Origin of the sequence: Paraburkholderia sp. MM5477-R1, from assembly GCF_050436385.1 — a bacterium.
GTDB lineage: Bacteria > Pseudomonadota > Gammaproteobacteria > Burkholderiales > Burkholderiaceae > Paraburkholderia > Paraburkholderia tuberum.
Genome location: NZ_JBNDMC010000007.1, coordinates 57672 through 169825, shown reverse-complemented (window position 1 = coordinate 169825; position 112154 = coordinate 57672). Strand labels below are relative to the sequence as shown.

The window sequence follows — 112154 nt, the reverse complement described above, 5'->3', positions numbered from 1 at the left end:
GGCAGCGCGCGATCCGCGCGGCGAAGGCGTGGGCCGATACGCCGTAAGGCCGCGGGCGCGCAGAACGCCAAAAGGACGCGGTCCGAAAGTACGTATGATGACGCTTTTCATCCCGCGCGCGGGCCCGCAACCCGCCGCCCGCGCGCTTTGCGCTTACCGTTTTTCAGGCATGATCGACCACCTCATCTGTGACTGCGACGGCGTGCTCGTCGACAGTGAAGTCATCGCCGATCGCGTGATGTTCGACACGCTGACGGCCACCTTCCCCGGCATCGATTTCGCCCCTGTCGTCAAAACCGCGTTCGGCCAGCAAACCTCGCGCTTTCTCGCCGGCCTCGAAACGCAGTTCGACATCACGCTGCCTGTGAACTTCCTCGACACGATCGAGCATAACGTCGAGCTCGCGCTCGCCGCGTCGCTCGGTCCGATCCACGGCGTGCGCGACGCGCTGCAACGCGTGACGCTGCCGGCAGCGGTCGTGTCGAACAGCCGTATGTCGCGCGTCGCCGCATCGGTACGGCGCGCGGGTCTGCAGCAGATTTTCGGCGAGCGCGTGTTCAGCGCCGAGCAGGTCGCCCGGCCGAAGCCGTATCCGGACGTCTATCTGTTCGCGGCCACGACGCTTGGCGTCGTGCCGGCGCGTTGCCTCGTCGTCGAGGACAGCGTCGCGGGTTTGAACGCGGCGCGCGCGGCAGGCATGAAGACGATCGCGTTCGTCGGCGCGAGCCATATTCCGGACGGCTACGCGGATGCGCTGCGCGCGATGGGTATCACGCGAATCATCAAGCATATGGATGAACTGCCGGCGCTCATCGAGGCGGGCGTGCGCGGCGAATTCGGCGACGTGCAGTCGTAGCGGTTTTGCGCAACGCCGATAAAAAAGCCGGTTCTTCGGAAGAAGGACCGGCTTTTTTGCGTCATGGCGTCGCGTGCCGCTCGATGGATGGCCCGTCAAGCCTCGGCCATCGCGCCCTCGCGCACCTGCGCGAGCGACTCGCGAAACTCGACCAGCTCGGCGATCGTCAGCATCGGCAGATCATGTTGCGCGGCGAAGCGCTCGACGTCCGCGCCGCGCGTCATCGTGCCGTCGGCGTTCATCAGTTCGCACAGCACGCCGGCCGGCTTCAGGCCCGCGAGAATCGCCAGATCGACGGTGCCTTCGGTGTGGCCGCGCCGCGCCAGCACGCCGCCCGGCATCGCGCGCAGCGGGAACACGTGGCCGGGGCGCACGATGTCGGCGGGTTTGGCCGTATCGGCGATCGCGGCGCGGATCGTGGTCACGCGATCCTGCGCGGACACGCCGGTGCTGACGCCTTCGCGCGCTTCGATCGACACCGTGAACGCGGTGCCGTGACGGCTTTCGTTGTTGACGGCCATCGGCGGCAGTTCGAGCGCGCGGATCCTGTCGTCGGGCAGGCACAGGCAGACGATTCCGCTGCATTCCCGGATCAGCAGCGCCATCGTTTCGACCGACAGGCGCTCGGCCGCGACGATCAGATCGGCTTCGTTCTCGCGGTCGTGGTCGTCCTGCAGCACCACGGCGCGGCCCTCGCGCAGCGCCTGCAAGGCGGCGGCGATACGCGGCGGAACGGCTTCGCTGGCAAGCAGCGGGAGATCGGCGAAGGCATCGTCTGCAATCGTCGACGGAGCAGGAAAAGTAGCAAAGGACATAGTTGAAACGCTCATCGCAAAAGTTGGGCGAGAAACGTTTCAGGGCATTGCAAACAGACTGATACGGGCCGCCCAGGCGCCGCGCGGAAGCGGACGCTGATACGCCACCCAGGCTACAGGCGGCGTCGCGGAACGCACATGACTATCTGCACATCTTCTTCCATCCGGACTATGACCGTCGGCTCTGGCTTCTGACCAGATCTGCTGACCCCGCTCCTGTCTGCGCTATGCCGAAGGCTAAGCGATGCGGGCGCTCGCGGGCTTGCCGGCTCACGCTGTCGCGCTGCCGGCCCACCGCCGGTGGGGAATTTCACCCCGCCCTGAAGACGCACTGATTGCCGGTTCGACCGGCGGGCGAAGCATACAACAGTCGCGCGAGCGCTGCAGCGCGACGAACAAAGACCCTACTCACTGCATTTGACCTGCATCGACGCCCTGACCCGCGCTTGAACCTCGACGCCGTCGATTCTCAACCCGGCACACCTTCGCGTGCGGCTTCGTCGCGTGCGGCGCCCGCGGCCGGCACTTCCCAGCGCGGCGGCGTCTCAGCCCGCAGCGTCACGCGAAACGCGCGCGCCTCGGTGTCGCCGGGATTGCGCAGGCTGTGCGGCTGGTCGGCGTCGAACACGATCGCGTCGCCGGTCGCGAGCAGTTGACGCTGGTCGTGCACGCTGACTTCGAGCGTACCGTCGCTGACCACCAGATTCACCGTCGTGCCAGGCGCGCGGCGCACGCCCGCTTCGGTATGCAGCGGGGCGATCCGCAGTTCGTGAAACTCGGCGGCGATCGACTCGTCGTCGGGATAGAGCGGCCGCACCGAGTAGCAACCGTTCGCGCTGACCACGCGGGCCGAGCGCTCGGCCGGCAGATGCTCGAAGCCGTTGGTCGCGTGACGCCGCAGGAACGCCGCCACCGACACCTTCAGTGCCGCCGCCACCTTGCACAGCACCTTGATCGACGGCACGCTGCGCGCCGACTCGATCTGCGCGAGCATGGCGCGCGACACGCCTGATGCGCGCGCCAGCGCATCGAGCGAAAGCTGCCGTTCGGCGCGCAGCCGCGCCAGATTCACGCCGACCAGCTGTTCGAGCGCATCGAAGGGTTCGGCGGAGCGCGGCGCCGCGTCGGTGTCGGCATCGGCAGAGGGATCGCGGACCAGCGCGAGCGGGGAATGCATATTGGCCTCCAGAGCCCCGCCAGGCGGGGCAAGAGCAGTAAGTGGAAGCAAGATAGCATCGGCTTTGGCCGCGCCCAACGAAGTTATCTTCACACTGTTATCAGCATGGCGGAGGCAAGCAACTGACGACTCACGCGCTTTGCGCGAGCGCGCGCGCCGGCGCATCCATGCGCGCCGCGAACCACGTCAGCAGCAGCGCGGCGACGCTGACCGCGGCGGCAACCCACGGCAAGGTATCGAGCGCGTGGCCGTGATTGATCACGAGACCGCCGAGCCACGCACCCGCTGCATTGCCGACGTTGAACGCGCCGATGTTCAGCGTCGACGCGAGATTCGGCGCGGCGGCGGCCTTCTCGACCACGCGCATCTGCAACGGGGGCACCGTCGCGAACGCCGCGATGCCCCACACGAACACCGTGATCGCGGCAGCCGCTTGCGAATGGCTGGTGCGCGCGAAGATCGCCATCACGACCGCGAGCGCGGCGAGAATGCCCATCAGCGACGGCATCAGCGCGCGGTCCGCAAGCTTGCCGCCGACCATGTTGCCGACCGTCAGGCCCACGCCGAACAGCACGAGGATCAGCGTCACGCCGCGCGGCGAAAAACCGCTCACCTGCTCGAGGATCGGTGCGATATAGGTGAACACAACGAACACACCCCCGAAGCCGAGCACCGTCATCGCGAGGGCGCTCCACACTTGCGGGTCTTGCAGCACGCGCACTTCGTGGGCGAGGCCGGCGGGGCCGGTGTCGTGGCGGTTCGGCACCAGCGCGCTGATGCCCGCGAGCGACAGCACGCCGAAGCCGCTGACGATCCAGAACGCCGCGCGCCAGCCGAACTGCTGGCCGATGAAGGTGCCGAACGGCACGCCGAGCACGTTCGCGAGCGTGAGGCCCGTGAACATCAGCGCGATCGCGCTCGCGCGCTTTTCGGCCGGCACGAGCGAGGCCGCGACCACCGCGCCGATGCCGAAGAACGAGCCGTGCGCGAACGAGGTCACGACGCGCGCGATCATCAGCACCGAATAACCCGGCGCCACCGCGCACAACACATTGCCGACGATGAACACGCCCATCAGCAGCTGCAGCGCGAACTTGCGCGACATCCTGCTCGTGACTACCGCGAGCAGTGGCGCGCCGACCGCGACGCCGAGCGCATAGCCGCTGACGAGCAGGCCCGCGGACGGGATCGACACGGCCAGATCGCGCGCCACTTCGGGCAACAGGCCCATGATGACGAATTCGGTGGTACCGATGGCGAAGGCGCTAATCGCGAGCGCGAGTAATGGCATGGGCATTTTTCCGCTCCGTGAATGAGGTGGGATCAGGGTTTGGGTTGAAGGGCCTGGCGCGCCGCCGTCACGAATTCGATGACGACGCCCGGCGCGAGCGCGACGAACAGCTGCCGCTGCTCCTGTTGCACGGCGCTCGCCGGCACCTGCGCGGTCTGATAGCCGATGTCGTGCGCGTCGAGCCGCTCGAGCAACGCTTGCCATTCGCCGGCGCTATCGAGCCGACAGGCGATGTGATCGATGCGCGGCATGACGCGGCCCGCCGCGCCGGAAGCCGGCGCGGCGATCAGATGCACTACCGGGCGGCCGCTTGCGTTCAGCCAGTAGCCGTCGACGGAAAACGGCGGGCGCGCGCCTTCGGTGAACCCGGCGATGTCGACGAAGAAACGTCGGGCGGAATCGAGGTCGGCGGTGACGATGGTCGCGTGATCGAGTTGCATGACGAAGGACAGTAGCGGAGGTTTCGACGGCTGCATTGTCGCGGCGTGACGCCAATTTGATAATTGGCGTAGCATTTGAAGCATTTTCAAATTCTGCTTGAAAGCCAGCGATGGATAACCTCGGCGACATCCGCCTCTTCGTCGAAGCGGCGCAGCAAGGCAGCCTGTCGGCGGCGGGCCGCAAGATGGGCCTGACACCCGCCGCGGCGAGCGCGCGGCTCGCGAAACTGGAAGCGAGGCTCAAAGCGCGCCTGTTCGAGCGCACCACGCGGCAGCTACGGCTCACCGACGAAGGCCGCCTCTACCTGAACTGCTGCCGCCAGGCGCTGCAATCGCTGGACGACGCCGAAGCCGCGCTGCAAGCGGGCCAGAACGTCGTGCGCGGCAAGCTGCGGGTGTCGGCGACCTCGGACTTCGGCCGCAACCTGCTGATGCACTGGCTCGACGAATTCAACGCGCTGTACCCGGACGTGACGTTCGCGTTGACGCTGTCGGATGCGCTGGCCAATCTCGTGCAGGAGGACATCGATCTGGCGATCCGCTTCGGCGTGCCGCAGGACAGCTCGCTGGTCGCGCGCCGGCTCGCGCCGAACCGGCGGGTGCTGTGCGCATCACCGGAATACGTCGGGCGTCGCGGCGAGCCGAAGGACCCGCTCGACCTCGCCAATTTCGACTGCATCGTGCTCGGCACCGCATCGGGGCCGGCCAGCGAATGGCGCTTCACGCGCGGTGACGAGGTGCAGCACTACAGCGTGCCGTTCGAAGCGGCGCGCGAAACCAACGACGGCGCGGTCGCGCGCGAATGGGCGCTGCGCGGCTACGGCATCGCGATCAAATCGATGTGGGACGTGGAAGCGGACCTGCGCGCCGGTCGCCTGAAGATCCTGCTGCCGGAATGGCGCTACCCCGATGCCCCGCTGCACGCGCTGTATCACCGCAATCGCTTCATGGCGCCGCGCGTGCGCGTGCTGCTCGATTTCCTCGCCGAGCGCTTCGCGCAGGTGTCGGATGAACTGGAAAGCCTGCTGGGACTGCCGCCGGACCGGCCAATGAGCGCCGAAACCCCCGTTGCGTGAAGGGCTATAATATGCAGTTACGCTGCAAAGACACGCGCAAGCCGGCCATCACGCGCCGCGCTGCCCCGCGCCGCGGCCTCCTTCACCTTTTACGACGCCCCCAGGTTAACCACTGCGACCGGCGAAATTCGATGACCAAGAAAGTTTATGTAAAGACCTTTGGCTGCCAGATGAACGAGTACGACTCCGACAAGATGGTCGACGTGCTCGGTGCCGCTGAAGGACTCGTCAAGACCGACACGCCGGAAGACGCCGACGTGATCCTGTTCAATACCTGCTCGGTGCGCGAAAAAGCGCAGGAAAAAGTCTTCTCCGACCTCGGCCGCGTACGCGAGCTGAAGGACGCGAATCCGAATCTGATCATTGGCGTGGGTGGCTGCGTCGCGAGTCAGGAAGGCGCATCGATCGTCGCGCGCGCGCCGTACGTCGATATCGTGTTCGGTCCGCAAACGCTGCACCGCCTGCCGCAGATGATCGACGAGCGCCGCGCGAGCGGCCGCGCGCAGGTCGATATTTCATTTCCCGAAATCGAGAAGTTCGATCACCTGCCGCCGGCGCGCGTCGAAGGTCCGAGCGCGTTCGTGTCGATCATGGAAGGCTGCAGCAAGTACTGCAGCTACTGCGTCGTGCCGTACACGCGCGGCGAGGAAGTGTCGCGTCCGCTCGACGACGTGCTGACCGAAATCGCCGGCCTCGCCGACCAGGGCGTGCGCGAAGTCACGCTGCTCGGCCAGAACGTGAACGCTTATCGTGGAAAATTCGGCGGCGCGCTGACCGTGGGTTCGACCGAGATCGCCGACTTCGCGACGCTGATCGAATACGTCGCGGACCTCCCCGGCATCGAACGGATCCGCTACACGACGTCGCATCCGAAGGAGTTCACGCAGCGCCTGATCGACACCTACGCGAAGGTACCGAAGCTCGTCAGCCACCTGCATCTGCCGGTGCAGCACGGCTCCGACCGCATCCTGATGGCGATGAAGCGCGGCTACACCGTGCTCGAGTACAAGTCGGTGATCCGCAAGCTGCGCGCGATTCGCCCGGACCTGTCGCTGTCGACGGACATGATCGTCGGCTTCCCCGGCGAGACCGAGGAAGACTTCGCGAAGATGATGGCGCTCGTCGAAGAGATGAAGTACGACACGAGCTTCTCGTTCATCTACAGCCCGCGTCCCGGCACGCCGGCCGCGAACCTGCACGACGACACGCCGCGCGAGGTGAAGCTCAAGCGCCTGCAGCATCTGCAGGCCACGATCGAAGAGAACGTGCAGCGCATCAGCCACGCGATGGTCGGCAAGGTCGAACGCATTCTGGTCGAGCGCCCGGCGCGCAAGGACCCGAACGAGCTCGCGGGCCGCACCGGGAACAACCGCGTCGTCAATTTCCCGGCGCCGGTCGCGTCGCATGCACGGCTGATCGGTCAGATGGTCGACGTGAAGATCGTGCACGCGTATCCACACTCGCTGCGTGGTGAACTCGTGATGGTTCACGACGACAGCGCCGCGACGACGCATTGAACGACATTCTGAGTACCGCAACCGACAGGATCGACTCACCGCCTTGAAGACCACTCAGCAGCCTCTGGAATTCACCGCACCGCGCGAAGATAACGCGCGGCTCGCCAACCTCTGCGGACCGCTCGACGAAAATCTGCGGCAGATCGAGCAGGCGCTCGACGTGACCCTGCAGCGCCGCGGCCACCGCATCGCGATCCGCGGGCGCGGCGCGAAGCTCGCGCTCACCGCGCTCGAAAACTTCTACAACAACGCGCGCGAGCCTTTGTCGGTCGACGACATCCAGCTCGCGCTCGTCGAAGTGCGTCATCCGGTGCGTCATCGTTCGAATGGCAACGGCAATGGCAATGGCGACCCCGTCGACGCGCACTTCGCCGGCAATCCCGATCACCCGTTCGACCAGCCCGCCGACACCAATGCGAGCGAGGACGACTTCGAGGAATACGGCCCGAAGCTGTACACGCGACGCGCGGATCTGCGCGGCCGCACGCCGGCGCAGCGCGAGTATCTGAAGCAGATCGTGTCGCACGACGTCACGTTCGGCGTCGGCCCGGCCGGCACCGGCAAGACCTATCTCGCGGTGGCCTGCGCGGTCGACGCGCTCGAGCGCGACCAGGTCAAACGCATCGTGCTGACGCGCCCGGCCGTCGAGGCGGGCGAGCGGCTCGGCTTTTTGCCGGGCGATCTCGCGCAGAAAGTCGATCCGTATCTGCGCCCGCTCTACGACGCGCTGTACGACCTGCTCGGCTTCGACAAAACCGCGAAGATGTTCGAGCGGCAGATGATCGAAATCGCGCCGCTCGCATACATGCGCGGCCGCACGCTGAATCACGCGTTCATCATCCTCGACGAGGCGCAGAACACCACGCCCGAGCAGATGAAGATGTTCCTCACGCGAATCGGCTTCGGCTCGAAGGCGGTCGTCACCGGCGACACGACCCAGGTCGATCTGCCGCGCGGCCAGAAGAGCGGGCTGATCGAAGCGCAACAGGTGCTCGCGAACGTGCGCGGCATCGCGCTCACGCGTTTCACGAGCGCGGACGTGGTGCGGCATCCGCTGGTCGCGCGAATTGTGGAGGCGTACGATGCGCATGCGCAGAAGTCGCCGGCCGCGGTCGATCCGCGCTAAAGCGATGCGCTTAGCAGCGCGAGGCCCGCGTCGCCTCGCCGCAAAAAAAAAGACTGAGCCAGGAATGCCACGCAAAGAAACCGCATGAGCCGCACCCCGAAACTGACGTTGAGCCTGCAATTCCCCGCCGCCAAAGCCTGGCCGGAACACAAGGTGCTGCTGCCGCGCGCGACGGTGGCCGGCTGGATCAAGGCGGCGCTGTTCGCGGACGGCGAACTGACGGTTCGGTTCGTCGACGCCGAAGAAGGCCGCACGCTGAATCGCACCTATCGCGGCAAGGATTACGCGACCAACGTGCTGACCTTCGCCTATGCCGAATCGGAACATGATCCGGTCACGGGCGATCTGATTCTGTGCTGCCCGGTGGTCGAGAAGGAAGCCGCCGAGCAGGGCAAGCCGCTCGCCGCGCATTACGCGCACCTGCTCGTGCACGGCACGCTGCATGCACAGGGCTACGACCACGAGGTCGAAGAAGAAGCCGAGGAAATGGAAGCGATCGAAACCGAAATCCTCGGCAAGCTCGGCTTTCCGGACCCTTACCAATAGGCGTTCCGCCCCTCCTCGACGCCAGCCCGCCCGAACCCACCGTGAGCACTCCGTCCCCCGAAGCCGATATCCCCGTGCGCTGTCCGGACTACCCGCCGGTGCTCGGCGACTCGCGGCTCCTGACGGACGACGAACTGCGCGCGTCGCTCGAATCCACGTTGCGCGGCTGGGACCGCCAAAGCGATCTGTGGCTGTTCGGCTATGGCTCGCTGATCTGGAACCCGGGCCTGCCGACCGTCGAGGCGATGCGCTCGAAGGTGCACGGCTATCACCGCGGCCTCTATCTGTGGTCGCGAGTCAATCGCGGCACGCCAGAGCAGCCCGGCCTCGTGCTCGCGCTCGATCGCGGCGGCTCGTGCACCGGCATGGCCTTCCGGCTCGCGGCCGATGGCTCGAGGCCGCATCTCGAAGCACTGTGGCGCCGCGAAATGCCGATGGGCTCGTACCGTCCCGCGTGGCTGCCGTGCGTGCTCGCGGACGGCCGGCGCGTCGACGCGCTCGCATTCGTGATGCGCCGCGACGTGCCGAGCTACACCGGCAAGCTGCGCGACGACATCATCCAGACCGTGCTGGGCTGCGCGAGCGGCCGCTACGGCACGACCTTCGATTACGTGAGCCGCACCGTGCACGCGCTGCGCGAAAGCGGCATGCCGGACCGCGCGCTCGAAGCGCTACTCGCGCGCTGCAAGCCGACCGTGTGACCGCGGCATCTCGGCGAAAACCCCACCCGCGACTTTTTTGCCGGCGAGCACTTTTGCCCGCGTAATCGGTTAGGATGATTCCACGCTCCGCCGTCGCGGCGGGGCCGTTTCACCCTGGCTTCGCTCATCGCCGGGCCCGGCGGGACACGGTTCCGCCATGCGCCTGGTGTATCCTTAACGCTCTGCAACAGCGCGCCCAGTCTCGCCGGGCGCACTACCATGAACGACACGTATCCCAGTCGCCGCCATACCGGACGTCAACTCGACAAACCGCAGGAAAAGCGCTCGCTGCTCGAGCGTCTGACCGACTTCATCTCGCCCGAGCCCGACTCGCGCGCCGAACTTCTGGAAATTCTGCAGGACGCGCACGAGCGCAACCTGATCGACGCCGACTCGCTGTCGATGATCGAAGGCGTGTTCCAGGTGTCGGAACTGAGCGCACGCGACATCATGGTGCCGCGCGCGCAAATGGACGCGATCAACATCGCGGACAATCCCGCTGAATTCATCCCCTACGTGCTGGACAAGGCGCATTCGCGCTATCCGGTCTACGAGGGCAATCGCGACAACATCATCGGCGTGCTGCTCGCGAAAGATCTGCTGCGCTACTACGCCGAAGAAGAGTTCGACGTGCGCGGCATGCTGCGCCCTGCCGTGTTCATCCCCGAGTCGAAGCGGCTGAACGTGCTGCTGCACGACTTCCGCGTGAACCGCAACCACCTCGCGGTGGTCGTCGACGAGTACGGCGGCGTCGCGGGCCTGATCACGATCGAAGACGTACTGGAGCAGATCGTCGGCGACATCGAGGACGAATACGATTTCGACGAGGAGAGCGGCAACATCATCGCTTCGCCGGACGGACGCTTCCGCGTGCGCGCGCTGACCGAGATCGAGCAGTTCAACGACACCTTCGGCACGCATTATTCGGACGACGAGGTCGACACGATCGGCGGGCTGGTCACGCATCACTTCGGCCGGGTGCCGCATCGGGGCGAGACAGTCCGCCTCGACGACCTGATCTTCGAGATCCTGCGCGGCGACGCCCGCCAGATCCACATGCTGCTGGTGCGCCGCGACCCGCTCGCGGGCCAGCGCGAGCGCGAGTCACAGCACGTGCAGACCTGAGCCGGCGGCTCGGGCCGATGCACGGCCTGAGCGCCCGCGCGCTTTCATTGCCGGCGCATTTGCCAACTCGTTTGCCTACTGAGTTGCCCTTTCAACTACCGACGCCGACCGCGCAACAATGGCCGACCCGATCACTTCCCGTTCGCACCGCGGCGTGAGCGCCCCCGCTCCCGCTCCCACCGAAGACGGCACGCGCAGCCGCGCGCTGCCGCGCTGGCACTACCTCGTCGCACTGGCCGCTGGCGCGGCCAATACGCTATCGTTCGCGCCGACGCCGCATGGCGGCTGGCTGCAACTCGCGATCTTCGTGTTCTTCTTCGCGTGGCTCACGCGCAGCACCGGCTGGAAAAGCGCCGCGCTGACGGGCGGCGCGTTCGGCTTCGGCAACTTCGTGAGCGGGGTCTGGTGGCTGTATGTGAGCATGCACTACTACGGCGGCATGCCGGCACCGCTCGCCGGCACGGCGCTCGTGCTGTTCTGCCTGTATCTCGCGGTCTATCCGGCGCTCGCCGCGGGGGTGTGGTCGTTCTGCGCGGGCCATGCGCGCAACGGCGCGGCCGACGAGCGCGCGCCATTCTCGCCGACCTGGCACGGCGCGCTCGCCTTTGCGAGCGCGTGGGCGATCGGCGAATGGCTGCGCGGCACGGTGTTCACCGGCTTTCCGTGGCTCGCCACCGGTTATGCGCAGGTCGACGGCCCGTTGGCGGGGTTTGCGCCGGTGGTCGGCGTATATGGCGTCGGTTGGATGGTTGCGCTGACGGCCGCGTTGATCGTGCAGGCGTTGCTGGCGCTGCTGCCGTCGTGGCGCTCCGGGCGGGCGAATGAATCGCTCGAGCCGAACGCCAGCGCCGCTGATGACGCCGGCGATCGCGCCGCGCGGGGCCGCGGCACGCGCATCGCCCCCATCGTCGTGCCTGCTGGCGTCGCGCTCGCGCTGCTCGTGATCGGCCTGCTGCTGCCGCTCGTGCAGTGGACCACGCCCGCCAACGCGGCGCTGTCGGTGCGGCTGTTGCAAGGCAACGTGAAGCAGGAGATGAAGTTCGAGGAAGCCGGCTTGCGCGCGGCGGTCGACGAGTATCAGCAGATGATCACGTCGAAGCCGGCCGATCTGATCGTCACGCCGGAAACCGCGATCCCCGTGCTCGCGCAGCAGCTTCCGCCGAACTTCGCGGCCGCGATCCGCCAGTTCACGGATTCGACCGGCAGCGCGCTGCTGTTCGGCGCGATCGGCGGCACGATCACGCCGGACGGCCGGGTGGTCGACTACACCAACAGCCTGTTCGGCGTCACGCCCGGCTCGCACGAGATTTATCGCTACGACAAGCACCATCTGGTACCGTTCGGCGAATTCGTGCCGTGGGGCTTCCGCTGGTTCGTGAACCTGATGAACATTCCGCTCGGCGATTTCTTCCGCGGCCCGCCGGTACAAAAGCCGTTCATGGTGCATAACCAGCCGGTCGCGGTGAACATCTGCTACGAGGACATCTTCGGCGAGGAGATCGCGCGCACGCTGCGCGAGAATGCGACGCCCGCCGGCGTGCTGATCAACTCGACCAATCTCGCGTGGTTCGGCGACACGATCGCGCTCGACCAGCATCTGCAGATCGCGCGCATGCGCTCGCTCGAAACCGGCCGGCCGATGCTGCGCGCAACCAACACCGGCATCACCGCCGCGATCGACGCGAACGGCCGCGTGATCGGGCGCCTGACGCCCTACACGGTCGGTTCGCTCGACGTGCGCGTGCAAGGCACCTCAGGCTACACGCCTTACGTGACGAGCGGCAACAACACGGTGCTCGCGGTGTCGGCGCTGCTGCTCGCGTTCGGTTTCGCGTTCGGACCGGGGCTCGCGCGGCGACGCAACGGCAAGCGGTAACGCCGACGCCAAAGGCACGACACCCGCAAAAAAAATGCGCCTGACATGCAGGCGCATCTTTTTCATGCTCGTTCGAGCTTCATCAATCCTTCGGCACCGTATCGATGAACGACTGCCGCAGCGACAGCTTCTGGAAGTGCTTGTCCAGGTTCGGATGCGATTCGCGCCAGTTCAGTTCCGGCATACGGAAGTCCAGATAGCCGAGCGCGCAGCCCACCGCGATGTCGGCCAGCGTGTAGTGATTGCTCGCGCACCACGGCTTGCTGCCGAGCCCTTGCGACATCGCGATCAGCGCTTCGTCGATCTTGCGCTGCTGCCGCGCGAGCCACGCGTCCACGCGCTGCTCGGGCGCGCGCTGCGTGCCTTCGAGACGGATCAGCACGGCCGCGTCGAGCATGCCGTCGGCGAGCGCTTCCCAGCAGCGCACTGCGACGCGCTCGCGCCCCGACGGCGGAATCAGCTTGCCGACCGGCGACAGCGTATCGACGTACTCGCAGATCACGCGCGAATCGAACACGGCCTCGCCGTCTTCCATCACGAGGCACGGCACCTTGCCGAGCGGATTGAAGGTGTGAATCCGGGTATCCGGCGCCCAGACGTTCTCGGGCACCAGTTCGTAGTCGATCTTCTTATCGGCGAGCACGATGCGTGCTTTGCGCACGAACGGGCTGCCGAACGAACCGATGAGTTTCATCATGACCTTCTGCCTTTTTCTGAATCCGGCGAAAGTATAAGTGGTCCAAGGCTTCCGCGAGCGTGCTGGCGCCATCTTCGCGAACCGCCCGCCGAGCCGCTGTGGACAGATTGCAACATGACGGCGGCCGCCGCGCCGTCCGGAGCCGCACAAAGCGAGTCAATGTCCTGCGCGGAGAATGGGGCCAGGAGAATCGCGGCGCTACAATCGCACGATGAACCAGCCGACCGAACCCACCATCGCCATCGACGTCTACCGCACGCGCCGCGAGCGCGTTCTCGCCGCGCTGCGCGCCGCGGGCGGCGGCGTCGCCATCGTCCCGACCGCGCCGGAAGCGCTGCGCAACCGCGACACTGACTACCCGTACCGCCACGACAGCTACTTCTATTATCTGACCGGCTTCACCGAGCCCGAAGCGCTGCTGGTGCTCGATGCCAGCGCCGCGCCCGGCGCGCCCGCGTCGATGCTGTTCTGCCGCGAGAAAAGCGTCGAGCGCGAGATATGGGAAGGCTTCCGCTTCGGCCCCGACGGCGCGCGCGAAGCATTCGGGCTCGACGCCGCGTTCCCGATCGGCGAACTCGACACGCAGTTGCCGCGCATCATCGCCGACAAGCCGGCGCTGCACTACGCGTTCGGCACCTCGGCGCATTTCGACGAGCAGGTGCGCGGCTGGCTCGACGCGGTGCGCGCGCAAAGCCGCGGCGGCACCGTTGCGCCCACGGCCGCGCGCGACCTGCTGCCGTTGCTCGACGAGATGCGGCTCGTCAAGGACGACCACGAACTCGCGATCATGCGCCGGGCAGCGCAGATTTCAGCGGCCGCGCATCGTCGCGCTATGGCGCTGTGCCGGCCCGGTATCCGCGAGTATGAACTCGAGGCCGAACTGCTCTACACGTTCCGCAAGTTTGGCGCGCAGGCGCCGGCCTATACGTCGATCGTCGCGGCTGGCGCGAACGCGTGCGTGCTGCACTACCCGGCCGGCAACGCGATCGCGCGCGACGGCGAGCTGATCCTGATCGACGCGGCCTGCGAACTCGACGGCTACGCGTCCGACATCACGCGCACGTTTCCGGCAAGCGGGCGTTTCACGCCGGCGCAGCGCGAGCTGTACGACATCGTGCTGGCAGCGCAGCAGGCCGCCGTCGACGCGACGCGCGCCGGTGCGAGCTTCGACGATCCGCATCAGGCCGCGCTGCGCGTGCTGTCGCAGGGGCTGCTCGACACCGGCATCGTGCCGCGCGCGAAGTTCGCCTCGGTCGACGACGTGATCGCCGAGCGCGCCTACGTGCCGTTCTACATGCACCGCACCGGCCACTGGCTCGGCATGGACGTGCACGACTGCGGCGACTACCGCGAGCGCGGCGCGGCGCGCGACGAAGCGGGCGTGCTGCCGTGGCGCACGCTGCGCGCGTCCATGACGCTGACGATCGAGCCGGGCTTGTACGTCCGCCCGGCCGAGGGTGTGCCCGAACGCTACTGGAACATCGGCATCCGCATCGAGGACGACGCGATCGTGACGCCGACCGGCTGCGAGCTGATCACGCGCGACGTGCCGGTCGCCGCCGACGAGATCGAGGCGCTGATGCAGGAAGCACGAGCCCTCCATCAAGCGTCGCATCAACAGAGGACCTGATCCGCGATGAACGAAGCATCTCCCTCGGCGGTGATCCTGAGGCCCGCCTCCCACCAGCAGGGGTTCGATTTCGACGTGACGATCGTCGGCGCCGGGCCGGTCGGCCTCGCGCTCGCCGGCTGGCTCGCGCGCCGCAGCGTGACGCGCGAGCTGAAGATCGCGCTCGTCGACGCGCGCGAGCCGGAAGACTCGATCGCCGATCCGCGCGCGATCGCGGTCTCGCACGGCAGCCGGATGATCCTCGAGCCGCTGCGCTGGCCCGCCGACGCCACCGCGATCGAGCGCATCCACGTGTCGCAACGCGGTCATTTCGGCCGCACGCTGATCGATCATCGCGAGCACGACCTGCCCGCGCTCGGCTACGTGCTGCGCTATGGCTCGATCGTGCATGGCCTCGCCGACGCCGTGCATGCGACGCCGGTCCACTGGTTCCGCTCGACCTCGGCCGGCGCGCCGGTTCAGGAGCTCGACGGCGTCACGCTGCCGATCGAAACCGCGGGCGTCGCGCGCCAGTTGCGCACGCGGATTCTGGTCAACGCCGAGGGCGGCCTGTTCGGCGACCAGAAGCACGCGAAAAATCCGAGCCGCGCCACGGACGAATACGCCGGCGCACGCGACATCGGTAAAAACAGCGCCGGCTCGCGCGACTACGGCCAGACCGCGCTGGTCGGCACGGTCACCGTGTCCGCGCCGCAGCCGCACGTCGCATGGGAGCGCTTCACGTCGCAAGGTCCGATCGCGCTACTGCCGATGGGTGGCGTGCGTGGTGCCGACTACGCGCTCGTCTGGTGCTGCGCGCCCGACGAAGCCGCGCGCCGCGCGCAGCTTTCCGACGAAGCGTTCCTGCGCGAGCTCGACGCCGCGTTCGGCAACCGCATGGGCCGCTTTGCGCACATCAAGGGTCGCGCGTCGTTCCCGCTCGGTCTCAACACGGTCGACACGCTCGTGAACGGCCACATCGTCGCGATCGGCAATGCGGCGCAGACGTTGCATCCAGTGGCGGGCCAGGGCCTCAATCTGGGCTTGCGCGATGCGCATGCGCTCGTCGACGCGCTATCGGCCGAAGGCCCGACCCCGCTCGCGCTCGCCACCTTCGCGCAACGCCGCGCGCTCGACCGGCGCCTGACGATCGGCTCGACCGACACGCTCGCGCGCCTCTTTACCATCGACTTCGCGCCGCTCGCGGTATTGCGCGGCCTCGCCCTGACCGCACTCGAATTCGTGCCGCCGGTCAAAACCGCGCTCGCCCGGCAGATGATGTTCGGCCAGCGCCGTTAAGCGCGAGAAATCGCTGCGCGGTTCTATGAGCCGGGCTACTTTCATAGAAGATTTAACGGGTTACGAGACTCGGTTCGCGAGTCCCGGCAACCCGTTAACGCTAAAATAGCGGTTTTCCCTCGCATTTCGCGCTGCGCCGGTTGTCACGATTGTCAAATCCTGGCCCGTCGTCGGCGCGCGCTCACGCCATGCCCCCTCTCGGCCCCCACAATCTGCGTAACAACCTGTTCGTCGCCCCGATGGCCGGCGTGACCGACCGACCGTTCCGCCAGCTGTGCAAACGGCTCGGCGCGGGCTATGCGGTGTCGGAAATGGTCGCGTCGAACGCGCAGCTGTGGAAGAGCGAAAAGACCATGCGCCGCGCGAACCACGAAGGCGAGGTCGAGCCGATCGCGGTGCAGATCGCCGGCGCGGACCCGGAGATGATGGCCGAAGCCGCCCGCTACAACGTCGCGAACGGCGCGCAGATCATCGACATCAACATGGGCTGCCCCGCCAAGAAGGTCTGCAACGTCGCGGCCGGCTCGGCGCTGCTGCAAAACGAACCGCTCGTGCAGCGCATCGTCGAGGCCGTCGTGAACGCGGTCGGCGTCGGGCCCGACGCGGTGCCCGTCACGCTGAAAATCCGCACCGGCTGGAATCGCGAGAACAAAAACGCGCTGAACGTCGCGCGTCTCGCGCAAGCAGCGGGCATTTCGATGCTGACCGTGCACGGCCGCACGCGCGCGGACCTGTACCACGGCGACGCCGAGTACGAAACCATCGCCGCGGTAAAGGCGGCGGTGCGCATTCCGGTCGTCGCGAACGGCGACATCACGTCGCCGCAAAAGGCGCGCGAGGTGCTCGCCGCGACCGGCGCGGACGCGATCATGATTGGGCGCGCCGCGCAGGGGCGTCCGTGGCTCTTTCGCGAGATCGAGCATTTCCTGCAAACGGGCGAGTTGCTGCCGCCGCCGCGCATCGACGAAATCCAGCAGGTGATGAACGAACATCTCGAAGATCACTACGCTTTTTACGGGGAATTTACCGGTGTCCGCACTGCGCGCAAGCACATCGGCTGGTACACTCGCGGCCTTTCCGGCGCCAACCTGTTCCGGCATCGCATGAATACGCTGGACACCACGCGCGAACAACTCCTCGCCGTCAACGAGTTCTTTGACGCGCAAAAGGCGATCTCAGACCGCCTCGTCTACGTCGACGAAGCGCCCGGCAACCCCGGGCTCGACAGCGAGAGCGAGGACAACTCCGACCGACTGGCAGCATGAGCAAGAACAACATTGAACAATCTGTCCGCGACAGCCTGGACGTGTATTTCCAGGATCTCGACGGCTCCAATCCGCACGACGTCTACGACATGGTCATTTCATGCGTGGAAAAACCCTTGCTCGAAGTGGTGCTCGAGCAGGCCGGCGGCAACCAGTCGCTGGCCGCCGAGTATCTCGGCATCAACCGCAATACGCTGCGCAAGAAGCTGCAACAACACGGTTTGCTGTAGCGCGTCGTAGTTTCTCGCGCCCTGCCACGTTTCCCTTCGGCTTTTCGTCTTCATCATGATCAAGCAAGCGCTCATCTCCGTTTCCGACAAGTCCGGCATCGTCGACTTCGCCAAATCGCTGTCGGACCTCGGCATCAAGATCCTGTCGACCGGCGGCACCGCGAAACTGCTCGCGGACGCGGGCCTGTCCGTCACCGAAGTCGCCGACTACACTGGTTTCCCGGAAATGCTCGACGGGCGCGTGAAAACGCTGCATCCGAAGGTGCACGGCGGCATCCTCGCCCGCCGCGACCTGCCCGAGCACATGGCCGCGCTCGAGAAGCACGACATTCCGACCATCGACCTGCTGGTCGTGAACCTGTACCCGTTCGTGCAGACCGTGTCGAAGGAAGAATGCTCGCTCGAGGACGCGATCGAGAACATCGACATCGGCGGCCCGACGATGCTGCGCTCGGCCGCGAAGAATCACCGCGACGTGACGGTGGTGGTCGATCCGGCCGACTACGCGGTCGTGCTCGACGAAATGCGCTCGAACGGCAACACGGTGTCGTACAAGACGAACTTCCGCCTCGCGACCAAGGTGTACGCGCACACCGCGCAATACGACGGCGCGATCACGAACTACCTGACGAGCCTGACCGACGAGTTGCAGCATTCGTCGCGCAACGAGTACCCGGCCACCTTCAACATGGCGTTCGACAAGGTGCAGGACCTGCGCTACGGCGAAAACCCGCATCAGAGCGCGGCGTTCTACCGCGACCTGGCGGTGCCGGCCGGCGCGCTCGCGAATTACAACCAGTTGCAGGGCAAGGAACTGTCGTACAACAACATCGCCGACTCCGACGCGGCGTGGGAATGCGTGAAGACCTTCGACGTGCCGGCCTGCGTGATCGTCAAACACGCGAATCCGTGCGGCGTCGCGCTCGGCGCGGACGCTCACGAAGCGTATTCGAAGGCATTCCAGACCGATCCGACCTCGGCGTTCGGCGGCATCATCGCGTTCAACCGTGAAGTCGACGAAGCGACCGCGCAAGCGGTGGCGAAGCAGTTCGTCGAAGTGCTGATCGCACCGTCGTTCAGCGCCGAAGCGCGTCAGGTGTTCGCGGCGAAGCAGAACGTGCGTCTGCTCGAAATCACGCTGGGCGAAGGCCATAACACGTTCGATCTGAAGCGCGTCGGCGGCGGCCTGCTCGTGCAGTCGCTCGACTCGAAGAACGTGCAGCCGCGCGAGTTGCGCGTCGTCACGAAGCGTCATCCGACGCCGAAGGAAATGGACGACCTGCTGTTCGCATGGCGAGTCGCGAAGTACGTGAAGTCGAACGCGATCGTGTTCTGCGCGAACGGTATGACGCTAGGCGTCGGCGCGGGCCAGATGAGCCGCGTGGATTCGGCGCGCATCGCGAGCATCAAGGCGCAGAACGCCGGTCTGACGCTGGCCGGTTCGGCGGTCGCATCGGACGCGTTCTTCCCGTTCCGCGACGGTCTCGACGTGGTCGTCGCGGCAGGCGCGACCTGCGTGATCCAGCCGGGCGGCTCGGTGCGCGACGACGAAGTGGTCAGCGCCGCCGACGAGCACAACATCGCGATGGTGCTGACTGGCGTGCGTCACTTCCGTCATTGATCGGCTGAAGTTCGGTAGCCGCAAGACAGGCCCGACGGGTTGTCCCGCCGGGCCTTTTGTTTCGCGGCGACGCGTTCAATCGTCCGGCTCTTTGCGCGCATAACCGTCCCGCACCTGCGCATGCTGGCTGATGTACGTGCCCAAACCCCGGCCCCGCCGCGCGAGACGCTTCAGCACCGCGACATGTTCGGCGCCGACACTCGCCTCTGTGTACCAATACACGACGCCCGGTCGAAAGCGCACCTTGATGAAATCGTCGCCGATTTCGTAAGCGTCGACACCCGAGTCGCCGCTGAGATTGCGGTAGCGCTCCATTCTCGATCGCCCTCCTTGCGCAAAGCCTTTAGCAGCTTTTATTCCGCTTAGCATGCTGCCAGCGGGCCGCCGCGCGCCGCGTTCGTTGTAGTATCGCAGGCACCTGGTTTTTATCGCTTGTGCGGCACCTCATGAGAATTCTCGGCATCGACCCCGGCCTGCGCGTGACCGGCTTCGGCGTGATCGAACAACACGGCCACACACTGAGCTACGTCGCGAGCGGCGTGATCCGCACCGCCGACGCCGATCTGCCGTCGCGGCTCGGCACCATCTTCGCGGGCATCTCGACGCTGATCCGCGAGCACGCGCCGGATCAGGCGGCCATCGAAAAAGTCTTCGTCAACGTCAATCCGCAGTCGACGCTGCTGCTCGGCCAGGCGCGCGGCGCCGCGATCTGCGGGCTCGTCGCGGGCGGCGTGCCGGTCGCCGAATACACCGCGCTGCAGCTGAAGCAGTCGGTGGTCGGCTATGGCCGCGCGACCAAGGAGCAAATGCAGCAGATGGTCGTGCGGCTGCTGAGCCTGGCGGGCGTGCCCGGCACCGACGCCGCCGACGCGCTCGGCATGGCCATCTGCCACGCGCACGGCGGCTCGACGCTGAGCACGCTCGGCGGCATCGCACCGGCGCTCGCGAAGAAGGGGTTGCGCGTGCGGCGCGGGCGTCTGGTGGGCTAGCGCAACTATGCCCCGCGCCGCCGATCCGCTGCGCTACACTCGCGCTTTCCCATCCGACTCTGAAAACTAATCCGCCATGATCGGTCGCATTGCCGGCGTTCTGCTGGAAAAAAATCCGCCGCATCTGCTCGTCGACTGCAACGGCGTCGGCTATGAAGTGGACGTGCCGATGAGCACCTTCTACAACCTGCCGTCGACCGGCGAGCGCATCGTGCTGCTCACGCAGATGATCGTTCGCGAGGACGCGCATCTGCTGTACGGCTTCGGCACCGCGCAGGAACGCTCGACGTTCCGCGAGCTGCTGAAGATTTCGGGCATCGGCGCGCGCATGGCGCTCGCGGTGCTGTCGGGCATGAGCGTCGCGGAACTCGCGCAGACGGTCACGATGCAGGACGCCGCGCGCCTCACGCGTGTACCGGGCATCGGCAAGAAGACCGCCGAGCGGCTGCTGCTCGAACTGAAGGGCAAGCTCGGCGCCGACCTCGGCGCGATGGCGGGCGCCGCGTCGCCATCCGACCACGCCTCCGACATCCTCAATGCGCTGCTCGCGCTCGGCTACTCGGAAAAAGAAGCGCTCGCGGCAATCAAGAACGTGCCGGCCGGTACGGGCGTGTCCGAGGGCATCAAGCTCGCGTTGAAGGCGCTGTCGAAGGGCTAAGCGCCAAGCCGCGCGCGGTACAATGACCGCATGATCGAAACCGACAAACTCGCCGCCGAGCGCATCATCGCGGCCACGCCCGTGTCGCCGAACGAAGAAGCGTTCGAGCGCGCGCTGCGCCCGCGTCAGCTCGACGAATATGTCGGGCAGGAGAAAGTGCGCGGCCAGCTCGAAATCTTCATCGAGGCCGCGAGGCGCCGTTCCGAATCGCTGGACCACGTGCTGCTGTTCGGGCCGCCGGGCCTCGGCAAGACCACGCTCGCGCACATCATCGCGCGCGAGATGGGCGTCAATCTGCGGCAAACATCGGGGCCGGTGCTCGAACGCGCCGGCGACCTCGCCGCGCTGCTGACCAATCTCGAAGCCAACGACGTTCTTTTCATCGACGAAATCCACCGGCTCTCGCCGGTCGTCGAGGAAATCCTGTATCCAGCGCTCGAGGATTATCAGATCGACATCATGATCGGCGAAGGGCCGGCCGCGCGCAGCGTGAAGCTCGATCTGCAGCCGTTCACGCTGGTCGGCGCGACCACGCGCGCGGGTATGCTGACCAATCCGCTGCGCGACCGCTTCGGCATCGTCGCGCGACTCGAGTTCTATAACGCCGAGGAGCTCACGCGCATCGTCACGCGTTCGGCCGCGCTGCTCGGCGCGCAGATCCATCCGGACGGCGCGTTCGAAATCGCCCGCCGCGCGCGCGGCACGCCGCGTATCGCGAACCGCTTGCTGCGGCGCGTGCGCGACTTCGCCGAAGTGAAGGCCGACGGCAACATCACCGCGCAGGTGGCCGACGCCGCGCTCAGCATGCTCGACGTCGACGCGGTCGGCTTCGACCTGATGGACCGCAAGCTGCTCGAAGCGATCCTGTACAAGTTCGACGGCGGCCCGGTTGGTGTCGACAATCTCGCGGCGGCAATCGGCGAGGAGCGCGACACGATCGAAGACGTGCTCGAGCCGTATCTGATCCAGCAGGGCTTCCTGCAGCGCACGCCGCGCGGCCGCATCGCCACGCTGCTCACGTACCGGCATTTCGGACTGGCCGCGCCGGATTCGGCGAGCGCGCGGCCGGGTCTGTGGGATTCCACGAACTGAGTCACGCGACGAGGCCGACCAGGATGTCAGACCAGACCCAGCAACCCGGCCCTTCCAACCGTTCACCTGTCAATCCCGCCGGCGACCCGTCCGGCAATGTCACGCAGCGCCTCACCCACCGCCTGCGCTCGAAGCTCGCCGCCGGCGTCACGCATCTGACGACCGGCAGCGGACCGGTGCTCGACTACTCGTCGCCGCCGGGCGACCCCGGCCTGTTCGGGCCGGACTCCGTCTGCTGGAAAGTCCACGCCGACTTCACGTCGATGATGACCGGCGGCATCAGCGCGCTGCTGCTTCAGGCGCTGCATCCGCTCGCGCTCGCGGGCGTTTGGGATCACTCGAGCTTTCGCACCGACATCCTGGGCCGGCTGCGTCGCACGGCGACGTTCATCGCCGGCACAACGTACGCCAGCAAGAACGATGCGCTCGCGCTGATCGAGCGCGTGAAGCGCATTCATCTCGACGTGACCGGCGTCGCACCGGACGGCCAGTCGTATCGCGCGAGCGAGCCCGCACTGCTGACGTGGGTACACGTCGCGGAAGTGTCGAGCTTCATGACCGCGCATCTGCGCTATGTGAATCCGGTGCTGTCCGTCGCGGCGCAGGATCAATACTTCGCGGAAACCGCGCGCATCGCGGAAATGCTCGGCGCCGTCGATATTCCGCGCTCGCGCGCCGAGATCGAGGCGTACCTGCTCGCGATGCGGCCCGCGCTCGTCGCGAGCGAGCGCACGCGCGAAGTCGTGAGTATTCTGATGAACGCGCCGGCACCGAGCTTCGCGATGCGGCCCGCTGGCACGCTAATGCTCAACGCGGGGGTCGATCTGTTGCCCGACTGGGCGCAGACGATGCTCGGCTTGAATCGCCACGCGGCGCTGCGTCGAACCTTCGCGCGGCCTGGCGTGCGGGTCGTCGCGCCGGTGATCCGCTGGGCGCTGGTCAATGGAGTATCGAAGCGGGCTCGGCGCCGCGCGGCGGCGGCGGTGCGGGAGCAGGATTGATTGCGGCACGCGTCTCGGGCCATTGCCCGCCTTCGCTTACCGCCCCGGTCCCTTCCTGAAACCATCATCGTCGGCGCTGCCCGCGTCGAGATGCGTTACGTCCGCCCACGACACGATCGTCGCGCGACCGTCCCCGTAATCCACGACGTTCAGGCTGGTGTTCAGCAGCGGGTAGTCGCGCGGTGCGTCGAGCCGCATGCCGGTTGCAAAGCGGCGCACGCAGTCGAGCACGCCGCCATGCGTGACACAGGCGATGCGCCCGCCCGGATGCGCGGCGACGAGCGGCTCGATCGCATGCACGATGCGGTGGTAGAACACGCGGTGCGACTCGCCCTCGGGCGGCGCAAAGCCGGGATCGCGGGTTTGCCACTGCGCGTATTCGTCGGGGAAACGCAGCGCGATCTCGTCGCTGTCATGGCCCTGGAACGCGCCGTACGAGCGCTCGCGCAAGTTCTCGCGCGACTGCAGCGGCAGGCCGAGCGCCTCGCCGATCGGCTGCCCGGTCTGCTGCGCGCGCTGCAGGTCGCTCGAATAGATCGCGTCGAGCCGCGCGCCCTGCTTCGCCTCGTCGGCGAGGCGCTGCGCGAGACGTCGCGCCTGCGCGACGCCGGTCGTCGCGAGCGGAATGTCGATGTGGCCTTGAATGCGCTTGATGCGGTTCCAGTCGGTCTCGCCGTGCCGGATAAACAGGATCTGCGTCGTCATGAGAGAGAGGTGCCGTTCGCGGTTGTGTCGAGCGACTATTGTCGCAAAAAGCAGCGGCACGGCCCGCGTGCGGCGACGGCGTGCTCGAGCGTTTGCGTTCTTTTACGCGTTGGTCTGCAACCAGAACGTGACCGGCCCGTCGTTGACGAGCGACACCTGCATATCCGCGCCGAACTCGCCAGTCTCGACGATCGGATGCTTCGCGCGCGCGGCCGCGACGAAGTAGTCGAACAGGCGCTTGCCCTCGTCGGGCGGCGCGGCCGGCGTGAAGCTCGGGCGCAGGCCGCTGTTGGTATCGGCCGCGAGCGTGAACTGCGAGACGAGCAGCAGGCCGCCCGCGCGTCCGGCGCCGTCGAGATTCTGCACCGACAGGTTCATCTTGCCGGCCGCGTCGCTGAACACGCGGTAACCGAGCACCTTGGCGAGCAGCTTGTCGGCCGTGGCCTCGGTGTCGCCGCGCTCCGCGCAGATGAGCGCGAGCAGGCCCGCGTCGATCGCGCCGGTCACGCGATCGGCGACGCGCACTTCGGCGCGCCGCACGCGTTGGATCAGCGCGATCACGCCGTCAGCGTCACGCGCGCGAAACGGCGCTTGCCGACCTGCACGACGTACTCGCCCGCTTCGACCTTCAGGCCCTTGTCGGACACCGCGGCGCCGTCGATCTTCACGCCGCCTTGCTCGATGTTGCGCAGCGCCTCGCTCGTCGACGGTACGAGGTTCGCCTGCTTCAGCAACTGGCCGATCGCGAGCGGTGCGCCCGCGAGCGTCACGGCCGGGATGTCGTCGGGCACGCCGCCCTTCGCGCGATGGTTGAAGTCCTCGAGCGCGCGTTCGGCGTCCGCCTGCGAGTGGAAACGCGCGACGATTTCCTGGCCGAGCATCACCTTGAAATCGCGCGGATTACGGCCCGCGTCGGCTTCACTCTTGAAGCCGGCGATCTCATCCATCGGACGGAACGACAGCAGTTCGAAGTAACGCCACATCAGCGTGTCGGAGATGCTCATCAGCTTGCCGAACATGTCGGTCGGCTTTTCGCTGATGCCGATGTAGTTGTTCTTCGACTTCGACATCTTCTCGACGCCGTCGAGCCCTTCGAGCAGCGGCATCGTCAGGATGCACTGCTGCTCCTGGCCGTACTGCTTCTGCAACTCGCGACCCACCAGCAGGTTGAACTTCTGATCCGTGCCACCGAGCTCCAGGTCCGCGTTCAGCGCGACCGAGTCGTAGCCCTGCATCAGCGGGTACAGGAATTCGTGGATCGAGATCGGCACGCCGCCCTGGAAGCGCTTCGTGAAGTCCTCGCGCTCGAGAATGCGTGCGACCGTGTAGCGCGACGCAAGCTTGATCATGCCGTCGGCGCCTAGCGGCATCGACCATTCGCTGTTGTAGCGAATCTCGGTCTTGTCGCGATCGAGCACCAGCGCGGCTTGCTCGAAATAGGTCTTCGCGTTCGATTCGATCTGCTCGCGCGTGAGCGGCGGACGGGTCGCGTTGCGCCCGGACGGGTCGCCGATCAGCGACGTGAAGTCGCCGATCAGGAAAATCACCGTGTGGCCGAGGTCCTGCAACTGGCGCATCTTGTTCAGCACGACCGTGTGGCCGATGTGGATGTCGGGTGCAGTCGGATCGAGCCCGAGCTTGATGCGCAGCGGCTTGGCCGTCGCCGCGCTGCGCGCGAGCTTTTGCGCGAATTCGTCTTCGATCAGCAGTTCGTCGACGCCGCGCCTGGTCACGGCGAGCGCGTGACGGACTTCGTCGGTGATCGGGAAGGCGGAAGCGGGATTAGGCTGGGTGGACTCGGTGCTCATGCTGGAAACGTGAAGTCGCGAAAAAACAGGATTGTCCCATAGATGCGCGCCGCCGCGCCCACTCACGCGCCCCGCACGGCCCCGCGACGGGCCAATTCGTTGCGGCTCGCGTCGCCTTCGCCGTTTGCGCCGATAATCTGCTACAACGAATCGGAATGAACATCGACAGGAGCAGCGACGTGGCGCAAGATCCCGCAGACGGCATCTATTTCGGACTGATGTCGGGAACCAGCATGGACGGTGTGGACGGCGTGGCCGTCCGGTTTGCCAATGGGAAGCCGCCCGAGGTGCTGGCCGAAGCGTTCGTCGGCTTTTCGGCCGGCATCCGCGAAGCGCTGTTCGCGCTGCAACAGCCGGGGGACAACGAGATCGAGCGCGAGGCGCTCGCCGCCAACGCGCTCGCGACGCGCTACACGGTGTGCTGCCACGATCTGCTGCGCGACAGCCGCGTATCGGCCGATGACGTCCGTGCGATCGGCGTGCATGGGCAGACCGTGCGGCATCGGCCGGAAAAGGGGTATACGCGACAGATCAACAACCCGGCGCTGCTCGCGGAAATGCTGCATATCGACGTGGTCGCCGATTTCCGCAGCCGCGATGTCGCGGCAGGCGGCCAGGGCGCGCCGCTCGTGCCCGCTTTTCACGCGACGATCTTCAGTGCGAAGGACGAAACGCGCGTCGTCTGCAATCTTGGCGGAATCAGCAACATCACGATCCTGAACGCGACCGGCGGCGTGCGCGGCTTCGACTGCGGCCCGGCGAACGCGCTGCTCGACGCATGGGCCGAGCGCCAGCTCGGCAAGCCATTCGACGAAAACGGTCATTTCGCGGCGAGTGGCCAGGTCGATCGCAAGCTGCTGAACGCGTTGCTCGACGAACCATTCTTCGCAGAGCAGCCGCCCAAGAGCACCGGCCGCGATCTGTTCAACACCGCATGGCTCGATGCGAAGCTCGAGCCGTTCTCCGCGCTCGCAGCAGCCGACGTACAGGCGACGCTCGTCGCGCTGACCGCGGTGACGGTCGCGCGCGAGATTGAGCGGCATGCATCCGATGCGCGGGCCGTGTACGTGTGCGGCGGCGGCGCGCGCAATCCGGAGATCATGAAGGCGTTGCAGCAGGCGCTCGAAGACAGTGGTGTAAGCGGCGTGCCCGTGATGACGACCGACGCGCTCGGCGTGCCGCCGAGCCAGGTCGAGCCGCTCGCGTTCGCGTGGCTCGCGATGCGCTGCATCGCGCGTCTGCCGGGCAGTCTGCCAAGCGTGACCGGGGCATCCGCGGAGCGGGTGTTGGGGGCTATTTATCCGCGCTGAGAAAAGGCAGATGCGAACAAACCCACGCCTCTTGATGTCGCGGGTTGCCTCTGCGGCGCGAAAACAATAAAAAACGGCGCCGAGGCACCGTTTTCACTGTGGCACGAAGAGCCTGTCCGCTCAGACCGAGAACGACGAACCGCAACCGCAGGTCGTGCTCGCGTTCGGGTTTTTGATGACGAACTGCGCGCCGTTAATGTCGTCCTTGTAGTCGATCTCTGCGCCGACCAGGTACTGGTAGCTCATCGAGTCGATCAGCAGCTGGACGCCGCTCTTGTTCATCACGGTGTCGTCTTCGTTGATCGCTTCATCAAACGTGAAGCCGTACTGGAAGCCCGAGCAGCCGCCGCCCTGCACGAACACGCGCAGCTTGAGCTCCGGGTTGCCTTCCTCATCGATCAGTTGCTTGACCTTGTCAGCCGCTGCGTCGGTGAAGACGAAGGGGGCCGGCATCTCGGTCACGGGGGTGTCGGTGACTGCGTTCATTCGAACTCTCCAAATAGCTTTAGCCGATATTGTAGGGCTGTTCCGGATATCGTGCTGAAGCCCACAAAATCAATGGGTTCTTGCTGCAAGGTCGATGCAAGGCGAGCCGATGCCGCTTGAGCGAACGAGGCCGGCCGGCGAACCCCGGCAAACCATAAAAAAAGCCGCCTTCGCGCGTGGCGTTGGCGGCTTTTGCTGCAAACCGGCGCGAGGGCCGGTTCACGCCCGAAACGATTAACGCTTCGAGAACTGCTTGCGGCGACGCGCCTTGTGGAAGCCGACCTTCTTACGTTCGACTTCACGAGCGTCACGCGTGACGAAGCCAGCCTTCGACAGTTCCGGCTTCAGCGTTGCGTCATAGTCCATCAGCGCGCGGGTGATGCCGTGGCGAACCGCACCTGCTTGACCCGTTTCACCGCCGCCGGTCACGTTGACCTTGATGTCGAACGTGACACCGTGGTTCGTGAGTTCCAGCGGCTGACGCACGATCATCAGCGACGTTTCGCGCGAGAAGTAGTCGGCGATGGGCTTGCCGTTCACAACGATGTCGCCCTTGCCTGCCTTGATGAACACGCGAGCGACGGCACTCTTGCGGCGGCCCGTGCCGTAATTCCAGTTACCGATCATGTGGGCTCCCCTTAGATCTCGATCTCGAGCGCCTTCGGCTGTTGTGCCGAATGCGGATGCGTTGCGTCAGCGTAGACCTTCAGCTTCTTGATCATCGCGTAGCCGAGCGGACCCTTCGGCAGCATGCCCTTGACCGCTTTCTCGAGCGCACGGCCCGGGAAGCGTTCCTGCATCTTGCCGAACGTCGTTTCATAGATACCGCCCGGGTAGCCCGAGTGACGGTAGTACTTCTTGTCGGTAACCTTGTTGCCCGTGACCTTCAGCTTGCCGGCGTTGATGACGATGATGAAATCACCGGTGTCGACGTGGGGAGTGAATTCAGGCTTGTGCTTGCCGCGAAGACGGTGTGCCACTTCGCTGGCGACACGCCCGAGAACCTTATCCGTCGCGTCAATCACGTACCATTCGCGCGTCACCTCATGGGCTTTTGCGGAAAACGTCTTCATGATCGATCCAAAAAAATTGCTGCGCCCAATGTGTTCTTTCCTGCTTGTAGTGTGCGCATCGAGGCGCGTGCAGGCTCTCCCTGGTTCTTCTTCCGCGGGCGCGGATGCGGAAAAGCCCTGAATTATAAAGGAATTTATGCTGGCAAGTCAAAACGTGCGATGCGCTCGCCGCGAGCGGCCAGGAAACGGGGCGAAACGCCTGACGAACGGGGGCGAAAAAAAACCCGAACGAGCGGCTCGGGTTTAATCCACCAAAGGAGGAGGTGGAGGAGACAGCGGAGGTTGCAGAACTGCTGCAACGATGAAGTAAATTATAAGAGTCACCCTTGTGCAACGCAAGAAGATTTGCATTGTGAAATTAGTTTTCATAATGTGACAGGTTCGATGCACGGAGGACATTTGACGAAACTCGTTTTGGATCAAGCACTAAAGGCGAAAGAATTCGAATCGCATCAGACATGCCTTGGAGTAAGTACCCTAAATTGTCCGAGGAATTCTGGAACCACCCGCCCATTCCGCACCGCAACAAGGAAGCAATCACCGTGCATGGACGCGGGATGCGCTCAGCGTGCGCCAATCGTCAGACACCGGGCTACAATGCCGTCTCGACAAAGCGATGCGCGGTGGGAGTGACAGCATGGAATGCAAAGTAAGCTGGATGGGACAAGACGGGATGGCGTTCGCGGCCGAGACAGGCAGCGGTCATCTGGTCGCGATGGACGGCGCACCCGAGGGTGGCGGACGCAACCTCGCGCCGCGCCCGATGGAAATGGTGCTGCTCGGCACCGGCGGCTGCACCGCCTACGACGTCGTGATGATCCTGAAGAAGAGCCGCCAGGAGATCGCCGGCTGCTCGGTGACGCTGAAGGCCGAGCGCGCGAGCGAAGATCCGAAGGTGTTCACGAAGATCCACTTCCACTTCACAGTGACGGGCAAGAATCTGAATCCGGCGACCGTCGAGCGCGCGATCAACCTCTCGCACGACAAATACTGCTCGGCGTCGATCATGATCGCGAAGACCGCCGAGCTCACGCATTCGTTCGACATCGTCGCGCTCTGAGCGCGAAAGCGATGGCGGCCACGGCCGCCACCCCGCCCCAAATGAAAAAGCCGGCGTCCCAACGGACGCCGGCTTTTCTTATTCAGCGGCAAAGCAGGCCGATAAGCCGGATTCTGTGCACGCGCCGCGCCCGAAGACTCGACCCGCGTGGCAGCCATTCCTCTAGGCGCGCCATTACTGACGCGCTCAAGCTTCCTACCCGCAGACGAGACGGGGGCCCCGTCCTGCATCGCGAAGATGCGCGCCTGCCTACTTGGAATTGCTCCGGGTGGAGGTTACCGTGCCGGTCTGCCTTGCGACAGCCGCGGTGCGCTCTTACCGCACCGTTTCACCCTTACCTGATCCCGACTTGCGCCGGGCCATCGGCGGTTTGCTTTCTGTTGCCCTGTTCCGCGTGTCGCCACGGATGGCCGTTAGCCATCACCCTGCCCTGTGGAGTCCGGACTTTCCTCGCCCTCGTTGGCCGAAGCCGTCGAGGCCGCGACTGCCTAGCCTGCTTTGCTGGCGCGAATTTTAACACCGAACTTGGAAGCGCCTAGCGCTTGCGTCGCCCCGTGCGGAACACGGACGTGTCGTCGTAGAACGCCGGCGATTCGTTCTCGGGCCACCAGCCCGGAATGCCGAGCACCGGCAGCGGCGCGAACATGCGGCTCGTCAAAGCGTCGGGGCCGAGCAGCGCCGCGCTGACGGCTTCATCGAGCCATGCGTCGCGCGTCGGGGTGTCCCATTCGAAATACTCTTCCGGAACGTCGACGATCCATGCATGGCCGGTGCAGCCCTTGAACGGCGCGATCAGCTTTTCGAGCAGCGCATGGCCGAAGCACCGCACTTCGCAGCGCCGCCCCCACGCATCGCGCCACGCGGCAAACAGCGTCTGCCACTCGAAGCCGCGTAGCGCGGCGCTCAGCGAAGAATCGGCGCAAGCGAACAGCAGCGCGTTTTCGTCGAAGAGGGTCAGCATGTCGCGCACACCGCCACGCGTCGGGCCGACGCCGAGCACGTCGAGTTCCGCCGACTGGCGCGCGTTCAGCGCCGCCTTGATGCGCGGAAACGCGAACCACATCGAACCGTTGAAGAAGTCGTGCAGATTGTGGCGCGTCGGCACGCAACCGGTCGACGCTATATGCCCCTCGTACGCGGCACCCGGTGGCAGGTCGTTCTGCGCGATGAACGCAAGAGGCTGGCCGCGGCCGGTGGTCTGTTGCATCTGGGCGGCGTCGGCGTTCATCGCGGCGAGAAGGTCCGCGTAGCCGGTCAGCGCGGCTTGCTGCCAACGCTGACCGCGTGTGGCGAATTGCGCGAACCACGGCTTCGACCAGTCGATCGCGGCGAAGCACGGTGGCAGAGGCTCGGGTGCCATGCCGCGCGCAGCTTTGGCCGCCGCGGCTTCATGGTCTACCGCGGAGCCCGCTTTCGCCGCCTTATCAATATTGGCAGCGCGCTGCCCCGCCTCACGCTCCCGCATCTACCGCAGCCTCAAACGAGACGCCAGCCAATCGACTCCCCGCCTCGCAGCGGCACGACCGGCGTATCGCCGGCCGGCAGTTCGGCCGGCAGCGTCCATTCCTCGCGACGCAGCGTGACCTTCTCCGTATTGCGCGGCAGACGGTAGAAGTCCGGACCATGGAAGCTCGCGAAGCCTTCGAGCTTGTCGAGCGCGCCGGCCTTGTCGAATGCTTCGGTATAGAGCTCGAGCGCGTGCAGCGCGGTGTAGCAGCCCGCGCAACCGCACGCGTGTTCCTTCAGCCCCTTCGGATGCGGCGCGCTGTCGGTGCCGAGGAAGAAGCGCGGATCGCCCGAGGTCGCCGCCTCGACCAGCGCGACGCGATGGGTCTCGCGTTTGAGCACCGGCAGGCAGTAGTAATGCGGACGGATGCCGCCCTGGAAAATCGCGTTGCGGTTGTACAGCAGATGGTGCGCGGTGATCGTAGCGCCAAGCAGTTCCGGCGCGACGCCCGCTTCGCGGACGTAGTCGGCCGCGTCCTTCGTCGTGATGTGCTCGAACACGACCTTCAGCGCCGGAAATGCGCGGCGCAGCGGCATCATCACGCGATCGATGAAGACCTTTTCGCGATCGAACAGATCGATGTCCGAATCGGTCACCTCGCCATGCACGAGCAGCGGCATGCCGACTTCCTGCATCACTTCCAGCGTCTTCGCGCACTTCATCAGATCGGTGACGCCCGCGTCGGAGTTCGTCGTCGCGCCCGCCGGGTACAGCTTCACGCCGTGCACGAAGCCGCTCTCGCGCGCGCGGCGGATCTCGTCGGGAGGCGTGTTGTCGGTCAGGTACAGCGTCATCAGCGGCTCGAATTTCGCGCCCTCGGGAATCGCGGCGATGACGCGCTCGCGATATGCCTCCGCCATCGCGGTCGTCGTGACCGGCGGCTTCAGGTTCGGCATGATGATCGCGCGACCGAACTGGCGCGCGGTGTCAGGCAGCACGGCCGCGAGCATCGCGCCGTCGCGCACGTGCAGATGCCAGTCGTCCGGGCGGACCAGTGTGACGGAATCGGGGGAAACGTTGGAAGCAGTCATGGCAGGAATACGAGACTTCGCGCGCCTCGCTGATCGACCGGTCAAACCGCGTTGTAGCGGCCCAAACACATGTCAATTTTGCTATTTGGCGTCTCCGGCTCGGTGATATGCTTGGAAAATCATCATTGTAACGGCTCACTCCGTTCACAGGCTCACCTGCAACATGTGCCAACTTCTCGGAATGAACTGCGCCGCGCCGACGGACGTCACGTTTTCCTTTACCGGCTTTGCGGCGCGTGGCGGCGTCACCGATCACCACGCCGACGGCTGGGGCATCGCTTTCTTTGAAGACAAGGCGTGCCGCTTGTTCATCGATCATCAATCGTCGGCCACGTCGCCGATCGCCGAGATGGTCAAGCGCTATCCGATCAAATCGAAAAACACGATCGCGCACATCCGCAAGGCGACGCAAGGGCACATCCTGCTCGAAAACTGCCACCCGTTCATGCGCGAACTGTGGGGGCGTCACTGGATCTTCGCGCATAACGGCGATCTGCAGGCTTACGCGCCGGAACTGAACGGCGTGTATCAGCCGGTCGGCACGACCGACAGCGAACTCTCGTTCTGCGCGCTACTGGAAGGTTTGCGTAAGGCTTTTCCGGGTGCGCAGCAGCCGCCGCTTCACGAGCTGTTCGCCGCGCTCGAGACGCTCACGCGTGAAATCACGCAGTACGGCGTGTTCAATTTCCTGATGTCTAACGGCCAGGCCCTGTTCGCGCATTGCTCGACGCATCTGCATTACGTCGTGCGTCGCTGGCCGTTTTCGACCGCGCATCTGGTCGACGCGGACGTATCGATCGATTTCGCCAAATACACGACACCCGAAGACCGCGTCGCAGTCATCGCGACCAAGCCGCTGACCGACAACGAAGTGTGGACCGCGTTCAAGCCCGGCGATCTGCTGATGTTCCAGCATGGCGACGTGATCGGCCGCGCCAATATTCCGGTGCCGCAGTCGGTGCTCGAAAAGTTGCGCAATCCGGCACTCGACGCATCGGCGTCGGCCACGACGATCGCGGCGTCGAACGGCGCGCACGCGGTGGGCACGAGCGCAACCACGCTTTCACCCGACAGCGAAACCGATCTCGAAGCCGCCGATGACACGGCAGCGTTCGAGTCGTAAGCCGCCGCGTCACCCTACGTCTGCGAAACAAAAAGCCGCTCCACGGAGCGGCTTTTTTTCGTCCCGCGCGAGCGCCGAAACGAGGCCTGCGCACCCACCCTCAGTGCAGAATCTTCGCGAGAAAATCCTTCGCGCGATCCGACTTCGGATTCGCGAAGAAGTCTTCCTTGCGGTCGTCTTCGACGATCAAACCCTTGTCCATGAAAATCACGCGATGCGCGACCTTCTTCGCGAAGCCCATTTCGTGCGTCACGCACATCATCGTCATGCCTTCCTGCGCGAGTTCGACCATCACGTCGAGCACTTCGTTGATCATCTCCGGATCGAGCGCCGAGGTCGGCTCGTCGAACAGCATCGCGATCGGGTCCATGGAGAGCGCACGCGCAATCGCCACGCGCTGCTGCTGACCACCGGACAGCTGCCCCGGATACTTGTCCGCATGTGCGCGCAGACCGACGCGATCGAGCAGCTTCAGGGCCTTCGCGGTCGCCTCGTCGTTCGAGCGGCCGAGCACCTTGACCTGCGCGAGCGTCAGGTTCTGCACGATCGACAGATGCGGAAACAGTTCGAAGTGCTGGAACACCATGCCGACCTTCGAGCGCAGCTTCGAGAGATTGGTTTTCTTGTCGGTCAGTGACTGGCCGTTGATGACGATCTCGCCCTTCTGGAACGGCTCGAGTCCGTTGACGGTCTTGATCAGCGTGGACTTGCCCGAACCGGACGGCCCGCACACCACGACCACTTCGCCCTTTTTGACTTCCGTCGTGCAGTCGGTCAGCACCTGGAAATGGCCGTACCACTTCGAAACATTCTTGATAGAGATCATCTTGCGACCTTTTTCTGAAGACCTTTGACGAGGCTCGACGCGATCACGCAGATCACGAAATAACACGCGCCCGCGAACAGTACCATCTCGACGTTCGTGCCGTCACGATCGCCAATATTCGTAGCCGTGCGGAAGAAGTCGGCGAGGCTGATCACGTAGACGAGCGACGTATCCTGAAACAGCACGATACCCTGCGTGAGCAGCAGCGGCACCATCGCGCGGAACGCCTGCGGCAGCACGATCAGGCGCATCGCCTGCCCATAGGTCATGCCGAGCGCGAACGACGCGTTGACCTGCCCACGCGGCACCGCCTGAATGCCGGCGCGGATGATCTCCGAATAATACGCGGCCTCGAACAGCGAGAACGCGACCATCGCCGAGGCGAGCCGGATGTCGATGTCGGCCGACAGACCGAGCACGCTTTGCAGCACCTGCGGCACGATCAGGAAGAACCACAGCAGCACCATCACGAGCGGGATCGAACGGAAGAGCGTCACGTAAGCCTGCGCGAACCATCCGAGCGGCTTGATCGGCGACAGTCGAAACATCGCGAGAATGGTGCCCCAGATGATGCCGAATACGATCGCGATCAGCGTGATCTTGAACGTGATGATCGCGCCGGTCCATAGCGTAGGCAGCGCGCCCGGAATACCGCTCCAGTCGAAATGATGCATCACTTTCCTCCGATATAGCCGGGCAGCCGGGCCTTCACTTCGACCCAGCGCATCAGTTGCATCACGATCAGATTGATCAGCATGTATGCGACCGTGACCGCGATGAACGACTCGTAAGTTTGCGACGTGTAGTCGACGAGCTGGCGCGCCTGCGCGGACAGATCGAGCAGACCGATCGTCGAGGCAACCGCGGAGTTCTTGAAGATGTTCAGAAACTCGGAGGTGAGCGGCGGCACGATGATGCGGTACGCGACCGGCAGCAGCACATAGCGATACGTCTGCCACTGCGTGAGGCCTACCGCCAGACCGGCCGCGCGCTGGCCGCGCGGCAACGCGTTGATGCCCGAGCGCACCTGCTCGCACACGCGCGCGGCGGTGAAGAGGCCCAGACACACGATCGACGATGAGAAGAACTGCGCGCCCGGCGGCAATTGCTTGAACCAGTTGCCGATCGACACGGGCAGCAGCTCCGGTATCACCAGATACCAGATGAAGAACTGCACGATCAGCGGAATGTTACGGAAAATCGCGACGTAGACGGTGCCGACGCCCGACGCCCATTTGTTGGGCACCGTGCGCAGCACACCGAAGAGCGAGCCGACGATCAGCGCGATCACCCATGCCGACAGCGACACGGTGACCGTCACCCGCAGCCCCGAGAACAGCCAGCCCAGATAGGTGGTCGGCTCGCCCGTGGAGACGGGACTCAGCAGAATGCCCCAGTTCCAGTGATATGACATGACCAAGACTCCGGCAAAAAGAAACGGAAGAAGCGCGTGGCCCCTTCCGTTGCGTTCAGCGTTTCGAAAGTGTCGAAAAAGCAGCTACGGTTAGTCGATTGCCTTGTCGTTCGGGTTCTTGAACAGCGCACGCATATCGTCGCTCATCGGGAAGTTCAGGTTCAGGCCCTTCGGCGGGATCGGCGATTCGAACCAGCGCTTGTAGATCTGTTCGCCTTCGCCCGACGTTTGCACCTTCGCGATGGCGTCGTCGGCGACCTTCTTGAAGTCGGGGTCGTTCTTGCGCAGCATGCAGCCGTACGCCTCCCGCGATTGCGGCGTGCCGACGATCACGAAATCGCCCGGGTTGCTCGACTTCGCGCGCTCGCCGGCGAGCAGCGCGTCGTCCATCATGAACGCGGCGGCACGGCCCGTCGACAGCGTCAGGAACGATTCGCCGTGATCCTTCGCGCTGATGATGTTCATGCCCATATTCTTCTCCTGGTTCATCTTGCGAAGCAGGCGCTCGGACGTGGTGCCGGCGGTCGTCACGACCGTCTTGCCCTTCAGGTCCGGGAAGTCCTTGATGCCGGAATCTTTCTTGGTCATCAGGCGCGTGCCGATCACGAAGATCGTGTTCGTGAAGGCGGCCTGTTGCTGACGCTCGAGGTTATTCGTGGTTGAGCCGCACTCGATGTCGACCGTGCCGTTCTGCACGAGCGGAATGCGGTTCTGCGACGTGACCGGCACGAGCTTCACCTTCAGGTTCGGCATGTTCAGCTTCTGCTTGACGGCCTCGACGATCTTCATCGCGTAATCCTGCGAGTAGCCGATCACGTTCTGCTTTTCGTCGTAATAGGAGAACGGGATCGACGATTCGCGATGGCCCAGCGAAATGACGCCCGTATCCTTGATCTTTTTCAGCGTGCCCGAGTCTTGCGCATGCGCGCCAACCGTAAACAGTCCGAGAGTCGCGAGCAGCAGCGCAGCTTTTTTAATCTTCATCTTGATCTCCTTGGCAAGAACCGGCGCCAGTGTAACAAAGTAATTTTTCTGAAAGTATCGCTATTAACCATTCTGTTGCGCGCACGCCGCGATGGGCTCGCGGCGCCGTGGCACGGCCGTTTCGCGCATATGAGAAGGCGGGCGGCATCGATAGGATGCCGCCCGCCGGTCAAACACGCCGTCTTGTGGACCGCGTTGATGCACGAAGTTTCGGCGGTGTGCGCCTCCCGGCCCGGATACCGGGCCGCGTCACCGCCGTTTCAAACAAGATAGGACACGGTCCATCACGGATACAAGCCGCGCATCTCGCGCGCCTGCAAAATCCGCTTACACGCGACGATGAACGCAGCCGTGCGCACCGACACGTTCTGCTCGCTCGACACCTGCCACACCGCCGCGAACGCTTCGCGCATCACGCGCTCGAGGCGCTCGTTGATCTCGTCTTCGGTCCAGAAGAAGCTCGAGAAGTCCTGGACCCATTCGAAATATGACACTGTCACACCGCCGGCATTCGCGACCACGTCCGGAATCACGAGGATGCCGCGATCGTGCAGGATGTCGTCCGCCGCCGTAGTGGTCGGGCCGTTCGCGCCCTCGACGATGATCCTGGTCTTGATCTTGCCGGCGTTTTTTTCGGTGATCTGATTTTCCAGCGCCGCCGGAATCAGGATGTCCGACTCGACGGTCCAGAACTCATCACCGGTGATCGCATCGGCTTCGGGGAAACCGCCGACGCCGCCCGTCTTCGCGACGTAGTCGAGCAGCGCGACCGCGTCGATGCCGGTGGACTTGTACACCGAGCCTGTATGGTCCTGCACCGCGACGACCTTCGCGCCCGCCTCCTGGAACAGACGCGCGGCGATGCCGCCGACGTTGCCGAAGCCCTGCACCGCGATACGTGCGCCTTCGATGTCGAAGCCGATGCGGCGAGCCGCTTCGCAGCCCACCACGAACACGCCGCGGCCGGTCGCCTCGCGACGGCCGAGCGAGCCGCCGAGCGTGATCGGCTTGCCAGTCACGACGCCGGTGGCCGTCTGGCCCTGATTCATCGAGTACGTGTCCATCATCCACGCCATGATCTGCTCGTTCGTGTTCACGTCCGGCGCGGGGATGTCGGTATTCGGTCCGATGATGATGCCGATCTCGCTCGTGTAGCGGCGCGTCACGCGCTCGAGCTCGCCACGCGACAGCGTGCGCGGATCGACGCGGATGCCGCCCTTCGCGCCGCCGTACGGCACGTTCACCGCCGCATTCTTCACCGACATCCACGCGGACAGCGCCATCACTTCGGATAGCGTAACGTCCTGGTGATAACGCACGCCGCCCTTGCCCGGACCGCGCGACACGTTGTGTTGCACGCGATAACCCTCGAAGTGCGCGACCGTGCCGTTGTCGAGTTCGATGGGCACGTCGACGACGAGAATGCGCTTCGGGCGTTTCAGGGTTTCGAGCCAGCGGGACAGCGAACCGAGATACGGCGCGACGCGGTCGACCTGGCGCAGATAGTTGCCCCAAGGGCCGAGGTCTTCCTTATTGAGGTAGGAGGGAACGGCTTGCAACGTTGAGGCGGCTTGTACCGATTCTGCGGCTTGTTGCTGGGATGACATGAACGCTCCGGCGTTTGATCGAGTACGGGCATTGTGGAAAAACGCCGTATCGAAATCCAATGCCGTTTCCTTATCCCGTTATGTTTTTCTTGCATAACGTTCGCAAAGCCGCAAATTCGCGTCGTCGCGACGCGGGTTCGAGTTTGAGTTTTATGCCGCGGCTCAGGCTGCGCTCTGCCGGAGTTCCTCCGACACCACGTCCCACAACTGGCGCACGAGAATCTGGCGCGCGTCGTCGCTTTTCGCGGCGAGCTTGTCGCGATACAGGCGAATCTCCATGCTGAGCGTCAGTTGCCCTTCGGGCGTGCCGCGCGTCGCGCGATCGAGGCGGATCAGCCGGCTTTCGGCCACCGCATCTTCGACCGCGCTATGCGGCAGAAACGCGATGCCGTGACCAGCGAGCGCCATCGCCTTGAGCCCCTCGGCCATGTCGGTTTCGTAGAGCCGGTCGAGGTACAGGCGCTCCGGCGCGTTCGCGAGAATCACCTCGGTCATGCGCCCGAGGTACGCGTTCGGCGTGTACGACAGATACGGCGCGGGCGCATCGGCCGAGCCTGGCAGCGTGTGACGCGGCCGGCCCGCGCGGGCCGGCGCCGAGAACGGGCTGATCGGCTCGTGGCCGAGCGTCAGCATGTCGTAGCGCGCCGGATCGAGCGCGACCGGATGGCTCGGATGGTGGTAGCCCATCATCAGATCGCAGCCGCCTTCCACCAGCGAGAGCGCCGCGTCGTGCACGTTGAGCGCGCGCAGCCGCGTGTGGATCGGGCCCATCTGCGCCTCGATGCGCTGCAGCCAGCGCGGGAAGTAAGTGAGCGACAGCGTGTGGGGGACCGCGAATTCGATCGTCGCCTGGGGCGTCGCCGTGTGGCCGCGCAGCAGCGCGCGCGCCTCGTGGAATTGCGACAGCATCGCGAGCGCCTGCTCGTTGAACACCTGACCGGCCGCCGTGAGCCGCGTCGGATAAACAGAACGGTCGATCAGTTCCGTGCCGAGCCACGCTTCGAGCGCCTGGATGCGGCGCGAGAAAGCCGGCTGCGTGACGTGGCGCAACTCGGCCGAGCGGCTGAAGCTACGCGTTTCCGCGAGCGAAATGAAGTCTTCGAGCCATTTCAGTTCCATGCGATTGCGCTTGCCGTCGAGAGGGAAGAAGTCAGCATTCTAGCGGCGCGGATTGCGACCGACGCATCCGGGCGGGCCCATCGCGTCACAGTGGTAAAATCCACGGTTCCCTCCGTTCCCGACCCGCTCGCTGAGCGCTCAACCGCTTCAACCCGGTCCTCATCATGTCCGACACCCGCCCCGACACCCTGTTCGCGCTGAACGCGCTTTCCCCGCTCGACGGCCGCTACGCCGCCAAAACCGAAGCCCTGCGCGACTGGCTCTCGGAAGCCGCCTTCATGCGCAATCGCGTGACGGTCGAAATCCACTGGCTGATCGCGCTGTCGCGCGCCGGCTTCGCTGAAGTGCCGCGCTTCTCCGAGGCGTCCGAGCAATTCCTGCTGCAACTGGCCGAGCGCTTCACCGCGCACGATGCCGCGCGCATCAAGGAAATCGAGTGCGTGACGAACCACGACGTGAAGGCCGTCGAATACTGGTTGAAGGAATCGGTGAAGGGCCATGAAGAACTGGAGCGCGCGAGCGAGTTCATCCACTTCGCGTGCACGTCGGAAGACATCAACAACACGTCGCACGGCCTGATGCTCGCCGGCGCGCGCGAACACGTGATCCTGCCGGCGCTGCGCTCGGTGCATCAACGCCTCGTTGCGCTCGCGCACGCGCACGCCGCCCAGCCGATGCTGTCGCGCACGCACGGCCAGCCGGCCAGCCCGACCACGCTCGGCAAGGAAATCGCCAACGTCGCCGCGCGGCTCGCGCGTGCGATCGAGCGGATCGCGAAGGTCGAACTGCTCGGCAAGATGAACGGCGCGGTCGGCAACTTCAACGCGCACCTGTCCGCGTATCCGGAGTTCGACTGGGAAGCATTCTCGAAGGACGTCGTCGAGAACCGTCTGAAGCTCGCGTTCAATCCGTACACGACCCAGATCGAGCCGCACGACTACATGGCCGAGCTGTTCGACGCGATCTCGCGCGCGAACACGATCCTGCTGGATCTGGACCGCGACGTGTGGGGCTACATCTCGCTCGGCTACTTCAAGCAGCGCACGAAGGCCGGCGAAATCGGTTCGTCGACGATGCCGCACAAGGTCAACCCGATCGACTTCGAAAACTCGGAAGGCAACCTCGGCCTCGCGAACGCCACGTTGCGTCACCTCGCCGACAAGCTGCCGGTGTCGCGCTGGCAGCGCGACCTGACCGACTCGACGGTGCTGCGCAACATCGGCGTCGCGTTCGGCTACTCGCTGCTCGCGTACGACTCGCTGATCCGCGGCCTCGACAAGCTCGAAGTGAATGCGCAGCGTCTGAACGAAGACCTCGACAACTGCTGGGAAGTGCTGGCCGAGCCGGTGCAGACCGTGATGCGCCGTTACGGCATCGAGAATCCGTACGAGCAGCTGAAGGAGCTCACGCGCGGCAAGGGCATCACGCGCGAGGCGCTGCAGAGCTTCATTGTCGGCCTGGCGATTCCGCAGGACGCGAAGGACCGCCTGCTCGCGATGACGCCCGGCTCGTACATCGGCCGGGCCGTCGAACTGGCGAAGCGGATCGGCTGATCTGCTGGCCCAGCTTCTTCAATGCATAAAAAAGCCGCTCCGAGGAGCGGCTTTTTTTCGTCCCGCGTTCGAAGCTGGAACGCGAAGCAATCAACGACTCAGCGCGCTTCGACCTGCCTGAGCACCTCGTCGACGACCTGTTCCGGCGTCAGATCGATGCTGACCGTGATCGCTTCGTCGTCACCGGGCTCCTCGAGCGTATCGAGCTGGCTTTGCAGCAGCGACGGATCGAAGAAATGCCCGGTGCGATCCCCGAGACGCTCCGCGAGCACCTCGCGCGAACCCTTCAGGTAGACGAAGCACACGTCCTTGTCGCCGGCACGCAGAATGTCGCGATATGAGCGCTTCAGCGACGAACACGTGAACACCGCCGTCTCGCCCGCTTTCTGCTTTTCCTCGATCGCCGCGCGGATCGTCTTCAGCCACGGCCAGCGGTCTTCGTCGGTGAGCGGAATGCCGTGGTGCATCTTCTCCTTGTTCGCCGCGCTATGGAACGCGTCGCCGTCGGTGAACGCGCAATGCAGGCGCTCGGCCAGCATTTCGCCAATCCTCGTCTTGCCGGCGCCCGACACGCCCATTGCGATCAGAATCATTTGAAACTCCTTACAGGACCGCCGCGAGTGCGAAGGTCAGGCCCAGCCCCATCACCGAAATGATGGTTTCGAGGAGCGACCACGTCTTGAAGGTCTGCACCACCGTCATGCCGAAATATTCCTTGATCAGCCAGAAGCCGCCGTCGTTCACGTGCGAGAAGATCAGCGAGCCCGAGCCGGTCGCGAGCACCATCAGTTCCGGCTTCACCTGCACCGCGCCCGCCGCCGCGATCGGCGCGACGATGCCGCAGGCGGTCGTCATCGCGACGGTGGCCGAGCCGGTCGCGAGACGCATCATCGCCGCGACGAGCCAGCCGAACAGCAGCGGCGACAGATGCACCGCGGTCGCCACGCTGGTGATTTCCTTCGAAATGCCGCTATCCATCAGTACGCGGCCAAAACCGCCACCCGCACCGACAATCAGTGTAATACCCGCGATCGGCGCCAGACATTCTCCGCAGAACTTCTGAATCTGCTCGCGATTAAAGCCGCGGCTCGCGCCGAAGGTCCAGAAGCTGACCAGCACGGCCGTCAGCAGCGCGACGTCGGTATTGCCGAAAAAGCGCAGCAGATCGTTCGGCAGCGTCTTCGGCTCGAAGACCAGGTCGGCCCAGCTGCCGACCAGCATCAGGACCACCGGCAACAGGATCGTGACCAGCGTGATGCCGAAGCCCGGCAGTTCGCGCTTCGGTGCAGCGGCCTTCGCGGCGTTACCACTTTGCACGCCGTTGGCGTCCTTCACGTCACTGCCCAGAAATTGCGCGGCAAGCGGATTTTCCTTCGGCAACTGGATATGACGGCTCACCAGCAACGCGAACAGCGGACCGGCGACGATCGCGCACGGCACGCCGACGATCAGACCGTAGGCGATCGTCTTGCCGATGTCCGCGTGATACGCCTGCACGGCGAGCAGTGCGGCCGGGTGCGGCGGAATCAGCCCGTGCACGACGGACAGACCCGCGACCATCGGCAGGCCGACCAGCAGCAGCGATTTGTTGGTGCGCTTGGCGACGTTGAACGCGATCGGAATCAGCAGCACGAAGCCGACTTCGAAGAACACCGGCAAGCCGACGATGATCGCGACCACCATCATCGCCCAGTGAATGTGTTTCTCACCGAACCAGTTGATCAGCGTGGTCGCGACGCGCTCGGCGCCGCCCGATTCGGCCATCATCTTGCCGAGCATCGTACCGAGACCGACGACGATGGCAATGTGCCCGAGCGTGTTGCCGTTCCCCGTTTCGAACGATTTGACGATGGTCTGCATCGGCATGCCGGCCACGAGGCCCAGCAGCAACGACACGATGATCAGAACGAGAAACGGATAGACCTTGAAGCGCGTGATCATCAAGATCAGCAGCGCGATCGCGATCAATGCGTAGACCAGCAGCAAGCTGCCGTGGGCAGATTCCATGAAGCCCCTCCTTTGGTTTATTGACTTCAGAGTGCGGGTGCGGCCGGCACTTCGTCTCACGGCAACCTGCGCGATGCCTGAAAACCCGGCTAGCCGCGCGGACGCTGAATTCTACTGTTTGTTTCCAGAAAGCGCGCGCAAATCCAGCACGCATATCAGGTAAAAAAAGAGTCTCGGCGCGACAGCCTGATGCGGCTGTATCGACGAGACTCCTGGGCCCGGTTCAGTTGACCGATGCGCTATTGGGTTGTGGGGCTTAGTGCGCGGGTGCCGCCAGCTGGCTCGCGGCGCGCGCGAGGCGGGTGAGCTCGTCCCAGTTCTGCGCGGCGAGCGCGGCCTTCGGCGTGAGCCACGAACCGCCGACACAGACCACGTTCGGCAGCGACAGGAAGTGCGGCGCGCTTTCCGGCGTGATGCCGCCGGTCGGGCAGAACTTCAGCGCCGGGAACGGGCCGTGGAACGCCTGCAGCATCGGCACGCCGCCCGCCTGCTGTGCGGGGAAGAACTTGACGATCTCGTAGCCGAGCTCGAGCGCGAGGATGATGTCCGACGGCGTCATCACGCCGGGCAACAGCGGCAGACCCACATCCTGCGCGGCCTTGTGCATGTCCTTGGTCAGACCCGGCGACACGCCGAACTGCGCGCCCGCCTTCTTCGCCTGGGCGCAATGCTCGGGCTTCGTGATCGTGCCGACACCGACCACGATGTCGTCCGCGAGTTCGCACGCACGCTCGATCGCGCCGAGGCCCGCCGGCGTGCGCAGCGTGATTTCGAGCACCTTCACGCCGCCCGCGTGCAACGCGCGCGACACGTGTTCCCCCTGTTCGACCGTATCGAACGCGAGCACCGGAATCACCGGGCCGAGGCGCACGATATCGCTTACTGTTTTCGACGTCATAGTCAGACTCCTTGTTTCTGCAGCGCCGCGCCGGCTTGCGCGGTGCTCGTGTGATGATGGTCGCTGGGTTGATGGTCACCGTCGTGGCCGTGCTTGTGATGGCCGCCGTGGCCGTGCTGACCGTCGACCGTGCCGCCCTCGCCGACCAGCTTGCCGAACACCGACGCGCCCTGCTCCGCCGGCGCCGCCGCCGCACGGAACACGCCGAACAGCTCGCGGCCGAAGCCGACTTCGTTGTCCGCCTGATGCAGCGGCTCGGCGTTCGGACGCGCGGCCCACTCGGCTGCGTCGATCTCGATGTCGAGCACGCCCGCTTCGGCGTCGATCACCAGCATGTCGCCCGTGCGCACTTTGCCGATCGGGCCTTGCAGCAACGCTTCCGGCGACAGATGGATGACCGCCGGCACCTTGCCCGACGCGCCCGACATACGGCCATCGGTCACCAGCGCGACATGGAAACCCTGATCCTGCAGCACACCGAGCAGCGGCGTCAAACGATGCAACTCGGGCATGCCGTTTGCGCGTGCGCCCTGGAAGCGCACCACCGCGATGAAGTCGCGCTTGAGCTCGCCCTTGTCGAACGCTTCCTGCACCGCTTCCTGCGAATCGAACACGATTGCCGGCGCCTTCACCTTGCGATGCTGCGCCGCGACCGCCGAAATCTTGATTACGCCGCGGCCGAGCTTGCCCTGCATCAGACGCAGGCCGCCGTCCGGCTGGAACGGCTCCTTGATGCCGCGCAGCACCGCTGTGTCCGCGCTCGCCTCGACACCTGCCACCCATTGCAGCTTGCCGTCGAGCAGCTTCGGCTCCTCGGTGTAGCGCTTCAGACCCTTGCCCGCGACCGTGTTCACGTCTTCATGCAGCAGACCGCCTTCGAGCAGATTGCGCACGAGGAACGCGACGCCGCCCGCCGCGTGGAAGTGGTTCACGTCGGCCTTGCCGTTCGGATAGATCTTCGCAAGCAGCGGTACCGCCTGCGACAGCGTGTCGAAGTCGTCCCAGTCGATCACGATGCCGGCCGCGCGCGCGATTGCGACGAGGTGCAGCGTGTGATTGGTCGAGCCGCCGGTCGCCAGCAGCGCGACGATGCCGTTGACGATCGCCTTCTCGTCGACCACATGGCCGATCGGCATGTAGTGGCCGCGCTCGACCGTCAGATCGAGCACGCGGCGCGCGGCCTGCGCGGTCAGCGCGTCGCGCAGCGGCGTGTGCGGATGCACGAAGGCCGAGCCCGGCAGATGCAGGCCCATCACTTCCATCAGCATCTGGTTACTGTTCGCGGTGCCGTAGAACGTGCAGGTGCCGTGGCTGTGATAGGCGGCCGCTTCCGCTTCGAGCAGCGCGTCGCGGCCGCACTGGCCGGTCGCGAACTGCTGACGCGTCCTGGCTTTGTCGTCGTTCGACAGGCCGCTTGCCATCGGGCCGGCCGGCACGAAGATGGTCGGCAAATGGCCGAACTGCAGCGCGCCGATCAGCAGGCCCGGCACGATCTTGTCGCAGATGCCGAGGCACAGCGCCGCGTCGAACATGTTGTGGGTAAGCGCGACGGCCGTGCTCATCGCGATCACTTCGCGCGAGAACAGCGACAGCTCCATGCCCGCGTTGCCCTGCGTGACGCCGTCGCACATCGCCGGCACGCCGCCCGCGAATTGCGCGACGCCGCCGTTTTCGCGCGCGGCCTGCTTGATGATGTCCGGGTAGTTTTTGTACGGCGCGTGCGCCGACAGCATCTCGTTGTACGACGACACGATGCCGATATTCGGCTCGCGGATCTGCTTGATCACGAGCTTGTCGTTGCCCTCGAGGCCGGCGAAACCGTGAGCGAGGTTCGCGCACGACAACGCGCCGCGCGCCGGAAAGCGCCCCTGCGCATGCTCGATGCGGGCCAGATACGCTGCGCGCGTGGGCTTGCTGCGCTCGATCACGCGTTGCGTGACCTTCAACAATTGCGAATGCGGGGAAACCATCGGAGCTCCTTCGTCGCTGGCGGCAGGCGCACGCATGACACCTGGCGGCATCGCGGGGTTGTGATATCGAACGACGTCATCTTAGTAGAAAAACTACACGATCGCAATGACGAACTCTGTTGCGGCGCCGCATGGCACGGATCGCCAGGTCGCCCTACTGGCGGCGCCTTAGCGCTTTATAGCAGAAACCCAGGGAATACACTTACTCGCCGATATGTAGTTTTTGTACCTACCTTTTGTGCGCCAACGATCAATCGGATATAGTCCACACGTTCTTCAGCATAGTGCGAGTTTTCCGATGATGCTGTCCCAGGTGGAAGAGATGCGCGACCAGCTGCGCCCGTCCGAGCGCAAGCTGGCCGATTACGTGATCGAGGCGCCGCGCGAGGTACTCGATCTGTCGATGACCGAGGTCGCCGCGCGCGCGGGCGTGAGTCAGCCGACGATCGCGCGCTTCTGCCACGCGCTCGGTTTCTCCGGCTTTCGCGAATTCAAGATCCGTCTCGCGCAGGGCATCGCCAGCGAAGTGCCCGCCGTCTATCGCGACGTGCGGCCCGACGAGCCGACGCCGGGCGTCGCCGCGAAGGTGCTCGACCGGACGATCGGCGCGCTGATTCAGGTGCGCAACAATCTGTCGTCGGATAGCGTCGCCGCGGCGATCGACATGCTCGCGCAAGCGAAGCGCATCGAGTTCTACGGGGCGGGCGGCTCAGGCATCGCCGCGCTCGACGTGCAGCACAAGTTCTTTCGGCTCGGCATGCCGAGCGTCGCGTATTCGGACCCGCATACGTTTCTGATGTCGGCCGCGCTGCTCGGACCTGGGGACGTGGTCGTCGCGATTTCCAATACGGGCCGCACGCGCGACATCATCGATGCCGCGAAGGCCGCGCTGAATGCGGGCGCGAAGGTGATCGCGATCACGCACGGCAACTCGCCGCTCGCGCGGCTCGCAACCGTGGGCCTCTTTGCGAACGTCGACGAAGACACCGACATCTTCTCCCCGATGACCTCGCGCGTGTCACATCTGGCGATCGGCGACATTCTGGCGGTCGGCGTCGCGCTGAGCCGCGGGCCCGAACTGCTGGAGAAGCTCGCGCAAACGAAGGAAGTGATCCACCGGCGGCGGGTGGATTCGCAGGGGTGAACCGCTGCGATGGAACGCGGAACGACGGGGTAACGCAAAAGGGCGGTGTGCCATTCAGCCGGCATACCACCCTTTGATCTTTTCCAGCGCCCTGCTTAACGCCGTCAGCCGCTCAGAACGGCTTGATCACTACCAGCGCGACCGCCGCGAGCATACCGAGCACCGGCAGCTCGTTGAACATCCGATACCACTTGTCCGAGTGGCGATTCTCGCCGCGCTCGAACCTGCGCAACAGCACGCCGCAATACGCGTGATAGATGACGAGGAGCACGACCACGCCGACCTTCGCGTGAATCCAGCCCTGCCCGCTGCCGATGCCGATCACGAGCCACAACCACAGGCCGCACGCGATCGCGGGCACGGCGATGAAGCTCATGAAGCGGAACAGCTTGCGCGCCATCAGCAGAAGACGCGCCGTCGCGGCGGGTTCCGTTTCCATCGCCAGATTGACGAAGATGCGCGGCAGATAGAACAGGCCGGCAAACCAGGAGGCAATCAATACGATGTGAAACGTCTTTACCCAAAGCATCGGCGGGGGTCCTTGTGGTCCTTGTTGTTGTGGCGCTTCGATTCGTGCTTTATTGACGGCCTTCGCCATGACCCAGCACGACGTATTTCAGCGACGTCAGCCCTTCGAGGCCGACCGGGCCGCGCGCGTGCAGCTTGTCGTTCGAAATGCCGATCTCGGCGCCGAGGCCGAACTCGAAGCCGTCCGCGAAACGCGTCGACGCGTTGACCATCACGCTCGCCGAATCGACTTCGCGCAGGAAGCGCATCGCGCGGTCGTGGTCTTCGGTGACGATCGCGTCGGTGTGCTGCGAGCTATACGTGTTGATGTGCTCGATCGCCGCGTCGATGCCGTCGACCACCTTGATCGCGAGCACCGGCGCGAGATATTCGGTGCGCCAGTCTTCCTCGGTCGCGTCGACGAGCGGACCGACGCCCGCATCGGCCAGCACCGCGCGCGCCGCCGCATCGACGCGCAGCTCGACGTCCTTGCCGCGATACAGCTTGCCCAGCGGCGGCAGCACTTCGGCCGCAATGCCGCGCGCGACCAGCAGCGTCTCCATCGTGTTGCAGGTGCCGTAGCGGTGCGTCTTCGCGTTGTCGCAAACGTTGAGCGCCTTCGCCAGGTCCGCGCGATCGTCGACATAAACGTGGCAGATGCCGTCGAGGTGCTTGATCATCGGCACCGCGCGCTTCGTTCATCAAACGCTCGATCAGGCTCTTGCCGCCGCGCGGCACGATCACATCGACGTACTCGGTCATCGTGATGAGCTTGCCGACCGCCGCGCGGTCCGACGTCGCGACCACCTGCACCGCGTCCTGCGGCAGACCGGCCGCTTCGAGGCCCTCGCCGATCAGCTTCGCGAGCGCGGTATTGCATTCGAGCGCTTCCGAGCCGCCGCGCAAAATGGCCGCGTTGCCGGACTTCAGGCACAGCGCCGCCGCGTCGATCGTCACGTTCGGGCGCGATTCGTAGATGATGCCGATCACCCCGAGCGGCACGCGCATCTGGCCGACCTGGATGCCGCTCGGCCGGTACTTCAGATTGCTGATCTCGCCGATCGGGTCGGCCAGCGCCGCGACCTGGCGCAGGCCTTCGACCATCGTTTTCAGCGCCTTGTCGGACAGCGTCAACCGATCGATGAACGCGGCATCGTGGCCCTTGCCGCGGGCGCGTTCGAGGTCGCGCGCGTTGGCGGCCTTCAGCAGATCGGCATCGCGCTCGATCGCCTCGGCAACGGCCGCAAGCGCCGCATTCTTCGCGGCGGTCGACGCCCGCGCCATCGCGCGCGAAGCCTGACGGGCGCGTTGGCCGAGGTCGGTCATGTACTGGTCGATATCCATGGTCATTCTCGTGATGCCCCGCACGTTGGCATGCGGTGGTCGGGCAGGATTAGCGAAAGATCAAACGATTGTAAGTCGGGTACCGGGGCTTTGCTCGCACGCGAGCGGCGGGTGCACTGTGCTGTCACAGGTTCGCCGATGCGTTTCGTTCGGCGCGTGGCACGCGAAACACGCTGGTCTGTATGTGTGGAACGACTGGCAGTTGGTACACGATTGCTCGCGTCAGCCACTGCTTCGACGCTCGCGCGAATCAGCTGTGCCGCTTCAGACTGGCCGCCGCGCTGGCGCCGCCGTTGGCACCCGAGGTCGCGGCGGCGGCACTGGCGAAGCTGCCGACGGTTTTGGCGCCGCCACCGTCATTGCGAGTTCGAACAGGCCGTCCCACGGATCGGGCGGCGGATCGTTGCGATGATTACCCGGCGTGCCGCCCGACAGCCCCTTCACCTGCCGGTCGAGCCGCGCCGCCAGCGCGAGTGCCTTCTCGAGCGCCGCTTCGCTGACGCGCGACAGCGCAGGTCCGATCAGCCGTTCGCGCGGACCCCACACGCGGTTCTCGCGCGTGAGCATCGCGAGCGGCTTGCCGGCCGCGACGCCGCGCTTGATCCGCAGCAGCGTGCGCACTTCTTCGACGACCGCCCACAGCACGAGCACCGCGGCCTCGCCCTCACCGCGCAGCCCGTCGAGCATGCGCGCGAGACGGCCGACGTCGCCCGCGAGCATCGCCTCGTTGAGCTTGAACACGTCGTAGCGCGCGACGTTGAGCACCGCGTCCTGAACCTGATCGAAGCTCAGCGAGCCGTTCGGATACAGCAGCCCGAGCTTCTGGATTTCCTGATGCGCGGCGAGCAGATTGCCCTCGACGCGCTCGGCGATGAACGCGAGCGCTCGCCGCCCCTCCTCGCCGGCTGCGACGCGCTGACCCTGGGCCGCGAGCCGCTGCCCGACCCAGTTCGGCAGCTGCGCGCGCTCGACCGGATCGATCTTCAACGCGACGCCGGCGTCGGCGAGCGCGGTGAACCATGCCGACTTTTGCGTGGCCGCATCGAGGCGCGGCAGCGTAATCATCGTCAGCACGTCGTCGTTGACGGTGGATGCGAGCGCCTTCAGCGCATCGGCGCCTTCCTTACCGGGTTTGCCCGACGGAATGCGCAACTCGACCAGCTGACGGTCGCCGAACAGCGACATCGACTGGCTCGCGCCGAGCAGCGAGCTCCAGTCGAAACCGCGCTCGACCGTGAACACCGAGCGGTCGGTGAAGCCGGCCGCGCGCGCCGCCGCGCGGATGCGATCGCACGCTTCCTGCGCGAGCAGATGCTCGTCGCCGTATACGACGTACAGTCCGGCGAGGCCGCGGGCGAGATGCGCTTCGAGCGCGTCAGGTCGCAGTTGCATGGCTGGCGGTTGACGGGATGAATGAGATTCGACGAATCACGAACGGCGCGATGCTCACAGCGGCGGCGGCGGCAGCGGTGCGCGCGGCACAATGGCCGGCACGGCCTCGGCCGGCGTCGGATGCAGCGAGCGCACCACGCCGAGACGGCGGACGAGCTGATCGACCGCGTCGTTTTCCATGTCGGCGAACAGGATGTCGGACTCGGCGGCCTTCGCCTGCGAGAACTGGTCGCTATAGGTCATCGCGCGGTTCAGCGCGATCACGCTGCCCGGAATCAACACGGTGCCGTCCTTGCCGGTCAGCGTGTAGGTCATCTGCAGATTCAACTGATACTCGGCGACGACGCCCAGCGAATTCAGCGTCAGCGTGCTGACGTTGCGGTTCTGCGTGATCTGCAGGAGCGCATCGGCATTGGCGGGCGAGCTGACCACCACGGTGTCGCTGCCGCCCTGCACGATGCGCGTGAAGCGCGCCATGGCCGCGGGCGAGCCGCCCGCCACATAGAGGCGCTTGAACGCGAAGTCCTGCTGGCCGCGCAACTGGAAGCCGCAGGCCGACAACATCATTACGCTGCAAGCGAGCGTCAAAAACGATCTGCGAGTCACATTCGCTCCCGGTTCGCAGTGGATTCGCGGTGCCGAGGAACGCCGCCGGGCGGGCGGCGCTCCGTCTGCCGGATGAGGGCCTGGAACGTCAAACGACCACGTTCACGAGACGGCCCGGCACCACGATGATCTTCTTAGGCGCCTTGCCTTCGCTGAACTTCACGACCATTGCGTGCTCGGCCGAAAGCTGCTCGATCGCTTCGCGAGACGCGTCCTTCGCGACCGTGATCGCGCCGCGCACCTTACCGTTCACCTGCAGCACGAGTTCGATCTCGGCCTGTTCGAGCGCCTTCTCGTCGACCTTCGGCCACGGCGCGTCGAGCAGTGGGCCGAATTCGTCGGCATAGCCGAGCTCCTGCCACAGCTGGAACGTCAGGTGCGGCACGACCGGGTACAGCACGCGCAGCATCACACCGTAGGTTTCACGCAGCACGGCGGTCTGCGCGCCCTTCGCGCCGTCGAGCGCGTTGAGCATCTTCATCGCGGCCGATACCACCGTGTTGTACTGAAGACGCTGATAGTCGAAATCGGCCTGCTTCAGCACGCTATAGATCTCACGACGCAGCGCCTTGTCGGTGTCGTTGAATCGTGCGGCGTCCAACTGGCCGCCCGCGCGCAGCGCGGCTTCGTTCGAATAGCCGAAGTTCCACACGCGACGCAGGAAGCGGCTCGCGCCTTCGACGCCCGAACCCGACCACTCGAGCTGCTGCTCGGGCGGCGCCGCGAACATCACGAACAGACGCGCGGTGTCCGCGCCGTGCTGATCGATCAGCATCTGCGGGTCGACGCCGTTGTTCTTCGACTTCGACATCTTTTCGACGCCGCCGAGCACGACCGGCTGGCCGTCAGCGTTCAGCACCGCGCCGACCGGGCGGCCCTTGTCGTCGAACGACACGGTCACTTCCGCCGGGTTGTACCAGGTCTTCTTGCCCGCTTCGTTTTCGCGGTAATAGGTTTCGTTGAGCACCATACCCTGCGTGAGCAGGTTCTTCGCCGGTTCGCCGAACTTCACGAGACCGAGGTCGCGCATCACCTTCGCCCAGAAACGCGAGTACAGCAGGTGCAGGATCGCGTGTTCGATACCGCCGATGTATTGATCCATCGGCGCCCAGTAGTCGGTGCGCTCGTCGACCATCGTCTTCGCATCCGGCGACGCGTAGCGGTAGAAGTACCACGACGAATCGACGAAGGTGTCCATCGTGTCGGTTTCGCGCTTTGCCGCGCCGCCGCAGCTCGGGCACGTGCAGTTCAGGAACGCTTCGGACTTCGCGAGCGGATTGCCCGTGCCGTCCGGCACCAGGTCTTCCGGCAGCACGACCGGCAGGTCTTTTTCCGGGACCGGCACGTCGCCGCACTTCGGGCAGTGGATGATCGGGATCGGCGTGCCCCAGTAACGCTGGCGCGACACGCCCCAGTCACGCAGACGCCACGTGATCTGCTTGTCGCCGAGGCCCAGTTCCTTGAGATCGGCGGCGATGCGGTCTACGGCTTCGTCGTAGGCGAGGCCGTCGTACTTGCCGCTGTTCACCAGCGTGCCGGTCTTCTCGCCGTACCACTCCGCCCACGCTTCGGTCGAGAATTCCTTGCCCTCGACCGCGACGACCTGCCTGACCGGCAGACCGTACTTCTTCACGAACGCGAAGTCGCGCTCGTCGTGCGCCGGCACGCCCATCACCGCGCCTTCGCCGTAAGTCATCAGCACGTAGTTGCCGATCCACACCTCGACCTTCGCCTGCGTCAGCGGATGCGTGACGTAGAAGCCGGTGGCCATGCCTTTCTTTTCCATCGTCGCGACGTCGGCTTCGGCGACGCCGCCGCGCTTGCATTCGTCGATGAACGGCTGCAGTTCCGGCTTGTCTTGCGCGAGACGCGTGGCGAGCGGATGCTCGGCGGCGATCGCGCAAAACGTGACGCCCATGATCGTGTCGGCGCGCGTCGTGAACACGCGCAGCAGCTTCTGTTCGCCGTCGATTTCATACGGGAAGCCGAAGTTCACGCCGAAGCTCTTGCCGATCCAGTTCTGCTGCATGATCTTCACGCGCTCGGGCCAGCCGAGGCCTTCGAGATCGTTCAGCAGTTCATCCGCGTACTGCGTGATGCGCATGTAGTACATCGGGATTTCGCGCTTTTCGACGAGCGCGCCCGAGCGCCAGCCGCGCCCGTCGATCACCTGCTCGTTCGCGAGCACGGTCTGGTCGACCGGGTCCCAGTTCACGGTGCCGGTTTTCTTGTACGCGATGCCCTTTTCGAGCATCTTCAGGAACAGCCACTGGTTCCACTTGTAGTAGTCAGGGCTGCAGGTCGCGACTTCGCGCGACCAGTCGATCGCGAGGCCCATCGACTGCATCTGCTTCTTCATGTAAGCGATGTTGTCGTAGGTCCACTGCGCGGGCGGCACGTTGTTGGCCATCGCGGCGTTCTCCGCCGGCATGCCGAAGGCATCCCAACCCATCGGCATCAGCACGTTGTAGCCGTTCATCCGCAGATAGCGGTACATCACGTCGTTGATCGTGTAGTTGCGCACGTGCCCCATGTGCAGCTTGCCCGACGGATACGGCAGCATCGAGACGCAGTAGAACTTGGGCTTGTCGGTGGTTTCCGTCGTCTTGTAGGCGTCGACGGCGCGCCATTGCCCTTGCGCGGCGGCTTCGACGTCGGAGGGAACGTATTTTTCGTGCATGGTGTGATGGGATCGCCAGGTTCGGTGCTTTCGCACCGGCCCGGTGCTCTGCAGAATGTCGTTGCGTCGTGTCCCCTTCGGCGGGGAAAGGGCTGATTATACCGTTCGCGGACGGGTGCGCCGCGCGGCGTGGTGCGGGACTGGGTATGCCGGATTCGTGAACGCGGTGCGCACCCGGTGGCGCTCAGTGCTGCGCGGCGGGCGGCGGCGGGTCCGTCACGAAGCCGATCCGCTCGAGCCCCGCCTGCTGCGCGGCGCCCATCACCTGCGCAATCACTTCGTAGCGCGTCGAGCGCTCCGCGCGCAACTGGAGGTCCGGCTGGTCCGCCCGCTTGCCGGCCTCGGCGAACTGCACGCGCATCTGCGCGAGCGTGATCGGCTTGCCGTTCCAGTAGAGCTTGCCGGCGCCGTCGATCGAAAGGGAGATGGTTTGCGGGGTCTGGCGCGCGGGCGCCGCCGCGACCTTCGGCAGATCGAGCCGGATCGCGTGCGAGAACAGCGGCGCGGTGATGATGAAAATCACCAGCAGCACCAGCATCACGTCGATCAGCGGCGTCATGTTGATCTCGGCCATCGGCGCGGCCGTCTGCTTCTTCTCGAGTCCGCCGAATGCCATGTCGCCTCCTTGCGTCTGAGCTTGCCCGTGCGATGGGCGGTGTGTCGTGCGAGGAAGGTCGCGATGTGCCGAGCCCGCCGCGCGTGACAAGTCAGCGGTGCGCCTCGCGCGCCGCCTGCTGCGCGCGCGGAGGCGTCGGCGCGTGCTCGGTTGGGGAGCACACGTACGCATGCAGATCGTGCGCGAAGCCGTCCAACTCCTCGGACAATTGCCGCACGAGGCGGCCCAGCACGTTGTACGCGAGCACCGCCGGAATCGCCACCACCAGACCGAACGCGGTCATGATCAGCGCCTCGCCCACCGGTCCCGCGACGTTCTCGATCTGCGCCTGCCCGCTCGCCGCGATGCTGCCGAGCGCGTGATAGATACCCCATACGGTGCCGAGCAGACCGACGAACGGCGCGGTGCTGCCAACCGACGCAAGCAGCACCTGACCGAACTCGAGCCGCCGCTGCGACGCATTGAGCGCCTGGCGCAGCGCGCGCAGCACCCGTTCGCTGCGCTCGACGCGCGCGAGCAGCGCGCCCGGAATGTCGACCTCGGCCGCATTGAGCGCGGCTTCGGCGAGCGGCGCGAACACGCGCTCACGATCAGTGCGGCGCAGGATGGCGACGCCTTCGGCGAGCGTCGGCGCCTGCCAGAAGCGCGCGATCGCCCGGTTGGCCTGGCGGTTCGCGCGCGTCAGAATCCAGCTCTTGACGATCAGAAAACACCAGCTCGCAATCGACATGGCCAGCAGCACATAGGCGACGCCATGCGTGATTGCGTCGCTCGTTTGCAGGTAATGGATGATGCCGCTGCTGCCTGCCATCTGACCTCGCCTTGGGAAAGTGACTTCGGGAGGGCGCGCTCGGGATGCGCTACTCCGCCTCTGCGCAACGGGCTTCGCTCAACGCAGGCCGAGCACGTCCTGCATGTCGAAGAAGCCGTTGTCGTGGCCTTCGAGGAAGCGTACAGCACGAAGCGCGCCTTGTGCATATGACAGGCGGCTTGCCGATTTGTGCGTGATCTCGATGCGCTCGCCGATGCCCGCGAACAGCACCGTATGATCGCCGACGATATCGCCGCCGCGAATCGCCGAGAAGCCGATCGTCGACGGATAGCGCTCGCCGGTCACGCCTTCGCGGCCGTAGATCGCGCAGTCGTCGAGATTGCGGCCGAGCGCGTTGGCGATCACTTCGCCCATCGTCAGCGCGGTGCCGGACGGCGCGTCGACCTTGTGACGATGATGCGCCTCGATGATCTCGATGTCGTAGCCGGTCGAGAAGTGCCGCGCCGCGTATTCGAGCAGCTTCAGCGTGACGTTCACGCCGACGCTCATGTTCGACGCGAACACGACGCCGATCTTCTGCGCCGCCGCGCGCAGCTGCGCTTTTTGCGCGTTGTCGAAGCCCGTCGTGCCGATCACCATTTTCACGTCGTGGCGCTGCGCGGCTTCGAGATGCGCGAGCGTCGCGTCGGGACGCGTGAAGTCGATCAGGTAGTCGGATTCGGCGAACACACGCTCGATGTCGTCGGACAGCAGCACGCCGGTCTCTTTGCCGAGGAACGCGCCGGCGTCCTGGCCAAGCTGCGCAGCGCCCGTGCGGCAGAGCGCGCCGGACAGCGTCGCGTCCGCATCGTTGAGGACGGTTTCGATGAGCATGCGGCCCATCCGGCCCGATGCGCCTGCAATGGCAATTTTCATGACGATGAAGATTCGAAAAGAGTCAACCGGTATGGAGCCCGGCAAACGCGGCCCGGCGAATGCCCGGACCAGTGTGCCGGGGAATGCGCCCGGTCGATATAGGGACACGCGGCGGCAGGGAGCAAAGTCACCCGGCTCGCTGCTGGAGCCAATGCGGGCGGCCAACCGGGACGGCTCGCTCAGGTGACTGACCGATACGGCCCGCTGCGCCGACCCACTGCCGCGGCAACCGCGGCAACACATTCATGCGGCCCAAGCGGCGCATTTCCGAGCTCGCCTGGTGCCGGACAAACACACATCTGGCGGGCGCCGCACATGTGGCGCGCAGCCCGCCTCATAACACCGACGAGCAAATCAGTTGCTCGTTCCCGGCGTCGCCGGCGAAGTGTTCAGCGTCGGGCTGCCGCTGCTTTGCGAGCCCGTCGGGCCGACCGGGTTGCTCTCGTTCTCCTGAGCGGGCGGCGGCGGACGCTTGAACTGGAACTGCGGCTGACCGCCGGACGTCGGGCCTTGCGTCGGGATGCCGCCGGCGTTCGCTCTCGGCACGGCCGACCGCACGGACGGCGCGCGGCTCGGCGTCGGCACCGCGCTCGTTGCGCGATTGGCCGCCTGGGCGGCTTCCGCGTTGGCGTCCATGGACGGCGTGGCGGCCTGCTGGGCGCCTTCGACCGACGGCGAGCGCGTCGTATCCACGGTAGCCGGTGCCGCGGCGGCCGCCGCACTGGCGGCGGCTGCGTCGCTGGCGGCCACGGCGTTGGCGGCCTCGGCCGCGCTCGCCGCGCGCGGCGGCGTCGCGTTCGGGCTGCGGCCACGGCGGTCGCCGTCGATCTCGGCCAGCAATTCGAGATTGGTCGGCAGATCCTCGCCGCCCGTCCAGTGGGTCACGAGGTCGCCGGAGAAGTACACGACGAAGTCACGCTGCTGCACGATCGACGTCGAGCCGCGCTTGAAATAGAACACGTAATCCCAGCGATTCGCGTGGAACATGTCGGTCAACAGCGGCGTGCCGAGCAACTGACGCACCTGCGCGCGCGTCATGCCGACCTTCATCTGGTCGGCCATTTCCTGCGACACGAAATTACCTTGCACAACCGTAATCCGATACGGCGTAATGCGTTGGGCAATGCGCTGGGTCAGGCTGTCGTATGTGGAACATCCGGCAAGAACCGCGACAGTCGCAACAGCGATCAAGGTACCCCGCATGCGGCTCCCCCGGTAGATCAATTGAGATTTAGAAATCATTTCACTCACCGTGCGGGCCCGCTTGCGGGCCGCGCTCATTCCATCGAAGATGACCAGAACGGCAAAAACACATTACTATGAGAGCCCAGCATTGTACTCTAGGGATCCCTTGTCATGACCAATCCAACCGATCTCAAGAACATCGGGCTCAAGGCGACCCTTCCGCGCCTCAAAATCCTTGAGATTTTCCAGCATAGCCCGGTGCGTCACCTGACCGCCGAAGACGTGTACCGCAACCTCCTGCACGAGGAACTCGATATCGGTCTCGCCACCGTGTATCGTGTGCTGACGCAATTTGAGCAGGCCGGCCTGCTCTCGCGCAGCAATTTCGAATCGGGCAAGGCGGTGTTCGAACTGAACGAGGGGTCGCACCACGACCACCTCGTGTGCCTCGATTGCGGGCTGGTCGAAGAATTTTTCGACCCCGAAATCGAAAGCCGTCAGCAGTCCATCGCCAAGGCACGCGGCTTCAAGCTGCAGGAACACGCGCTGGCACTGTATGGGGCGTGCACGAAGGAGAATTGCCCGCATCGCAAGCACTGATGCGTCGCGGGTCGCCTGCGAACGCGACCTGGCAAGTCAGAAAAAAGACCCGGCCGATGGGCATCGGCCGGGTCTTTTTTATTCAGGCGGCGACAATCGCCGCTATCCGACCAGCTCCACGCTCGGCTCGAAGGCGAGGCGCCACGGCTCGGCCAACTGCAATTCGTCGCAATTCGGCGCATCGCCGCCGCGATCGACGACGATGAAGTCGCTGAGCTGATCCAGCGCGAGCAGCGGATGGTGCCAGACCCCTTTCGCGTAATTGACGCCCTGCCACGCATCGGTCCAGAACGCGCGCATGCGCGCGGCGTCGAACTCGCCGGCCGGCGCGACCACCATCAGATATCGGCCCGCGCGTAAGGGAATGAAAGCCTGGCTGCCGAGCGGATGCCGCTCCATCATCGTGATCTCGACGGGCAGCGCGCGCGGCTGCGCGCGAAACAGACTGACGAGCGGCCGGCCGCCCTGCTCCACCACGTCGACGCGCGCGAGGTCGTGATAGCGCTCGGTGGTACCGCCGTTGATCGGAAAACGACGCGCGCCGTCGAGTTCGATCACGTCGCCGAACGGCGCGAAGGCCGCGCGCGTCAGGCGTTCCATCTGCAGGATCTTCATGCGTGCCGCTCCATGACGTTGCTTGCGTTAAGCGATCTCGCCCCACAGACGCAGGCGCGACACGCCGCCGTCCGGGAAGATGTTGAAGCGCACGTGCGTGACCGGCCCGAGCGCGGCGAGGTCGTCCGCGAACGCGTGCACGTGATCCATCTGCAGTTTCTGTTCGCCGAGCAGCACCGGCCAGAACATCGCCTGCGTGACGAGGGAATCGTCTGTGCCGCCCGTCACCGATGCCGCCTGCAGCGAGCAGCGATCCGGGAAGTTGCCCTTGAAGTGCGCGGTGTCCACTTCGATCTTGCGGATCACGCCGGGCCGCGCGAGCGCGACGATCGCCCAGTCGTTACCCGGCTCGCGACGCCGCCGCGTTTCCCAGCCGTCGCCCATGTTCACGCCACGGCCCGGCATCAGCATCTGCGAGGCCGGCCCGAAATGCTGGTTGTTCGCGGCGACGAGGTACGCGCCGTTTTCGATCGCGGCGAGATCGAGCAGCGTGCCGCGCTCGACGCGGCTCCAGTCGCGCTGCGGCTGGCCATACACGCGCAGTCGCGCGAGCCCGCCGTCCGGATACAGATTCACGCGCAGATGGGTGACCGGGCGCGCGTCTTTCACCTCGACGTAGTGATGCTGGTTGCCCTGTAGCGTTGTCGCCGGCACGAGCGGCTGCCAGTCGGCGTGCTCGGGCGGCACGTCAGCGTCGCTATGACAGGCATCGATCGACGCCGCCGGCGGGAAATTGCCGGTGAAGTGGCTCGTATCGAGATCGACCCCATGCACGACGCCCGGCCGCGCGAGCCGGATCACGCAATGGTCGTGGCCGGTCGTGCGCTTGCGACGCGTCTCCCAGCCGTCCATCCACTTGCCGTGGTCGTCGTATTTGCCGGGGATGAACACCGCCGGCTGCGGGTCGAGCATGCGCTCTTTCGGCGCGAAGAATTCGTCGCTGGCGAACAGCGCCTTCGCGCCGAGGCGCGGATCGGCGAGGTTCATGTAGCGGCGTGTGAAGGCGGGAGCGTTCGGGTCGAGGATCGGGTTGGCCATGATGTCGGTCGGTGTCGAAGAGGTCAGAAACAGCCGGCGACGCCACGGCAACCGCCGGCTTTACGAAAAAAGGTCGAGGAGCTATCTGGAAAGCGATGCCGGTTCGTCTGGTCAGACCAGATCCCCGCGCAGCCGTCAGACCGCCGGCGCGGGTTCGGCCGCACCGGGTTCGACGAGCGTGTCGTCGACGACGGGCACGTAGCGCAGCGCCGCGTCTCGATTCAGCACGCGATGCGCGCGCGCCTTGTCGATATCGTTTTCCCACACGGCAACCACCACCGTCGCGACGCAGTTGCCGATCAGGTTGGTGAGCGCCCGGGCGATGCCGACGAACCAGTCGACCGGCAGAATCAGCACGAGACCGAGCACAGGAATCGCGGGAATCGCGGAGAGCGTCGCCGCGAGAATCACGATCGCAGAGCCCGGAATGCCGTGCGCGCCCTTCGACGTCACCAGCGACACCAGCACGACGACGATCAGGTCATGAATAGACAGCGGCGTGTTGGTCGCCTGCGCGATGAACAGCACGGCGAGCGTCAGATAGATCGAGAAGCCGTCGAGGTTGAACGAGTAGCCGGTCGGAATCACGAGACCGACCGTCGAATCCTTGACGCCCATCCATTCGAGCTTGCGCATGATCTGCGGCAGCACGGCGTCGGACGATGCGGTGCCGAGCACGATCGACAGTTCTTCGCGCAGATAGCGGATCAGCTTGAAGATGCTGAAGCCGGCGAGCCGCATCACCGCGCCGAGCACGAGCACGACGAACACCACGCAGCTCGCGTAGAACACCAGCACGAGCATGCCGAGCTGCTTCAGCGACTCGACGCCATAGGTGCCGGTCGTGAACGCGATCGCGCCGAGCACGCCGAGCGGCGCGAGCTTGATGATGAAGCCCATCACGCGGAAGAACACCTGCGACAGCTCATCGATCAAGCCGCTCACGCGCTGCGCGCGCTTGCCGAGCAGCGACAGCGCCGAGCCGAACAGCACCGAGAACACGAGGATCTGCAGAATGTCGCCGGTCGCGAACGCGTTGATCGCCGTGTCGGGGATGATCTTCAGCAGGAAGCCCGCTGTGTCCTTCAGGCTCTTCGCGTGTTCGGTATAGGTCGCGAGCGACGCCGCATCGAGCGAGTTCAGGTTCACGTTCATCCCTGCACCAGGACGCGTCGCGTAAGCGAGCACCGCGCCGATCACGAGCGCAATGGTCGTCATCGCCTCGAAGTAGATCACCGACTTCAAGCCCACGCGGCCGACCTTGCGCAGATCGCCCGCGTGCGCCATGCCGCTCACCACCACGCAGAACACGATCGGCCCGATCACCATCTTGATCAGCTTCAGAAAGCCGTCGCCAAGCGGCCGCAAGGACTGCGCGAAATGCGGAAACACGGCACCGAGCACGATGCCGGCCACGAGCGCTATCACGACCCGGCCAAATAGCGAATTGAAGAATTTCAACACGGCTTCCTCCTGCGGATGGTTATCTCGGTCACTTCTGTTCAGACTGGTCCGACCAGTACTGTTATGGCGAATAGTAGAAAGCCGATATACCCGCGTCAAGGACTCATCGAGCGGTGTTTACCCGTTGTGTTTTCGGCGATTTCGGGTCGGATTTCGGGTTTTCAGACGGCGCGCGGCGCGCCTTCTCGCGCGCAAGTATTAGAATTGCGGTCAGACCACGCTACCGAGCGATCCCTCATGAAAAACGTCCCGCACACCGTCACCGACGCGGCCATCGCGACCATCCGCGAGCGTATCGAGGGGGGCGTCTATCCGGTGGGCAGTCTGCTGCCGGCGCAGCGCCAGCTATCCGATGAACTGTCGATCAGCCGCGCGTCACTGCGCGAAGCGCTTTCCACGCTGGAAGCGCTTGGTCTGCTGGTGATCCGCCCCGGCAAGGGCGTCTACGTGGAAAGCGCGCAGGCGAAAAACGCGCAGGCGTGGCGCTTCGCCGAGCAGTCGTCGCTGCCCGACACGTATCAGATGCGCTACGCGCTCGAAGGCTTCGTCGCGCGTATGGCGGTGCTCGCGGTCACCAACGACGACCTCGTGTGGCTCGAGGAAAACATCACCGCGATGCAAAGCGCGCTCGCCTGCGAGGAACTCGACGAAGCAGCTCGGCTCGACTACGCGTTCCATATGCGCATCGTCAGCATCGCGGGCAATGCGGCGATCGAGTCAATCCTGCGCAGCAGCGCCGAGATCATGCAGGAAAGCCAGCGCATGCCGTTCTACCGGCGCGAGCGGGTGCTGTCCACGTACACCGAACATCGCGCGATTCTCGACGCGTTGAAGGCCCGCGATTCGCTCGCCGCGGGCAAGGCGATCGAGACACACATCGCGAACGCCGCGCAGCGCGCCGGCGTCTATTTCCCCACGCCGTAGACGGCAAAAATCGCAGACGAAAAAAAACCGCTCCGGAGAGCGGCTTTTTCATGCAGCGTGAAACCCGAAACTTACTTCGCGTTCGCGAGCGCCACAGCCGTGTCCAGCATGCGGTTCGAGAAGCCCCACTCGTTGTCGTACCAGCTCGACACTTTCACGAGTCGGCCCGACACCTTGGTCAGCGTCGAGTCGAACGTCGACGAAGCCGGGTTGTGGTTGTAGTCGATCGACACGAGCGGTGCGTCGTTGTAACCGAGGACGCCCTTCAGCGCACCTTCCGATGCTTCCTTCATGATCGCGTTGACTTCCTCGACCGTCGTGTCGCGCGCGGCGATGAACGACAGGTCGACGACCGACACGTTGATCGTCGGGACGCGGATTGCGTAGCCGTCCAGCTTGCCGTTCAGTTCGGGCAGCACGAGGCCGACCGCCGATGCCGCGCCGGTCTTGGTCGGGATCTGGCTATGCGTGGCCGAACGCGCGCGGCGCAGGTCTTCGTGGTACACGTCGGTCAGAACCTGGTCGTTCGTGTACGCGTGGATCGTCGTCATCAGGCCGTTCACGAGGCCGATCTTGTCGTTCAGCGGCTTGACCAGCGGCGCGAGGCAGTTGGTCGTGCACGATGCGTTCGAGATGACCGTGTCCGACGCCTTCAGCACGTTGTGGTTCACGCCGTAGACAATCGTCGCGTCGACGTCCTTACCGCCCGGCGCCGAGATGATGACCTTCTTCGCGCCGCCCTTGATGTGCGCGCTCGCCTTTTCCTTGGTCGTGAAAAAGCCCGTGCACTCCATCACGACGTCGACGCCCAGCTCGCCCCACGGCAGTTCGGCCGGGTTGCGGTTCGCCAGCACGCGGATCTTGTCGCCGTTCACGACGAGGTAGTCGCCGTCTACCGACACGTCGCCCGGGAACTTGCCGTGCGCGGTGTCGTACTGCGTCAGGTGGGCGTTGGTCTTCGCATCGCCCAGATCGTTGATGGCAACGATTTCGATATCGTGCTTCTTGCCGTTTTCATAGAAGGCGCGCAGGGTATTGCGGCCGATCCGGCCGTAGCCGTTGATTGCGACGCGAATCGTCATGATTTATCTCCTGATGGCTAAAAAATCCGTTTAGGTTCGCCTGGTCGGACATCCGGTTCGGTGCGTTGCCGCGCGCAGCCACGAGGGGCACGACGGCAATGCGACGCAACCATCAGCCGAGCGCGGCCTTGACCGTCGCCACCACGTGCTCGACGGTGAAACCGAAATGCTTGAACAGCACGCCTGCCGGGGCCGATTCGCCGAACGTGTCGATGCCGACCACGCCGCCTTCCAGACCCACGTACTTGCGCCAGAAATCCGACACGCCCGCTTCGATCGCGACGCGACGCACGCCATGCGGCAGCACGCGTTCGCGGTACTCGGCGTCCTGCCTGTCGAACACGGTCGTCGACGGAATCGACACGACGCGGGCGGCGATGCCTTCGCGCGCGAGGGGCTCGACGGCTTTCATCGCGAGTTCGACTTCCGAGCCCGTCGCGATCAGGATGATCTTACGCGCGACGATCTCTTCATCCCAGTCGCGCAGCACGTAGCCGCCCTTCTCGATGTTGGCGATCTGCGCGTCGGTGCGCTCGTTGAACTGCAGGTTCTGGCGACTGAAGATCAGGCACGACGGACCTTCATGCTCGATCGCATGGGTCCAGGCCACCGCGGTTTCGACCGTGTCGGCCGGGCGCCACGTTTGCAGATTCGGGATCAGGCGCAGGCTCGCGACGTGTTCGATCGACTGGTGGGTCGGGCCGTCTTCGCCGAGACCGATCGAGTCGTGCGTGAACACGAAGATCGACGGCGACTTCATCAGCGCGGCGACGCGCAGCGCGTTGCGGCTGTAGTCGGAGAACGTCAGGAACGTGCCGCCGAACGCCTTGTAGCCGCCGTGCAGCGCGACGCCGTTGATCGCCGCGCTCATGCCGAATTCGCGCACGCCGTAGTTCACGTAGTTGCCGGCGGCACGGCCTTCGGCATTCACGCGCACCGGCTTGGCGGCCTTCCAGTTGGTGAGGTTCGAGCCGGTCAGGTCGGCCGAACCGCCGAGCAGTTCGGGCAACACGGCCGACAGACCTTCGATGGCCTGCTGCGATGCCTTACGCGTCGCCACGGTCTCAGCGCGCTCGTTCGCGCCGGCGATGATCGCTTTCGCCTTATCTTTCCAGTCGGCCGGCAGTTGCTTCGCGCTGCGGCGCTTGAATTCGGCCGCTTCCTGCGGGTACTTCGCCGCGTAGGCAGCGAACGCCTCGTCCCATTCCGCTTCGAAGCGCGCGCCCGCTTCCTTCGCGTCCCATGCCGTGTAGACTTCCTGCGGAATCACGAACGGCTCCCACTTCCAGCCGATCGCTTCGCGCGTCGCCGCGATTTCCTTGTCGCCGAGCGGCGCGCCGTGCGAATCGTGCGAGCCCGCCTTGGTCGGCGCGCCTTCACCGATCACGGTCTTGCAGCAGATCAGCGTCGGCTTGTCCGACAGCTTCGCCTGCCTGATCGCCGCGTCGACCGCGTCGACGTCATGGCCGACCACGTGCGGGATCACGTTCCAGCCGTATGCTTCGAAGCGCTTCGGCGTGTCGTCGTGGAACCAGTGCACCACTTCGCCGTCGATCGAAATGCCGTTGTCGTCGTAGAACGCGATCAGCTTGTTCAGCTTCAGCACGCCCGCGAGCGAGCAGGCTTCGTGCGAGATGCCTTCCATCAGGCAGCCGTCGCCGACGAACACGTACGTGTGGTGATCGACGATCCTGGCGTCGGGCTTGTTGAATTCGGTGGCGAGCAGCGATTCGGCGAGCGCCATGCCGACCGCGTTCGCGAGACCCTGGCCGAGCGGGCCGGTGGTCGTCTCGACGCCTGGCGTGATGCCGTATTCCGGGTGACCCGGCGTCTTCGAATGGAGCTGGCGGAAGTTCTTCAGCTCGTCCATCGGCAGGTCGTAGCCGGTCAGATGCAGCAGCGAGTACAGCAGCATCGAGCCGTGACCGTTCGACAGCACGAAGCGGTCGCGATCGGCCCATTGCGGGTTCTTCGGGTTATGGCGCAGATGACGCGACCACAGGGCGACGCCGATTTCGGCCATGCCCATCGGCATGCCGGGGTGACCGGAGTTCGCCTTTTGAACGGCGTCCATGGCCAACGCGCGGATCGCGTTGGCCATCAGGGAGGTGGGTGCGGGAGACGGGGTCGTCATGTCGAGTCCGGAGACAGAGTCAGAAAGCGGGGGCGCGCTTGAGGCCCGGAAGCTCGGCGGTCACTTCGCTACGGCGCACGATGCGGCGCCAGGAGACGCGAAACGGGCAGAGCAAGCGGACAAGGCTGAAAGCGTCACATTCTAGCAGAAGGCTAACCCCCTACCCGGCCGGAAAGCCGCCTGGCCACGTGGTTCAACGCACACCGCCAGGCGGCGGCATTTACAATTCGAGCAGCTGTGTGTCCGCACTACCGATCGAGCCCGTCCGCCGTGAACGCCCTGCTATTGTTCCAGCCTTGTCCCGACGCCGTCTACGGCTTTCCTCACTCGCGCCTCGTCGAGCGTGTCGAATCCCGTTATCAGACGATCGAGATCTGGGACACGCCGCAGCTCGGCGCGCTGTTCACGCTCGACGGCCGTCCGATGACGTCCGCAGGCGACGAGTTCATCTACCACGAATGCATGGTGCATCCGGCCACGCTCGCGCATCCGGCGCCGCGCGCGGCGCTGGTGCTCGGCGGCGGCGATGGCGGGGCCGCGAGGCAATTGCTCAGGCATCCGGGCATCGAGCGGATCGTCGTCGCGGAGCTCGATCCCGAGGTCGTGCGGCTCACGCGCGGACATTTGCCGCAGGTGCATGGCGGTGCGTTCGACGATCCGCGCGTCGAGCTGGTGATCGGCGATGCGGCGGACTACGTCGCGGCGGCGGCCCGCGCGACGCAGGGTGCAACGAACGTCGCGGCCGCGCAGTTCGACCTCGTCGTATTCGACCTGACGCCACCCGATTCGCCAGCGGCCGGCCTGTACACGCCGACCTTCTACGCGCAGTTGAAGCGCGTGCTGCGTGCTGATGCGTTGCTGTCGCTCCATCTCGGCTCGCCGTACCACCACGCGCCGCGCATCGCCGCGCTGCTCGGCGATCTGCACGCCGCGTTCGCACAGGTGCGCACGCTGGGCACCTTCGTGCCGCTCTACGGCTCGCTATGGCTGATGGCGATCGCCAGCGACACGCTCGACCCCGCCGCGCTCACCGCCGACACGCTCACCGAGCGTCTCGCCGCGCGCGGCATCGATTCGCTGCGTCATTACGAACCAGCCCTGCACGCGGGGCTATTCTCGGCGGCGCGATCGGCGCGCGATAAACTGAGCCCGTTGACGAAGTCGTCCTTTTGAAGCGCGGACACCTTGCGCGAATCGGTTCGTGTGATGCCGGCGTGCCGCGCCCGACCGAAACCCGCAACCGTGGCCTCGCCGCCTCACGAGATCCGGAGAACTCCATGACCGCCCCCCACCCCGCCGGTGTGCCCTGGCTCACCCCCTATCTGACGGTGCGCGACGCGCGCGCGTCGACGGCATTCTTCTCGGCGGCGTTCGGTTTCGACGTGCGCGACAGCGTGCAGGACGACGGCGTCGTCATGCACGTCGAGATGACCTATCAAGGCCAGCTGATCGTGATGTTCGCGCCTGAAGGCGCGTTCGGCTCGACCGCGAAGACGCCGAAAAGCGCGGGCACGATCGCGCCGCAATCGTTCTATGTCTATGTCGAGGACGTCGACGCCGTGTATGCTCGCGCGCTCGCGGCCGGCGCGAAGTCGCTGAGCGAGCCACAGGACCAGTTCTGGGGCGACCGCTTCGCGCAGGTCGAGGATATCGACGGCTATCGCTGGGCACTCGCCCGCCACCTGTCCTGAATTCAAGAGTCTCCCGTCGATGCCCCGTTTTTTTGTTGATATCCCGCTTTACGCCGACGACGTGATCGCACTGCCCGACGACGTCGTGCGCCACGTGGCCGTGCTGCGTCTGCAGCCAGGCGATTCCCTGACGTTGTTCAACGGCCAGGGCGGCGAATACGGCGCCGAACTCGTGGAGGTCGAGCGTCGTGCGGCTCGCGTGAAAATCGGCGAATTTCGCGCGATCGAGGTCGAGCCGCCGTATCGGCTGACGCTCGCCCAAGGCATCGCCGGCGGCGACAAGATGGACTGGCTGATCGAGAAGGCGGTCGAACTCGGCGCCTCGGGCTTCGTGCCGCTCGCGACCGCGCGCAGCGTCGTGCGGCTTACCGGCGAGCGCGCGCAGCGGCGGCAGCAGCACTGGCAGGGTGTGGTGCGGGCGTCGTGCGAGCAGTGCGGACGTAATCGGGTTCCGGACGTGATGCCGGTGTGCGAGATTGGCGCGTGGCTCGATACGCTCTCGCGCGAGCCGGCGCCTGACGAGCTGCGCCTGCTGTTATCGCCGCGCGCGAGCATCGGCTTTGCGGCGCTGCCTGACGCGCCGCCGCCTGGCGGCGTGACGCTGCTGATCGGCCCCGAAGGCGGCCTTTGCGCCGACGAGGAAGCCGCCGCCGGCGAACAGGGCTTTACCGCGATTGGCTTGGGACCGCGTGTGCTGCGCACCGAGACCGCCGGCATCGCAGTGTTGGCGGGGCTCGCGGCGCGCTGGGGCGGCTGGTGAGCGGGTGCTTGCCCAAGCAGCGCGACAAAAGCAAAGGCCCGCCAATTAGCGGGCCTTTGCCGTTTATACCGCGACGTTCACTGTCAGATTCGAGCAGCTACGCCTGAACAGGCGAAAATCCGGCGAACTTCAAGCGAACGAGTAGAACACCCGGAACGCGACCTTACGCTCGGCCCAGAATTCGGCCGCTTCACGGAACACGTCGAGCAGCGTCTCGCGCCCTTCCTTGTCGAATTTCTGCGCGATCGGCAGGTGTTCGAGCACGATCACGAAGCCGGGCTGCGCGCCGGCCTTGTGCACGAGGTCGGTCAGGCAGTCGTAGAGCGCGTCGTAGTTCTTGCCGAAATGCTTGGGAAACAGGAACGACGTCGCGATCGTCTCGAGCACTTCCTGCTTCGAGGCGGCGTTCGCGCAGTACGCATACAGAAAGTGCTGGCCGAGCAGGTTGGCCTCGTCGGCGAGATCCTGCACGCGGAACGCGCGGATCGACTGCACGATGTTCGGCCGCACCGTCCTGAAAAGGCTCATGGGCTCCTCGTTCGATGAAACCACCGTGGCAGCCTCGCTTTGATTGTCGCGACCCTGCTCGTCGGCGCGCATCTTCATGACGCGTTGGAACAAATTGCCGTCGCCGGCCGCGAAAAGATCCGTCGCGACTCCGGAATCGTGCGCGTAGATGTTGTCGCTCATGCCGTTCATCCCAATGTCATTCAACAATATGGTTAAAACTGGTGCAATGGTCGTCCGAGTAATAACAATTGTCGGTCCGCTGTAGCGGACCTCCGCAGACGATGCGGCGCGCCCCGCGATTACGCGCGTGAGGCGTGGGGACGGTGTATTCGTGGTAATAGCCGCGCCGGTGGGCGGGCAGCACCCGTTCGTAGTTGCCGAATACGATGCCGTCCTTCTGATACGGGTAAGGCCCGCCGGCGGCAATGAGGTTCAACGTATCGACCGCCTCACGCGGCAATTGCGCCAGCGCGATGGTGCCCACCGCGCTTCCACCCCAGCTGGCGCCGAGTAATCTCGCGCCAGCGCTTCGGGCGCGGAACTGGACAACGCGCAGAGTGCGGCGGCACCGATCAGCACGCCTTTCATGCGCAACCAGTTGCGTGCCATGTATCCGGTTTCCCCGCTGTCAGATCACGAGTTTGACGACCATGAAAGTCGTAAGGGTATCGCTAATAGCCTTTGGAATCAACGTTCGACGGCCGATGGCACCCCGCCTCACCCCGCGGAAAAGCCGGTGGCGCGGACTTTGACGACTTTTGACAGAATGTTTAGCTCGATCAGGCTAAACTGAGCTCAACCGTGATCGAATGCAGTGCGGGCGGTGCAAGCGGCCGCTGGCCGAGACGCTCGATTGCGGTTGTTGGAGCCTGAAACCACTGAGCCGAAAGGCCGTGTCATTGCCATTTTTCGGGGTGGCGATCCCCAGCTTGCCCTGAGGGCGTGCCCATTGCGGGCACGCCTTTTTTTTCAGGTACGCCGGGTGGAAAACCGGCGCCGGGCCCGTCGCGGCCCGATCACGATGCGCAGTTAGCGGGTTGCGCTAACGTCCGCGACCAGCAGCGCCGTCATGTTGACGATCCGGCGCACCGTCGCCGACGGCGTCAGCACGTGCACCGGCTTGGCCGCGCCGAGCAGAATTGGGCCAATCGCAATGTTGTTGCCGGCCGCCGTCTTCAGCAGGTTGTACGAGATATTGGCCGCGTCGATGTTCGGCAGCACCAGCAGGTTCGCGTCGCCTTCGAGCGTCGAATCGGGCAATACCTCACGGCGCAGGTTGGCGTCGAGCGCGACGTCGCCGTGCATTTCGCCGTCAACTTGCAGCCCCGGCGCGCGTTCGCGCAGGATCTCGAGCGTATCGCGCATCTTCTGCGCCGTCGGCGCGTTGCTCGAACCGAAGTTCGAGTGCGACACGAGTGCAACCTTCGGCTCGATGCCGAAACGGCGCACTTCCTCGGCTGCCATGATCGTGATCTCAGCCAGCTCGGCCGGTGTCGGATCGACATTCACGTGCGTATCGACGAGGAAAATCTGCCGATTCGGCAGCACCAGCGCGTTCATCGCCGCATAGACTTTCGCGCCGGGCTTCTTGCCGATCACCTGATCGATGAAGTGCAGGTGGCGGTGCGTGGTGCTGACCGTACCGCAGATCATGCCGTCCGCCTCGCCCTTCTTGACCATCATCGAGCCAATCAGCGTGGTGCGGCGGCGCATCTCGAGCTTGGCCATCTGCGTGGTGATGCCCTTGCGCGACATCATCTTCGCGTATTCCTGCCAGAACTCGCGGTAACGTTCGTCATGATCGGTGTTGACGACCGTGTAGTCCTGCCCCGCGACGAGCCGCAGGCCATAACGCGCGATCCGCTGCTCGATCACGGCCGGCCGGCCGATCAGGATCGGCTTTGCGAGCTTTTCGTCGACGATGATCTGCATCGCGCGCAGCACGCGCTCTTCTTCGCCTTCCGCGAACACGATGCGCTTCTTCTCCGGCTCGACGCTGCGCGCGAGCTGGAAGATCGGCTTCATCGTCGTGCCGCTGTGATAAACGAACTGCTGCAGATGCTGCGCGTATGCGTCCATGTCCTCGATTGGACGCTCGGCGACGCCGCATTCCATCGCGGCCTTCGCCACCGCGGGCGCGACCTTCACGATCAGACGCGGATCGAAGGGTTTCGGAATCAGGTATTCCGGTCCGAACGATAGATCCTGGATGCCGTACGCGGTCGCGACGATGTCGCTCTGCTCCTGGCGCGCCAGCTCGGCGATCGCGTTGACGGCGGCGATTTCCATTTCGCGCGTGACCGTCGTCGCGCCGGCGTCGAGCGCGCCGCGGAACAGAAACGGGAACACGAGCACGTTGTTGACCTGGTTCGGGTAATCGGTGCGGCCCGTGCACAGCACCGCGTCCGGACGCACTTCGAGCGCGAGTTCCGGCAGGATTTCCGGCGTCGGGTTCGCAAGCGCGAGGATCAGCGGCCTGGCGGCCATCTGCTTGACCATGTCCTGCTTGAGCACGCCGCCGGCCGACAACCCGAGGAACACGTCCGCGCCTTCGATCACCTCGGCAAGCGAGCGCGCGTCGGTTTCACGCGCGAAACGCTCCTTGTCCGGGTCCATCAGTTCGGTGCGGCCCTTGTACACGACGCCCGCGAGGTCGGTCACGGTGATGTTTTCGAGCGACAGGCCGATGTCGACCAGCAGGTCCAGACACGCGAGCGCCGCCGCGCCCGCGCCCGACGCGACCAGCTTGACTTCCTTGATGTCCTTGCCGACGACCTTCAGGCCGTTGGTGACCGCCGCCGCGACGACGATCGCGGTGCCGTGCTGGTCGTCGTGGAAGACCGGAATCTTCATGCGCTTGCGGCATTCGCGCTCGACGATGAAGCAGTCCGGCGCCTTGATGTCTTCGAGGTTGATGCCGCCGAAGGTCGGTTCGAGCGCGGCGATCACCTCGACCAGCTTGTGCGGATCGTTCTCGTTGATCTCGATATCGAACACGTCGATGCCGGCGAACTTCTTGAACAGGACGGCCTTGCCTTCCATGACCGGCTTCGACGCGAGCGGCCCGATGTTGCCGAGGCCCAGCACCGCGGTCCCGTTCGTGACGACGCCAACGAGGTTGCTGCGCGCGGTGAAGCGCGCGGCGTTCAGCGGGCTCTCGACGATTTCCTCGCACGCGAACGCGACGCCAGGCGAATACGCCAGCGCGAGGTCGCGCTGGTTGATCATCTGCTTGGTCGGGGCGATCGCGATTTTGCCGGGAGTCGGGAACTCGTGGTAATCGAGAGCTGCTTCGCGGAGTTTGGTATTGACGGGATTCGACATAAGGCGGGCTTCGGAGGGCAGATTAGAATAGACGTTCGACGGCATTGTAGCCCCAATTGCCTACGCAATTCCTTCAATACGGGTACAACAGCCGCGACTGAAACAGCGTGAAAGCGCGCGTTGCCCGTTGTCCGGATGGTCCGGCGCTTGCGACGGGGCATCACGCTCAATCAGCCTGATCCGCGCCATTTCTCCAATCGTTCTCCGCTCACCGTCCGCCATCATGCTTTCCGAGTTTTCGCTGATCGATCGTTTCTTTGCCCGCCGCGCCGCCGCCGTGCGGCCCGCCAATGCCGAAGGCGGCACGCTCGGCATCGGCGACGATTGCGCGTTGCTGGCGCCGCCTGCCGGCGAAATGCTGGCGATATCGACGGACATGCTGGTCGAAGGCCGTCATTTCTTCGCCGATATCGATCCCGAAGCGCTCGGTCACAAGGCGCTTGCCGTCAATCTGTCTGACCTCGCCGCAATGGGCGCACAGCCGCGGGCGTTCACGCTGGCCTTCTCGCTGCCGAAAGCCGACGAAGCCTGGCTTTCCGGTTTCAGCGAAGGCCTGTTCGCGCTCGCCGAGCGCTACGGTTGCGAGCTGATCGGCGGCGATACGACGGGCGGGCCGCTCAATCTGTGCATTACGGTATTCGGCAGCGTGCCGCCACGAACAGCCTTGCGCCGCGATGCCGCGCAACCCGGCGACGACATCTGGATCTCCGGCACTCTCGGCGACGCGCGCGCCGGCCTCGGCGCGCGGCGCGGCGAATGGTCCGCCACCCCGAATGACGCCGCGACGTTCCGCCGGGCGCTCGAACGCCCCGAGCCGCGCATCGCGCTCGGCCTCGCGCTGCGCGGCATCGCACACGCGGCGCTCGACCTGTCGGATGGACTCGCCGGCGATCTGCGGCACATCCTCGAACGCTCGTCGGTGGGCGCGAGCGTCGACGTCGATGCGGTGCCGCGCTCGGCCGCGCTACGCCGCCTGCCGCCCGACGTCCAGCAGCGCTGCACGCTCGCCGGCGGCGACGACTACGAGCTGTGCTTCACCGCGCCCGCCGCCGCGCGCGCCGCGGTCGAGGCCGCCGCGCAGAAGGCCGCCGTGCCGGTCACCCGCATCGGTACAATAAGCGCACTGGAGGCGGCCACCGACCGCCCGGCCATCGCGTGGCGCAACGCCAGCGGCGCGCCGCTCACTCTGACCTTGCAAGGTTTCGATCACTTTCATGCAGAATGACCCCCCGCTCGGCCCCGCCGACGACTTCCTCGGCGGCGAGCCGCCCCAGGCGCCTGGACCGCGCGAGCCGAAGCCTGCTCAGCCGCGCCGCGCGACCGCGCGCTTCATGCTGTCGCATCCAGTCCACCTTCTGTCGCTCGGCTTCGGCAGCGGGCTGTCGCCCATCGCACCGGGCACGATCGGCACGCTGCTCGGGTGGGCCTCGTTCGCGGTGCTGAGTCGTTATCTGACAGTTATCGAATGGGGCGTGCTGATCGGCGTCGGCTTTCTCGGCGGCATCGCGTTGTGCGGCTTTACCGCGAAGCGGCTCGGCGTCGAGGATCCGTCGGCGGTCGTGTGGGACGAAATCGTCGCGATCTGGCTCGTGCTGCTGATGGTCACGCCTGCCACGCTCACCGGCCAGGTGTGGGCGTTCCTGATCTTCCGCTTCTTCGACATGGTGAAGCCGCCGCCGATCGGCTACTTCGACCGCCGGCTGAAAGGTGGCTTTGGCATCATGTTCGATGACCTGATCGCCGCATTTTTTACGTTGCTGGTGATTGCGCTGTGGCGGATGTCGGTTTGAGCGCCGCCTGTTCACCGTTCGAGTACCGTTCGACTGTTTTGGTCGCCGCCCGGCCCCTGCCGTTCGCCGCGCCGCCCGGCCGGCTTCGTTTTCCGGATTGACTGAGATCATGCCTACCGATTCCGTCGTTCACCAGCTTGCGATCCGCGTGAGCAACCGTCTGCGCGACGAGCGCCTGATGCTCGTGACCGCCGAGTCCTGCACGGGCGGCATGGTCGCGACCGCGATCACCGACATCTCCGGCAGCAGCGGCTGGTTCGAACGCGGCTTCGTCACGTATTCGAACCAGGCGAAAAGCGAAATGATCGGTGTGCCGGCCGACCTGATCGAAAAGCACGGCGCGGTCAGCGAGCCGGTCGCACGAGCGATGGCCGAAGGCGCGCTGCGCAACAGCCGAGCGCAGGTGTCGCTGTCGATCACCGGTGTCGCCGGCCCCGGCGGCGGCACGGAAACCAAGCCTGTCGGGATGGTGTCGTTCAGTTGGAGCAACCGGCTGCACACGTCGGTGGAAACGAAGATTTTCAAGGGCGACCGCGACCAGATCCGCGTGCAGGCCGCGGCGCACGCGCTGCGCGGCCTGCTGGCGCTACTCGACGAACGCGAGCATTGAGCGGCGGCTAACTATCACCGAGGAGGCGGACAATGCCGGATTCGCGCGCGATCGCAGACGAACTGATCCGCCGCTTCGATCTGAAGCCCCATCCTGAAGGCGGCTTTTTTGCGGAGACCTACCGCTCGGCCGCGCGTGTGCTGCGCGCCGGCGAGCCGAGCGAGGTTGGGAACGCCCGTGCGGCGTCGACTGCGATCCATTACTTGCTGTGCGACGGCGCGCATTCGGCGTGGCATCGGATCCGTTCCGATGAAGTCTGGCATTTCTATGCCGGCGAGCCGCTGCTGGTCCACGTGCTCGATGAAAGTGATGCCGGCGGTGCGCTCGTCACGCACCGGCTCGGCAATCCGCTCACGCATCCCGATACGGTCTGTCAGGCCGTCGTGCCGGCCGGCTTGTGGTTCGCGGCCGAGTGCGCCGATCCGGCATCGTTCGCGCTGGTCGGCTGCACGGTCGCGCCGGGTTTCGAATTCAGCGAGTTCGAACTCGCGGAGGTGGACGCGCTGAAGGCGCGGCATCCGCGGCATGCGGGGTTGATCGGGCGGCTCGCACCGGCGCGCTGACGCGCCGCGCCGGTCGTCGCGGGATCGCCCGCCGCGGGATCGCCCGCCGCGGGATCGCCCGCCGCGGGATCGCCCGCCGGTTCAACGAAACGCGTTGATCCGGTCGCGGGTGTCCTTCGCGGTCTGCGCGGCCGCTTGCACGAAATCGTCGCCCTTGCCCGCGTAGATGATCGCGCGCGAAGAGTTGATCAGCATGCCGGTGCCGTTCGCGGTGCGTCCGGCGCTCACGGTGGCCTGCACGTCGCCGCCTTGCGCGCCGATGCCCGGAATCAGCAGCGGCATGTCGCCGACGATCCCCCGCACCACTTCGATTTCCTTCGGAAACGTCGCGCCGACCACGAGCCCAAGCTGGCCGCTCGCATTCCACTTCTGCGCGGCCAGTTGCGCGACGACCTGATACAACGGCCGACCGCTTGTCTCGAGAAACTGCAGATCCGAGCCACCCGCGTTCGACGTGCGACACAGCACGATCACGCCCTTGCCTGCGTGCTCGAGATACGGCTCGATCGAATCGAAACCCATGTACGGATTGACCGTCACCGCGTCGGCCTGGTAGCGCTCGAAGGCCTCGCGTGCGTATTGCTCGGCCGTGCTGCCGATATCGCCGCGCTTGGCGTCGAGAATCACCGGCAGGCCCGGATGGTTCGCGTGAATGTGGGCGATCAGCTGCTCGAGCTGCTCTTCTGCGCGATGCGCGGCGAAGTAGGCGATCTGCGGCTTGAACGACGACGCGTACGGCGCGGTTGCATCGACGATCGTGCGGCAGAACTCGAAGATCGCGTCGGCGCGGCCCGCGAGCGCACCCGGGAATTTGCTGGGCTCGGGATCGAGGCCAACGCACAGCAGCGAGTTCGTGCGCTGCCAGGCGTCGTTGAGTGTCTGGATGAAATTGGACATGGTGAGTCTCGCGGCGAGCCGGTAATCGGAGGAGGCGCGTATTTTACCTGTCCCACGAACGCCGTCCGTCGATGGCGGTCACCGCGCGGCCCGCGCCTCATAGGCGATAGCAGCGCCAGGCCGCCCGTTCGGACGTTCGTCCGGCCGGCGGCCCGGCGGCTACGACTGCGGCTACTTCCTGCGCCGCGCGCCGCGCCCGCCCGGCATCGAGCGCAGTCCAGTCCGCTCGACCGTGAAGCGGAACGTGCGCGTCAACCGCTCGCCGCGCTTGAGCAGCGTCATGCCGTTTTCGCTCGCGCCGCCCGCCAGGTTCATTGCATTGATCGGATGATCGACCGGTTCGAAGCAGAAGAAGTCTTCGCCGGGCGGCGTGTACAGCACGTAATAGTCAGTGTCGGCGGCGATGTTCAGCGACAGACGGCGCTTCGGCCACACCACTGCCGCCTGGCCGCTCCAGCCGGTGAACGCGTGATTAACGATCGTCTCCGGCAGCGGATACGCGACGCCGAACTGCCACGCGGGGGGCGCCGGCACGTGGCGCACCGGCAGCCAGTCGTCGCCCGAGAGCCACAGGCCGCCGGCCGCCGCCGACAGCTCGGTGTCCGCGTCGCGCACGAAGAACGGATGCACGCCGAGCCCGAACGGCAGCGTCTCGCGGCCAGCGTTTTCGATGTCGAGCGAGACGACCAGCGTTGGGCCGTCCAGCGTGTAGGTTTGTGTCGCGCGGAACGCGTATGGCTTGCCGTCGCTGCGGTCGAGCGCGAGACGCACGTGCTCGCGGCCCGCGTCGAGCACCTGCCATTGCGCGAGCCAGCCGTCGCCGTGAATCGGCAGCGGCTCGTCGGCGCGGTTGCGCGGTACCTCGACGCGCCGCCCGGCCACGCTGAAATGGCCGCCGCCGATGCGGTTCGAGTACGGCAAGAGCGGATAGCAGGCCAGCTGGTTCGGTTGCGTATCGCCACCGACGTGACTGCAGCGCCGGAAGATCGGCGTCAGCGCGCCGTCGTCGCGCCAGTCGAAGCGGGTCACACCGCCGCCGAGCGTCGGCGCGACATCGAGACGCAATTGCGAGTTGGCGAGTGTGATGCACGCGACATCGCCGGCGCTGCCTTCGCCGAGGGCCACCGCCGACGTGCTCGGGCCCGCCAGCACGGGATTGGCCGCCGCGGCGAGTCGCGAGCGTCGCGTTTGAGAGGTTGGGGATGAGGCTGAAACGAGATTCGCAACAGTCATATCTGGCTCCATCGAGAGGCGTGGGACGTTGCCGTCAGGGTTGACGGGAGTTGCGGGCGACTTTTTGTGACCAATTCGCCTCGAGTCCGAACTGCATGCTGCCGATTCGTTGCCGGCCGGTCGCGGGCGTATTGCTCGCGGACCGAAACTGCCACATCGACTTCTGCTTCACCTTCAGGATCGCGGCCCCGGCGTGCGGCCGGGGCTGCGTCATTCTGCGCTAGATAGGCGCGCCCTGGAACAGCGGCTCCGCAACACCGCGCCGCGCGAGCGTCGCGACGAACAGGTCGCCCGCGAGCGTGTCGGCCGCGCGCGCCGTCGCATCGAGCTCGGCGTAGGCGCTCGTGATGTACAGCGTGTCGAGCGCCGTCTCGCCCTGGGCGCTGCCCGTGGCCTGGCCGAGCGCGGCACCGCCGATCGCGACGCAGCTCGGCTGCGTGGTGGGCACGTCGATGCGCTCGGTTTCCACGCCATCGGGGCCGTAACGCACCACGCGCGCGCCGCCCCATTGCGCGTTCCACAGGCCGCCGTCGCTGTCGACGGTCGAGCCGTCGGGGATGCCTTTCGCATCGGTCAGGCGAGTGAACAGGCGATCGTTCGCGATGCCGCCGTCCGCGCGATAGTCGCACGCGCGGATTTCACGCGTCGGCGAATCGCAGTAGTACATCGTCGCGCCGTCGGGACTGAATGCGATGCTGTTCGAAATCGCCGGCGCTGGCAACGGTAAACGTTCGAGCGACAGATCGTGATTCAACCGATAAAAGCCGGCGACCGTCTGCCGTTGCCCGCTTTCGTCCTTGGTGCCGAACACGAAACGCCCTTGCCGATCGCAGCGGCCGTCGTTGACGCGCGTGTTGAGACCGGGCTCGACGTCGACGATGCGCTGCGTGCCGCCCTTCTCCAGATCGAAAAACGCGAGGTGCGATGCGAGCCCGAGCAGCACGTAGCGCGGGTTTTCGCACAGTGCGAAGGTGGCGAGCCGCTCGGGCATGTCGAACGAATCGCTGCGGCCGTCGGCCGGATCGTAGCGCCACAGCCGCGCGCCTTCGATGTCGGTCCAGTAGAAGCGGCCGCTCCTCGCGCACCAGGTCGCGCCTTCGCCGAGCTCGCATTGCGCGTCGAGCAGCAGCGTGGCCCGCTGCACGCGCGGGCTGGCGCTCACGCCCAGCCTCCGTCGACGACGATGTCCTGCGCGGTGATCATGCGGCTGTCGTCGGCGGCGAGGAACAGCGCCATGCGCGCGAGGTCGGCCGGCATCAGCTCGGCGTCGATGCACTGGCCTTCCTTGATCTGGCGGCGGCCGTTGTCGTCGAGCCACAGGCGCAGCTGCTTGTCGGTCATCACCCAGCCCGGCACCAGCGTGTTGACGCGGATATTGAAGTGGCCGAGGTCGCGCGCGAGCCCGCGCGTCAAACCCTGCACCGCCGACTTCGACATCACGTACACCGGATAGCCGCCGTTCTTCAGCATCCAGCTGATCGAGCCGAGGTTGATGATCGAGCCGCTACGCGCGGCCTTCATGTCCTCCATCACGGCCTGCGCCGCGAAGAACTGATGGCGGATGTTTACGGCGATGCCCGCGTCGAACGACTCGCGCGTCACGTCGCCGATCTGATGGCGCTTGTCGTTCGCAGCGTTGTTGATGAGCACCTGGATCGGACCCAGCGCGGCCTTCACGTCGGCGATCGCTTTTTGCAGCGCGTCGACGTCGGTCAGATCGCAGGCCAGAAACAGCGGCTTGTGCTTCGAATCGCCGAGCTGGTCGGCGAGCGCGTCGCCCGCGCTCGCGTCGATATCGAAGAACGCGACGCGCGCGCCCTGCGCCGCAAAGTGCTCGACGAACGATGCGCCGATGCCGGTCGCGCCGCCCGTGATCAGCACCGTACGGTCGACGAGGCTCGGATAGCGCGCGTACGCGGTGTCAGCGAGGCTGGCGTTTGCATTGGCCGGAGACGACATCGTTCGATTCCTTTATGAGCTTGGATGTGCTTGGGATGGGGTGAAAGCGACTCAATCGCGCGAGCCGCGGTTCTTCAACTGGTCGAGCAACACGGCCGCGAGCAGGATCGCGCCGCGCACCAGGTACTGATAGAACGCGTCGATGTTCAGCAGGTTCATCACGTTCTCGACCGTACCCATGATCAGCACGCCGATCACGACGCCGGAGATCGTCGCGCGGCCGCCCAACAGCGACACGCCGCCGAGCACGCACGCGGAGATCACGTTCAGCTCGAAGCCTTCGGCGGCGTTCGGCTGACCCGACGTGATACGCGACGCGAGAATCACGCCGGCAAGCGCGGTGACGGCGCCCTGGATCAGAAAGATGTAGACGCGCGTGCGCTCCACGTTGATACCGGCGAGCCGCGACGCTTCCGGATTACCGCCGATCGCCAGCGTATTGCGGCCGTACACGGTTTGGTTCAGCATCACGCCGAACACAATGAAGCAGATCAGCGTGACCCAGATCGGCAGCGACACGCCGAAGAACGTCAGGCCGCCGAGCGCGATGAACGTATCGGACGACACGCCGACCGCCTGCCCATGCGACACGATGAAGCCGAGGCCACGCACGATTTCCATCGTCGCGAGCGTCGTGATCAGCGCGTTGATGCGCAGGTACGCGATCACCGCGCCGTTGACGAAGCCGATCACCGCGCCCGCCGCGACCGCCGCGATGATCGCGATGACCGTGCTGTTGGTCGCGTTGAGCACCATCGCGCACAGCACGCCGGCGAACGCGACGGTCGAGCCGACCGACAGGTCGAAGTCGCGCGACGCGAGGCAGAACATCATCGTGCACGCGACCATGCCGATCTGCGAGATCGACAGCGCGAGGCCGAGCATGTTCTCGATCGAGAAGAAATGATCGACGGTCAGCGACATCGTGACGAACATCAGGATGAAGATCACGATCAGGCTGTATTCGGTGATCTGCTGCCACCATTTGGCCTTGTCGCCGGTCTGCGGAATCAGCGCGTCGGCCGCGCTCTTGGCGGTCTGCTGCGCGAGATTTTCTCTGGCTTGCATGTTCAATACTCCTCCCCGTTCCCCACGGGTTGCGGACTCGCGTCCGGATAAGGTTCAGGCCGCGCGCGACGCGCTCTGGTTGGCGGCGTTGGCGTTCGCGTTTTCAGGCAGCGCGGTCGAGCTTTGCGGCAGCGCGAGGCTCAGCACCGACTGTTCGGTCGCGTCCTTGCGCGCGAGCTCGCCGGAAATGCGGCCCTGGCGCATCACGACGATCCGGTCGGACACGCCGAGCACTTCCGGCAATTCCGACGAAATCATCACGATCGCGCAGCCGCGCTCCGCGAGCTGATAGATCACGTTATAGATCTCGTGTTTCGCGCCGACGTCGATGCCGCGTGTCGGTTCGTCGAGAATCACGACTTTCAGATCGGGCTCGGCGAGCCAGCGCGACAGAATCGCCTTCTGCTGGTTGCCGCCCGACAGGAAGCGGATCTTCTGCCGCCGATGCGGCGTCTTGATCTTCAGCAGCTTGATGAAACGATCCGCCGTCTGCGCCTCCTTCTTGCGATCGAGAAACACGCCCGCGCGCAGATAGTGACGGCGGCAGCTGATGTTGATGTTCTCCGCGACGCTCGCCATCGCGACGATGCCCTCTTCCTTGCGATCCTCGGGACACAGCACGATGCCGTGCTTAATCGCCTCGCCCGCGCTGCGCACCTTGATCGGCTTGCCGTCGAGTATGAGTTCGCCGCCCTTGCGATGCTCGGCGCCGTACACCAGATGCATCAGCTCGCTGCGACCCGCGCCGACGAGTCCGAAGAAGCCGACGATCTCGCCGCGCCGCACCTCGAAGCTCGCCGGCTGCGCGAGCGGATGACCTTCGATCGCCTTCGCCGCGAAACGCACTTCACCGAGCGGCCGCGCCGAATAGCTATAGATGTCCGAAATTTCGCGCCCGACCATCTCGCTGACGATCGTGTCGCGCGACACGCCTTCTAGCGTGGGATGCGACGCGACCTTGCGGCCGTCGCGGAAGATCGTGCACGCGTCGCACAGCTCGTAGATCTCGTCCATGCGGTGCGAGATGTAGATCATCGCGCGGTTGTCGGCGCGCAGATCGCGCACCAGCTTGAACAGCACCTCGGTCTCGCGGTGCGACAGCGAGCTGGTCGGCTCGTCGAGCGCGATCACGCGCGCGTTGCGCATCAGCGCCTTGCAGATTTCGACCATCTGCCGCTGCGCGATCGACAGCTTGCGCAGCTTCGCGTTCGGATCGAGCGCGACGCCCATCGCTGCGAGCCGCTCGCGCACGAAGCGCTTCGCCTCGCGCTTGTTGACCCAGCCGAGCGCATTGGGCAGCTGGCCGAGCAGCAGATTCTCCGCGACCGTGAGGTCGGGCACGTACTGCAGTTCCTGGTGAATCACCGCGATGCCGGCACCGATCGACGCGGCCGCGCTCGGAAAGCGCACCTCGTTGCCGTCGATCATCATGCGGCCCGAATCGGGCTGATACTCGCCGCCGAGAATTTTCAGCAGCGTCGATTTTCCCGCGCCGTTTTCGCCCATCAGGCCGTGCACCTGGCCGACGTTGACGTCGAAGGACACGCCGTCGAGCGCACGCACGCCTGGAAAAACCTTGCCGATATTGTCAAAACGTAGCGTCGCTGACACTTCGCCTCCTTGTCGACCGGAATTAGCGCTTTAGCGCTTACTCCGGTGCCATGCAAGATATTGCTGCTTCATGTTGACCGTACGCGTTTCGCGCGCGGTCCGTCTGTCTACCGCAGATCGTTTCTCGCCGCCGGCGCGCCGTCCCCTGCGCCAGGCAGGGAAAGCGACGCGCCGGCGGTGTACTTCATACCACCGCAAGTGTTGCGATTACTTCGACGCGAGGCCCATCTTCTCGCGCACTTCGCCGACGTTGTCGCGCGTCGCCAGCATGCCGGTCGTCAGCGTCAGCAGCGGCGGTTCCTTGCCCTGCGTGATCCACGCGTACATCAGTTCCGAGGTTTCCTCGCCGTGGCGCTTCGGGCTGATGATCACGGTGCCGTAGAAGCCCGTCGGCTGCGGCTTCTTGAACTCGTTCATCGCGGACTCCGAACCGCCGATGCCGATGCCGATCATGTTGTCGGCCTTGAAGCCACGGCCTTCCGCCGCGCGCACCGCGCCGAGCACGCCTTCGTCGTTCAGCGCGTAAGCGACCCAGTGCTTGAACTGCGGGTTCTTCGTCAGCGCGATGTTGGCGGCGTTGAACGCGTTTTCCGTGTCGGTCTTCGCCTGCGGCGCGGTGACGATGTTCGCTTTCGGGAAGCCCGCGGCGACCAGCGCGTCGGTTGCGCCGGTGGTGCGGTCATGCGCGGTCGGCAACTGCTCGTAGGTCACGTCGATCGCGCCGACGTCCTTCATGTCCCAGCCGCGTTTCTTGATTTCAGCCGCGATGCCGTCGCCGACCTGCTTGCCGATGTTATACGCCGAGATGCCCATGTGCGGCACCGCTTCGATCGGCTTGCCCGCGCCGTCGACGAGGCGGTCGTCGACCGTCATCATCTTCAGGCCGTCCGCCTTCGCCTTCGCGACGATGCCCGGCCCGAGCTTGACGTCGGGCGTGCAGATCACGAAGCCCTGTGCCTTCTGCGCGGCGAGGTTATCGATTGCGCTCATTACCTTCTCGCCCGACGGCGCGCCGATCTTCACGAGCGTGAAGCCCTTCTGCTTGGCGGCGATCTCGGCGAACTTCCATTCGTCCTGGAACCAGGGCTCTTCCGGCTGCTTCACGAGGAAGCCGATCTTGACCGTATCGGCAGCCTGTACGACCGGTGCGTTGAAGAGCACACCCGCCGCCGCCGCTGCCAGCGTGAGGAAAATTCTGCGTTTCATAATGCGTGTCTCCTGACTAATTGATAACGAGAAGGTAATCGGCCGCGTCTTCTTGTACCGGTCTGACACACGCGGCCAGCGCGTCGTCCGGTGTTCTGTGCATCTCTTCGCGATGCGAATTCAGTCGTGATACAGCGCCGAGCGTCCGCCATCGACAGTGATGCAGCTCGCGTTGATGAACGGCGCTTCGTCCGACGCGAGGAACACCGCGGTCATCGCCACCTCCTCCGGGCGGCCGATGCGCTTCATCGGCTGCAGATCGAGTGTCGCCTGCTGCGCGGCGGCCGGATCGGACTGCTCGTTCCACCAGTCGTGCGTCAGCTGCGTTTCGATGTAGCCCGGCGCGATCGCGTTCACGCGCACGTTGCACGGCGCGTACTCGATGCCGAGCGCGCGCGTGAGGCCAATCACGCCGTGCTTCGCGACCGGGTACGGAAAGCAGCCCGGAATGATCTTGAACGCGTGCGTCGACGCGATGTTCACGATGCTGCCCGCGCCACGCTCGACCATGCCCGGCAGCACCGCGCGACAGCCGTTCCACACGCCGTCGAGATCGACCGCGAAGCAGCGCCGCCAGTCGGCGTCGGTCATCGTCAGCGGATCGCAGAACACGTTGATGCCCGCGTTGTTGACGAGGATGTCGAGCGCGCCGAACGCGCGTTCGCCTTCGCTGACCGCGTGCCGCACCGACGCGGATTGCGTCACGTCGGTCTGCACCGCGAGCACGCGCGCGCCGGCGCCGGTGCCAACTTCCGCCTCGATCTGCGCGGCCGTGCGCTGCGCCAGGTCGAGGTCGAGTTCCGCCAGCACGACCGCCGCGCCCTCGCGCGCGAACGCCAGCGCGATCGCCGCGCCGATGCCTCGTCCAGCGCCCGTCACGAGAGCGGCTTTGCCGGCGAGCCGGTTCATTTCTTCGCGCCCGCGCGGGCGATCCGCAGACCGTTGATGAACGCCTTCGCATGCGACGCGGTCACCGCCGCGCTCTGGCCCGGCTTGTACAGCGCGGAGCCGAGGCCGAAACCGTTCGCGCCGGCGCTCAGGAACGGCCCCATGTTGTCCGGCGTGACGCCGCCGACCGGCACGAGCGGCACCTGCGCGGCGATCACCGCGCGCCATGCCTTGACGACCTGGCAGCCGAGTTGCTCGGCGGGAAACATCTTCAGCACGTCCGCGCCGTTCTTCAGCGCGACGAACGCCTCGGTCGGCGTCGCGACGCCTGGCGCGCAGGCGAGGCCCCGCGCCTTCGCGGCGATCACGACTTCCGGATCGCTGTGCGGCATCACGATGAGTTCGCCGCCCGCGGCCTTCACGTCGTCCACGAACAGCGGATGCAGCACCGTGCCCGCGCCGACGATCGCGTCGGCCGGCAGCACCTTGCGGATCGCCGAGATGCTGTCGAACGGCTGCGGCGAATTGAGCGGTACTTCGACGATGCGAAAACCGGCTTCGTACAGGGCCTGACCGTGATCGGCCGCGTCGGCGGGCGTGACGCCGCGCAGGATCGCGATCAGCGGACAGGCTTCGAACGCGGCGATCAGACCCGCGTGCGGCATGTACGGTGCGGGCAGATTGATGTGTGGTTGCATGTCGGTTCCTTGTTTCGTGAGCGTCGTAAAGGGCTCTGCCGCCGGTCAGCCTGCGCGCGCCGCCTGGGCGGACGGCCGGACGAGCGCCGCTTCGACGGCGACGCGCCACAGGCCGCGTTCGGTTGCATGCCTGACCGGCTCCGCGCGCAGACAGCCGAATTGCGCGAGCGCGAGGCGGTAGCGCTCGCACAGCGCTTCGTTGCCGATCAGCCGCAGACTCTGTTGCGCGAGCGAGCTGCCTTGCTGCGCGAGGACCGCTTCGAGGCCGGCGAGTTCGTGCCCGATCAGCAGGCCCGACAGATAGTCCGGCTGTGCCTCGCTCGACAGCGCGCCGGTCAAGCCGAGCGTGCGCGTGCTGAACACGGTCGCGAGCACGCCTGCCTGGCCCTGCTCGCGCGCGATGTTCACGCCGCGCAGAAATGCTTCGGTATCCGGGCGATCGGGCGTGACCATCGTGCGGCCGAGAATCGTGTGCTCGCGCAGCGCGGCGAACACCTCGCCGGTCATGAACGTATGAAAACGCTCGATGCGCTCCGCCTGCACGACCGCCCATTTCGCGTGCGTGCCGGGCAGGCCGATCAGCGAGCGGGCGTTGCTGTCGACCGAGTTCGCGTCGTGCGCGCCGTCCGCGTCCGCGCTGAGCGCGCCGAAAATTTGCGTCTCCTCGCCGCGCATCACGTTCGGCAATTCACCGCGTTGCAGCACGCCCGGCACGATATGCAGCGTCGCGCCGCGCGCGGTCTGCACGCGGACGATACCGGCCACCAACGCATCGGCGTTCGCGGGTGTCTCGACATACGGCGCTTCGAGCCAGCCCTGCGCGCTGCCGACCATCCCCGCCGCGATCACCGGCACGCCGCGCGCGCGGTCGAGCCATGCGCCGCAGGCGTCGTCGAAGGCGGCGTCGAAGCCGCCCTCGGCCGCGCTACGCGGCAGATTCATGATGCCGGCCGTCGATGCGCGCGTCGCCAGCACGCGGCCGTGCGCGTCGAACAGATAGGCGCGCAGCGACGTCGTGCCCCAGTCGAGCGCGATCAGCGCGGCGTGCGTGAAATCGACGGCGGCGGTATCGGCGGCGGCGGTCGCGTCCGGCTTCACGCCCGAGGTGGGCGCGGCGGGCGCCCGGTGGTTCGCCGGCGTGGCGGTGCCCGCTTGTTTCATCGCTTGATCCTGCGCGTGGCCGGTCGCGGTGCGCGCCAACCGAGTTCTTCCGAAATCGCGCGCGCCTCGCGCTGCACGACCGGAATCAGTTCGTCCATCCGTTCGAGCGGCATATAGGGAATCGTGCTGGCCACCGACAACGCCGCGACGATCGCGCCCGACGCATCTCGCACCGGCGCCGCGACGCAACGGATCGCCGCTTCGTTCTCTTCGAGATCGAACGTGTAGCCGCCGGCCGCGTAGTTCGTCATGCGCTGCAGGAAGGTCGGCGCATCGGGGCGGTTGTCCGGCTTGAAGCTGACGCCTGCGAGCGCGCGGCGCGACGCGTCGAACAGCGACTGCCATGCGTCCGGCGCGAGGTCGAGCATCATCGCCTTGCCGATGCCGGTCGACGCGAGCGGCATCCGATGGCCGACGCGCGAGCGCATTTCGAGGCCGCGCGTGCCGGGGATCTTGTCGATGTACAGCACGTCGTCGCCGTCGCGCACGCCGAGGTGGATCGTGTCGAGCGTCTGCTCGGCCAGCGACTCGAGGTGCGCACGCGCGACGGCCGTCAGCGGCATCTGTTCGAGCGCGATCGTGCCGAGCTCGATCAGCTTCGGCCCGAGCAGATAGCCGCCCTGCACCTGGCGCAGATAGCGCGCCTGCACGAGGCTGCTGACGAGCCGGTGCGTGGTGCTGCGGGTCGTGCCGAGCGCGGCGCCGAAGCTGCGCAGATCGCGCACACCGGCCGCGGCCGCCTCGAGAATCGCAAGGCCGCGCAACAGCGTCTGCGTGCCGGCCTGCTGCGGCGTGATTTCCAGCAGCGTGACCGGCAGCCCGAGACCGTCGACGGTCGCCGCGCGCGCCACCGGGCGCGACGCCCTCGCGGTAGCGGACGCACTGGCGGCGACATTGGCGGTGACGGCTGAAGCCTCGCGCGGCGCGGAATTCAGCGCCGGATTCGCGGCGCTGTTCGGCCCGCCGTTCGAGCCCTGCGCGGCCTCGGTCGCGCTGGCGGCGGGAGTGGGCATCGCTTTGTTCATGGCGATTCGCCTTCGGATGGTTTCTGCGCTTAGCGCGCGGGGCCGGAGAACAGGGCGGAAACGGGTGCGGCGCCGCGCTCGCGCGGCTGCTGTGGTTGGCTGCCAGACATGGTCGGTCTCGTCTCCGGTTTTTTTCTGTCGCTATTCGCTGTTTCGGCGCGCTGGGGCGCCGACTCGCGATGCATGTTGGCTTGGATTGTAGGGCGACTTTTGAGAATCACCAATATGTGAATGTTGAGTCCATATAGTGAGATTTTAGTGGCGATCGAGTGTTTAGCGAACTGTCGCGGTCGCGGTCTGCTGACGAAAAAAAGCCCGCGCGAGGCGGGCTTCGAAGCAGGACAACGAGATCGAGGGCTCTTTCAATCCGGCAATTCAGCCGCGCCCATCCGCCGCGCAATCACGCGCGCGCGTTGCGTGAGATACGCCGAATTCCTGTGTTCATCGAAATACCTGGGGCGTGGCAGCATCACCGCGAGCCGCGCCGACTGCGCGGCCGTGAGCTTGCTCGCCGAGGTCTTGAAGTAGTACTGCGCGGCCGCCTCGGCGCCGTACACGCCGCTGCCCCATTCGACCGAGTTCAGATAGATCTCGAAGATGCGCTGCTTGTCCATCAGCGTTTCGAGCATCCACGTGATGATCAGCTCCTGGCCTTTGCGGATATAGCTTTTCTCGCGCGACAGAAACAGGTTGCGCGCAAGCTGCTGCGAGATCGTCGAGCCGCCGCGCACGATCCGGCCTTGCGCCTTGTTGCGCTCCCACGCCTGCAGGATCGCGTCGGTTTCGTAGCCTTTGTTGTTGACGAAGTTCGCGTCTTCGGACGCGATGATCGCGCGCTTCAGGTTGCGCGAAATCTGCTCGTACGGCACCCACGTTCGCTGCACCGACAGATCCGGCCGGTCCTGCGACAGACGCCATGCGTCCGAGCGCATGAACGCGGTCGAGCGCGGATTGACGACGTTCCAGATTGCGATCTGCGCGAAGTAGTACGCCTGCGTCGCGAGCCAGGCGATGGCCACGACCGCGGTCAACCAGGCGAGCCAGCGCAGCGGGCCGGACTGGCCGCGCGAACCGCTGGCGCGCCGCGTCGCTGTCATGGTGCGTGCTATCCGCGCGCCGACATTACGCGGGCGACGGCGCCGTCAGCAGCGCGCGCAATTCGGCGAGCACCGGCGCACTGTCCGGACGCACGCCGCGCCACACATGGAACGATTCGGCGGCCTGCTCGACCAGCATGCCGAGTCCGTCGGCGCCGCGCGCGCCGAGTTTCGCCGCGTGCTGCATGAAGATGGTCGGATGCGCGCCGTACATCATGTCGTAGGCGAGCGTGCCGTTGCCGAACGCGCGATCGTCGCACTCGGGCAGCGACGCATCGAGGCTGCCCGCGGTCGCGTTGACGATCACGTCGTACTGGCCCGCTTCGATCGCGCGGGCGCTGCCGCCGGTCAGACGGCAGTGCGCGCCGCTGGCAGCCTGCGCGAACTGGTCGACCAGCGTTTCGGCCTTCTGCGCCGTGCGATTGACGATCGTCAGCGTATGCGGTGCGCGCTCGAGCATTGGCAGCACGACACCGCGCGCGGCCCCGCCCGCGCCGAGCAGCAGGATGCGCGCGCCCTTCAGCGACACGCCGAGATTCACCTCGATGTCGCGCACGAGGCCGAAGCCATCAGTGTTGTCGCCGTAGATGCCGTCGGCGTCGACCCGCAGCGTGTTCACCGCGCCGGCCGCCGCCGCGCGCGGCGACAGCGTATTCGCGAATGCATGCGCGTCGAGCTTGAACGGCACCGTCACGTTCAGGCCGCGTCCGCCCGCTTCGATGAACGCGCGCACGTGCGGCACGAACGCGTCGAGCGGCGCGAGCAGATGACCGTACTCGACCGGCTCGCCGGTTTGCGCGGCGAAGCGGCCGTGGATGAACGGCGACTTGCTATGCCCGACGGGGTTGCCGATGACCGCGTAGCGCTCGCGCGTTGGGTTGCCGCTCATCGTCCCGGCTCCGTGACGTGTTGGTCGTTGTCGGCGTTGTTCGCGGCGTCGTTGCCGTCGCCGGTCGCCGCGGATTCGTCTGCGCTGGGGTTGTCGTTGGGATCGCCGCCTTCGCCTTCGGCTTCCGCTTCAGCTTCGGCTTCGCTTTCGGCGCTGTCATCGGATGCGTCGAGCAACTCTTCCTCGCTCTCGTCCTCGCCTTCTTCGGCTTCGCCGCCGCTCGTCACGGTCGGTGCATCGAGCACGTGCAACAGACGCACCGACGCTTCGATCGTCAGTTCATCGATCGACATGACTTCCATCTGCAAACGCGTGCCGCGCGCATGCACGCCGAGGCCCGGCACGTGCAGCAGCAGCGGAATTTCCTCGAGACGCACGAGATCGCCCTTCACGACCGACGCGACCACCTGCTTGCGGTTTTCCTGGGTGAGCCAGCGCAGACACCAGAAGTACTCCATGCGACGCTGATAGTCGGCGTACGCGGTGTAGGTGTCGTCGAAGCCTTGCACGACCGCGAACAGATCGGCGTCCTTCGGCTTGAACGGCGCGGCGAGCTTGGCGGTCACGCCATGCTGCACGCACGCGATCAGCTGCCACTGATTCACGAGGTCAACGTAGCGGCGCAGCGGCGACGTGCTCCACGCGTACTGCGTGACGCCGAGCCCTTCGTGCGGCGCGGCGTTGGTCTGCATGCGCGTGCGCTTCGGGCCGCTCGGCACGCCGAACGCGCGCTGCGTGCGATAGATGCCCGGCACGCCGTGATCGTGCAGGAACCCGCCCCACGACGAGTTCGCGAGAATCGCCAGCTCGGCGACGATCGTGTCGAGCGGCGAGCCGCGCCGGCGCGGCGTAATCGTGACATGCTCGCCGTCGACGTAGAAATTGAAGTCGGTATTGCGCTGCACTTCGCGGCGCAGGCCGTAGCCGGCGCGCGCGGTCTGGCGCTTTTCGAACAGCGCTTGCGCGAACGGCCACAGCACGGCGATATCGTCCTTGTGCGGATACTCGCCGGTGCCCTCGGCGAGCGCCTTCTCGGTGACGATTTCGTCGAGCGTGTTGTGGCGCAGATTGTTCTTCACGAACACGCGCTCGGCGCGCGTTTCGCTCGCGACGATCTCCTGCGTCTCGCGATTGACGATCACGTACAGCGACAGCGCCGGCCGATACCCACCCTCGGCAAGCGTGAAGGTGTCGACGACGCTGTCGGGCAGCATCGTGATCTTGTCGCCGGGCATGTAGACCGTCGACAGACGCGCGCGCGCAATCGCATCGACGTCGTCGCCACGCTGGATGCCGAGCGCCGGCGCGGCGATGTGCACGCCGATGCGCACACGGCCGTCGGCCAGATGCTCGACCGAGAACGCGTCGTCGATTTCGGTCGTGGTGATGTCGTCGATCGAGAACGCCTCGACGTGCGCCTGCGGCAGATCGTCGGGCACGTTCGCGGCCGCGACGGACGGGAAGCCGGTGCCGTGCGGGAAGAACTCGGACAGGAACTTCGCTTCGTGCAGCGCGCGCGGCGACGCGATCGCGCCGCATTCGAGCATCAGCCGCGCCTGCGAGATGCCGCGCGCGGCCGCGGCGCCCTCGAGCGCCTTGTACTCGATCGTGTTCTTGTCGGGCTTCGTCAAGAGCGCGAGTCCCTTGCCGCCCGCGAACGCTTCAGGCAGACGGCCTGCCTTCAGCTCTTCCTCGTACTGCGCCTGCACGAGCGCCTGCTGACGCTTGCGCTCGAGGCCCGCGAGCGCCATCTTCAGTTGCTCTTGCGGCGCGCGCTGGTACATGCCGCGGCCCTTGCGGCGGAAGTACACCGGCGAGCCGTGCATGCGCAGCACCAGCGCCGCGCGCTCGATCGCGCCGAAGCTCGCGCCGAAGTACTCGGCGCCCAGCGTCGCGAACGGGAATTCATCGTCCGGCGCGCATTCCCACAGGAAGTCCAGATCGATCTCTTGCGCCAACGCGTCGGCCTGCTGCATCAGTTCGGCCGCGGTGGGCTTCTCGAACTCGATCAGCACATCCTTCGCGCGCACCTTCGCGCGCCGCCCGCCCGGCAACTCGACCTGAAACGCGTCGCCCTGGCGCGACAGCACGCTGCCGGCCTTGAAACTGCCCGATTCCTCGAAGAAGACGTTCACTCAATACTCTCGTTCTGACTTGCGTCTGCCGTCGCGCCCGACGCCCTGTGGCGATCGATCACTGCATGCGCGGCACGGCAACCTGTTCGTGATAGTGAATCCGCGGCGCGCACTGCGCGTGCCAGCGGGTTGAATCTTGCGACCAGCGGTGGCGGTCGGTGGGTCTTTCTGACTGACGTCCTTGCAGGGTTCGATGCCGCCGCCCTTGCGTGCCGTCAGGCCGCTGCGCGCGGCGCCGGCGGCTCGACATGTTCGGCGTCGCAAAAGGCCAGCACGTCGCCGAGATACTGCGCGAACTCGCTGATCGCGTGGTCGCTGCCCTCGATCAGCGTGGTGCGCGCGCCCGGATAGTGCGCGAGCATTTCGCGGTAGTCGAGCACTTCGTCGCCGGTGGCTGCCATCAAATAATAGCGTTCGGGCCGCGTGATCGACGCCACGCCGAGCGCGCGCAATTCATCCAGATGATGCGGCTCGACAACGATGCTGCCGCCACCGTGCCACAACGGCTGCTCGCCGAGATACGCGCTCAGGTCGCGCTGCGGCACGACCGCCGGGTTCAGCAGCACGGCCGGCCAGCCGTGTTTCTCGGCCAGATGGGTGGCGAAGTAGCCGCCGAGCGAACTGCCGATCACGGTCACCTGCCGCGCATCGCCCTTCGCGCGCGCGTCGGCGACCAGCGATTCGGCGAGCGCCACGGTTTCGAACGGCGACACCGGCAGCATCGGGCAGCACCACTCGTCGGCGCGGCCCAGCTCGGCGAGACGCGCCGCGAGCAGGCGCGCCTTGAACGAATTCGGCGACGAACGGAAACCGTGCAGATACAGAATCACGACACGCCTCGCGTCGAAAGACCGTCGAGCAGTTTCTGATGCACCCCGCCGAAGCCGCCGTTGCTCATCACCAGAATCTGGTCGCCGGGGCGCGCCGCGCGGACCACCGCCTTCACGAGCGCGTCGAGGTTGTCGAACGCCTGCGCCTTGCCGTCGAGCGGCGCGAGCGCTTCGCCGAGGTTCCAGCCGAGCGCGTCGCGCCCGCTCGGCGCGCCGTAGCCGAACACGAGATCGGCGTCGGCGAGGCTCGCCGGCAGTTGCGCTTTCATCATGCCGAGCTTCATCGTGTTCGAGCGTGGTTCCAGCACCGCAAGGATTCGCGTGTTGTCGCGGCCGACCCGCGCGCGCAGGCCGGCCACCGTCGTCTCGATCGCGGTGGGGTGATGCGCGAAGTCGTCGTACACGGTCACACCCTCGACGCTGCCACGCACTTCCATGCGGCGCTTCACGTTGCGAAAGCCGGACAGCGACTTCGCGGCCTGCGCGGGCGGCACGCCGACATGGCGCGCGGCGGCGATCGCGGCGAGCGCGTTCAGGCGGTTATGCTCGCCCTGCACCTGCCAGTCGACCACGCCGACGCGCTCGCCGTTGTGATAGACGGCGAAGCGTTCGTCGACGGGCACGCCCTGCTCCGCCGCCTGGATCTCCCAGCCGCCCTGGACGCCGAAGCGCTCGACCTCGCTCCAGCAGCCGCGCGTCAGTACGCGCTCGAGCGCGTCCTCGCGGCCGTTCGTGACGACGCGGCCGAGGCGTGGCACCGTGCGGATCAGATGATGGAACTGCGTTTCGATCGCGGCGAGATCAGGGAAGATGTCGGCGTGATCGAATTCGAGATTGTTCAGCACCGCCGTTTTCGGGCGGTAATGGACGAACTTCGAGCGTTTGTCGAAGAACGCGGTGTCGTATTCGTCGGCTTCGATCACGAAGAAGCTCGAATCGGTGAGCCGCGCCGACACGCCGAAATTGAGCGGCACACCGCCGATCAGGAAGCCGGGGTTCAGGCCCGCGTCTTCGAGCAGCCAGGTCAGCATCGAGCTCGTGGTGGTCTTGCCGTGCGTGCCGGCCACGGCCAGCACCCATTTGCCGTTCAGCACGTGCTCGCCGAGCCACTGCGGACCGGACACGTACGGCAGGCCGCGGTCCAGAATCGCTTCCATCAGCGGGTTGCCGCGCGTGACCACGTTGCCGATCACGAATAGATCCGCGTTCAGGCCGTTCAGTTGGTCCGCGTCATAACCCTCGATCAGACCGATGCCTTGCGCCTCGAGCTGCGTGCTCATCGGCGGATAGACGCCGGCGTCGCAGCCGGTCACCGTGTGGCCCGCATTGCGCGCGAGCACCGCGAGACCGCCCATGAAGGTGCCGCAGATGCCGAGGATGTGGATATGCATAAGCCTGTCGTGCCGCGGGGGCGTTTCTTGCGAGGGATGAGAGAGCCACAGGACGGTCGGAACGACCGTCTGCAAAGGACGCCTATTGTAACCGACGCGACGCGCGCTGCCCCCTGCCGGCCACGCCCGGCGCCGCCCCGTGCGGGCCGCCGAACCGCGTCGCAGGCTCGATCGAGTATCATGCGAGGATGGTCCGCAAATCACATTTCGATCCGCAGCGCGTGCGCGAGGAAATCGCAATCGCGGCGGCACGCCTGATTGCCGAAGACGGCCTGGATTACGCCAGCGCGAAGCGCAAGGCGGCCCGGCAGGTCGTCGGCGAGACTCGTGTTGCCGGCGAATGGCTGCCGGACAACGATCAGATCGAAGAAGAAATCCGCGAATATCAGTCGCTGTTCCAGAGCGACAGCCAGCCGGCGCTGCTGCGGCGCCTGCGCATGATCGCGGTCGACTGGATGGAGCGGCTCGCGCCGTTCAATCCGTATCTGACGGGCGCGGTGCTCGGCGGTACGGCCGGCGAGCATTCGGATGTGCATCTGCAGGTGTTTTGCGACAACCCGAAGGAAGTCGCGATCTACATGCTCAATGCAAACATCCAGTACGACGTGTCGGAAACGCGCCACTTCGCGGGCCGCGGCTACGTGGAGACGCTGAGCTTTCTGTGGCGCCCCGCGGGCGAGCGCAACGCCGAGCCGGTCGGCATCCACGTCGCGCTGTACGAAACCGACGACCTGCGTGGCGCGGTACGCGCCGACGCGCGCGGCCGCACGGCGCGGGCCAATTTGCCGGCGGTGCAGGCGCTGCTCGACGGCGACGAAGTGCCGTCCTTCACCAATTGATCAGACAGAACGGAGCACGATGAACACGAGACGTATGCTGGCGGGCGCGGTCGTTGCGCTGATTGCCGCGGGCGGCGGCGTACTGGCCAATCACTGGCTCAATCGCGGTTCCGACGTCGCGAACGCGGCGCAGGCCGGAGCGCAGCCTGCCACCTCTGCGAGTCCCGTGCAGCAACTGTGGAGCGCGCCGGTCACGAACGTCGACGGCAAACCGCAGTCGCTGAACCTGCTCAAGGGCCACCCGATCGTCGTCAACTTCTGGGCGTCGTGGTGCGCTCCGTGCGTCGAGGAAATGCCGGCGCTGTCGCAGATCCAGCGCGAGTACGCGAAGAAAGGCGTCCAGTTCGTCGGCCTCGGCGTCGACTCGGAAAAGAACATCCAGACCTTCCTGCAGAAGGTCAAGGTCGCGTACCCCGTCTACGTGACCGGCTTCGGCGGCGCCGACCTCGCGCGCGCGTTCGGCAACAATGCGGGCGGTTTGCCGTTTACCGTCGTGATCGACGCAAAAGGCAACATCCGCTCGACAAAATTGGGCCAGATCGACCCGACGGCGCTGCGTCAGACGCTCGACGCGCTGTAAATTCCCCGATTTCCCACGCTGCGCTTTTTGGCATGCGATTCCGTGCAGAACGAGCAAAAATACACGGATAATTCCCGAATTTGAGTGAAGTTGGACCCAAGGCTGCGCCGCGGCCCGCGCCGGCCGTCGCCGCGTACGCGCGCGAAACTAGACAAGTTTCTCTAATCAGCGCTAAAGTGCGCGCAATTCCACGGAAAAAGAAGCGACCATGACGCGACTGCTGGTACTGCACGGACCCAACCTCAATCTTCTCGGCAGCCGGGAACCCGAGGTCTACGGTCGCGTGACCCTGCCGCAGATCGATCAGGCGCTGGTGGACCGCGCAGCCGACGCAGGCGTCGAACTCGCGTCGTTTCAGAGCAATCACGAAGGCGCACTGGTCGACCGCATTCAGGCGGCCCGCACCGAGCAAACCGATTTCATCCTGATCAATCCCGCCGCGTACACACACACGAGCGTGGCCATTCGCGACGCACTGGCGGGGGTCGGCATCCCGTTCGTCGAGATCCATCTGTCGAACGTGCATCGCCGCGAACCGTTCCGGCATCACTCGTATTTCTCCGACCAGGCTGAGGGCGTCATTTGCGGCCTCGGCTGGAAGGGGTATCTGTACGCGCTCGAATTCGCGCTCGACCGGCTCGCGGCCGGGTCGTCGCGCGGCTGAATCCAAACACGTCCAATTTGAGCCGGCTACTGCGACTTGTACACGCCGGCACACTACGCATTGAAAGGGGCAACCTGATGGATCTACGTAAACTCAAAACTCTGATCGACCTCGTCTCGGAGTCCGGTATTTCCGAACTCGAAGTGACCGAGGGCGAAGGCAAGGTCCGCATCGTCAAGAATGCGCCGCCGGTTTACGTCCAACCGTCCGTCTCATACGCCGCACCGCAATTCGCACAACCGGCGCCGTTCGGCGCTGTCGAAGCACCGGCAGCCCCCGCGGGCGCTCCGGCCACGCCGGCCGCCGCCGCGCCGCAGGGTCACGTCGTTACCTCGCCGATGGTCGGCACGTTCTACCGCGCGCCGTCGCCGGGCGCCGATCCGTTCGTGCAGGTCGGTGACACGGTCAAGGAAGGCCAGACCATCTGCATCATCGAAGCGATGAAGCTGCTCAACGAGATCGAGTCGGACAAGTCCGGCGTGGTCAAGGAAATCCTCGTCGAAAACGGCCAGGCGGTCGAATACGGCCAACCGCTGTTCGTGGTCGGCTAACGCGGCACGCACTATTTGCCGCCCGCGCGCCGCTCGTCCCGAGGCGCGCGACCGATCCTCTGCGGCAGCCGGCGTCGTGACCGACCCGGCGCCCATTGATGAGTCGAAAACCCGCTATGTTTGAAAAAATCCTCATTGCCAATCGTGGCGAGATCGCGCTTCGTATCCAGCGCGCCTGCCGCGAGCTCGGCGTCAAGACGGTCGTCGTCTATTCTGAAGCCGACAAGGAAGCCAAGTACGTGAAGCTCGCCGACGAGGCGGTCTGCATCGGCCCGGCACCGTCGAATCTGAGCTATCTGAACATGCCCGCGCTGATCAGCGCGGCCGAAGTCACCGACGCCGAAGCGATCCACCCCGGCTACGGCTTCCTGTCGGAGAACGCCGACTTCGCCGAGCGCGTCGAGCAGTCCGGCTTTACCTTCATCGGCCCGCGTCCGGAAACGATCCGCATGATGGGCGACAAGGTCACGGCCAAGCAGACCATGATCAAGACCGGCGTGCCTTGCGTGCCGGGTTCGGAAGGCGCGCTGCCGGACGATCCGAAGGAGATCGTAAAGATCGCCCGCCAGGTCGGCTATCCGGTCATCATCAAGGCGGCTGGCGGCGGCGGCGGCCGCGGCATGCGCGTGGTCCACACGGAAGCGGCGCTCGTCAACGCGGTCATCATGACCCGCGAGGAAGCCGGCCGCGCGTTCGGCAACCCGCAGGTCTACATGGAGAAATTCCTCGAGAACCCGCGGCACATCGAAATCCAGGTGCTGGCCGACTCGTTCAAGAACGCCGTGTGGCTCGGCGAGCGCGACTGCTCGATGCAACGCCGTCACCAGAAGGTGATCGAGGAAGCGCCGGCGCCGGGCATCGCGCGCCGTCTGATCGACCGCATCGGCGATCGTTGCGCGGACGCGTGCAAGAAGATGGGCTATCTCGGCGCGGGTACCTTCGAGTTCCTGTATGAGAACGGCGAGTTCTACTTCATCGAGATGAACACGCGCGTGCAGGTCGAGCATCCGGTGACCGAACTGATCACCGGTGTCGACATCGTGCAGGAACAGATCCGCATCGCGGCCGGCGAGAAGCTCACGTTCCGTCAGCGCGACATCCAGTTCCGCGGCCATGCGATCGAATGCCGGATCAACGCCGAAGATCCGTTCAAGTTCACGCCGTCACCGGGACGCCTGACCTCGTGGCATATGCCGGGCGGTCCCGGCATCCGCGTCGATTCGCACGCCTACAATGGTTATTTCGTGCCGCCGAACTACGATTCGATGATCGGCAAGCTGATCGCTTACGGCGCCACGCGCGAACAGGCGATCATGCGGATGCGCATCGCGCTGTCGGAAATGGTGGTCGAAGGTATTCAGACCAACATCCCGCTGCACCGTGAGCTGATGCTCGACGCGAAGTTCGTCGAAGGCGGCACCAGCATCCACTACCTCGAAAACCGGCTGGCCGCGCGTCAGCAGGTCGCGGAAGAAGCGTAAGTCATGAGCTATCGGGAACTGGTTGCCGAACTGGCGCGCGAGCACGCGGAGGAGTTGTCCGACGCGCTGCTCGAGCTGGGCGCGCTGTCGGTGTCGGTCGAAGACGCCGACGCCGACACGCCCGACGAGCAGCCGCTGTTCGGCGAGCCCGGCCTCACGCCGGATCGCACGGCATGGCAGCATTCGCGCGTGATCGCGCTGCTCGCGCCGGAACACGATCCGGCCGTGCTGCTGACCGCCGCGGCCAACGAGATCGGACTCGATGCCGCGCCGGCATATACCGTGCGCGAGGTCGAGGAGCAGGACTGGGTGCGGCTCACGCAGTCGCAGTTCGATCCGATCCAGATCGGCGAGCGCATCTGGGTCGTGCCGTCGTGGCACGATGCGCCGGACCCCGAGGCGCTCGTGCTCGAACTCGATCCGGGTCTCGCGTTCGGCACCGGCAGCCACCCCACCACGCGTCTGTGCATGGAGTGGATCGAGCAGTCGATCAAGCCCGGCCAGTCCGTGCTCGACTACGGCTGCGGCTCGGGCATCCTCGCGATTCTCGCGAAGAAGTGCGGCGCCGATCCGGTGATCGGCATCGATATCGATCCGCAGGCGGTCGAATCGGCGCGTCACAATAGCGAACGCAATCACGCCGAAGTCACCTATGGCCTGCCCGACGCCTGTCCGGCCGGCGAATTCGACGTCGTGGTCGCGAACATTCTCTCCAATCCGCTCAAGCTGATGGCGTCGATGCTGTCGTCGAAGGTGAAGCCGGGCGGCCACATCGCGCTGTCGGGCATTCTCGCCCGCCAGGCCGAGGAGGTCGCGCAGGTCTACGCGCGCTGGATCGATATCAGCGTGTGGCGCGAACATGAAGGTTGGGTGTGCCTCGCCGGAACGCGCCGCGAAAGCAATTAGAATAAGGCGTATTGTCAACCTAACGGCCTCAGGCTTAACGGCTCGATATGCACCTGGCGACGCGTTGCCCCTTCTGCGAAACTGTCTTCCTTCTGCAACCGGCGCAGCTTGCGCAGCGCCGCGGCCTCGTGCGGTGCGGGCATTGTCAGGAAGTCTTCGACGCGTCGAGCAGTCTGTTCGACGTCTCCGAAGGCGGCGATTTTTCCACGGCCAAACCGGTTGCCGCCGCGGCGGCAATCGAAGCGCTGTCGGGTGTGCGGCAACCCAACCCGGACTTCAGCGGGGTCGCGTGGGACCCATGGGCGCCGGCTTCGGAACAAGACTCCACCAGCATTTCCCGCAGCACGCTCGATGCCCGTTTGCGCGACCACGCGAGCAGCGTGCCGCTCGCGCCGCTGCCGCTTGGCGGCAACGAGCACGCACCCGTCACATCGGGCACTCCTCGCCAGGCGACCGAACCGGAATTGCGCGCCGGCGCTTTCACGGCACCGCTACCCGCGGACGATGAGCCGACGCTGGCCGACGCGCCGCTCGAACCCTTCGCCTATCCCGCCGACAACGCGGTCGATGAACCACCTGTTGTCCCGCCCACCGCGCCTGCTCCCCCACCGCGAGTCGAAGACGAAGCGCCGCGCGTCTGGCACAAGATCGAACGCCCGGAGCCGTCCACGCTCGATGAACCGGCGCTGCGCGAACCAGCAAGTCTGCATGGCATGCCCGACAACGAGCCGCACTTCGGCCCGGTCGGTGGGGGCGTGGGCGGCTTCGGCGCCGCCGCAGGCATGGCTGCCGCAGGTGCTTCGGGCGGCGGCGGTCCCGGCGGCCCGCGCCCGCCGGGCGGTCCGTCGCTCGCCCCATCGAGCGGCGAGCCATTCTCGGTTAATCCGCCCGTCAGCGATGGCGACGATCCGTTCCCGGTCGTGCGCGAAACCCGCCCGGTGGACGCCGGACGCGTCGGCTGGATCGTCGCCGGTGTGGTGCTCGCCGCGCTGCTCGTCATTGCGCTGCTCGCGCAACTCGCGTGGTGGCAACGCGAGACCGTGATGGTCAACCTGCCGCGCTCGCAGATCCTGTACGCGCAGGCCTGCGCGCATCTCGGCTGTCAGCTGACGCCGCCGCACGATATCGAAGGCCTGCTGGTCGAGCCCTCCGATCTGCGGCAGATCGACGGCCCGCACAAGCTCGAGTTGAAGATGCCGCTGCACAACCGCCTGAACATCGCGCTCGCCTACCCCGCGATCGAACTCACGCTGCTCGACGATCAGAACAACGTCGCCGTGCGGCGCGTGCTGTGGCCGCAGGATTACGTGCCGCCCGGCACCGTGATCGCGTCCGGCCTGCCCGCGCACGCGACGCAGACGATGATCGTGCACCTCGACACCGGCAGCGCGATTGCCTCCAATTTTCGCGTACAGATTTTTTATCCGTAACGCACCCTCGCGCGCCCGCTCCCGAGCGGGCGCATCATTGTCATCACTGACGCCCTTTTCGGAGCACAACACATGAGTCAAGTCACGCTGGGTGGCAACCCGATCGAAGTAAGCGGCACGTTCCCGTCGGTCGGCCAGCAGGCCGCCGCATTCTCGCTGATCGGCCGAGACCTGAAGCCGCTGACGCTCGCCGACTTCGCCGGCAAGCGCAAGGTGCTCAACATCGTCCCGAGTCTCGACACGCCGACCTGCGCGACGTCGACGCGCAAGTTCAACGAAGCCGCCGCGAAGCTCAGCAACACGGCCGTCATCGTCGTGTCGGGCGACCTGCCGTTCGCGGCGTCGCGCTTCTGCACGACCGAGGGCATCGAGAACGTGGTGACCGCGTCGACGTTCCGCGGCCATGAGTTCGCGCAAGCGTACGGCGTCGACGTGACGAGCGGTCCGCTGACCGGCCTGACCGCGCGCGCGGTCGTCGTGCTCGACGAAAACGACAAGGTCGTGCACGCCGAGCTGGTCGGCGAGATCAAGAACGAGCCGAACTACGACGCAGCGCTAGCCGCGCTGAAGTAAGCCCTCTCGCGCGTGAACCACGGCGCCGCGCCTCGCGCGCGGCGCTGTCGGCGCGGCGCGTCTCTTCCCACCGCTTTCATACAGGAACGCTCGCCTTGGCTACGCTCATCTGCGGCTCGCTCGCGTACGACAACATCATGACCTTCGAAGGCCGCTTTCGGGAGCACATCCTGCCGGAGCAGGTCCACATCCTGAACGTAAGCTTTCTCGTGCCGACCATGCGTCGCGAGTTCGGCGGCTGCGCGGGCAACATCGCCTATGCGCTGAATCTGCTCGGCGGCGACGCACGCATCATGGGCGCGATCGGCGCCGTCGACGCACAGCTCTATCTGGACCGGCTCGCGCAGCTCGGCCTGTCGACGGAAAACGTGCTCGTCGTGCCCGACACCTACTCGGCGCAGGCGATGATCACGACCGACCTCGAGAACAACCAGATCACCGCTTTCCATCCGGGCGCGATGATGCAGTCGCATCAGAACCGCGCCGACGAAGTGGCGGGCCTGACGCTCGGCATCGTCGCGCCGGACGGCTACGACGGCATGGTCCAGCACTCCGAACAGCTTGCCGCCGCAGGCGTGCCGTTCATCTTCGATCCGGGCCAGGGCTTGCCGCTGTTCGACGGCGAGACGCTGCGGCGCATCATTGAACTTGCTACTTATGTAGCGGTCAACGATTACGAAGCCGCGCTGGTGAGCAACAAGACCGGCTGGTCGATCGAACAGATCGCCGGCAAGGTCGACGCGCTGATCATCACGCTCGGCGAGAAGGGTGCGCAGATCCATCACGGCGGCGGTATCGAAGAGATTCCGGCGGTCACGGCCAGGCAGGTGCTCGATCCCACCGGCTGCGGCGACGCGTTTCGCGGCGGCTTGCTCTACGGTATCGAGAAGGGTCTCGGGTGGGCCACGACCGGCCGTCTCGCCAGCCTGATGGGCGCACTGAAGATCGAGCATCAAGGCCCGCAAAACTACGCGCCCAGTCGGGCGGAAATCAACGAGCGGTTCAAGCAGGCCTTCGGATACGACCTGCACTGATATCGCGTGCTATGGGAGTTTGGGAATGAGAGCATCGAGTCGCCTGATCGTCGTCACCTTGTTCGCCGGTTCGCTGGCCATGTCGGGGTGTGCGGTCAACAGCAGCTCTCCCGACGTTTTCACCGCCTCGCAGGCGCAGCGTGAACAGACGGTTCGCATGGCCACGGTGGAGAGCGTGCGCGCGGTGCGGATCAGCACGAACGACGGTCAGCCGATCGGCATCGGCGCACTCGGTGGCGGGGCGCTCGGCGCGCTAGCCGGCAGCACGATCGGCGGCGGACGTGGCTCGGTCGCGACGGGTATCGTCGGCGGTATCGGCGGTGCGGTCGCCGGCAATGCAATCGAAAACCGCGTCGCCATGCGCGACGGTATCGAAATCACCGTGCGCCTCGACAACGGCGACATGCGCGCCGTCACCCAAACTGCTACCGGCGAAATCTTCCGCGCAGGCGATCGCGTGAGGCTGCTGTCGAGCGGCGGCGTCACGCGCGTCACACACTAAGCGCACCTCCCGCGCGGCGGCGCGTAGTTCAGCGCCGCGACGACGACTTCACACGCATGGGTCCTCACGGGTCCATGCGTGTTTTTACTTTTCGGGACGACGGGCAAAAAAAACCCGCCACCGACACACCGGTAACGGGTCATTGACCGGGTGGCGCCCGCAAGAAATCGAGCACGACCCGGTCATCCGACACATCGTACGATGTGTCGACTTACTGCTACTGCTTACGGACGGCTGCCCGTCGGGAACGGCCATGCCGCTGCCGGGTTCAGCGCGGTCTTCACCGTCGCCGCCGGTGCGCTCGAGACAGCAGGCGCAGCGGGAGCAGGCGCGGCCTTCTTGGCGACAGCCTTCTTCGCAGGGGCAGCCTTCTTCGCAGGCGCAGCGGCCTTCTTCGCGGCAGCCTTCTTGGCAGGTGCAGCTTTCTTGGCTGCAGCCTTTTTGGCAGGCGCCGCCTTCTTGGCAGCGGCCTTCTTCGCCGGTGCTGCCTTCTTCGCTGCGGCCTTCTTCGCCGGTGCTGCCTTCTTCGCTGCGACCTTCTTCGCTGCAACCTTCTTCACCGCGGCTTTCTTCGCCGGTGCTGCCTTCTTCGCCGCGACCTTCTTGGCTGCAACCTTCTTCGCCGCGACCTTCTTCACTGCGGCTTTCTTCGCCGGTGCTGCCTTCTTCGCCGCGACCTTCTTCGCTGCAACCTTCTTCGCTGCAACCTTCTTCGCAGCGACCTTCTTCACTGCGACCTTCTTCGCGGCGACCTTCTTCGCGGCGACCTTCTTGGCCGGAGCAGCCTTCTTAGCCGGAGCAGCCTTCTTTGCTGCGGTCTTCTTTGCTGCGGGCTTCTTGGCCGCGGCCTTCTTTGCAGTTGCCATCATTTTCTCCTTCAGGTTTTCAGATGAGGTCAGTTCAAACTACACCCTTCGTCAAAACCCGCTTCCCGCGGACGCTTCTCAGGGCGCGCGCTACGAAGCGGGCTATTCATCGGCGTACGCAGGTGCGGCGCGCTTACGCTAATGAATGCGGTAAGGCGCGCCGTGCCCGAAGGCACCGCGCGCCAAATCTGGTCGGCGTCGCAAGGCGACGCCGGCAATTGCTTGATCGGGCCGCCGGCAACGACGCCAGCGGCTTTTTCCGGGGGGAAGTTTGCCCATCCCACTGAAGGGTCCGCAAAGTGCCTGTCATGTTTGTGGGCCGTCAAGGCACCGGGCACGCTTTGCATCAGGCCGTTCTGCTCCTAACCCGGGGCGCCGCGGCCACAGGCGGCGGCATCCCCATCAATGAATACATCCGCGATACGAATCCCGGCTTACTCCCAGGAAAGCGCACCGCCAGTCTGATATTCGATCACTCGCGTCTCGAAGAAATTGCGTTCCTTCTTCAGGTCGATCATCTCGCTCATCCACGGGAACGGGTTTTCCTCGTTCGGGTACAGCGGATCGAGACCGATCTGCTGGCAACGGCGGTTGCAGATGAAGCGCAGATAGCTCTTGAACATCGACGCGTTGAGGCCGAGCACGCCGCGCGGCATCGTATCTTCGGCGTAGCGGTATTCGAGCTCGACCGCCTGCTGGAAGATCACGCGAATTTCGGCGCGGAATTCGGCCGTCCACAGGTGCGGGTTTTCGAGTTTGATCTGATTGATCAGGTCGATGCCGAAGTTGCAGTGCATCGACTCGTCACGCAGGATGTACTGGTACTGCTCTGCCGCGCCGGTCATCTTGTTCTGGCGGCCGAGCGCCAGGATTTGCGTAAAGCCGACGTAGAAGAACAGGCCTTCCATCACACAGGCGAACACGATCAGCGAGCGCAGCAGCGTCTGGTCTGCTTCGAGCGTACCGGTCTTGAAGGCCGGGTCGGTCAGCACGTGGATGTACGGAATCAGGAATTCGTCTTTCGCGCGGATCGACGGGACCTCGTGATACGCGTTGAAGATTTCGCCCTCGTCCAGACCGAGCGACTCGACGATGTACTGGTAAGCGTGCGTGTGGATCGCCTCTTCGAACGCCTGGCGCAGCAGGAACTGGCGGCATTCGGGCGCCGTGATGTGGCGGTAGGTGCCCAGCACGATGTTGTTGGCGGCGAGGGAATCTGCCGTCACGAAGAAACCCAGGTTGCGCTTGACGACACGGCGCTCGTCTTCGGTCAGCCCGTTCGGGTCTTTCCACAGGGCGATGTCGCGCGACATGTTCACTTCCTGCGGCATCCAGTGGTTGGCGCAACCCGCCAGATACTTTTCCCAAGCCCACTTGTACTTGAACGGCACCAACTGATTGACGTCAGTCTGGCCGTTGATGATGCGCTTGTCGGCGACATTGACGCGCGCTTCAGAAGCGGCCGCCGCGTTGGCAACCGCGTTGCCAATATGAGCGACGGGAGCGACAGCGACGTCGTTCGCGAAGACTTCTTGAGCGGAGGGAGCATGCGGAGCGGAACGCGTTCCGATTTGCGAATCAACAGCCGACCCCGCAGCGTTGCGCAACACGTTCGGTTGCGTCGCGCTCGAGGGAGTTACGGCAGTGATCTCGTCATCCCAGTTGAGCATAAATGTCACCATCAATTTAGAACGGTTTGTACCATCTTTTCACGAGCGATAAAAGAGTTCACTCGCGAAAATTCCTGTTTTCGATTCGCGTTGCTACGTTCATACAACACTTTGTTCGACATGCTGCGTGTGACCCATCCAGTGACGCGTGATGAACGCGAGTTGAACATGTGTTGCCGAGGTCCTTCGCGAACTCGAAGAGCAACGTTTCGACACGACGTTTCGTTGCTCTATCTATATGTATTGCGCAGTGCGTTCACGGCATCCGCCGACTGATCGATGGACTGATCGATGGATTGATCGATGCCGCACGAGCCGCGCATCGCGAGAGTCGGCGGTGAGCCGTGTCGAGCGTGTTGCGTCAGCGTTGGCGGTCGAGGTGCGATGCCATGTCGAGCGATCGTCTGGTGTTGCCAACGGCTGGGTTGCTTCATTGCATCGACGAGCGATGAGACTTCGATACTGCTCACCGCTCGTCGACCTGCTTTCTACTTCATCGACGGGGCGCGTCGCTCACCGCCTGCGGATCACCACCTACGACCCTCGCGTGCAGTTAGCAAGCATCGCTCCCGCTGCTTGCCAATCTTTACTGGCAAGCCTCGCACTCGTCGAAGCCAGGATCGCCCGGACGCATCATGCAGACCGGACCATCCGCTTCGGGTGCCGCGTCGAGCGCGACCGCGGCAGTCGCTGCGACCGCTGCAGCAGTCTGGAAGCCGCCGCCCACACCACCCGCCGCGCCGCCGCCCACGCCGAAGCCGCCTGCCGCGCCGCCTGCGCCACCCGAGCCGTCATGACCCGAGCTCACCGCGTTCAGCGCGCCGTGCGCGACCGTCGACTTCTCGACGTGCGTCGCCGCCATCGTGCGCAGGTAGTAGGTGGTCTTCAGTCCGCGCAGCCATGCGAGCTTGTAGATCTCGTCGAGCTTCTTGCCCGATGCGCCCGCCATGTAGATGTTCAGCGACTGCGCCTGGTCGATCCACTTCTGACGACGCGAAGCCGACTCGACGAGCCACACCGGATCGACTTCGAACGCGGTCGCGTAGATCGCGCGCAGGTCGGCCGGGATGCGGTCGATGCGCGACAGCGTGCCGTCGAAGTACTTCAGGTCGGCGACCATCACTTCGTCCCACAGGCCGCGCGCCTTCAGGTCGCGCACCAGGTAGTCGTTGACCACCGTGAACTCGCCCGACAGGTTCGACTTCACGTACAGGTTCTGATAGGTCGGCTCGATGCACGCCGACACGCCGATGATGTTCGAGATCGTCGCGGTCGGCGCGATCGCCACGCAGTTCGAGTTGCGCATGCCGTAGGTCGAGATACGCGAGCGCAGCGCGGGCCAGTCCATCGACTCGCTCGAATCGACCTCGACATAACCGCCGCGCGCCTCGGCGAGCAGCGCCACCGAATCCTGCGGGAGGATGCCGCGATCCCACAGCGAACCGCGGTAGCTCGAGTAGCGGCCGCGCTGTTCGGCAAGCTCGGTCGACGCGTAGTACGCGTAGTAGCAAACCGCTTCCATCGAGCGATCGGCGAACTCGACCGCTTCCTGCGACGCGTACGGCGTGCGCAGCACGTGCAGGCAGTCCTGGAAGCCCATGATGCCGAGGCCGACCGGACGGTGCTTGAGGTTCGAGTTACGCGCCTTGGCGACCGCGTAGTAGTTGATGTCGATCACGTTGTCGAGCATGCGCATCGCGACGCTGACCGTGCGCTTCAGCTTGTCGTGGTCGAGCGCGAGCGTGCCGTCGGCCTGCTCCTTCAGGTGCGCGACGAGGTTCACCGAGCCGAGGTTGCAGACGGCGATTTCGGCGTCGCTCGTGTTCAGCGTGATTTCCGTGCATAGGTTCGACGAATGGACGACGCCGACGTGCTGCTGCGGCGAGCGCACGTTGCACGGATCCTTGAACGTGATCCACGGATGGCCGGTTTCGAACAGCATGCCCAGCATCTTGCGCCACAGTTGCGCCGCCGGGATCTTCTTGAACAGCTTGATCTCGCCGCGGGCGACCTTGTCTTCGTAAGCCGTGTAAGCCGTTTCGAACTCGGCGCCGAACTTGTCGTGCAGGTCCGGGCAGGTGGACGGCGAGAACAGCGTCCAGTCGCCGCCTTCCATCACGCGCTTCATGAACAGGTCGGGAATCCAGTTCGCGGTGTTCATGTCGTGCGTGCGACGACGGTCGTCGCCGGTGTTCTTGCGCAGCTCGAGGAATTCCTCGATGTCGAGGTGCCACGATTCGAGGTACGCGCACACCGCGCCCTTGCGCTTGCCGCCCTGGTTCACGGCGACCGCCGTGTCGTTGACGACCTTCAGGAACGGCACCACGCCCTGCGACTTGCCGTTGGTGCCCTTGATGTGCGAGCCGAGCGCGCGCACACGCGTCCAGTCGTTGCCGAGGCCGCCGGCGAACTTCGACAGCAGCGCGTTTTCCTTCAGCGCTTCGTAGATGCCGTCGAGGTCGTCGTCGACCGTGGTCAGGTAGCAAGACGACAGTTGCGAGCGGCGCGTGCCGGAGTTGAACAGCGTCGGCGTCGAACTCATGAAGTCGAAGCTCGACAGCACGTTGTAGAACTCGATCGCGCGCGCTTCGCGGTCGATCTCGTTCAGCGACAGACCCATCGCGACACGCATAAAGAATGCCTGGGGCATTTCGATACGCACGTTGTCGTGATGCAGGAAGTAGCGGTCGTACAGCGTCTGCAGACCGAGGTAGCCGAACTGCAGGTCGCGGTTCGCGTCGAGCGCGGCCCCGAGGCGCTTCAGGTCGAACTGCAGCAGCTTGTCGTCGAGCAGCTCGGCTTGCACGCCGCGCTTGATGAACTGCGGGAAGTACTCGGCGTAGCGCTCGCCCATCTCGGCTTGCGTGACTTCCTCTTCGAGAATCTCGCGGCGGATCGTATGCAGCAGGATGCGCGCGGTGACCTGGCTGTAGGCCGGGTCCTTTTCGATCATCGTACGGGCAGCGAGGATCGCCGAGTCGTACACCTGGCTCATCGGCACGCCGTCGTACAGGTTCTTCACCGTTTCCGCGACGATCGGCTCGGCGCTTACGGCGTCGCCGAGGTTCGCGCACGCGGACTCGATGATGCCGCGCAGCGCAGCCATGTCCAGCGCACGCGTGATGCCGTTGTCGGTCACGTTCAGGCCCGGGGTGCTAGCGCCTTCCGCTGCCTGACCTTCATGAGCGTCATGCGCGCGCGCCTGGTTGCGCTTCTCGCGATACAGCACGTAAGCACGCGCGACGTTGTGTTCGCCGCCGCGCATCAGCGCGAGTTCGACCTGATCCTGAATGTCTTCGATATGGAACGTGCCGCCATTCGGACGGCTGCGTACCAGCGCGCGCACCACGTTCTGCGTGAGTTGCTCGACCAGTTCGCGCACCCGTGCCGACGCCGCGCCCTGACCACCATTGACGGCGAGGAACGCCTTCGTCACGGCGATCGCGATTTTCGACGGCTCGAACGACACCACGCTGCCGTTGCGGCGGATCACCTTGTAGTCGGCGTAATTCGCTTGCGCCGCGAGTGCCTGCGCGCCTTGGGTCTGGCCGAAGGCCTGGCCAGTCGGTGAGCCCTCGTAACGGGTCGTCACGTTGTCGGTGGTTTGCATGTGCAAAGCTCCTGGTCTTGGAAATATTGCGGCGAGTGCCGCGGATTAAATCGAACGCCGCGCCGCCGCGTGCGATGAGGTGCAGGAAGGCCGGCTACGCCGGTTGGCGGGATGCAACTGCGAGGAAGCCTGGTTCGATTTGATGACGGTCTTCATCGGGTCGGTCGCGATCACTGGCTGGTCCTTTCCTGAATGCTTCTGGATGCGGCCGGAGATCCCCTACCGGCTGCGCCCCAGGAATTTTTTTCGCTGTCTGGAATGCTTGCGGCGCCAGGCGTCGGGGAGCGGGACGCCGCAGACTTATCCACTCTTATTCACTCGGTTATGCACATGGTTATTCACAGCACAACACAAGATATAGTGCGAAACTCAGTTGTTGGCACCAAGTATAGTGGAGTTTCGAGACAGGTCAAAAGGTTTTATTTGCGCTCGCAGTCTTGACTTTTGCTTCACGCGGCGCGCAGAAGCTCCCCGGAGAAGCAGGCTGCGCCTCGTTCTCCGTGGATCACGCAAGATCGTGCGAAGGGGTTACCGCGTTTCGCAAAACTTGAGATAGGGGAAATACCGCCCGTCGAGCAACGTGTCGCGCTGCAGTCGCGGCCACTCGAAATACGGACCGGGATCGGTCTTGCGACCGGGTGCGATGTCGGAGTGGCCGGCAAGCGCGTCGATCGGATAGCGTGCCTTCAGTGCTCTGACGAGCGCGGCGAGCGTGCGGTATTGCGCCGCTTCGAAGGCGGTGGTGTCGCTGCCTTCGAGCTCGATGCCGATCGAGAAATCATTGCAGCGCTCGCGGCCGAAAAAATTCGACGGCCCCGCGTGCCACGCGCGCTCGTTGCACGACACGAACTGCTCGAGTGCGCCATCGCGATGAATCACGAAATGCGCGGACACGCGCACGCCGCGCAGATGCGTGTCGTAGTACGGGTGAGTGTTGCAGTCGAGCGCGTTCTGGAACAGCTCGGCAATCGCGGTGCCGCCGAACTGGTTCGGCGGCAGGCTGATGTTGTGAACGACGATCAGCGTCGGCAGCGCGCCTTGCGGCCGCGCTTCGAAGTTTGGCGAGGCAAGCTTGCGTGCGGCAGGAACCCAACCGTCGGCATCGACGGTGTACGCGCCGCTCATCGGGCGTCGCGGCCGCTCGGACGCGCGCCGTGGCGCTGCGCGTGCGCGGCGCAGCAGAACGCATGCCCCGCGACGCTGACCGAGTCGCTCTTCGGTGCGTGCACGCCGCACTCGACGCAGCGGATCATCGGCTCGGCAAGCTGCGGCTGTTGCCCATTCGAAGAACGCGCGCCGCCATTCGCGGTGCCGGCAGCGTTGGCACCGCCGGCACCGGTGCGTTGCGCGGACTGCGCGTCGTGGCGGCGCAGCGCCTTCACGAGCCATTGACCGACGATGAACAGCAGAATCAGCAAAAAGATTTGTCGCATGGGGACACTCACACCACGGGCCGGTGCAACAGCACCTCGAAAACAAAACGGCTGCCGACGTACGCGAGCAACAGCGCGACGAACGAGGCCAGCACCCAGCGCAATGCCGCACGGCCGCGCCAGCCGGACACCTTGCGCGCGGTCAGCAGCGCGCCGAACATCACCCACGAAAGAATCGCGAACACGGTCTTGTGATCGAGCCGCAACGCGCGGTCGATCAGCTGCTCGCTGAACAGGATGCCCGACAGCAGCGTCAGCGTGAGCAGCACGAAGCCGGCGCCGATCAGACGGAACAGCAGCTTCTCGAGCGTGAGCAGCGGCGGCAGCGCGTCGAGCCAACTCGACCACCAGCCATTGTCCGCCGCCGCGTGCCTTTGCGCGAGACCACCGCGCATCGAATGCAGACGCCGCTCGACCGCCAGCATCAGCACCGCGTGCAGCGCCGCGATCGCGAACAGACCGTATGCGATATTCGCAATCAGGAAGTGCAGCTTGAACATCGGCGCGGCCGCATACGGCAGCACGCGCACGCCGCCGAACGCGAGCGGCAGCAGCGACGCGACGCACGCGAGTGGCAATACCAGCAGGCGCAGTCCGTCGAGCGGGAAAAAGAAACTCTCGATCCAGTAGATGCCGGCGCCGAGCCAGAACATCGCCGACAGCGCGAACGCGAAGCCGAACACCATCGCGTTCTGCGGGAAGATCGTGCTATGCAGCAGCACGCCGTGAGCGAGCAGCGCGACGAACAGCAGCGCGCGCCCGGGCGCGCTCATGCCGGAGGCCACCAGAGCGCCCGCGTTGGCGGCATGACCGGGCAGCGGCGGCACGCTCTCGAGCAGCGGCCGCACGGCCGCGTGCCGGTGCGAGCGCCAGCCGGCCACGGCAAGACCGCCATAGAGAAGCGCGGTGAGGGCATACAGTACAATATCCATATTCGAAGTTTACACTAGGGCCCTACTCCGCGACGTCTTGCGCTTCGCGCGCTGCGCGGGCCCCACCGTTCATCGCTCCCCATGCTCGACAATCTGACTCAACGGATGGCGCGCGTCGTCAAGACGCTGCGCGGCGAAGCCCGGCTCACCGAGGCGAACACCCAGGAAATGCTGCGCGAGGTGCGTCTCGCACTGCTCGAGGCCGACGTGGCGCTGCCCGTCGTGCGCGAGTTCATCGCGAAGGTCAAGGAGAAGGCGCTCGGCGAGGAAGTGATCTCCAGCCTGTCGCCGGGTCAGGCGCTCGTCGGCGTCGTGCAGCGCGAACTGACCGCGGTGATCGGCGGCGATTACGAAGGCAAGGCCTCCGAGCTCAATCTCGCCGTCGCGCCGCCCGCGATCATCCTGATGGCGGGTCTGCAGGGCGCCGGCAAAACGACTACGGTCGGCAAGCTCGCCAAGCTGCTGCGCGAGAAGTACAAGAAGAAGGTGCTGACCGTTTCGTGCGACGTCTATCGTCCCGCCGCCATCGCGCAGCTGAAAACGGTGACCGAGCAGGTCGGCGCGGACTTCTTCCCGTCGGAGCTGAACCAGAAGCCGGTCGACATTGCCCGCGCCGCGCTCGACTGGGCCAAGCGCCACTATCACGACGTGCTGCTCGTCGACACGGCCGGCCGTCTCGGTATCGACGAGGTGATGATGAACGAAATCACCGCGCTGCACGCCGAGCTGAAGCCGGCGGAAACGCTGTTCGTCGTCGACGCGATGCTCGGCCAGGACGCGGTCAACACCGCGAAGGCGTTCAGCGACGCGCTGCCGCTCACCGGCGTCGTGCTCACCAAGCTCGACGGTGATTCGCGCGGTGGCGCGGCGCTCTCGGTGCGTCACGTGACGGGCAAGCCGGTCAAGTTCGTGGGTGTCGCCGAAAAACTCGACGGCCTCGAAGTGTTCCACCCGGACCGCATGGCGAGCCGGATTCTCGGCATGGGCGACATTCTCGCGCTGGTGGAGGAAGCGCAGCGCGGCGTCGACGTGCAGGCCGCGCAGAAGCTCGCCGACAAGGTCAAGAAAGGCGGCGACTTCGACCTCAACGATTTCCGCGCTCAGCTCACGCAAATGAAGGGCATGGGCGGCCTGTCGTCGCTGATGGACAAGCTGCCCGCGCAGTTTCAGCAAGCCGCGGCCGGCGCCGACATGAGTCAGGCCGAGAAGCAGATGCGCCGCATGGAAGGCATCATCAACTCGATGACGCCGGCCGAGCGCGCCAAGCCCGAACTGATCAAGGCGACCCGCAAGCGCCGCATCGCCGCGGGTGCGGGCGTGCAGGTGCAGGAAGTCAACCGCATGCTGAACCAGTACGAACAGATGCGCACGATGATGAAGAAGCTCAAGGGCGGCAACCTGCAGAAGATGATGCGCGGCATGAAGGGCATGATGCCCGGCATGCGCTAAGCTTGATGGGACCGGCGCGCGCTCGCGCCGAGTGCGGATGACTTCGGCATCGTGCGGGTTTATTCTGTAGCGCATTGCGCCGTCCCTCGCGGGAACGTCCCTCGGGACGTTGCCACTCACACTATGTATACAGTTACCGTCCGTCAGACGTCATGAACCGCGAAGAAGCCCTCCATATTTTTCAACACTCCGAAGAGATAGTTTCGGCCTCGGACGTCACTGCGTCGATCGCCCGCATGGCGGCTGCCATCCGCGACGAGATGAGCGAGGACTTCCCGCTCGTGCTGTCGGTGATGGGCGGCGCCGCGGTATTCACCGGCATGCTGCTGCCGCACCTCGATTTCCCGCTCGAGTTCGACTACATCCACCTGACGCGCTACCGCAATACGACGAAGGGCAGCAACGAGATGCAATGGCGCGTCGCGCCGGCCGAGTCGGTCAAGGATCGCGTGGTGCTCGTGCTCGACGACATCCTCGACGAAGGCGAGACGATGGCCGCAATCCGCGATCGCATCCTCGCGATGGGCGCAAAGCGCTTCCTGTCCGCGGTGCTGTGCGAGAAGATCATTCCGAAGGCGAAACCGCTGCGCCCCGATTACTGCGGCTTCGAAGTGCCGGACCGGTACGTGTTCGGCTGCGGGATGGATGCGAAGGGCTACTGGCGCAACCTGCCGACCATTCGGGCGTTGACCGAGGGAGCGTGAGCGGGGCATCCGCCCCGCCCCACCGGCGAAAAAAAAGCAGCCTGCCTGGCTGCTTTTTTATGGCTGCGACGGTGGCAATGCGCGCACCGGCTCGCGTTTCACAGCTTGTGCACGAAAGAGCGGATTCCACCGAGCATCATCTCGACTGAAATCGCGACGAGCACGAGCCCCATCAGCCGCTCGAACGCCGCCATCACACGTTCACCGAGCCACGCCTGAATGCGCTCGGCGAGCATCAGCACGATCGCACAGATGATCATCGTGACGGTCAGCGCGCCGACCCACTCGACCGTTTTGCCCGGCGCCTGCGAGGTCAGCAGCATGACCGTCGCCAACGCCGACGGACCCGCTAGCGCAGGAATCGCGAGCGGCACGATCAGTGGCTCGCCGCCGCGCGCGTCGCCGCCGAACGGACCGTCCGGATGCGGAAACACCATACGCAGCGCAATCAGAAACAGCACGATGCCGCCGCCGATCCGCAACGACTGGTCGCTGAGGCTCATCATGCGCAGAAAGCTCTGCCCGAGCATCATGAACACCAGCAGGATCGCAAACGCGATCGCGACCTCGCGCAGGATCACGACCGTGCGACGCTCCGGCGCCACACCGCGCAGACAGCTGACGAAGATCGGGATGTTGCCGAGCGGATCGGTGATCAGGATCAGCAGCACCGTCGCGGACAGGAAGGTGTACTCCACCGCCCGCTCCGCTTAGTTCGCCAGCGCCGCGCGCACTTTGCCGATCACGGTCTGCGCGGCGTCCGCGACCGGCAGCAGCGTCGCTTCGGCCTCGCGACGGCCCTGATACTCGATCTTGCCGTCCTTCAGACCACGGTCGCCGATCACCAGTCGATGCGGCACGCCGATCAGTTCCCAGTCGGCGAACATCACGCCCGGCCGCTCGCCGCGATCGTCGAGGATCACGTCGATACCGGCCGCGACGAGTTCCGCGTACAGCTTGTCGGCCTGCTCACGCACCGCGTCGCTGCGGTCATAGCCCATCGGGCACAGCACGACTTCGAACGGCGCAATCGACTCCGGCCAGATGATGCCCTTGTCGTCGAAATTCTGTTCGATCGCGGCGCCGAG

General features: G+C 65.4%; 109 protein-coding genes, 1 other RNA gene, 1 pseudogene and 1 riboswitch (2 of these 112 cut by a window edge). Of the genes and pseudogenes, 44 read left to right on the top strand and 67 right to left on the bottom strand.

Annotated features, from left to right (window positions below):
• Both glpK and OKW35_RS29600 read left to right on the top strand, forming a co-directional pair.
• Positions 1–47, top strand: partial view of a glycerol kinase GlpK gene (gene glpK / locus OKW35_RS29605; RefSeq protein ID WP_429553929.1) — the end only. It extends 1453 nt beyond the left edge of the window; only the last 47 of its 1500 coding nucleotides appear in the window; its start codon lies beyond the left edge, outside the window; its stop codon occupies positions 45–47.
• Positions 48–169: 122 nt separating this feature from the next.
• Entirely contained in the window at positions 170–856 is a 687-nt protein-coding gene (locus OKW35_RS29600; RefSeq protein ID WP_429555099.1) for an HAD family hydrolase, read from the top strand.
• A 95-nt stretch (positions 857–951) separates the two neighbouring features.
• Here the strand turns inward: OKW35_RS29600 and ribB are convergent, their stop codons facing one another.
• The 4 genes from ribB to OKW35_RS29580 all read right to left on the bottom strand — a co-directional run bounded on the left by ribB (position 952) and on the right by OKW35_RS29580 (position 4579).
• The gene (ribB, locus tag OKW35_RS29595; protein ID WP_429553928.1) at positions 952–1671 is read right to left on the bottom strand and encodes a 3,4-dihydroxy-2-butanone-4-phosphate synthase; all 720 of its coding nucleotides are present in this window, start codon (positions 1669–1671) and stop codon (positions 952–954) included.
• A gap of 148 nt (positions 1672–1819) precedes the next feature.
• Positions 1820–2003, bottom strand: a riboswitch (FMN riboswitch).
• Between the two features lie 137 nt (positions 2004–2140).
• Positions 2141–2848 (bottom strand): helix-turn-helix domain-containing protein, encoded by a 708-nt coding sequence (locus tag OKW35_RS29590; RefSeq protein WP_429553927.1) that lies wholly within the window; start codon positions 2846–2848, stop codon positions 2141–2143.
• A 130-nt stretch (positions 2849–2978) separates the two neighbouring features.
• A complete protein-coding gene (locus tag OKW35_RS29585) occupies positions 2979–4145 on the bottom strand; it encodes an MFS transporter (RefSeq protein WP_429553926.1) in 1167 nt (388 codons plus the stop codon).
• A 26-nt stretch (positions 4146–4171) separates the two neighbouring features.
• Positions 4172–4579 carry a VOC family protein gene (locus tag OKW35_RS29580; protein ID WP_429553925.1) on the bottom strand — a complete coding sequence of 136 codons (408 nt, stop codon included), beginning with the start codon at positions 4577–4579 and terminating at the stop codon, positions 4172–4174.
• A 110-nt stretch (positions 4580–4689) separates the two neighbouring features.
• Here OKW35_RS29580 and OKW35_RS29575 point away from each other — a divergent pair, with 110 nt between their 5' ends.
• The 7 genes from OKW35_RS29575 (at position 4690) to lnt (ending at position 12546) form a co-directional block, all read left to right on the top strand.
• Positions 4690–5655: a LysR family transcriptional regulator gene (locus OKW35_RS29575; protein WP_429553924.1), complete on the top strand. Its 966-nt coding sequence runs from the start codon at positions 4690–4692 to the stop codon at positions 5653–5655.
• A gap of 131 nt (positions 5656–5786) precedes the next feature.
• Complete coding sequence (miaB, locus tag OKW35_RS29570) at positions 5787–7172, top strand: tRNA (N6-isopentenyl adenosine(37)-C2)-methylthiotransferase MiaB (protein WP_184058408.1); 1386 nt, start codon at positions 5787–5789, stop codon at positions 7170–7172.
• Between the two features lie 43 nt (positions 7173–7215).
• Positions 7216–8298: a PhoH family protein gene (locus OKW35_RS29565; RefSeq protein ID WP_429553923.1), complete on the top strand. Its 1083-nt coding sequence runs from the start codon at positions 7216–7218 to the stop codon at positions 8296–8298.
• 84 nt (positions 8299–8382) lie between these two features.
• Positions 8383–8844 carry an rRNA maturation RNase YbeY gene (ybeY, locus tag OKW35_RS29560; RefSeq protein WP_429408350.1) on the top strand — a complete coding sequence of 154 codons (462 nt, stop codon included), beginning with the start codon at positions 8383–8385 and terminating at the stop codon, positions 8842–8844.
• Between the two features lie 41 nt (positions 8845–8885).
• Positions 8886–9545 carry a gamma-glutamylcyclotransferase gene (locus OKW35_RS29555; RefSeq protein ID WP_429553922.1) on the top strand — a complete coding sequence of 220 codons (660 nt, stop codon included), beginning with the start codon at positions 8886–8888 and terminating at the stop codon, positions 9543–9545.
• A 219-nt stretch (positions 9546–9764) separates the two neighbouring features.
• Positions 9765–10670 carry an HlyC/CorC family transporter gene (locus OKW35_RS29550; RefSeq protein ID WP_184058413.1) on the top strand — a complete coding sequence of 302 codons (906 nt, stop codon included), beginning with the start codon at positions 9765–9767 and terminating at the stop codon, positions 10668–10670.
• Positions 10671–10788: 118 nt separating this feature from the next.
• Entirely contained in the window at positions 10789–12546 is a 1758-nt protein-coding gene (lnt, locus tag OKW35_RS29545; RefSeq protein WP_429553921.1) for an apolipoprotein N-acyltransferase, read from the top strand.
• An 82-nt stretch (positions 12547–12628) separates the two neighbouring features.
• Here the strand turns inward: lnt and OKW35_RS29540 are convergent, their stop codons facing one another.
• Positions 12629–13243, bottom strand: a complete 615-nt coding sequence (locus OKW35_RS29540) for a glutathione S-transferase C-terminal domain-containing protein (RefSeq protein ID WP_018421769.1) — start codon at positions 13241–13243, stop codon at positions 12629–12631.
• Between the two features lie 211 nt (positions 13244–13454).
• Here OKW35_RS29540 and OKW35_RS29535 point away from each other — a divergent pair, with 211 nt between their 5' ends.
• The 5 genes from OKW35_RS29535 (at position 13455) to purH (ending at position 19267) form a co-directional block, all read left to right on the top strand.
• Positions 13455–14873, top strand: a complete 1419-nt coding sequence (locus tag OKW35_RS29535) for an aminopeptidase P N-terminal domain-containing protein (protein WP_429553920.1) — start codon at positions 13455–13457, stop codon at positions 14871–14873.
• Positions 14874–14879: 6 nt separating this feature from the next.
• On the top strand, positions 14880–16151 hold the full coding sequence (locus OKW35_RS29530; RefSeq protein ID WP_429553919.1) for a UbiH/UbiF/VisC/COQ6 family ubiquinone biosynthesis hydroxylase: 1272 nt from the start codon (positions 14880–14882) through the stop codon (positions 16149–16151).
• A gap of 188 nt (positions 16152–16339) precedes the next feature.
• Entirely contained in the window at positions 16340–17416 is a 1077-nt protein-coding gene (dusB, locus tag OKW35_RS29525; RefSeq protein ID WP_090801809.1) for a tRNA dihydrouridine synthase DusB, read from the top strand.
• Complete coding sequence (locus OKW35_RS29520; protein WP_008919619.1) at positions 17413–17646, top strand: Fis family transcriptional regulator; 234 nt, start codon at positions 17413–17415, stop codon at positions 17644–17646. The genes dusB and OKW35_RS29520 overlap by 4 nt, the downstream gene beginning before the upstream one ends.
• Positions 17647–17701: 55 nt before the next feature.
• Positions 17702–19267 carry a bifunctional phosphoribosylaminoimidazolecarboxamide formyltransferase/IMP cyclohydrolase gene (gene purH, locus OKW35_RS29515; RefSeq protein ID WP_184058423.1) on the top strand — a complete coding sequence of 522 codons (1566 nt, stop codon included), beginning with the start codon at positions 17702–17704 and terminating at the stop codon, positions 19265–19267.
• Between the two features lie 75 nt (positions 19268–19342).
• On the opposite strand, the gene OKW35_RS29510 is transcribed toward purH, so the two are convergent.
• A complete protein-coding gene (locus OKW35_RS29510) occupies positions 19343–19582 on the bottom strand; it encodes a hypothetical protein (protein ID WP_018421774.1) in 240 nt (79 codons plus the stop codon).
• A gap of 131 nt (positions 19583–19713) precedes the next feature.
• On the opposite strand from OKW35_RS29510, the gene ruvC reads away from it, so the two are divergent.
• From ruvC to OKW35_RS29490, 4 genes are all read left to right on the top strand, one after another.
• Positions 19714–20256, top strand: a complete 543-nt coding sequence (gene ruvC, locus OKW35_RS29505) for a crossover junction endodeoxyribonuclease RuvC (protein ID WP_090801813.1) — start codon at positions 19714–19716, stop codon at positions 20254–20256.
• Between the two features lie 76 nt (positions 20257–20332).
• Positions 20333–20914: a Holliday junction branch migration protein RuvA gene (ruvA, locus tag OKW35_RS29500; RefSeq protein ID WP_184022945.1), complete on the top strand. Its 582-nt coding sequence runs from the start codon at positions 20333–20335 to the stop codon at positions 20912–20914.
• A gap of 30 nt (positions 20915–20944) precedes the next feature.
• On the top strand, positions 20945–22006 hold the full coding sequence (gene ruvB / locus OKW35_RS29495) for a Holliday junction branch migration DNA helicase RuvB (RefSeq protein ID WP_184058427.1): 1062 nt from the start codon (positions 20945–20947) through the stop codon (positions 22004–22006).
• Between the two features lie 23 nt (positions 22007–22029).
• Positions 22030–23007, top strand: coding sequence for an oxygenase MpaB family protein (locus OKW35_RS29490; protein ID WP_184058428.1), 978 nt, complete (start codon positions 22030–22032; stop codon positions 23005–23007).
• Between the two features lie 36 nt (positions 23008–23043).
• On the opposite strand, the gene OKW35_RS29485 is transcribed toward OKW35_RS29490, so the two are convergent.
• The 3 genes from OKW35_RS29485 to tyrS all read right to left on the bottom strand — a co-directional run bounded on the left by OKW35_RS29485 (position 23044) and on the right by tyrS (position 25520).
• Positions 23044–23712 (bottom strand): histidine phosphatase family protein, encoded by a 669-nt coding sequence (locus OKW35_RS29485; RefSeq protein WP_429553918.1) that lies wholly within the window; start codon positions 23710–23712, stop codon positions 23044–23046.
• A gap of 102 nt (positions 23713–23814) precedes the next feature.
• Positions 23815–24273 carry a D-aminoacyl-tRNA deacylase gene (gene dtd, locus OKW35_RS29480; protein ID WP_184058430.1) on the bottom strand — a complete coding sequence of 153 codons (459 nt, stop codon included), beginning with the start codon at positions 24271–24273 and terminating at the stop codon, positions 23815–23817.
• On the bottom strand, positions 24270–25520 hold the full coding sequence (gene tyrS, locus OKW35_RS29475; protein ID WP_184058432.1) for a tyrosine--tRNA ligase: 1251 nt from the start codon (positions 25518–25520) through the stop codon (positions 24270–24272). The genes dtd and tyrS overlap by 4 nt, the downstream gene beginning before the upstream one ends.
• 179 nt (positions 25521–25699) lie before the next feature.
• Between tyrS and OKW35_RS29470 the strand changes: the two genes are divergently transcribed.
• Entirely contained in the window at positions 25700–26830 is a 1131-nt protein-coding gene (locus tag OKW35_RS29470; protein WP_429555098.1) for an anhydro-N-acetylmuramic acid kinase, read from the top strand.
• 120 nt (positions 26831–26950) lie between these two features.
• Here the strand turns inward: OKW35_RS29470 and erpA are convergent, their stop codons facing one another.
• From erpA to rplM, 3 genes are all read right to left on the bottom strand, one after another.
• Positions 26951–27316, bottom strand: coding sequence for an iron-sulfur cluster insertion protein ErpA (gene erpA / locus OKW35_RS29465; RefSeq protein ID WP_027198818.1), 366 nt, complete (start codon positions 27314–27316; stop codon positions 26951–26953).
• 234 nt (positions 27317–27550) lie between these two features.
• Entirely contained in the window at positions 27551–27943 is a 393-nt protein-coding gene (gene rpsI, locus OKW35_RS29460; RefSeq protein ID WP_011489810.1) for a 30S ribosomal protein S9, read from the bottom strand.
• Between the two features lie 11 nt (positions 27944–27954).
• Positions 27955–28389, bottom strand: coding sequence for a 50S ribosomal protein L13 (rplM, locus tag OKW35_RS29455; RefSeq protein WP_090801822.1), 435 nt, complete (start codon positions 28387–28389; stop codon positions 27955–27957).
• Positions 28390–29026: 637 nt separating this feature from the next.
• Between rplM and OKW35_RS29450 the strand changes: the two genes are divergently transcribed.
• Complete coding sequence (locus tag OKW35_RS29450) at positions 29027–29449, top strand: OsmC family protein (RefSeq protein WP_026226035.1); 423 nt, start codon at positions 29027–29029, stop codon at positions 29447–29449.
• Positions 29450–29535: 86 nt separating this feature from the next.
• Here OKW35_RS29450 and rnpB read toward each other — a convergent pair.
• The 3 genes from rnpB to pyrC form a co-directional block, all read right to left on the bottom strand.
• An RNA gene (gene rnpB, locus OKW35_RS29445) (RNase P RNA component class A) lies at positions 29536–29949 on the bottom strand.
• A 35-nt stretch (positions 29950–29984) separates the two neighbouring features.
• Positions 29985–30914 carry a DUF3025 domain-containing protein gene (locus OKW35_RS29440; protein ID WP_429553917.1) on the bottom strand — a complete coding sequence of 310 codons (930 nt, stop codon included), beginning with the start codon at positions 30912–30914 and terminating at the stop codon, positions 29985–29987.
• An 11-nt stretch (positions 30915–30925) separates the two neighbouring features.
• Positions 30926–31987, bottom strand: a complete 1062-nt coding sequence (gene pyrC / locus OKW35_RS29435; RefSeq protein WP_429553916.1) for a dihydroorotase — start codon at positions 31985–31987, stop codon at positions 30926–30928.
• Between the two features lie 163 nt (positions 31988–32150).
• Here pyrC and OKW35_RS29430 point away from each other — a divergent pair, with 163 nt between their 5' ends.
• On the top strand, positions 32151–33110 hold the full coding sequence (locus tag OKW35_RS29430; protein WP_184050901.1) for a class II glutamine amidotransferase: 960 nt from the start codon (positions 32151–32153) through the stop codon (positions 33108–33110).
• Between the two features lie 100 nt (positions 33111–33210).
• On the opposite strand, the gene OKW35_RS29425 is transcribed toward OKW35_RS29430, so the two are convergent.
• The 6 genes from OKW35_RS29425 to OKW35_RS29400 all read right to left on the bottom strand — a co-directional run bounded on the left by OKW35_RS29425 (position 33211) and on the right by OKW35_RS29400 (position 39060).
• Entirely contained in the window at positions 33211–33936 is a 726-nt protein-coding gene (locus tag OKW35_RS29425) for an amino acid ABC transporter ATP-binding protein (protein WP_090801826.1), read from the bottom strand.
• Positions 33933–34610 carry a glutamate/aspartate ABC transporter permease GltK gene (gltK, locus tag OKW35_RS29420; protein WP_018421788.1) on the bottom strand — a complete coding sequence of 226 codons (678 nt, stop codon included), beginning with the start codon at positions 34608–34610 and terminating at the stop codon, positions 33933–33935. The genes OKW35_RS29425 and gltK overlap by 4 nt, the downstream gene beginning before the upstream one ends.
• Complete coding sequence (locus OKW35_RS29415) at positions 34610–35350, bottom strand: amino acid ABC transporter permease (RefSeq protein ID WP_184058438.1); 741 nt, start codon at positions 35348–35350, stop codon at positions 34610–34612. The genes gltK and OKW35_RS29415 overlap by 1 nt, the downstream gene beginning before the upstream one ends.
• 90 nt (positions 35351–35440) lie before the next feature.
• Positions 35441–36334, bottom strand: a complete 894-nt coding sequence (locus OKW35_RS29410; RefSeq protein ID WP_184022934.1) for a glutamate/aspartate ABC transporter substrate-binding protein — start codon at positions 36332–36334, stop codon at positions 35441–35443.
• A 284-nt stretch (positions 36335–36618) separates the two neighbouring features.
• Positions 36619–37941 carry a Glu/Leu/Phe/Val family dehydrogenase gene (locus OKW35_RS29405; RefSeq protein WP_184022933.1) on the bottom strand — a complete coding sequence of 441 codons (1323 nt, stop codon included), beginning with the start codon at positions 37939–37941 and terminating at the stop codon, positions 36619–36621.
• Positions 37942–38103: 162 nt separating this feature from the next.
• On the bottom strand, positions 38104–39060 hold the full coding sequence (locus tag OKW35_RS29400) for a LysR family transcriptional regulator (RefSeq protein ID WP_429553915.1): 957 nt from the start codon (positions 39058–39060) through the stop codon (positions 38104–38106).
• A 164-nt stretch (positions 39061–39224) separates the two neighbouring features.
• Here OKW35_RS29400 and purB point away from each other — a divergent pair, with 164 nt between their 5' ends.
• Positions 39225–40613 (top strand): adenylosuccinate lyase, encoded by a 1389-nt coding sequence (gene purB / locus OKW35_RS29395; RefSeq protein WP_429553914.1) that lies wholly within the window; start codon positions 39225–39227, stop codon positions 40611–40613.
• A gap of 98 nt (positions 40614–40711) precedes the next feature.
• Here purB and OKW35_RS29390 read toward each other — a convergent pair whose 3' ends face one another.
• The 4 genes from OKW35_RS29390 to edd form a co-directional block, all read right to left on the bottom strand.
• Entirely contained in the window at positions 40712–41206 is a 495-nt protein-coding gene (locus OKW35_RS29390; protein ID WP_429553913.1) for a gluconokinase, read from the bottom strand.
• Between the two features lie 10 nt (positions 41207–41216).
• Positions 41217–42620, bottom strand: a complete 1404-nt coding sequence (locus OKW35_RS29385) for a gluconate:H+ symporter (protein ID WP_429490211.1) — start codon at positions 42618–42620, stop codon at positions 41217–41219.
• A 256-nt stretch (positions 42621–42876) separates the two neighbouring features.
• Positions 42877–43518, bottom strand: a complete 642-nt coding sequence (eda, locus tag OKW35_RS29380) for a bifunctional 4-hydroxy-2-oxoglutarate aldolase/2-dehydro-3-deoxy-phosphogluconate aldolase (RefSeq protein ID WP_090801837.1) — start codon at positions 43516–43518, stop codon at positions 42877–42879.
• 2 nt (positions 43519–43520) lie between these two features.
• A complete protein-coding gene (gene edd, locus OKW35_RS29375; RefSeq protein WP_429553912.1) occupies positions 43521–45488 on the bottom strand; it encodes a phosphogluconate dehydratase in 1968 nt (655 codons plus the stop codon).
• A 298-nt stretch (positions 45489–45786) separates the two neighbouring features.
• On the opposite strand from edd, the gene OKW35_RS29370 reads away from it, so the two are divergent.
• The gene (locus tag OKW35_RS29370; protein ID WP_090801838.1) at positions 45787–46632 is read left to right on the top strand and encodes a MurR/RpiR family transcriptional regulator; all 846 of its coding nucleotides are present in this window, start codon (positions 45787–45789) and stop codon (positions 46630–46632) included.
• A 112-nt stretch (positions 46633–46744) separates the two neighbouring features.
• Here the strand turns inward: OKW35_RS29370 and OKW35_RS29365 are convergent, their stop codons facing one another.
• The 9 genes and pseudogenes from OKW35_RS29365 to OKW35_RS29325 all read right to left on the bottom strand — a co-directional run bounded on the left by OKW35_RS29365 (position 46745) and on the right by OKW35_RS29325 (position 56667).
• Positions 46745–47161: a CopD family protein gene (locus OKW35_RS29365; protein ID WP_090801840.1), complete on the bottom strand. Its 417-nt coding sequence runs from the start codon at positions 47159–47161 to the stop codon at positions 46745–46747.
• 49 nt (positions 47162–47210) lie between these two features.
• A pseudogene (locus OKW35_RS29360) lies at positions 47211–48483 on the bottom strand (glutamate-5-semialdehyde dehydrogenase).
• A 264-nt stretch (positions 48484–48747) separates the two neighbouring features.
• Positions 48748–49875 carry a DNA polymerase III subunit delta gene (holA, locus tag OKW35_RS29355; protein WP_429356144.1) on the bottom strand — a complete coding sequence of 376 codons (1128 nt, stop codon included), beginning with the start codon at positions 49873–49875 and terminating at the stop codon, positions 48748–48750.
• A gap of 54 nt (positions 49876–49929) precedes the next feature.
• Positions 49930–50481, bottom strand: a complete 552-nt coding sequence (lptE, locus tag OKW35_RS29350; protein ID WP_176078962.1) for an LPS assembly lipoprotein LptE — start codon at positions 50479–50481, stop codon at positions 49930–49932.
• 88 nt (positions 50482–50569) lie between these two features.
• Positions 50570–53161 (bottom strand): leucine--tRNA ligase, encoded by a 2592-nt coding sequence (gene leuS / locus OKW35_RS29345; protein ID WP_429553911.1) that lies wholly within the window; start codon positions 53159–53161, stop codon positions 50570–50572.
• 184 nt (positions 53162–53345) lie between these two features.
• Positions 53346–53777, bottom strand: coding sequence for an ExbD/TolR family protein (locus OKW35_RS29340; protein WP_429408319.1), 432 nt, complete (start codon positions 53775–53777; stop codon positions 53346–53348).
• A gap of 91 nt (positions 53778–53868) precedes the next feature.
• Entirely contained in the window at positions 53869–54588 is a 720-nt protein-coding gene (locus OKW35_RS29335; protein WP_429553910.1) for a MotA/TolQ/ExbB proton channel family protein, read from the bottom strand.
• 78 nt (positions 54589–54666) lie between these two features.
• The gene (gene dapB, locus OKW35_RS29330) at positions 54667–55464 is read right to left on the bottom strand and encodes a 4-hydroxy-tetrahydrodipicolinate reductase (protein WP_429553909.1); all 798 of its coding nucleotides are present in this window, start codon (positions 55462–55464) and stop codon (positions 54667–54669) included.
• Positions 55465–55818: 354 nt separating this feature from the next.
• Complete coding sequence (locus tag OKW35_RS29325; RefSeq protein WP_184058620.1) at positions 55819–56667, bottom strand: outer membrane protein assembly factor BamE; 849 nt, start codon at positions 56665–56667, stop codon at positions 55819–55821.
• A 153-nt stretch (positions 56668–56820) separates the two neighbouring features.
• On the opposite strand from OKW35_RS29325, the gene fur reads away from it, so the two are divergent.
• A complete protein-coding gene (fur, locus tag OKW35_RS29320) occupies positions 56821–57249 on the top strand; it encodes a ferric iron uptake transcriptional regulator (protein WP_013090534.1) in 429 nt (142 codons plus the stop codon).
• A 102-nt stretch (positions 57250–57351) separates the two neighbouring features.
• Here the strand turns inward: fur and OKW35_RS29315 are convergent, their stop codons facing one another.
• The 3 genes from OKW35_RS29315 to OKW35_RS29305 form a co-directional block, all read right to left on the bottom strand.
• A complete protein-coding gene (locus OKW35_RS29315) occupies positions 57352–57864 on the bottom strand; it encodes an ureidoglycolate lyase (RefSeq protein WP_429553908.1) in 513 nt (170 codons plus the stop codon).
• 27 nt (positions 57865–57891) lie between these two features.
• A complete protein-coding gene (gene alc, locus OKW35_RS29310; protein ID WP_090801856.1) occupies positions 57892–58902 on the bottom strand; it encodes an allantoicase in 1011 nt (336 codons plus the stop codon).
• A 135-nt stretch (positions 58903–59037) separates the two neighbouring features.
• On the bottom strand, positions 59038–60366 hold the full coding sequence (locus OKW35_RS29305; RefSeq protein ID WP_090801858.1) for a C4-dicarboxylate transporter DctA: 1329 nt from the start codon (positions 60364–60366) through the stop codon (positions 59038–59040).
• Positions 60367–60603: 237 nt separating this feature from the next.
• Between OKW35_RS29305 and OKW35_RS29300 the strand changes: the two genes are divergently transcribed.
• Positions 60604–61290 (top strand): FadR/GntR family transcriptional regulator, encoded by a 687-nt coding sequence (locus OKW35_RS29300; RefSeq protein ID WP_184058464.1) that lies wholly within the window; start codon positions 60604–60606, stop codon positions 61288–61290.
• Between the two features lie 71 nt (positions 61291–61361).
• Here OKW35_RS29300 and gap read toward each other — a convergent pair whose 3' ends face one another.
• Positions 61362–62372 (bottom strand): type I glyceraldehyde-3-phosphate dehydrogenase, encoded by a 1011-nt coding sequence (gene gap, locus OKW35_RS29295; protein ID WP_008923882.1) that lies wholly within the window; start codon positions 62370–62372, stop codon positions 61362–61364.
• A gap of 112 nt (positions 62373–62484) precedes the next feature.
• The gene (gene tkt / locus OKW35_RS29290) at positions 62485–64506 is read right to left on the bottom strand and encodes a transketolase (protein ID WP_429553907.1); all 2022 of its coding nucleotides are present in this window, start codon (positions 64504–64506) and stop codon (positions 62485–62487) included.
• A 270-nt stretch (positions 64507–64776) separates the two neighbouring features.
• Here tkt and speE point away from each other — a divergent pair, with 270 nt between their 5' ends.
• From speE to OKW35_RS29275, 3 genes are all read left to right on the top strand, one after another.
• Positions 64777–65679: a polyamine aminopropyltransferase gene (gene speE / locus OKW35_RS29285; protein ID WP_429553906.1), complete on the top strand. Its 903-nt coding sequence runs from the start codon at positions 64777–64779 to the stop codon at positions 65677–65679.
• Positions 65680–65783: 104 nt separating this feature from the next.
• Entirely contained in the window at positions 65784–66197 is a 414-nt protein-coding gene (locus OKW35_RS29280; protein ID WP_090801864.1) for a VOC family protein, read from the top strand.
• Positions 66198–66216: 19 nt separating this feature from the next.
• A complete protein-coding gene (locus OKW35_RS29275; protein ID WP_429553905.1) occupies positions 66217–66957 on the top strand; it encodes a 16S rRNA (uracil(1498)-N(3))-methyltransferase in 741 nt (246 codons plus the stop codon).
• A gap of 129 nt (positions 66958–67086) precedes the next feature.
• On the opposite strand, the gene OKW35_RS29270 is transcribed toward OKW35_RS29275, so the two are convergent.
• From OKW35_RS29270 to OKW35_RS29260, 3 genes are all read right to left on the bottom strand, one after another.
• Positions 67087–67647, bottom strand: coding sequence for a barstar family protein (locus tag OKW35_RS29270; RefSeq protein ID WP_184050947.1), 561 nt, complete (start codon positions 67645–67647; stop codon positions 67087–67089).
• A 16-nt stretch (positions 67648–67663) separates the two neighbouring features.
• Positions 67664–68023, bottom strand: a complete 360-nt coding sequence (locus OKW35_RS29265) for a ribonuclease (protein WP_429555097.1) — start codon at positions 68021–68023, stop codon at positions 67664–67666.
• A gap of 473 nt (positions 68024–68496) precedes the next feature.
• Positions 68497–70836, bottom strand: a complete 2340-nt coding sequence (locus tag OKW35_RS29260) for an NADP-dependent malic enzyme (RefSeq protein WP_429553904.1) — start codon at positions 70834–70836, stop codon at positions 68497–68499.
• A 178-nt stretch (positions 70837–71014) separates the two neighbouring features.
• Between OKW35_RS29260 and thiL the strand changes: the two genes are divergently transcribed.
• The 4 genes from thiL (at position 71015) to OKW35_RS29240 (ending at position 73754) form a co-directional block, all read left to right on the top strand.
• On the top strand, positions 71015–72016 hold the full coding sequence (gene thiL / locus OKW35_RS29255) for a thiamine-phosphate kinase (protein WP_429553903.1): 1002 nt from the start codon (positions 71015–71017) through the stop codon (positions 72014–72016).
• On the top strand, positions 72006–72581 hold the full coding sequence (locus OKW35_RS29250) for a phosphatidylglycerophosphatase A family protein (protein WP_429356154.1): 576 nt from the start codon (positions 72006–72008) through the stop codon (positions 72579–72581). Before thiL ends, OKW35_RS29250 begins: the two co-directional genes overlap by 11 nt.
• A 109-nt stretch (positions 72582–72690) precedes the next feature.
• Positions 72691–73191, top strand: coding sequence for a CinA family protein (locus OKW35_RS29245; protein WP_184022908.1), 501 nt, complete (start codon positions 72691–72693; stop codon positions 73189–73191).
• Positions 73192–73223: 32 nt separating this feature from the next.
• Positions 73224–73754, top strand: a complete 531-nt coding sequence (locus tag OKW35_RS29240) for a cupin domain-containing protein (protein ID WP_184058483.1) — start codon at positions 73224–73226, stop codon at positions 73752–73754.
• Between the two features lie 81 nt (positions 73755–73835).
• On the opposite strand, the gene pyrF is transcribed toward OKW35_RS29240, so the two are convergent.
• The 16 genes from pyrF to mpl form a co-directional block, all read right to left on the bottom strand.
• Positions 73836–74651 carry an orotidine-5'-phosphate decarboxylase gene (gene pyrF, locus OKW35_RS29235; RefSeq protein WP_429553902.1) on the bottom strand — a complete coding sequence of 272 codons (816 nt, stop codon included), beginning with the start codon at positions 74649–74651 and terminating at the stop codon, positions 73836–73838.
• A 171-nt stretch (positions 74652–74822) separates the two neighbouring features.
• Positions 74823–75884, bottom strand: coding sequence for an aldose 1-epimerase (locus tag OKW35_RS29230; RefSeq protein WP_429553901.1), 1062 nt, complete (start codon positions 75882–75884; stop codon positions 74823–74825).
• Positions 75885–76104: 220 nt separating this feature from the next.
• Positions 76105–77046 carry an SMP-30/gluconolactonase/LRE family protein gene (locus OKW35_RS29225; RefSeq protein ID WP_429553900.1) on the bottom strand — a complete coding sequence of 314 codons (942 nt, stop codon included), beginning with the start codon at positions 77044–77046 and terminating at the stop codon, positions 76105–76107.
• Positions 77043–77843, bottom strand: coding sequence for an SDR family NAD(P)-dependent oxidoreductase (locus OKW35_RS29220; RefSeq protein WP_184058491.1), 801 nt, complete (start codon positions 77841–77843; stop codon positions 77043–77045). The genes OKW35_RS29225 and OKW35_RS29220 overlap by 4 nt, the downstream gene beginning before the upstream one ends.
• 51 nt (positions 77844–77894) lie before the next feature.
• Positions 77895–78911, bottom strand: a complete 1017-nt coding sequence (gene araH, locus OKW35_RS29215) for an L-arabinose ABC transporter permease AraH (protein ID WP_184022903.1) — start codon at positions 78909–78911, stop codon at positions 77895–77897.
• A 54-nt stretch (positions 78912–78965) separates the two neighbouring features.
• The gene (gene araG / locus OKW35_RS29210; RefSeq protein ID WP_429356157.1) at positions 78966–80522 is read right to left on the bottom strand and encodes an L-arabinose ABC transporter ATP-binding protein AraG; all 1557 of its coding nucleotides are present in this window, start codon (positions 80520–80522) and stop codon (positions 78966–78968) included.
• A gap of 207 nt (positions 80523–80729) precedes the next feature.
• Positions 80730–81728, bottom strand: coding sequence for an arabinose ABC transporter substrate-binding protein (locus OKW35_RS29205; RefSeq protein ID WP_184058495.1), 999 nt, complete (start codon positions 81726–81728; stop codon positions 80730–80732).
• 120 nt (positions 81729–81848) lie between these two features.
• Entirely contained in the window at positions 81849–82637 is a 789-nt protein-coding gene (locus OKW35_RS29200) for an SDR family oxidoreductase (RefSeq protein WP_429553899.1), read from the bottom strand.
• A complete protein-coding gene (locus OKW35_RS29195) occupies positions 82634–83314 on the bottom strand; it encodes a 2-dehydro-3-deoxy-6-phosphogalactonate aldolase (protein ID WP_184058499.1) in 681 nt (226 codons plus the stop codon). Before OKW35_RS29195 ends, OKW35_RS29200 begins: the two co-directional genes overlap by 4 nt.
• Before the next feature lie 45 nt (positions 83315–83359).
• Positions 83360–84475 (bottom strand): 2-dehydro-3-deoxygalactonokinase, encoded by a 1116-nt coding sequence (locus OKW35_RS29190; protein WP_429553898.1) that lies wholly within the window; start codon positions 84473–84475, stop codon positions 83360–83362.
• Positions 84472–85500 carry an IclR family transcriptional regulator gene (locus OKW35_RS29185; protein WP_429553897.1) on the bottom strand — a complete coding sequence of 343 codons (1029 nt, stop codon included), beginning with the start codon at positions 85498–85500 and terminating at the stop codon, positions 84472–84474. Before OKW35_RS29185 ends, OKW35_RS29190 begins: the two co-directional genes overlap by 4 nt.
• Positions 85501–85862: 362 nt before the next feature.
• The gene (gene mtgA / locus OKW35_RS29180) at positions 85863–86597 is read right to left on the bottom strand and encodes a monofunctional biosynthetic peptidoglycan transglycosylase (RefSeq protein WP_184058505.1); all 735 of its coding nucleotides are present in this window, start codon (positions 86595–86597) and stop codon (positions 85863–85865) included.
• 25 nt (positions 86598–86622) lie between these two features.
• Positions 86623–87486: a shikimate dehydrogenase gene (gene aroE / locus OKW35_RS29175; protein WP_184058507.1), complete on the bottom strand. Its 864-nt coding sequence runs from the start codon at positions 87484–87486 to the stop codon at positions 86623–86625.
• A complete protein-coding gene (locus tag OKW35_RS29170; RefSeq protein WP_429553896.1) occupies positions 87483–89621 on the bottom strand; it encodes a ribonuclease catalytic domain-containing protein in 2139 nt (712 codons plus the stop codon). Before OKW35_RS29170 ends, aroE begins: the two co-directional genes overlap by 4 nt.
• Positions 89622–89836: 215 nt before the next feature.
• Positions 89837–90451 carry a YqiA/YcfP family alpha/beta fold hydrolase gene (locus OKW35_RS29165; protein WP_429553895.1) on the bottom strand — a complete coding sequence of 205 codons (615 nt, stop codon included), beginning with the start codon at positions 90449–90451 and terminating at the stop codon, positions 89837–89839.
• A complete protein-coding gene (mpl, locus tag OKW35_RS29160; RefSeq protein ID WP_184058513.1) occupies positions 90448–91842 on the bottom strand; it encodes a UDP-N-acetylmuramate:L-alanyl-gamma-D-glutamyl-meso-diaminopimelate ligase in 1395 nt (464 codons plus the stop codon). The genes OKW35_RS29165 and mpl overlap by 4 nt, the downstream gene beginning before the upstream one ends.
• A gap of 188 nt (positions 91843–92030) precedes the next feature.
• On the opposite strand from mpl, the gene OKW35_RS29155 reads away from it, so the two are divergent.
• The 10 genes from OKW35_RS29155 to OKW35_RS29110 all read left to right on the top strand — a co-directional run bounded on the left by OKW35_RS29155 (position 92031) and on the right by OKW35_RS29110 (position 100402).
• Entirely contained in the window at positions 92031–92681 is a 651-nt protein-coding gene (locus tag OKW35_RS29155) for a UDP-N-acetylmuramate--alanine ligase (RefSeq protein ID WP_090801898.1), read from the top strand.
• A 19-nt stretch (positions 92682–92700) separates the two neighbouring features.
• Positions 92701–93261 carry a TlpA family protein disulfide reductase gene (locus OKW35_RS29150; protein WP_429490241.1) on the top strand — a complete coding sequence of 187 codons (561 nt, stop codon included), beginning with the start codon at positions 92701–92703 and terminating at the stop codon, positions 93259–93261.
• A 208-nt stretch (positions 93262–93469) separates the two neighbouring features.
• Positions 93470–93925 (top strand): type II 3-dehydroquinate dehydratase, encoded by a 456-nt coding sequence (gene aroQ, locus OKW35_RS29145; RefSeq protein WP_184058517.1) that lies wholly within the window; start codon positions 93470–93472, stop codon positions 93923–93925.
• A gap of 77 nt (positions 93926–94002) precedes the next feature.
• Positions 94003–94476 (top strand): acetyl-CoA carboxylase biotin carboxyl carrier protein, encoded by a 474-nt coding sequence (accB, locus tag OKW35_RS29140; RefSeq protein ID WP_184058519.1) that lies wholly within the window; start codon positions 94003–94005, stop codon positions 94474–94476.
• A gap of 116 nt (positions 94477–94592) precedes the next feature.
• Positions 94593–95957, top strand: coding sequence for an acetyl-CoA carboxylase biotin carboxylase subunit (gene accC, locus OKW35_RS29135; RefSeq protein ID WP_090801904.1), 1365 nt, complete (start codon positions 94593–94595; stop codon positions 95955–95957).
• Positions 95958–95960: 3 nt separating this feature from the next.
• Positions 95961–96863, top strand: coding sequence for a 50S ribosomal protein L11 methyltransferase (gene prmA, locus OKW35_RS29130; protein ID WP_184058521.1), 903 nt, complete (start codon positions 95961–95963; stop codon positions 96861–96863).
• Positions 96864–96910: 47 nt separating this feature from the next.
• The gene (locus OKW35_RS29125; protein ID WP_429553894.1) at positions 96911–98293 is read left to right on the top strand and encodes a zinc-ribbon and DUF3426 domain-containing protein; all 1383 of its coding nucleotides are present in this window, start codon (positions 96911–96913) and stop codon (positions 98291–98293) included.
• A 72-nt stretch (positions 98294–98365) separates the two neighbouring features.
• Positions 98366–98866: a thiol peroxidase gene (tpx, locus tag OKW35_RS29120; RefSeq protein ID WP_090801909.1), complete on the top strand. Its 501-nt coding sequence runs from the start codon at positions 98366–98368 to the stop codon at positions 98864–98866.
• A 95-nt stretch (positions 98867–98961) separates the two neighbouring features.
• Positions 98962–99900, top strand: coding sequence for a carbohydrate kinase family protein (locus tag OKW35_RS29115; RefSeq protein ID WP_090801910.1), 939 nt, complete (start codon positions 98962–98964; stop codon positions 99898–99900).
• Between the two features lie 25 nt (positions 99901–99925).
• On the top strand, positions 99926–100402 hold the full coding sequence (locus OKW35_RS29110) for a hypothetical protein (protein WP_429553893.1): 477 nt from the start codon (positions 99926–99928) through the stop codon (positions 100400–100402).
• Between the two features lie 224 nt (positions 100403–100626).
• Here the strand turns inward: OKW35_RS29110 and OKW35_RS29105 are convergent, their stop codons facing one another.
• The 7 genes from OKW35_RS29105 to OKW35_RS29075 form a co-directional block, all read right to left on the bottom strand.
• On the bottom strand, positions 100627–101268 hold the full coding sequence (locus tag OKW35_RS29105; RefSeq protein ID WP_429356170.1) for a histone H1-like DNA-binding protein: 642 nt from the start codon (positions 101266–101268) through the stop codon (positions 100627–100629).
• 29 nt (positions 101269–101297) lie between these two features.
• Positions 101298–101615 carry a hypothetical protein gene (locus OKW35_RS29100; protein ID WP_084754174.1) on the bottom strand — a complete coding sequence of 106 codons (318 nt, stop codon included), beginning with the start codon at positions 101613–101615 and terminating at the stop codon, positions 101298–101300.
• 87 nt (positions 101616–101702) lie between these two features.
• Entirely contained in the window at positions 101703–102938 is a 1236-nt protein-coding gene (locus OKW35_RS29095) for a ribonucleotide-diphosphate reductase subunit beta (RefSeq protein ID WP_429553892.1), read from the bottom strand.
• A 586-nt stretch (positions 102939–103524) separates the two neighbouring features.
• Entirely contained in the window at positions 103525–106548 is a 3024-nt protein-coding gene (locus OKW35_RS29090; RefSeq protein ID WP_429553891.1) for a ribonucleoside-diphosphate reductase subunit alpha, read from the bottom strand.
• Between the two features lie 528 nt (positions 106549–107076).
• Entirely contained in the window at positions 107077–107673 is a 597-nt protein-coding gene (ampD, locus tag OKW35_RS29085) for a 1,6-anhydro-N-acetylmuramyl-L-alanine amidase AmpD (protein WP_429408275.1), read from the bottom strand.
• The gene (locus OKW35_RS29080) at positions 107670–107981 is read right to left on the bottom strand and encodes a PP0621 family protein (protein ID WP_429408273.1); all 312 of its coding nucleotides are present in this window, start codon (positions 107979–107981) and stop codon (positions 107670–107672) included. The genes ampD and OKW35_RS29080 overlap by 4 nt, the downstream gene beginning before the upstream one ends.
• 8 nt (positions 107982–107989) lie before the next feature.
• On the bottom strand, positions 107990–108913 hold the full coding sequence (locus tag OKW35_RS29075; protein WP_090801919.1) for a cytochrome C assembly family protein: 924 nt from the start codon (positions 108911–108913) through the stop codon (positions 107990–107992).
• Between the two features lie 81 nt (positions 108914–108994).
• Here OKW35_RS29075 and ffh point away from each other — a divergent pair, with 81 nt between their 5' ends.
• Positions 108995–110362, top strand: coding sequence for a signal recognition particle protein (ffh, locus tag OKW35_RS29070; RefSeq protein ID WP_090801921.1), 1368 nt, complete (start codon positions 108995–108997; stop codon positions 110360–110362).
• A 152-nt stretch (positions 110363–110514) separates the two neighbouring features.
• Positions 110515–111066 (top strand): hypoxanthine-guanine phosphoribosyltransferase, encoded by a 552-nt coding sequence (locus tag OKW35_RS29065; RefSeq protein WP_008923084.1) that lies wholly within the window; start codon positions 110515–110517, stop codon positions 111064–111066.
• 98 nt (positions 111067–111164) lie between these two features.
• Here the strand turns inward: OKW35_RS29065 and OKW35_RS29060 are convergent, their stop codons facing one another.
• Complete coding sequence (locus tag OKW35_RS29060) at positions 111165–111764, bottom strand: MarC family protein (RefSeq protein ID WP_184058540.1); 600 nt, start codon at positions 111762–111764, stop codon at positions 111165–111167.
• Between the two features lie 12 nt (positions 111765–111776).
• A protein-coding gene (locus tag OKW35_RS29055) for a proline--tRNA ligase (RefSeq protein WP_090801925.1) crosses the window boundary here: on the bottom strand, positions 111777–112154 show its end. Its footprint extends 1359 nt past the window's final position; only the last 378 of its 1737 coding nucleotides appear in the window; its start codon lies beyond the right edge, outside the window; the stop codon is at positions 111777–111779.

What these genes read in the sequence shown, in the direction of transcription:
- OKW35_RS29600 (WP_429555099.1), top strand. Translation starts at nt 170, where the DNA reads ATGATCGACCACCTCATCTGTGACTGCGACGGCGTGCTCGTCGACAGT.
- ribB (WP_429553928.1), bottom strand. Translation starts at nt 1,671, where the DNA reads ATGTCCTTTGCTACTTTTCCTGCTCCGTCGACGATTGCAGACGATGCC.
- OKW35_RS29590 (WP_429553927.1), bottom strand. Translation starts at nt 2,848, where the DNA reads ATGCATTCCCCGCTCGCGCTGGTCCGCGATCCCTCTGCCGATGCCGAC.
- OKW35_RS29585 (WP_429553926.1), bottom strand. Translation starts at nt 4,145, where the DNA reads ATGCCCATGCCATTACTCGCGCTCGCGATTAGCGCCTTCGCCATCGGT.
- OKW35_RS29580 (WP_429553925.1), bottom strand. Translation starts at nt 4,579, where the DNA reads ATGCAACTCGATCACGCGACCATCGTCACCGCCGACCTCGATTCCGCC.
- OKW35_RS29575 (WP_429553924.1), top strand. Translation starts at nt 4,690, where the DNA reads ATGGATAACCTCGGCGACATCCGCCTCTTCGTCGAAGCGGCGCAGCAA.
- miaB (WP_184058408.1), top strand. Translation starts at nt 5,787, where the DNA reads ATGACCAAGAAAGTTTATGTAAAGACCTTTGGCTGCCAGATGAACGAG.
- ybeY (WP_429408350.1), top strand. Translation starts at nt 8,383, where the DNA reads ATGAGCCGCACCCCGAAACTGACGTTGAGCCTGCAATTCCCCGCCGCC.
- OKW35_RS29550 (WP_184058413.1), top strand. Translation starts at nt 9,765, where the DNA reads ATGAACGACACGTATCCCAGTCGCCGCCATACCGGACGTCAACTCGAC.
- lnt (WP_429553921.1), top strand. Translation starts at nt 10,789, where the DNA reads ATGGCCGACCCGATCACTTCCCGTTCGCACCGCGGCGTGAGCGCCCCC.
- OKW35_RS29540 (WP_018421769.1), bottom strand. Translation starts at nt 13,243, where the DNA reads ATGATGAAACTCATCGGTTCGTTCGGCAGCCCGTTCGTGCGCAAAGCA.
- OKW35_RS29535 (WP_429553920.1), top strand. Translation starts at nt 13,455, where the DNA reads ATGAACCAGCCGACCGAACCCACCATCGCCATCGACGTCTACCGCACG.
- OKW35_RS29530 (WP_429553919.1), top strand. Translation starts at nt 14,880, where the DNA reads ATGAACGAAGCATCTCCCTCGGCGGTGATCCTGAGGCCCGCCTCCCAC.
- dusB (WP_090801809.1), top strand. Translation starts at nt 16,340, where the DNA reads ATGCCCCCTCTCGGCCCCCACAATCTGCGTAACAACCTGTTCGTCGCC.
- OKW35_RS29520 (WP_008919619.1), top strand. Translation starts at nt 17,413, where the DNA reads ATGAGCAAGAACAACATTGAACAATCTGTCCGCGACAGCCTGGACGTG.
- purH (WP_184058423.1), top strand. Translation starts at nt 17,702, where the DNA reads ATGATCAAGCAAGCGCTCATCTCCGTTTCCGACAAGTCCGGCATCGTC.
- OKW35_RS29510 (WP_018421774.1), bottom strand. Translation starts at nt 19,582, where the DNA reads ATGGAGCGCTACCGCAATCTCAGCGGCGACTCGGGTGTCGACGCTTAC.
- ruvC (WP_090801813.1), top strand. Translation starts at nt 19,714, where the DNA reads ATGAGAATTCTCGGCATCGACCCCGGCCTGCGCGTGACCGGCTTCGGC.
- ruvA (WP_184022945.1), top strand. Translation starts at nt 20,333, where the DNA reads ATGATCGGTCGCATTGCCGGCGTTCTGCTGGAAAAAAATCCGCCGCAT.
- ruvB (WP_184058427.1), top strand. Translation starts at nt 20,945, where the DNA reads ATGATCGAAACCGACAAACTCGCCGCCGAGCGCATCATCGCGGCCACG.
- OKW35_RS29490 (WP_184058428.1), top strand. Translation starts at nt 22,030, where the DNA reads ATGTCAGACCAGACCCAGCAACCCGGCCCTTCCAACCGTTCACCTGTC.
- OKW35_RS29485 (WP_429553918.1), bottom strand. Translation starts at nt 23,712, where the DNA reads ATGACGACGCAGATCCTGTTTATCCGGCACGGCGAGACCGACTGGAAC.
- tyrS (WP_184058432.1), bottom strand. Translation starts at nt 25,520, where the DNA reads ATGAGCACCGAGTCCACCCAGCCTAATCCCGCTTCCGCCTTCCCGATC.
- erpA (WP_027198818.1), bottom strand. Translation starts at nt 27,316, where the DNA reads ATGAACGCAGTCACCGACACCCCCGTGACCGAGATGCCGGCCCCCTTC.
- rpsI (WP_011489810.1), bottom strand. Translation starts at nt 27,943, where the DNA reads ATGATCGGTAACTGGAATTACGGCACGGGCCGCCGCAAGAGTGCCGTC.
- rplM (WP_090801822.1), bottom strand. Translation starts at nt 28,389, where the DNA reads ATGAAGACGTTTTCCGCAAAAGCCCATGAGGTGACGCGCGAATGGTAC.
- OKW35_RS29450 (WP_026226035.1), top strand. Translation starts at nt 29,027, where the DNA reads ATGGAATGCAAAGTAAGCTGGATGGGACAAGACGGGATGGCGTTCGCG.
- OKW35_RS29440 (WP_429553917.1), bottom strand. Translation starts at nt 30,914, where the DNA reads ATGCGGGAGCGTGAGGCGGGGCAGCGCGCTGCCAATATTGATAAGGCG.
- pyrC (WP_429553916.1), bottom strand. Translation starts at nt 31,987, where the DNA reads ATGACTGCTTCCAACGTTTCCCCCGATTCCGTCACACTGGTCCGCCCG.
- OKW35_RS29430 (WP_184050901.1), top strand. Translation starts at nt 32,151, where the DNA reads ATGTGCCAACTTCTCGGAATGAACTGCGCCGCGCCGACGGACGTCACG.
- OKW35_RS29425 (WP_090801826.1), bottom strand. Translation starts at nt 33,936, where the DNA reads ATGATCTCTATCAAGAATGTTTCGAAGTGGTACGGCCATTTCCAGGTG.
- gltK (WP_018421788.1), bottom strand. Translation starts at nt 34,610, where the DNA reads ATGCATCATTTCGACTGGAGCGGTATTCCGGGCGCGCTGCCTACGCTA.
- OKW35_RS29415 (WP_184058438.1), bottom strand. Translation starts at nt 35,350, where the DNA reads ATGTCATATCACTGGAACTGGGGCATTCTGCTGAGTCCCGTCTCCACG.
- OKW35_RS29410 (WP_184022934.1), bottom strand. Translation starts at nt 36,334, where the DNA reads ATGAAGATTAAAAAAGCTGCGCTGCTGCTCGCGACTCTCGGACTGTTT.
- OKW35_RS29405 (WP_184022933.1), bottom strand. Translation starts at nt 37,941, where the DNA reads ATGTCATCCCAGCAACAAGCCGCAGAATCGGTACAAGCCGCCTCAACG.
- OKW35_RS29400 (WP_429553915.1), bottom strand. Translation starts at nt 39,060, where the DNA reads ATGGAACTGAAATGGCTCGAAGACTTCATTTCGCTCGCGGAAACGCGT.
- purB (WP_429553914.1), top strand. Translation starts at nt 39,225, where the DNA reads ATGTCCGACACCCGCCCCGACACCCTGTTCGCGCTGAACGCGCTTTCC.
- OKW35_RS29390 (WP_429553913.1), bottom strand. Translation starts at nt 41,206, where the DNA reads ATGATTCTGATCGCAATGGGCGTGTCGGGCGCCGGCAAGACGAGGATT.
- OKW35_RS29385 (WP_429490211.1), bottom strand. Translation starts at nt 42,620, where the DNA reads ATGGAATCTGCCCACGGCAGCTTGCTGCTGGTCTACGCATTGATCGCG.
- eda (WP_090801837.1), bottom strand. Translation starts at nt 43,518, where the DNA reads ATGACGTCGAAAACAGTAAGCGATATCGTGCGCCTCGGCCCGGTGATT.
- edd (WP_429553912.1), bottom strand. Translation starts at nt 45,488, where the DNA reads ATGGTTTCCCCGCATTCGCAATTGTTGAAGGTCACGCAACGCGTGATC.
- OKW35_RS29370 (WP_090801838.1), top strand. Translation starts at nt 45,787, where the DNA reads ATGATGCTGTCCCAGGTGGAAGAGATGCGCGACCAGCTGCGCCCGTCC.
- OKW35_RS29365 (WP_090801840.1), bottom strand. Translation starts at nt 47,161, where the DNA reads ATGCTTTGGGTAAAGACGTTTCACATCGTATTGATTGCCTCCTGGTTT.
- holA (WP_429356144.1), bottom strand. Translation starts at nt 49,875, where the DNA reads ATGCAACTGCGACCTGACGCGCTCGAAGCGCATCTCGCCCGCGGCCTC.
- leuS (WP_429553911.1), bottom strand. Translation starts at nt 53,161, where the DNA reads ATGCACGAAAAATACGTTCCCTCCGACGTCGAAGCCGCCGCGCAAGGG.
- OKW35_RS29340 (WP_429408319.1), bottom strand. Translation starts at nt 53,777, where the DNA reads ATGGCATTCGGCGGACTCGAGAAGAAGCAGACGGCCGCGCCGATGGCC.
- OKW35_RS29335 (WP_429553910.1), bottom strand. Translation starts at nt 54,588, where the DNA reads ATGGCAGGCAGCAGCGGCATCATCCATTACCTGCAAACGAGCGACGCA.
- dapB (WP_429553909.1), bottom strand. Translation starts at nt 55,464, where the DNA reads ATGAAAATTGCCATTGCAGGCGCATCGGGCCGGATGGGCCGCATGCTC.
- OKW35_RS29325 (WP_184058620.1), bottom strand. Translation starts at nt 56,667, where the DNA reads ATGCGGGGTACCTTGATCGCTGTTGCGACTGTCGCGGTTCTTGCCGGA.
- fur (WP_013090534.1), top strand. Translation starts at nt 56,821, where the DNA reads ATGACCAATCCAACCGATCTCAAGAACATCGGGCTCAAGGCGACCCTT.
- OKW35_RS29315 (WP_429553908.1), bottom strand. Translation starts at nt 57,864, where the DNA reads ATGAAGATCCTGCAGATGGAACGCCTGACGCGCGCGGCCTTCGCGCCG.
- alc (WP_090801856.1), bottom strand. Translation starts at nt 58,902, where the DNA reads ATGGCCAACCCGATCCTCGACCCGAACGCTCCCGCCTTCACACGCCGC.
- OKW35_RS29300 (WP_184058464.1), top strand. Translation starts at nt 60,604, where the DNA reads ATGAAAAACGTCCCGCACACCGTCACCGACGCGGCCATCGCGACCATC.
- gap (WP_008923882.1), bottom strand. Translation starts at nt 62,372, where the DNA reads ATGACGATTCGCGTCGCAATCAACGGCTACGGCCGGATCGGCCGCAAT.
- tkt (WP_429553907.1), bottom strand. Translation starts at nt 64,506, where the DNA reads ATGACGACCCCGTCTCCCGCACCCACCTCCCTGATGGCCAACGCGATC.
- OKW35_RS29280 (WP_090801864.1), top strand. Translation starts at nt 65,784, where the DNA reads ATGACCGCCCCCCACCCCGCCGGTGTGCCCTGGCTCACCCCCTATCTG.
- OKW35_RS29275 (WP_429553905.1), top strand. Translation starts at nt 66,217, where the DNA reads ATGCCCCGTTTTTTTGTTGATATCCCGCTTTACGCCGACGACGTGATC.
- OKW35_RS29270 (WP_184050947.1), bottom strand. Translation starts at nt 67,647, where the DNA reads ATGAGCGACAACATCTACGCGCACGATTCCGGAGTCGCGACGGATCTT.
- OKW35_RS29260 (WP_429553904.1), bottom strand. Translation starts at nt 70,836, where the DNA reads ATGCCGTCGAACGTCTATTCTAATCTGCCCTCCGAAGCCCGCCTTATG.
- thiL (WP_429553903.1), top strand. Translation starts at nt 71,015, where the DNA reads ATGCTTTCCGAGTTTTCGCTGATCGATCGTTTCTTTGCCCGCCGCGCC.
- OKW35_RS29250 (WP_429356154.1), top strand. Translation starts at nt 72,006, where the DNA reads ATGCAGAATGACCCCCCGCTCGGCCCCGCCGACGACTTCCTCGGCGGC.
- OKW35_RS29245 (WP_184022908.1), top strand. Translation starts at nt 72,691, where the DNA reads ATGCCTACCGATTCCGTCGTTCACCAGCTTGCGATCCGCGTGAGCAAC.
- OKW35_RS29240 (WP_184058483.1), top strand. Translation starts at nt 73,224, where the DNA reads ATGCCGGATTCGCGCGCGATCGCAGACGAACTGATCCGCCGCTTCGAT.
- pyrF (WP_429553902.1), bottom strand. Translation starts at nt 74,651, where the DNA reads ATGTCCAATTTCATCCAGACACTCAACGACGCCTGGCAGCGCACGAAC.
- OKW35_RS29230 (WP_429553901.1), bottom strand. Translation starts at nt 75,884, where the DNA reads ATGACTGTTGCGAATCTCGTTTCAGCCTCATCCCCAACCTCTCAAACG.
- OKW35_RS29220 (WP_184058491.1), bottom strand. Translation starts at nt 77,843, where the DNA reads ATGTCGTCTCCGGCCAATGCAAACGCCAGCCTCGCTGACACCGCGTAC.
- araH (WP_184022903.1), bottom strand. Translation starts at nt 78,911, where the DNA reads ATGCAAGCCAGAGAAAATCTCGCGCAGCAGACCGCCAAGAGCGCGGCC.
- OKW35_RS29205 (WP_184058495.1), bottom strand. Translation starts at nt 81,728, where the DNA reads ATGAAACGCAGAATTTTCCTCACGCTGGCAGCGGCGGCGGCGGGTGTG.
- OKW35_RS29200 (WP_429553899.1), bottom strand. Translation starts at nt 82,637, where the DNA reads ATGAACCGGCTCGCCGGCAAAGCCGCTCTCGTGACGGGCGCTGGACGA.
- OKW35_RS29195 (WP_184058499.1), bottom strand. Translation starts at nt 83,314, where the DNA reads ATGCAACCACACATCAATCTGCCCGCACCGTACATGCCGCACGCGGGT.
- OKW35_RS29190 (WP_429553898.1), bottom strand. Translation starts at nt 84,475, where the DNA reads ATGAAACAAGCGGGCACCGCCACGCCGGCGAACCACCGGGCGCCCGCC.
- OKW35_RS29185 (WP_429553897.1), bottom strand. Translation starts at nt 85,500, where the DNA reads ATGAACAAAGCGATGCCCACTCCCGCCGCCAGCGCGACCGAGGCCGCG.
- mtgA (WP_184058505.1), bottom strand. Translation starts at nt 86,597, where the DNA reads ATGACAGCGACGCGGCGCGCCAGCGGTTCGCGCGGCCAGTCCGGCCCG.
- aroE (WP_184058507.1), bottom strand. Translation starts at nt 87,486, where the DNA reads ATGAGCGGCAACCCAACGCGCGAGCGCTACGCGGTCATCGGCAACCCC.
- mpl (WP_184058513.1), bottom strand. Translation starts at nt 91,842, where the DNA reads ATGCATATCCACATCCTCGGCATCTGCGGCACCTTCATGGGCGGTCTC.
- OKW35_RS29155 (WP_090801898.1), top strand. Translation starts at nt 92,031, where the DNA reads ATGGTCCGCAAATCACATTTCGATCCGCAGCGCGTGCGCGAGGAAATC.
- OKW35_RS29150 (WP_429490241.1), top strand. Translation starts at nt 92,701, where the DNA reads ATGAACACGAGACGTATGCTGGCGGGCGCGGTCGTTGCGCTGATTGCC.
- aroQ (WP_184058517.1), top strand. Translation starts at nt 93,470, where the DNA reads ATGACGCGACTGCTGGTACTGCACGGACCCAACCTCAATCTTCTCGGC.
- accB (WP_184058519.1), top strand. Translation starts at nt 94,003, where the DNA reads ATGGATCTACGTAAACTCAAAACTCTGATCGACCTCGTCTCGGAGTCC.
- accC (WP_090801904.1), top strand. Translation starts at nt 94,593, where the DNA reads ATGTTTGAAAAAATCCTCATTGCCAATCGTGGCGAGATCGCGCTTCGT.
- prmA (WP_184058521.1), top strand. Translation starts at nt 95,961, where the DNA reads ATGAGCTATCGGGAACTGGTTGCCGAACTGGCGCGCGAGCACGCGGAG.
- OKW35_RS29125 (WP_429553894.1), top strand. Translation starts at nt 96,911, where the DNA reads ATGCACCTGGCGACGCGTTGCCCCTTCTGCGAAACTGTCTTCCTTCTG.
- tpx (WP_090801909.1), top strand. Translation starts at nt 98,366, where the DNA reads ATGAGTCAAGTCACGCTGGGTGGCAACCCGATCGAAGTAAGCGGCACG.
- OKW35_RS29110 (WP_429553893.1), top strand. Translation starts at nt 99,926, where the DNA reads ATGAGAGCATCGAGTCGCCTGATCGTCGTCACCTTGTTCGCCGGTTCG.
- OKW35_RS29105 (WP_429356170.1), bottom strand. Translation starts at nt 101,268, where the DNA reads ATGGCAACTGCAAAGAAGGCCGCGGCCAAGAAGCCCGCAGCAAAGAAG.
- OKW35_RS29100 (WP_084754174.1), bottom strand. Translation starts at nt 101,615, where the DNA reads ATGCAAAGCGTGCCCGGTGCCTTGACGGCCCACAAACATGACAGGCAC.
- OKW35_RS29095 (WP_429553892.1), bottom strand. Translation starts at nt 102,938, where the DNA reads ATGCTCAACTGGGATGACGAGATCACTGCCGTAACTCCCTCGAGCGCG.
- OKW35_RS29090 (WP_429553891.1), bottom strand. Translation starts at nt 106,548, where the DNA reads ATGCAAACCACCGACAACGTGACGACCCGTTACGAGGGCTCACCGACT.
- ampD (WP_429408275.1), bottom strand. Translation starts at nt 107,673, where the DNA reads ATGAGCGGCGCGTACACCGTCGATGCCGACGGTTGGGTTCCTGCCGCA.
- OKW35_RS29080 (WP_429408273.1), bottom strand. Translation starts at nt 107,981, where the DNA reads ATGCGACAAATCTTTTTGCTGATTCTGCTGTTCATCGTCGGTCAATGG.
- OKW35_RS29075 (WP_090801919.1), bottom strand. Translation starts at nt 108,913, where the DNA reads ATGGATATTGTACTGTATGCCCTCACCGCGCTTCTCTATGGCGGTCTT.
- ffh (WP_090801921.1), top strand. Translation starts at nt 108,995, where the DNA reads ATGCTCGACAATCTGACTCAACGGATGGCGCGCGTCGTCAAGACGCTG.
- OKW35_RS29065 (WP_008923084.1), top strand. Translation starts at nt 110,515, where the DNA reads ATGAACCGCGAAGAAGCCCTCCATATTTTTCAACACTCCGAAGAGATA.